Here is a 111834-nt window from a genome sequence, read left to right as displayed (position 1 = left end):
AGCTTGTGGTTAGTACACGGCGGGATGACAACAATCGCTCCACCCTCGGGACCGTCACCGTTGGGTCTTTGGCGAAAAGAGCCGCAAATCGTTCAGCATTGTTAGCTTCTTGTTCGTAATCAATCTCCTCAAATAGGCTGCGACCGAATTCATCAATGATGTTGCCTAGTCCAAAGCCCAGGTTGAGCGGGAGCACTGGTGCTGACAGCACGCCGAGCAGGCGGATAATGACGAGATCGCGGCGCAAGATGAACGCCAGTTGAGGACGTTGTACTTTCACGGCTACCCATTGATTGCCGTGTAGGCGAGCTTTGTAGACCTGGCCCAGGCTGGCTGCAGCAATTGGTTGGCTAGGAAACTCTTCAAAGAGTTGACTAGCTGGAGCCCCAAGATCTTCTGCCAACGTGGCTAGGGCCGTGGCATGGTTGAAGGCGGGCAAATTGTCTTGGAGGCTGGTGAGTTCCTCGAGCCATTCACGCTTGATTAGGTCTGGTCGGGTGGAAAGGGCTTGGCCCACCTTGATAAAGCAAGGCCCGAGGTTGGTGAGGGTGATGAGCAGTTTTTTTGCGAGCCTTTTTTGTGCCTCTTCGTCGTTGTTAGAGCCCTGAGCCAGCACTCTCACCGCCAGTGTGAGCAGTGAGGTGAGCACATGAATCAATCGAGGTATCCACACCCAGGGCCTGGCTAGCAACCAGAGCAGATCCTGATTGGCGTCGTAACGCATCGGGGCTTTGCGGGATGCTGAAGCGGACGATGGATTGGAGCTGTTCAACAGACCGCCCGGGCACGTTGATCATCAGACTTTAGAAACGGCGATTCACCTTCATGGGCTTTCTTCCCCTGTTGACTCGCGACCGTGGTCGCAGCTTGCATCTCCCCGCTCATGGTCGTGGGGCTGGCTTGCCTGATGATCTGCGTGCAATGTTGCGCCATCGAGCTGGCATCTGGGATCTGCCGGAACTTCCTGAGTTGGGTGGGCCATTGATGCAGCAGGGGGCGGTGGCAGAGAGTCAAAGGCAGGCAGCGATTGCTATTGGGGCTGAGCGGGGTTGGTATGGCGTCAATGGCGCGACAGGCCTCTTGCAGGCTGCTCTCTTGGCAATAGCAAGGCCTGGACAGGCTGTGTTGATGCCTCGCAATGTCCATCGCAGCCTCATTCAGGCTTGTGTTTTGGGCGATCTCACGCCTGTCTTGTTTGACCTGCCTTTCATGGTTGATCGGGGTCATGTGTTTCCCCCTGATGGACCTTGGTTGAAGGACGTTTTGAATGAACTTCCCATCGCTGGTGTTGAGATCGCTGCAGCTGTGTTGGTGCATCCCACTTATCAGGGCTATGCGACGGATCTCAAGCCCATGGTTGTTGAGCTTCATTCTCGGGGTTGGCCGGTATTAGTGGATGAGGCTCATGGTGCTCATTTCGCCAGTCGGGTGGATGCATCATTACCTGATTCTGCGATCACAGCAGGTGCTGACTTAATCGTCCACTCATTGCACAAATCTGCTGCCGGTTTGACTCAGACGGCAGTGCTTTGGAGTCAAGGGGATCGCGTTGATCCCAAAGCTGTCGAGCGCAGTCTCGGCTGGTTGCAAACCACCAGTCCAAGCGCACTCTTGCTGGCTTCTTGTGAAGCGTCGCTGAGTGACTTGTGCAAGCCTGCAGGCCTGCACAAGCTGGGAACGCGCCTCAAGGATGCTCGCGAATTAGCGGTTCAACTTCGTCAGTTGGGATTGCCTTTGCTTGAAAACCAGGATCCCTTGCGGCTGATTTTGCACACCGCTGCAGAGGGTATCAGCGGACTTGAAGCAGATGCTTGGCTGATGGCCAGGGGGCTGGTGGGCGAACTTCCAGAACCAGGCTGCCTAACGTTCTGTCTTGGCTTGGCGCCCCAGCGTGGATTGGTCAGGCTGATGCATCGTCGCTGGCGGGGACTCCTTGCGGTCCAAGGTAAGGGCCTACCCTTGCCAGTCTTTACGCCCCCGCCACTGCCGCGCATTACAGCACCAGCAATGGCTTGTGGCTTGGCTTGGCGCGCTCAAAGTCGGAGAGTGTCGATTGCTGATGCGGTAGGGAGAGTCGCGGCGGAGTTAATCTGTCCCTATCCTCCAGGTATTCCCTTGCTAGTGCCGGGTGAGAAGCTGGATCACAGACGTGTGGACTGGCTTTTACAGCAGCAGAACCTTTGGCCCGAGCAGATCGCTGGTACGGTAAAAGTTCTGGCCTTGTAAGACCATCAATGGTGCGGGCGTGAGAGCAGAGGCCTTTCGATGGAGATTGGTTGCAGCCGGATCTTCCAGCCAGCGGATTAGCAGTGGCCTGGCTGCCGGAGCTTTCGGTTTGGTGGTGGTTGCTTTAGGGGGTTGGTGGTTCACGGTTGGTTTGGGTGTGATCGTGCACCTTGCTTTGCTTGAGTTTTTCCGCATGGCGAAGTTCACCGGAATCAGGCCGGCGACGAAAACGACTCTTGTGGCCTGTCAGTTGTTGCTGATCAGTACACAGTGGGGAGTGGTTGGCGGGTTGCCATCTGATCTTGCTGCAGCAGTGCTGCCTCTCTCTGGAGCCGCCATTTGCGGTTGGTTGTTGCTTCAGCCGATCACCGGCTCCATTGCCGATATCGCCGCCTCGATCTTTGGGTTGTTTTACTTGGGTTTTTTACCCAGTCATTGGTTGAGATTGCGTAATTTGAGTGCTATCGATCTTGCTCCTGGGCTGGGTCAGCTTCCTGGCTGGTGTGCAGGCTGGTTGACTTCTGGGATGGCGATCACTTTGGTGGCTTGCCTGATGATCGTCGCTAGTGATATTGGGTCTTATGAATTGGGACGTCGTTTTGGACGCCTACCTTTATCTTCTATTTCGCCTGGCAAGACTGTGGAAGGTGCTGTCGGAGGCCTGTTTTGCGCAATGACTATAGGGGCAGTTGCCGGTGAGCTTTTGGCTTGGCCATTGGGGTTTTTGCTGGGCGTGCTGCTTGGAGTTTTGGTTGCATTATTTGCGCTGGTTGGAGACCTGATCGAGTCGATGATGAAACGAGATGCGGGTCTTAAGGATTCTGGTGATGCGCTGCCTGGTCATGGCGGCATCCTTGATCGCATTGATAGCTATCTCTTCACTCCTGCAGTGGTGTATTACGCAGTAACGCTGATCCTGCCTGTCATGAGTTAATGCGATCAGGGTTTTACTGATGCGCGACCCTTGAGGTGAAGTTGTCCACCGTTCAGAACGGCTTCTTCAATGTGAATAGCAGGGTCCATGGGTAGTGAAGCTTCTAAATCCACATCCTGGTGTCTAATCAGCACGGTTCCTTGATTCGCTCTGATTAGAAAACGTCGTCTTGCAGGTTCTTGTTGACCAATCACTGGAGCCTGTAATTCCAAGGTGTCGTTGTTGATTTGAAGTCCTCCAAGAGGCGTTATGCCAATGAGCTCTTCTGCTAGCCAATCCCCAAGCCATCTCCATGGATCTGATAGCAGGACTTGATTGAGGTCTTTTTCCGTGATTGATACAGTTCCCTGAAGATCGAAGCTTTGCTCGAGAGTCACAGCCTGGGCTGATTTGCCGAGATTCATGTTCAGCCTGAGGGGGCTGCTTTTTAATTCGGCGTAATGCAATGGCAGGCCTTGAAAGATCACCTCCTTGGCCATGAGACTGACTCCTGAAAGACGACCTCTCAAGAGCTCCAGAGCAGATCCGTGCAGTTCCAGCTTCAGTTCACCAACGGCATCGCATTGTCGGCTGACCCAAATCTTTAGACCATTGGCGAGGAGTTGCAGTAAAGGGCCGCTACTGGTGGTGGTGGATGAAGGACCTCCCATTGCTAGGACAAAGCTTGAAGCCAGCGTTGGGCGACAATCTTGGGATGGTCGAGATGTGGTAAATGGCCGCAGTTGTCAAGTTCTTCCACTTGAGACCCCAGCAGGGTGAGGGCTTCCCGTCTCTGAGGTCCATTTAGAATACGGTCGTTGGCACCCCAGATCACATGAAGTGGTTGCTGGGGTAACGGTGTTCCGCAATTGGCGATCCCTCCACTGCGGGCAAAGGCAGCTAGTGATCTCCTCCAGCCTGATACCTGTAGATGAAGGGAAGCGATTTGTTCCTCAGCATCTCCGACAGAGTTTTTGGGATCAGCGAAGGCTTGGCGGCAGATACTGCGACGCACGGCCGGTTGACTAAGGATCCATGCGCCCAGTTGATCTAGGCCTGGAGGGATAGGTTTTGGCCGTCCTGTTAATCCTGCAGGCGAAAGTAAGAGCAAGCGGTTGATTTGTTTTGGATGACGTCGAGCAAGCTCCATGGCAATAGCACCTCCCATTGATGCTCCGATGACTCCCACTGAAGTATTAGAGGGCAGATGGGCTAGCAGTTCATCGAGGTGACGGATGAGCGCCTCTTGTCCATAGTCAGCTTCAGGGGGACGGGGAGTGAAGCCAAAACCATACAAATCCGGAATCACAAGCTGATGGTGAGGGCTTAATAACGGAGCTAGGCGTCGGAATTCAAGGAAGCTGCTATCAAACCCATGCAGCAGCAGCACTGGAGCTCCCTCGCCAGAGATGGCTACTGGGTAGGACTCAGGCTCTGAGTTCGAGCATGGGACAAGCCCCGGTAAAGCCCACCACTGAACTTGATTGGCCAGGTCACGGGCTAATGGATCCAGAAGTTGTGGTGTGAGCTGACGTAAAAGGGTTTCTGACGAGGCGATTGTTTGAGCTGCCATTCCAGTTTTGAGGTTCAAGAGGCTGCCATTCGCTTGGTGACTGTGGATTCGACGGGGACCGGGCCATTGTCGCTAGCGCCGAGGAGTGCTTCGAGTAGGGCGCTGGAATTGACGGGAAACGGCAGTTGGTATAGGTCAGAGCCTTTTTGACAGGCGAATTGGCAGACCTCATGCAGCTCGTGAAGACTCAAATTGGATAGGCCCAGATCCTCAAGATTTACAGGCAGATCAAGTTCTTTGAGGAATGGAATCAGCTGCCGCCTTGCTTGTCCGGCCAGTTGATGGCCTCCAATAATCTCCTCAAGATGCAACTGTACGAGAATCCCGTAACCCACCTTTTCTCCATGAAGGACCTCATGGCAATCTTTTAATTGCGTGAGTGCGTTGTGTACCGCGTGGGCAGCGGCAGTACGGCAGCGAGAACCCCCAATCCCTCCGATCAGCCCTGCAGTTAGTGCGCAGGCTTCGGCAACCCTGATCCAGGCCAGGCTGTTTTGATCTTTCAGCGCTTCAGGCCCATCAAGCAGCAGCTGATCGCGCAAGACCCTTGCCATCTGCACAACTTGTTGAATTAAGCCATCGTTGCTGGAGCCATTGCTGACAGACGCTTCGTACCATTTGGCGATTGCATCTGCGATGCCGCTTGCGAGAGTCCTAGGAGGAGCCTGACGCACGAGACCATGATCAAAGATCATCAGATGTGGACATCGATCCAGAACTTGATCGCGTTGAAAAGCACCTGTTGGTGAATAGATATTGGCGAGGGCGGTCCAACCGGCACAGGTGGCTGCACTCAGTGGAACTGTGATGCATGGGATGCTTAGCCGATGGGCCAAAAGCTTCCCGGCATCTAGCACCTTGCCCCCACCTGCGGCAATCACACCGTCACAGGAGTTGTCCAAGGCAAGAGCATTGATCCGCTTGAGATCCATCTCGCAGCAATCGTGCTTGAGCTCAGCAGAAACTGTGTTGAGTCCAAGGTCTCTGAGGTTGTTGAGTAATCCCTGGCGTAACTCAGCCGTGGCGACGCTGCGTCCAAGAAGTAAAGGTGAGCGGCAAATCGAGGCAATGAGTTGATGGCTTTCTTCCCACGCCCTTTCACCCCTAACAACCTTTGCGGGGGCGATGGAGTGAGCGCAGTGAGAGACCTCCTCAGGTAAATTGTTTTTGTTCATTGATGTTGGAGAGGTGTCAGACGCCTGCTCCAGCGAGTTCCGGTGTGGCAGCGGTTTTGCTGACATGGCGTACAACGATTTGCTTGTTGTCATCCACATCCATCTCCGCAGCATCACCGTCCTTGATGCGGCCAGTAAGCACTTCCTCGGCAAGACTGTCTTCCATGAGTCGCATGACAGCCCTTCGTAGCGGCCTCGCTCCATAAGAGGGGTTGTATCCCTCTTCCACTAGTCGTTCTTTGAATGCATCTGAAACAGTGAGAGTGATCCCTTTGTCTTGCATGCGAGAGAACACTTCTTGAAGCATGATCTCAGCGATTTCTTTCACCTCATCTCTGCTGAGTTGGCGGAAGACGATAATTTCATCGAGACGGTTCAGAAATTCAGGACGGAAGTATTGTTTTAGTTCTTCGTTGACAAGGGATTTGATTCGGTTGTATTGACTGTCTTCTGCATTTTCACCTGAGAATTCGAAGCCCAGTCCTCCGCCTCCTTTCTCAATCACTTTTGAACCGATATTCGAAGTCATAATGATCAAGGTATTCTTGAAGTCCACTGTTCTTCCTTTGGAGTCAGTGAGTCGACCATCTTCCAATAATTGAAGCAGCAGGTTAAAAACATCTGGGTGTGCCTTTTCGATTTCGTCGAAGAGCACAACGGTATAAGGTCTGCGACGAACAGCTTCGGTGAGTTGTCCCCCTTCGTTGAACCCCACATAGCCAGGAGGTGATCCGATCAGCTTGCTGACCGTATGTCGCTCCATGAATTCCGACATGTCTAGTCGGATCATGGCTTCTTCGCTACCAAAGAAGTAGGTGGCGAGAGCTTTGGTTAGTTCGGTTTTGCCCACGCCAGTAGGGCCTGAAAAGATGAAACTGGCAATGGGGCGATTGGGGTTTTTGAGGCCCACCCTGGCTCGACGGATGGCTTTCGAGACTGCTTTGACGGCTTCATCTTGGCCAATCAGCCTCTGGTGGAGGGTTTCCTCCATGTTTAGGAGCTTCACTGATTCGCTTTCGGTGAGCTTTTGTACAGGTACTCCGGTCCAAGCCGCCACGATGTTGGCAATATCTTCTTCTGTCACCAGTGGTGTGGTGAGGTGAGGAATTAATGCAGCTGTTGTGTCTTTTTCAGGTTGAGGCGTTGGCGTCTCATCGCTGGAACGAACAGCATTTTCCGCCTCAGCGGGGGTCGATTCCTCACTGCCTTGGCGACTGCTTTGAAGCAGAGTGCGGATCCTCTCTCTTAGCTCAACTTCTTTTTCACGTAATTCTCCGGCTTTGGCGAAGTCCTGATCACGAACGGCATCTTCTTTTTCCTTTTGAACCTTGCGTAATTCTTTGTCAACCTCTTTTGCCGCAGGGGGGAGTTTGGAGTTAAGCAAACGCACGCGGCTGCCAGCTTCATCGATTAAGTCGATGGCCTTATCCGGCAGGAAGCGGTCAGAGATATAGCGATCGCCTAGGTTTGCTGCGGCATCTAGGGCTTCGTCTGTGATTTTTAGGCGGTGATGCTGTTCGTAGCGCTCCCTTAATCCTTGCAGGATCTCAATGGTTTCAGCGATCGATGGCTCGCCAACCATGACCGGCTGAAATCGGCGTTCTAGGGCAGCATCCCGTTCGATGTGTTTTCGATATTCGTCAAGAGTGGTGGCACCAATGCACTGCAGTTCTCCTCTAGCTAGCGCTGGTTTGAGAATGTTGGCTGCATCGATGGCACCTTCTGCAGCGCCTGCCCCAATCAGTGTGTGCACTTCATCGATGACCAGGATCACGTTGCCTGCGGCTTTGATTTCTTCCATGATCTTTTTGAGCCGTTCTTCGAACTCTCCCCGGTATTTGGTTCCAGCAACTAGCAGGCCGATGTCGAGGGTTAGAACCCTCTTCTCTTCAAGGATGTCGGGAATATCTCCCTGTTGGATGCGTTGAGCGAGGCCTTCAGCAATTGCTGTTTTCCCAACTCCAGGCTCTCCAATCAGTACAGGGTTGTTCTTTGTGCGTCTTCCGAGGATCTGAATAACACGATCGATTTCATTTTGTCGCCCGACAACAGGATCAAGTTTGGATTCATTGGCTAGCTGGGTCAGGTTGCTGCCGAATTCATCAAGTGTGGCTGTCTTCGTTGAGCCTTTGCCTCCACCTCCGCCTGCAGTGACCTCGGCGGTTTCTCCGAGCATGCGGATTACTTGGGTGCGCACCTTTGCTAGGTCTACACCAAGGTTTTCGAGGACTCGGGCTGCTACACCCTCTCCTTCTCGGATGAGACCAAGCAGTAAATGTTCTGTACCGATGTAATTGTGGCCAAGTTGTCGGGCTTCTTCTAGAGAGAGTTCTAGTACGCGCTTTGCTCTGGGAGTAAAGGGGATTTCTACTGCGACGAAGCCTGAACCACGGCCAATGATCTTTTCAACTTCAACGCGGGCGTCTTTAAGGTTCACGCTCATTGACTTGAGAACTTTCGCTGCCACACCTGTGCCCTCACCGATCAATCCCAAAAGAATCTGCTCGGTGCCCACGAAATTATGACCAAGACGCCGGGCCTCTTCCTGGGCCAGCATGATCACCTTGATGGCCTTCTCGGTAAACCGCTCGAACATGGTCCGGGGCACGTGAATCTATCTCTAACCTATCAGGGTTGGTGTTGGAATGTGAGCTGTTGGATTATTTGGCCTAGTCCCTTTGCTGCAAGGGAGTTAGTGGTTTCAATAGTAACAATGAAGTAGCTAAGATGTTTGTCTTCGTTGTATTTCCCGGACGGTAATCCGTACTTATTCAAATCTTTTGTCTTGGCTCAGCCTGCTTCCCTAAGCTTCGCCACTGGATCAGAGCATCTTGGCCGTTGCTGTAATAGTGATGACGACATCCTGCTGTCTTGAATCCGCAGCTTTCGTAAAGCCCTCTGGCCGCCGAATTGTTTCTGGCAACTTCGAGTGTGGCGTGGATGGCTCCTGTTCGTTGACCTTGCTCGAGCAACTTTGATAACAGCAGACGGGCAAGGCCTTGTCTGCGATGTTGAGGATGAACGCCTATTGCGGTGAGATGAAGTTCGTCTACCACTAGCCAGCCACAGGCCAAAGCAAGCAGTGTTGAAGACTTGAGCACTCCCATGCAGAGACTGCGGGAATCGATCAATTCCTGAATCCATTGCTGTTTGCTCCAGAGTCCATTGAGTGCGAGTTGATTCAGCTCCATGCACGCATTGATCTGTTCCGGCCCTAGATGGATGACTTCCATTGCTTGGATGTCGTGCTTCAACATGCCTAACCCCTTCCTTGGGGGGATTGATCCCTACATTGATCCCTCTAACTAATTTCCTCGTCTATCGCCATGATGTCATCCAGCCCCTATGAGCCTGGACGGGATCCCCTTAGCCCCAATTGCAACCTCGCGCCGATTACAACCGAACTTGATGCGCAATCACGCTTGATCGTTGGAGGCTGTCAACTGAGCGAATTGGCGGAGTGTTATGGCACCCCTCTCTATGTGCTTGATGAAGCCACTTTGAGGGCAGCTTGTCAGTCATACCGTGGGGCATTACAGCGTCACTATCCAGGGCCATCTCTTCCTATCTATGCCTCTAAGGCCAATAGCTCATTGATGATGAGCAGCCTGGTGGCTTCAGAAGGTTTTGGGTTGGATGTGGTCTCAGCAGGTGAGTTGCTTACCGCTTTGAAGGGAGGTGTGCCAGGCGATTGCATTGTGCTTCATGGCAACAACAAATCTGATCAGGAGCTGCTGCTTGCCTATCGCAATGGTGTCACAATCGTTGCTGATAATCAGCATGATCTGGATCGCCTCTCACAACTGGTGCCTGTTGGAGCAGATCCTGCAAAGTTGATGTTGCGTTTCACTCCGGGTATCGAATGCCATACCCATGAGTACATCCGCACCGGCCATCTTGATAGCAAGTTTGGTTTTGATCCAGATCAGCTTGAATCAGTTCTGAATCAGTTACTCGGCTGTCGCTGGGCACGCTTAACGGGACTCCACGCTCATATTGGATCGCAGATCTTTGAATTGGAACCTCATCAGGATCTGGCAGATGTGATGGCTGGTGCTCTGCAACTGGCTAGGCGCCTGGGTCATCCAGTCATGGATCTCAACGTTGGAGGAGGCCTAGGTGTCAGATATGTCAGCTCTGATGATCCACCTTCAATTGATAACTGGGTCAAGGTGGTTGCCGAGGCAGTGAATCAAGCCTGTCGTTCTCGCAACCTGGATTTGCCCCGGTTGATGTGTGAGCCGGGTCGCTCTCTGGTCGCTGCTGCCGGAGTCACCCTTTATCGGGTTGGATCACGCAAGACCATCCCAGGGCTGCGCACCTATCTTTCTGTCGATGGAGGGATGAGTGATAACCCCCGCCCAATCACGTATCAATCTCTCTATACAGCTTGCCTTGCTGACCGACCGTTGGCCTCGCCAGACGAGACGATCACTCTGGTTGGCAAGCATTGTGAATCTGGAGATGTTCTGCTTAAGGACCTTGCTTTGCCATATGCCAGCAGTGGAGACGTCTTGGTGGTGTTTGCGACAGGGGCTTACAACGTCTCTATGAGTTCTAACTACAACCGCATCCCACGACCTGCAGCGGTACTTGTTCATTCAGGCCACTCGGAGTTGGTGCAGAGGCGGGAGCAGCCAGAAGATCTTCTGCGATATGACGTTATGCCGGAACGATTTTTAGCGTTAGGCTGAGCAAGCAAGGCTGGGGAGTGGGAGTGAACTTGTGGGGGGTGGTAGATCCGCGCCTGCTCGATGTTTTGTTTGCTTCGGCCCTTGGCGTCTTGCTTTTTTCTAGGGTCAATGAGCGGCGCACCCTGTGGTTGTTGAGGGGCTACCTCTTTTTGGTTGCCTTGGCTTGGTTTGTGCAGCGCTTTGAAAATCTTCCGCTCACTTCAAAGTTGGTGGATGCGCTGGTTTTGGCTTGTTCTTTGTCATTAGCGATCCTTTGGCAGGGGGAACTGAGACGTTTGATGGAATTACTGGGAACAGGTCGTCTGGCCGTTCTTCTTGGCAATCCTCAGAACGAGTTACGGGCCACCGCCAGCACCGTTGCCCAGCTTACTGAGGCGGCTGGACGTTTATCTCAGAGCCGCCGTGGAGCATTGGTTGTTGTTGATATGGGTAGTGATCTTCGTCCAGAAGACTTCCTTAACCCTGGTGTGCTGATCGATGCCCAGCTAAGTAGTGAGTTGCTGCTGAATCTTTTTGCATCTGATACGCCCCTTCATGACGGGGCCGTACTTGTAAAGGGGAATCGGATCGTTTCTGCTGGTGTGATTCTGCCCCTCTCGCGGCAGGGCATCAGCCGTTATGGCACGAGACATTTAGCCGCTTTGGGGATAACAGAACGTTTTGATCGCTGTATTTGTGTGGTGGTTTCCGAAGAGACTGGAACATTGTCTCTTGCAAGCCAGGGCCGGCTTGAACGGCCTATCACCAGTAGTCGTCTGGAGGATTTGCTTAAGGAGTTGCTTGGTTCCTCATTAGGAGCAGCAGCTACGAAGGGGGCCTCTAGTCCAGTCAAAGCTTCGGCTGTTGCTACACAAGCTTCATCCAGGCTTAGCGTGAGCAGCTCTATCGAGGAACCACTCCCGTGAGCCGCCGTTCGGCCACTAGTTCAGGCCATCCAAAGGTCTGTGCATGTCCCTCGGGGCTTGATCCCTATCGGCTACCTAACCATGTGGCTGTGATTATGGATGGGAACGGACGCTGGGCCAAGGCCAGGGGGCTGCCTAGGATGGTTGGCCATCGCGCTGGCGTAGAAGCTCTCAAGAGAACCCTTCGTCTTTGCAGTGACTGGGGCATTGGCGCCCTTACGGCTTATGCCTTTTCTACGGAGAATTGGTCTCGCCCTGGAGATGAGGTGAATTTCTTGATGACTCTGTTTGAGCGTGTGCTGCAGAGGGAGTTGGAGTCACTTGAACGTGAAAAGGTACGGATTCGTTTCCTGGGAGACCTTGAGGGTCTCCCATCAGGTCTGCAGGAGTTGATCAGTGAGGCCACCGAGCTCACTGTTAGGAACAATGGCATTCACTTCAATGTTTGCACCAATTACGGTGGTCGACGTGAACTGGTGCTAGCGGCACAGAAACTTGCACAACGCGCTGCAAGAGGGGATCTTGATCCAACTTTGATTGATGAGAACAGTTTCGAGGCTGAGTTGCTCACAGCTGGTGAGGTTGATCCAGACCTGCTGATCCGCACCAGTGGTGAGCGACGGATCAGTAATTTTCTGCTCTGGCAACTCGCCTATGCAGAAATTCACGTCACCGATGTGTGCTGGCCTGATTTTGATGAAGTAGCTTTGACAAAAGCTCTTTTTGATTACCAGTCACGCTGTCGTCGTTTCGGCGGTTTGGATCCAATCGCAGCGAATCATCTGGGATCTTGACCGTTGGCTCCAGTCGTTCCATGACCGTGCTTATTGCCAAGGATCTCACCTTTGAACCCGTTGTTCATCGTTATGACTGGACAGTGGATGAGGTGCGGGAACTTTTGCAGCGACCACTAATGGACTTGCTCTGGCAGGCCCAGCTTGTGCATCGGACGGCAAACCCTGGCTATCGGGTGCAGCTGGCTTCTTTGCTCAGCGTGAAGACGGGAGGATGCCAGGAGGATTGCGCTTATTGCCCCCAGTCCATGCACAACAGTAGTGATGTTGAAGGGCAGCCCGATCTAGTGGTTCAGATCCAAACAGTGCTTGAGCGCGCACGGGCCGCCAAAGATGCTGGTGCGGATCGCTTCTGCATGGGATGGGCTTGGCGGGAGATCAGAGATGGTGCCCAGTTTGAAGCCATGCTTGCGATGGTGAGTGGTGTACGGGAGTTGGGACTAGAGGCCTGTGTTACTGCCGGCATGCTGACTGAAAAGCAGGCTTCTCGGTTGGCAGATGCGGGATTGACTGCCTACAACCACAATCTTGATACCAGCCCTGAGTACTACGACCAGATCATCACAACGCGCACATACCAAGAGCGAATCGAAACCCTTCAGAAGGTTCGTTCAGCTGGCATCACGCTTTGCTGTGGGGGCATCATCGGGATGGGGGAATCAACGCTGGATCGAGCCTCTCTTCTTTGTGTACTAGCCAATATCAACCCTCATCCTGAGAGTGTTCCAATTAATGGTCTGGTGGCAGTGGAGGGCACGCCATTGCAGGACCTCCCTGCGGTGGATCCTTTAGAGATGGTGCGCATGGTTGCGACGGCTCGAATTCTGATGCCTCGCAGTCGTGTGCGTCTAAGCGCAGGGCGTGAGCAGCTTGGTCGAGAGGCTCAGATCCTTTGTCTCCAAGCGGGAGCTGATTCGATCTTTTACGGCGATAGTTTGCTAACTACCAGCAATCCTGATGTAAAAACTGATCGCGAACTTCTCTCTCAGGCAGGAGTTCATGCGAATTGGGAGGAGAGTAACGAATGAATCTGCAAGATGATCAGACCTCTGCAGATCTATTTCAGGTAGCGACTTTCTATTCCTTTACTGCTTGGCCTGAGGTCACTATTGCCTGCTTATTGCAGGATCTGCTGAGCCTTGGGGATGAACATCAACTGATGGGAACTGTGCTGTTAGCAGAGGAAGGGGTGAATGGAACGATTTGTGGATCGGTTGGTGGTGTTAGCGCTTTGCTTGAGAGGTTAGAACGCGATTTGATCAAGGGTTTGTTTGAACTGAAAATTAGCTGGACGCCTGAGCAGGCTTTTCGTCGCTTCAAGGTTCGCCGTAAGGCAGAGATTGTGACCATGGGTCTTGCCGACCTGAATCCATCAAAGACGGTGGGGACTTATGTGGACGCTCATGAATGGAATGATCTAATTGATGATCCAGATACTCTTTTGATCGATACGCGAAATGACTATGAGATTGCGATTGGGGAATTTAAAGGAGCAATAAACCCCCAAACGAAGTGCTTCCGCGACTTTCCTGCTTGGGTAGAACAGCAGTTGCGTTCGATGGTTAAAGCACAAACTCCAGCACGAATAGCCATGTATTGCACAGGTGGTATTCGCTGTGAGAAGGCTACGTCTTATCTGATTGAGAAGGGCTTTACTAACGTCCATCATCTTCGTGGTGGCATCCTTCGTTATTTTGAGGAGGTATCTCAAGCTGAAAGTCGCTGGCAAGGAGAGTGTTTTGTTTTTGATCAACGTGTGGCTTTGAATCATCAGCTTTCACCTGGTGTCCATTGTCTTTGTCATGCCTGTGGAATGCCCCTCACCCCTGAGGATCAGACGATCAATAGTTATCTGCCTGGTGTTCAATGTCGCCACTGCGTGGATCAATTTAGTGATACGGACCGTATTCGCTTTGCTGAAAGACAACGGCAGATGGAACACAGTTCTAGGAAGTAGACAACACAGCGATGAAGAAAGTGTGTCTGTATGGTTTTTAGTTAGAGATTGGCTAAGTTTATGCCAAGAGCAGTTGAATATCTCCAAGCAGGTTTTCCAGTAATCTGGCTCTTGTTGAAGTGAAGTTTTTTCGTTGGCTACTCTCACGAAGGAATGCTAGTTAAATGTATGCATGAACAGTTGGTTTTGTTCGAGCAATGAATCTTGCAACGTTGAATGAATCGCTTGCTTGCATTGATTAGAGAAGTCTGGTTAGAGACTCAGTATTTTTCTTCCGGAACATCTTCGTGGAAAGTCAAGTAGCATGTGTGGCTCCAACTCTCATGGATTTAAGAGAGTTGGAGCCATACATTCCTAACTGATCTAAAGCAGTAAATAAGAAGCAAATTTTGAGGCTTTAAACTTGATTTGATCTCAGCTTATCTCCAATTCTTTGATTGTTTGCTCTGCCTTTGCGAAGGCCATGCTTAAGGTGTGATTGCATAGGCTCTAGCCCCATGTTCTTTAGGGTGGCATTTATTTTTTTGCGGCGTTGCTCTTTTAAGGCTCTATGAGATTGCCGTCCTTTTTGTTTACAGTTTCGAAAAGCTTCTGGTGTTTGGGCAGCATCAATACAGTTCTGGGAAGCATTGATGATGGCAATCCGATTGTCTGCACTACTTAGTTCCCATTCTTTGCGGGCCTCAAAAAGCTTCTGTTGCTGAGCTTCGCTAAGCTTGGCTCCAAAACTTTGGCCACCTTTGTTGGCGTCAGCATCGCGGACGACAAAGGCCGAACCAGTAAGGGCAAAACAAGGAATCAGCCAAAGGGCTTTGGAACGTATGGAAAAGTTCATCGAGAACTCCAAAAGTTGACCTTTTTATCTTGCGGGGTTGCGCATGGAAAAATCTGACCAGAAGCACTGCAAAGCATGACTAAGTTTGACCGTGGTCTTCAGGTAGACCTTTGCCCATAGGCCAGACAAAAATACGTGTTGCGATCAATGCCTTTGGGATTGTCCGTTGGTCTGAGTGTTAGCAAGGATCTGTGGGGGCTCAATAACGATGAAGTGCGATTGGTTTCGTTCTTTCATCTCTTTTGCTTCTTTGCTAGCAAGCAGTCTATTTATGCTCATCTTTCAGTACTAGATACCTTTCTACAACTTCAACCCTTCTCCACGCTTTGCTTAAATCCTGTTTTTGGTTGAATCTGGCGTCATGCCAAGAAATATGCCATGCCCTGATAACACGATGCCATTACTCAGCTTTTGGTGGCGCTATCCCTACTTGAGAGTGTTAGTGGTTGTGTTGTTGATGACTTCTCAACCATGCCCAATTTCAGCGCAGGCATCAACTTCCCTATCAGTGGCCCAATCAAGCTTGCGGCATTTAAGTGATCAGTTGCCGATTGTTGGTGTTTGGATGACCAATAGTCCGAGCCCTCTTTATTACAGCCGTAACTTGATGCATAAGGCGGTGAAAGATCTCTATCGCGCAGGCTTCACGGCGCTCTATCTCAATGTTTGGAGTCGGGGGTCTACCTTCCATCGCAGCAACTATGCCCCTGTAGAAGGGCCCCTTCAGAAAGCAGGCTTGGCTCTCGACCCTATTTGCACCCTGAGTCGAGAAGGTCATGCCCGCGGTATGAAGGTGTTGCCATGGTTTGAATACGGGCTGATGGAGCCTGATGACGCAGAGGTGGTTAAGCTTCATCCCGACTGGGTTCTTGCCAGAGCTGATGGCAACCCAGTTGTGAAGATGCATGGGAATCACAAGCGGGTTTGGCTTAATCCAGCCCATCCAGAGGTTCGTGCGCGATTCATTGGCGTAGTGATTGAGGTCATGAAGCGCTGCAAGATGGATGGCGTTCAGCTTGATGATCATTTTGCTTGGCCGGTGCAGCTTGGTTATGACCCTTACACCGTGGCTCTTTATCAACAAGAAACCGGCTCCTCTCCGCCCCGGGACTACAGCGACCGCTTTTGGATGCAATGGAGAAGGCGGAAACTGACCGGTTTGCTTAGAGAACTGAGGCAAGCATTGGAGAAGGAAAAGCTACCTGTCAACATCAGCCTTGCCCCTGGGCCTTTCAGATTTGCTTACAACAACTGGCTTCAAGACTGGGAGCTTTGGACTGTAGGCAAATTGATAGACGAGTTGGTTGTGCAGAACTACGCCTACTCGCTCAAGGGATTTGCGAAGGATCTCGACCAGCCGGCCTTACGCAAAGCACCTCAATTGGGTGTCCCTGTGCATATTGGTGTGCTGGCAGGATTCGGCAAACGCACCACGCCCATGCCGATTTTGGCTGAAAAGGTTCGAATGGCAGCTGAGCGCGGCCATGGAGTGATTTATTTTTATTGGGAGGGGCTCTGGGGACAGCACGCTGGCATCGAGGGTGGAATTCAGCGCCTCAGGCAGTTCAAGCAATTGCATGAGAAGAAAAACTAGGCTTACTTCTAGTGTTCTGGCTGCATGAGCGTGACCACTTCTCTGGTGTTTGCAGATAGCTCTGCACTGGCCAGTTGATTGATGGCCCGGTGCATCGCCTCTTTCCTTGAGGGAGCATAAGTTTGCCAACGACTGAACACTTTCACCATGCGTGAAGCAGTGATTGGGTTGCGTTGATCAATGGCGATGAGCTGATCAGCCATGAAGTTGTAACCACTTCCATCAATAGCGTGAAATACAGGTGGATTTGAAGCGAGACCACCAAGGAGAGCCCTTATCGCGTTGGGTGCCATTGGGTCAAAGCGGGGATGATCTAGCAACTGTTTGATTCGTTCAAGCCCATCTGACCGTGGAGTGGATGCCTCCAGAGCAAACCAGGTATCTAGGATCACTGGTCGATCTTGCCAGCGCTCGTAAAAGCTTTTGAGAGCTTCGTCTCGCTCAGTACATTCAACGGGTTGTAGTGCCCGAAGGGCCGCTCGAGCCAAAGACATCGAGGGTCCGCTGACTGCTTCAACTGCTTCCTTGCGAACTTCGCAATCACCAGCAGCCGCTAACCAGCTCCAGGTCAGTCCTGTGAGCATGCGTTCACCTTGTCCAGCTGGCCATTGAGCCCCCCAATTCAATCGACTACGTTCAAGCAGATTCTGGAGCGGATCTGAAAGCTTGACTCCCAACCATGACTTGAGTGATTGATAGACCTGATAGAGCATCAATGGATCGGCGACATCCTGGGCGGCCTCCAGTTCAGCTAGTCCTGGCATGCCAAATAACATCGCCAGAAAAGAGGGATCACTCTCTCCTCCACTGGTGATCAGTTGATTTAGCGCTAGAGCTAAACGTTCTTCAAGTGGCTTGTCAGCTTGCTTGCGAGCCCTTGCTAAAAGGATCTTTCTCCATAATCTCTGGCCTGCTTCCCATCGAGCGACGGGATCGTCGTCAAGAGCAAGTAGCTGTAACGATTCGTCGACTGAGACGTCCATCTGCAACGTGATCGGAGCTGAAAAACGACGAAATATCGATAGAGCCGGAGGCTTTGCTTGCCTTGGTAGATCCCTTAGTGAGACGCTCTGTGTGTCTTGGTCCAACACAACCAGTTTCTCTTCGCCGATGCGTCCATTTTGGCCGATCACGGCGAGGGCCATCGGAATGACTAGAGGTGCTTTTGAGGGTTGACCAGGCGTTGGTGGTGTGAATTGGCTGACCTCAAGTGTGAGTGTTCCGACTTGAGAATCCCAGTGGCGTTTGACGCAGACTTGAGGAGTTCCGCTTTGGTGATACCAACGCTGAAATTGATCAAGATCAAACCCAAGTTGTTCCCCATTTGCGCAGGCCCCTTCAGCAATGGAGTGGATAAAATCTTCTGTGGTGGCAGCAGTGCCATCAAAACGCTGCACATATAACGCCATTCCTGCCATGAAGCGTTGCTGCCCAAGCAGGGTGTGAAGCATGCGGATTAACTCCGCACCTTTTTCGTAAATAGTTGTGGTGTAGAAGTTATCAATTGCCTTGTACTCACTAGGTTTAACTGGATGAGATGTAGGGCCTGAATCTTCGCGAAATTGGGTGTTTCGCAGCATTGATACATCCTCGATGCGTTTCACTGCTTTTGAATGCAGATCCGCTGTGAAGCTCTGATCCCGAAATACAGTGAGACCTTCTTTTAGGGAGAGCTGAAACCAGTCCCTGCAGGTGATACGGTTGCCAGTCCAGTTGTGAAAATATTCATGAGCAACAACACTTTCGATTCGTTCAAGTTCACCATCGGTGGCACATTCGGAATCAGCCAATACAAGTTTTGAGTTGAATATATTTAAGCTCTTATTCTCCATTGCACCCATGTTGAAGTGGCGCACTGCCACAATGTTGTATTCATCCAGGTCGTACTCCAGCCCATAGACCTTTTCATCCCAGGTCATAGCTTTTTTCAGAGAATCCAAGGCGTGAGAGGTGTAGGGCTCATCTCCGTTTTCAACATGCAAACGCAATAGAACTGAGCGTCCAGATGTGGTTTTGAAATGAGCCTGAACTTCCTGAAGTGCCCCTGCAACCAAAGCAAAGAGATAGGCAGGCTTGGGATAGGGATCGTCCCAAATTGCCTCATGTCGCATTGGATCTTTAGCTAAAGGCCCTTTGCTCACAAGATTTCCGTTCGAGAGCAACACTGGATAGCGCGTCCGATCCGCCTCAATTCGTACTCGATAGCGACTGAGCACATCCGGACGATCAGGATGGAAGCAGATGCGACGGAAGCCTTCTGCCTCACATTGGCTTGTGAGCATGCTCTCGCTGGCATAAAGCCCTTCTAGTGAGGTGTTGTTGAAGGGATCAATTCGGCAGATGATCTTCAACTCAAAAGGATGAATTGGTGGCTGATGGAGAACTAACTCACTGCTAGATAGGCTGTAGGCATCCGTTGGTACAGAACTGCCGTTTATAACAATGGAGTCCAACTTCAGGTTTAACCCTTGAAGGACTAAAGGAACTTTGGTTGTCAAGGCAGGCTCGATCTGCATGGAGCTGGAGATCGCGATGTGCTGTTCTTCGACAACAACATCCAGTTCAATGTTAGGAATCTGGAAGGGATATGGCCTGTAATTTGCTAATCGGGTGGTTGCTGTTGTCATGGGGGAGTGATTGTTTGTAGAGATTTTTGAGCTTGAGCTTCCTCGCTAATTTCCTGATAACAGCAATTGAGATGTGCTAGCCATACCGCGGAACAATTTCTGCTGCTGCCTTGTACTTCAAGTTCGTTTGGGTAGCGATTGCCTTCTATGAAGATCTAGAAGATGGCTCAATTGGGCAGGGCCCAGGGGTTGATCCCTAAATCGGCACCGATGAGATGGGAGCAGGCAAAGCCACTAAAAGCAACTGCATTTAGGCCTTGGCCAGGGAAACAAGAGTCGCCGACGCAATAAAGCCCTTTGATTCCAGTGCGGTTAAAGGGCATGGTGAGAAGGCCTGGTAAACGACTTGAGGGGATTGGCCCATAGCTACCCTGAAATCGTCCTAGGAAACGTCGATGGCTACGAGGAGTGCCCACCTCTCGGTGAACGATGGCTTGACTTAGGCCAGGCAGGATTTTTTCGAGTTTCCTGATTAGACGATCAGCATCAGCTTGCTTTTTGCTGTTGTAGGTCGCAGGGCTTAGGTCTTGCCATGCCTGCATTGAGGATGGTGTGAAGGCGTGGACGATGTGATGCCCCTCTGGCGCCAGGGATGAATCCAGGAGAGTCGGCATAGAGACGAATGCGACACCCTGTTCACTCTCCATTTCATCCCAGCTTTCTAGGAGCAGATGGTGGCAGTGGCTGTTGGCTGGAATGGCATCGTTACGGACTCCAAGGTGAAGAGAGAGGAAGGATGGCGAGGGCACATAGCGGCGTCGCCAGGTCTGCTCCGCTGCGGGTGTGTGTTCTGCATCCACCAGGGCCTGTTTGGACCCCTCACCGCTGAATGTGTCCCAGCGAGTGGCGTTGGATATCACCCTGCGGGCGTGGATGATTTCTCCATTTGCTAGCTGTACACCAACAGCACGATTATCTTTCAGCACCACTCGTGTGACCCGTGCCTTGTAGCGGATCTCACCACCATGACGTTGCATGCCTTTGACGAGTTTTTGGGCTATCACACCAACGCCTCCTCTGGGGTAGTTGATGCCACCTGCATGGCGATCTGAAAACACCATGCCAGCATTGATCATCGGTGTGAGGTCGGCAGGCATCACTGACCAGCAGAAGCATTCAATGTCGATGAACCGCAACAGTTCTGGGTCTTTGATGTGACGCCTGGCTACATCACCCACGTTGACGGGCAACCAGCGCGCAAGACCGAGACAGGCCAGGGGGGACTTGAAAAAAACTTTGGCCAGATAAGTGGGATCCTCGATCGATAGCAGTGGCATTGCATCCAGGCAGTTGAACACTTGCCAACAGATGTCGTAAAAGTGACGGATCCCCTTCGCTTCGTGGGGGAAGCGTGCGGTGAGATCAGCAATGAACTGCTCGTATTTCCGATCAACTGCGAGCTCTAATCCTCCAGGAAGGTGGTAGGCGAGTTGGGCGGGGTCCGGCAGGGTGTCACAGTGCTCCCCCACATCGGCCAAGGCTCGGGTTAGCAGGTTGGTGTATCCCTTTTCTCCGAACCCGAAGATCATTGATGCACCTACATCAAAGGTGTAGCCCTCTCGCTGGAATGAGCCGCTACTACCACCTGGGATTGTGTAGCTCTCCAGAACAAGAACCTTGGCACCTTTGACAGCTAGCTGACTGGCGGTGACCAGGCCGCCGATGCCCGAACCGATAACCACAGCATCCCAAGGCTGTGTTGCGTCTTTTTCGATGCGGATAGGTTCCATGGCATGGTCTCAACAGCTTGACGCTAAGGGCTTGTATGCAACTCTGAACCCGTCAACTCTGACTGTGAAGTTTGCGGCAGCTTTGCTGGAGAGATTAAAGAATCAGTTTGATGCTTGCCCTGCTCGAGACGATGATGAACTCCCTATCTGGACAGGGGCCTTTCTCGTGCCCCATTGTTGCTGGGCTTCCTCAAGCATCTTGAGCGCCCTATCTCGGTAGGCACCGTAGCGTGCGCGTTTAGCGTGGATTCGCTCTGCAAGTTCTGGCAGAAGGCCGAAATTTGCGGGCATCGGCTGGAACTCACCTTTGCGGCCCCTAAAGCAGTCGCTGTCACTCACAAAGTGTGTAAGGGCACCGATCATTGTTGTAGAAGGAAGCGTAATGGTGTTGAGACCCATTGCCAATCTCGCTGCATTGTTTCCAGCAAGCCAGCCTCCAGCTACTGCAGCGGTATAACCCTCTGTGCCGGTGATCTGTCCAGCAGCGAGGAGGTTGGATCGTTTGCTGAATTGCAGGGTTGGTTCAAGTAGCTGCGGGGCTTCGAGAAAGGTATTGCGGTGCATGACCCCAAAACGCACGAATTCAGCCTGGTTCAGGCCTGGAATCATTTTTAGAACTCGCTTTTGTTCGCTCCATTTGAGATTGGTCTGAAAGCCCACCAGATTCCAGAGACGACCCTCGTGGTCTTCTTTGCGCAGTTGCACAACTGCATAAGCCCGCTTGGAGCGACGCACGTCTCGATCATTGAGATCGCCCCAACGGGGATCCCAGAGTCCGATTGGTTTGAGTGGGCCATAGCGCATTGTGTCTTCGCCGCGACGAGCAAGCTCTTCGATTGGTAGGCAGCCCTCGAAAAACTTGGCAGATTCCTTATCGAACTCTTTGAGTTCGGCTTGCTCAGCATTGAGCAGTGCTTCCCGAAAGGCAAGGTATTGCCCTTTGTCCATCGGGCAATTCATGTAGTCAGCGTCACCTTTGTCGTAGCGGCTTGCCCGAAATGCCAGCGTGAGATCGATACTTTCGCCTTCGATAATTGGACTGGCGGCATCAAAGAAGTGGCATTCGCTACGGCCGGTGAAGGTGCGTAGGTTTTCTGCAAGCAATTCACTGGTCAGAGGACCCGTTGCCAGAACAGTGATTTGTCCTTCATCTGGAAGGTGTTCCTGCTCTTGACGCTCGATCGTGATGTGTGGATGGGCAGAGAGTTCTTTGGTAAGGGATTCACTGAAGGAAGCCCTATTGACAGCTAGTGCACCACCAGCAGGTACGGCGTGGCTATCGGCTGTGCGGATCACGATTGAGCCCAGCCGGCGCAGCTCTTCCTTGAGTAGGCCGGCCGCACGATCGCTACTCAGAGCACCAAAGCTATTACTGCAGACCAGCTCTGCACATTCACTGCTGTAGTGAGCTGGTGAGTGCTTGATCGGCCGCATCTCTATCAGCCTGACAGGCACGCCTGCTTGTGCTATTTGCCAAGCAGCTTCGGAACCAGCCAGGCCAGCTCCTATGACAAGCACAGTAGGGAGGGAACTCAAGAGTTCAGGTCATTCGGGATTTGGCCTGAACTCGAGCTTAGGTAGTGGCCATTTGGGGATGGCCATTGCGGATTTTTAGCCTTTGTTTTTGCTGACAAGCCCCAAGCCCTGTTGCTTTAAAGCAGCACCGCGGATGTTGATAAAGGCCCAGGTGGCGGCAAGTAAAATAGGGAGGAGAACGATGAGAATCATGAGAGGGCTGATCGCTTAGTGGATTTTGCAGAGAACCGATTCTACGGACTTACATAAGGCCAAGCATGCTTGGCCTCAGCAGCTGATCGAATTTTCATCAACCACTTTAGGTCCTTAATCTTCAGTTGATGCGGTGGCTGCATGGATACTTTGCCAAGGTGTCCTTTTTGCTCGATAGGCTGCATGATAATTTTTCATGCGTGCCTGAATGGCATGCCCAAAGGGCGGGTCGCTAGCTCAGCGGTAGAGCATTCGGCTTTTAACCGACTGGTCCTGCGTTCGAATCGCAGGCGACCCACTTCAGTCAGGCCAGTCAGTTTCGGCGAAAGTGCCCTTGCTGACTGGTTTTTTTCTTGCCCTGAAGAGCCATCAAAGACTTCGGAGTACTGCGTTGGGAATCGGCTCATGTCGAGCATTGCGATAAGGACTTTGGCAGGGGATAGGAAGAATCAACCCTTATCTTGAGGGGTAAAATCGTATTAAAAGGAACAATGGCGACAGCCGCTGAAAAACGAGAGGACATCAAAAGCAAGCTCCAAATTCTGCGCAAGGAATTGCGGGATATCCATTCGAAAGTGATGGAGGAAAGCACGATGCCCGAACCCGGCGAGGTGCGTGCCTCGATGGCCAAATTGGAAGAGCTGCTTGAAGTCCTTGAACCCAAGTCAGCGAAGAAGTCGAAGAAGTAAACCACATGAGCTGACATTCCTGAGAGGATTTTTAAAGACCACTAGGACTTCGCCACTGTCTTCGTCATCTTCGATGACCTAGCTCCAGCTGTATGCGTCGAGAGCTACGAGTGGATTTTTGATGAGGACTGGCTTGAGTTGCGTCGCATCTTCGAAGGCTCTTGCAACTTCTGCTTTGACTGGCTTGTCGGAGTCAATGGCTATTGCAACGTCATCGTTCTGGGAGTTGAGTCATTTGATTTCTTTCGATCATCCTTGATTCGTTTGTTGATCCAGTTCTCGGCTCTTGCTCACATCCACTCTGGTCTTTAGCTCCCCCGGCTTGAGTGCCATATCCCAAGCTCAAACCTTTTGATAGCTTCAAATGCCTAGCTTAGGTGGCTTCGGAATACCTAAGGCAACGGGATAAACCCCTTTGGTTGAGGGGGAGTGGATCGCGTTCGTGTCAATGGACGCGTAAGTTTTGTCGTACTGTTTTGTTGGAGCAGCGCATCTCAGGGTTTCCATCCGGCTTTTGAAACTGGCTGGCCCTGCGTTCGAATCGCACACGACCCATCTCAATCACACCAAGGGGCTAGGGCCAAAAAGCTTTGGCCCTTTTGCGTTTGAACGCTGTGGTTGTAGTTTTGTTGAGATTGTTGTGGTCAGCTTGCAAAACTCGTGCGTGCCTTGTCACTCCTGAGCGACTTTCTTGAAGACCACTAGGAATTCGTCACTATCTTCGTCATCTTCGACGACCCAGCTCCAGCTTGATGCGTCGATTGCTACGAGTGGATTTTCGATGAGGACTGGCTTGAGTTGCGTCGCCTCTTCGAAGGTTCTTGCCACTTCTTCTTTGATTGGCTTGTCGGGGTCAATGGCTATTTCAACGTCATAGCCCAGGGAATAGCTTCTTTCCCCTTTGACCGACCCATGGAGTAGCTCGTTTTTCAATCCAGTTCTCGGTTCTGGTGGACAAATGCACTCTGTTGCGTATTTGTGCTCATGAGTGTTATACGACACACTTCCCGACAAAGTGCAGAGGCCTTTTCGGAAAAGAGTTTCTCGATGTCTACAGCAAGTGAGACACGTAGAATAGGTCAAGGTCAAGTTTCAGGGCCTCCGCAAGGCCTTGCGGGTCATGCATGCAGGGGTGCTTGAAGAAACAGTGCTCCCTCACCCTGGTGATGTTTGATTTGCTATGGCCCAGTTGGAAGCTCTACTCGAACTGTTAGAAAGCAAATCAGCTAGAAAATCGAAGTCGAAAGAGTTAGCCAAATGACTTAGAGCTGTTTTTTGTCAATCCTCACTGTTGTAGGCATGATCTATTCGGAACTGTGCTCAGCTGTGAGCCTGGATCCACTTCGATATTCCAGTTTATGGGGTTGGGTTCTCTGTAGTCATTGTTAAGCAAGGAAGAATCTGGTGCTGAAAGCAAATCAGAAGCTCTAGGGGGTGGAACCCAGATTTGTGTCCTGCATGAGGAGTGATGCATGCATTAAAAATAACCGTTTAGGGGGGCACTGAGAGGATACTTGCAACTGGAATAGCCTGAAATTTCAAAAGCTATCAAGCTCTTGTAGGCGTTGACTCTATAAGTTTTTTTATCTTTAGATTGGGCATCATACTTCACTTGAACAAATTTTTTTAAGTTAATCTTTGCGCAATGATTTAAACAGGGGAATAAAACTAAAAAATTAATGATTAAAGGTTTAAACGCCTGCTACATATTCACTTTGGCAGTGAGGTTGTTGGCAGTTGATCTTGTTGGCTTGCTAAAGTGCTAAATAGTATGTTGAAAATCAACAATTGGCAGACTTCCAGGCTGCTTGAGAGGCAATAAAGAGAACCTGGCTGGTTGGCGGTTGATGAGGAGAGCCAACCTTGGAAAGCTTCTCTTTAGTGACATGAAAGATTATAAGCAGGATCAAGATAAACTCTGAACTTGCTTGCAGTGCTATCTAAAATACCCTAATAACTGACAGACAGAGTCTGCTTTCCAGGGCCCATTGCTGCGGATTGCAGAACCACTACTTCCCCTGGACTGTTGATGGATCCACGCTTATGCCCTTGGTGTATCCATCTCTAGTTTGAAGACACACTGATCAAACCCTGTGTTGATCCTTCGCTGCCGATAGCTTTGGTTCTTTAGTCTAAAAGGATCTTGGCAATAGATGCTCCCGGTGTGTTATTTAATAGACCATTGAGACTGATTGGAGCAATGGAACTCCCTGAAAATAATTTCGAGATAGATACTCAAACCATTTGCTCCGCGAGTAGTTTCTCTGCTGATTTTGCCAATCCATGCAAGATCAATTGCAGCGTATAGGAGAAAATAAGTTTAAGGAGGAGATGTAGAAGAATGATGCGCTTGATTGCTGGAGATCTGAAGTCTGCGTAGTAATGCCTCAAAGGTTTACGAATTCCCCCAACAGCAAATGACTTTTCTGAGGAGTTTTTGAGGTCCTAATCATGCGCAAAGAGCAAAGCTTTTGCAGGTGATAATTTCCTTGAGAAGGGGTTTTCAAAAGATCTTGCAAAGGGGAGACCTTGCATTCTTCTTCTTACACCCATCATGTGATCAAGATCACGAAGATGAGTGAGAGGCAACAAGGTTTCTTCTGCTTCATGAAATCAGGCTGGTAGACAACGGGCATAGAGCCCTCACGCTATCCAAAAGATGAAATCACAGCTCGCCGTCACATGTCTTTTAATTGCCATGGGAATATGTATTCAGGACCAATATCCCCAACAGATGAATGCTAAAGCAGAGTCGCGCAGAGTTCTTTGTTCAAAGCAAATTGGCATCCCATTTGGCACCGACAATATTACCGACCTTCAGTGGGAGAAATTCGGGCAATGCATTCGTGAATCTTTGTCCTGAGAGTTGTTTGAACTCCGCTCTTGTACCGCAAAGGAGTAGGGATGATCCTTGGCCTGATTGCGGTTTGACCTGTTGAGGAGGCTTCGCTTACGTTGACGGACCTCTGAGGAGTCCGCTCAGATTGATTTCATCAGCATCGTGTTTGGGTAGTTTCAAGAGGATGCGGATCTAGTTCCGTGATTCATTGCTAGACCGTAAGGGAGTCTTGGTGCTTCCGAGCCCATCTTTTTGTTGAGACTTGGTTGCGACTTAGTGGATTTGTGGCGAGATTTGTGCAGTGGTGCACACCTCATTAAAGCAATGGCTGTTCGCTCGCTTATTACAGTTACCCTTAATCGAGTTAAGGAAATCATTGATCGCTTAGCCACTGGGGAAGTAGTACGCCTGGAGTAGAGGATCAAATTGCAGAAGTATGCAATTCACATTCCGTTTATTGCTGTCATGTTGAGCAAAGCCATTCGAAATCGATCGGAGCTGAAATGAAATGCACTTTTTGAACGAAGCGGGTGGTCCAAGCACTCTTACTATTGCCGCAGTGGTGCTTGCTATGCTTACTTCAAGTTGGTTGTTTGGCGCATTGATAACCCTCCTCATTAAAAGTAAAAAATAACCTTACTTGGCGAAAAAAATTGAGTGTTGAGAATCAATGAGCCATACACTTTTTCAATTCATTGCCTAGTGAAAGCCCATGATTGGACTAGGAACTAATATTGGTTTTCTAATCATGTTTATTGACTTGATTCTTTTTATAAGAAACATCCAAGCAAAGGACCTGAATGGTTCCCTTTGGCTTTTCCCTTGCGATCCAAGAGATTTACCCCTTCACAAGTATGCAGACAACCTCGTGATTTGAGTCTTTTTACTAGTAAGGCATTATTGCAGGGTTAATATTAGCTTGAACTAAGCTGATGAGCTGATAAATTGTTTTTACATTGATTTAGCCAAAGATCAACCATGAACTATGTGACGCTAATTAGCTTGGCTGTTTTTAACAGATTATTGAAGTGCCACTAGTGGATTTTCTCGGAATCAGATCAGATGCTTCTTTATAGCGTTGTTAAGACACGCATAGAAACTGAACGATGACAAAAGCTGATTCTCAAACGATTGGGGAATCGATTTCCAGCGAGTGTTTGGCACCTCTCCTCTGGAAACGGTTGAACTGAATCTCTAGAAAAAAAACGCACCTTATTTTCTGGACCTGGAAGGCCTATGTCTTCAAGACTTGATCTTGTCTGAACCATGGCAGGCCTTCTGAGTGGATTGCGAGAGATTCGGCCTTTAGCAAGAACCGCCTCTAAACGTAGGCAGAGTGTGCCAGTAAATTGACCGACAGTAAGCAATTATACCTAAAAAATCGATTTTTTTAGCATAAACGCCTAGGTAATTAGCACTAATTTGCTGCTCAAGTGGAGTGTTGTTACAGGTTCTAGGTGAATCCCTTAGTAAAGGTTCATAATGCTGCTGGCGTTTCTCTTGCTCCGTTCTCGTGCAAACTTATGGAAATCCTAACCCCACCTATGGGTGGTGGGCAGGAAATGCTGGAACTACAAATCGATCAGGAAAATTCCTGGCAGCGCATATTGCCCACACAGGTTTGATGGCCTTCTGGGCAGGATCGTTCACCTTATTTGAACTTTCCCGTTATGACCCCTCAGTACCCATGGGGCATCAGCCTCTGGTTGCCCTCCCTCATCTGGCAACTCTGGGAATAGGCGTAGGTGATGGTGGTGTCATAACTGATACTTACCCAATTGTTGTGACGGCAGTCCTGCACCTGGTTCTATCCATGGTTTATGCAGCTGGCGGACTTATGCACTCCCTCCTATTCAATGGAGACATTGGCGAAATGGGAGTTAAGTGGGCTAGAAAGTTTGACTTTAAGTGGGATGATCCAGACAAGTTGACCTTTATTCTTGGTCATCACCTATTCCTATTAGGCCTTGGCAACGTTCAATTTGTTGAATGGGCTAAGTATTACGGCCTGTATGACAATGCAGAAGGGGTAGTACGAACTGTAGTACCAAACCTGAACATTGGCATGGTATGGAATGCTCAGTTTAATTTCCTAGCTATTAATAGTCTTGAAGATGTAATGGGCGGCCATGCCTTCCTAGCATTGTTCATGATGTCTGGTGGCCTTTGGCACATTGTTACCAAGCAAGCTGGTGAGTACACCACATTTAAAGGCAAAGGAATCCTTAGTGCTGAAGCTCAGCTCTCATGGGCCCTTGCAGGTGTAGGTTGGATGGCTTTAGTTGCTGCCTTCTGGTGTGCTTCTAACACAACCATTTATCCAGATACATTCTTCGGTGAAGTTCTAGATCTCAAATTCAGTATCTCTCCTTATTGGGTTGACACTGCAAATCTTCCTGAAGGAACCTACACATCACGTGCTTGGTTGACCAACATTCACTACTACTTGGGATTCTTCTATATCCAAGGTCATCTGTGGCATGCCCTCAGAGCTCTCGGATTTGATTTCAAGAGAGTTTCCAATGCTATCGGCAATGCCGACAGCGCAACAATTACTCTGAACTGATTGGTTCTCCAGTAATTAAATTAAGCCCTGCACTCATGTGCAGGGCTTTTTTTTTTGCTTAGGAATAGTCTGATTTGTCCATTGATTGAATATTTCTTTCTACGTTTTTACAGATTTTTCTAAGCTCAATCCTGCCATCTATGAAGTTCAGGGCTAAACGGGCTTCAAGCAAAATACTTGGAATGGTTTTGCTGGTTCTGATTTTATGAATGTATAACTCTCAAGCTAAACAGAACACATCTAAAAAAACTCATCATTTTAAAAAGCCTCCAGTCTTATTTCTCACGAATAGAGTTGGACTATTTTGGTTTTGTAGATTGTGGCTTTGTTGGTTATGGCTTAAACCCACTACCCCACCTGCCTCCTTCTTCTTGGTGGGGGCGTAGCTTTACTCCCTTTTGTGGATAGATGGCTTGATTTTTTTGCAAAAGAAAAACCCTGCACTTATGTGCAGGGTTTAATTAAACCTATTTGAATTTTAAATTCATTAGGACTTATCGTGGATTCTCTTGTTATCAGGCACCACTGAAATTTAAAAGCCAGCCTAGCCCTAGGCATTTCCATTCTGCCGGGCAACTTGCAACGGATCCAATGCCATTGGGATCAGCATTTACGCCAAAGAACCAAAGGATCATTACAAATAAAGCAGGCCCACCAAGTAAAAGTGCATGAATGGCACTAACTTGTTGATCCTCTACACCACGCCACCAAATAATAGGTGGAGCCAGCCACCGCTGCATCCACTTGGGAGCACCGTCGAGTGGGTCAATTGGATCACCTACATTTCGTCCCATAATTCCAGGGGTGAGCGAAGACCTCATAGTTCTAGCATTTCTTGGGCGAATTAGAATTATCTGATTGCAAAGTTGAAGTTACTCTTCATTGCTTGTGATGCCCCATCTGTAGGCCTAAATTTATCAGAATATCTTGATACCAGATTGGTGATGGGCTGTTTACAAGCAATGCCTTTGTATGCGCTGTTTAAATGATCTGGATTGTTTTTTCATCGCAGCACTGTTTGGTGATTTTTTATCGAAGGGTTCTGTCAGCACGAATTGGCTTTTCGGGCTGGCTTGACCTTGAGTTTTTTGGCGCGCCCATAAGGCTTCTTGCCTTGCCACTTAAAACGAATCCATTATGTGCAGCTTGCCTAATGCCCTAAGCGATAACGATCGTATAAGGCTTATGAAACCAAGCAGATTTGAAAACATGGTGGAAATGGTGCTTAAGGCTGGGTTTTATAGTGTATAATTAACCGGCTTTGCATTCTAATTCAAATGATTCCTTCAGCTGCAATCCTTGGAGTCCTTGGCATTCTTGGTTTTGCTTTCTTCTTCTGGTTGGCCGTTAACGATCCAGCAGACGCCTGAAAATAAATTGCTTAATTGGGCAGAGTCTTTCTCTGCCCAATTTCTTTTTGATTCTTGTATGGATTCTTGGAACTCATCCATAGAAAACCATTTCTAAATTCATTTTCAAAAGCTGTGAAAATTTGATTCTCTCCTGATGTGTAAAAAGCTCTTGGCTTGACTTCATCTTGAGAAAACAGAACTGCTCTGAAAGCTAGAGATACTAGAATCTCATGCAGTTACACGAATCAAAATTCTCTCAATATATAGCAAGGCATACCTTTAATAGCTTAGTGTGTACAAATCACTCTATTGCCTTGTATGCATAACCGGAAATGATACCGGTTCGGCAACTTTTTTTGATCAATCTTAGACATTTGCCTATATAGAACTTTGCATTTCATCCATGAATGAATTGTGATTTGAACACAGAATTCAGATCAGACAGCATTTGCGGATGTGTTTAAGTAGGATATGAAGAGTACATCAATGAATTCTCTTTTTTGTCGACATACAAGAAACGCTTTTGCCTTTTCTTAAGTCTTAATCACACCATTTATGTTTGAGCCTTAGGTCAGAATTTCTTGCTTAATCATGAGTGGAGACTCACCTGAAAAGACCATTCTTTTAGTCATTTGGCATGATCGCAAAAGCCCAAGAAACATCCAACATGCGTGTGATACTAGCGGGCCTCGTTGGTAACGTGATCGAGTGGTATGACTTTGCTTTGTATGGATACTTTGCCAACGTTATTGGACAACAGTTCTTTCCCTCAAGTAATCCTTCTGTTTCTCTAATTGCTGCTTTCGGAGCATTTGCCGTCGGCTTTCTAGTTCGGCCCTTTGGAGGACTTTTGTTCGGACGCATTGCTGATTTGCTGGGACGAAAACAGGCTCTTATCCTTACCTTGATGGCTATGGCTATTCCAACAGTGCTAATGGCCTGTATGCCCAACTACAGCAGGATTGGCATAGCCGCCCCGATCATAGTTGTTTTGTTGCGTATCATTCAAGGATTATCAGTTGGCGGCGAGTACACAACATCGATTGTCTATCTCGTTGAGAATGCCCCTGATCAACGACGAGGCTTCTTTGCTATTTGGGGGCTATGGGGTGCAGTATTGGGAATTCTGTTGGCTTCAGCAGTCGCCAGTTTTCTTGCGAACATTCTTGATCATCACCAGCTAGATATCTGGGGCTGGAGAGTGCCTTTTGCTCTTGGTTCTCTTGTCGCATTAATAGGACTTTTAATTCGTCGTGGCCTTGTTAGCGATGTATCTACTGAAGTATCCAGAGACCCAGTACAACAGGTTTTTGGAAAATACCGTATGCAGGTATTACGCTTGTTCTTGCTTAATATTGGTGGTGGTGTTGGTTTCTATGCAGCTTTTGTGTATGTTGTGAGTTATATAAAAGAAATAGATATGGTGTCTGAACGCATAGCTTTGAATATAAATACAGTTTCTATGGCAATACTTTTACTACTTTATCCATTAACAGCTTGGCTTTCAGACCGTATTGGACGCAAGCCATTGTTGCTCGCCGGGGGTGGCATGTTGATGTTTGGCTCGATTCCACTGTTTGAATTGATTCACACCACTGATCCTTTACGAATTTTTGCAGGGCAGCTTGGATTTGTGATTGCACTCGCAACTCTTTCGGGAGGATTAAATGTCGCGAATGTGGAGCTTATGCCTAAGGTGGTTCGCTGTACCGGCCTGGCCTTTGCCTACAACACTTCTATGGGAATTTTTGGTGGTACAACACCATTAATAGCGACCTGGTTAATTCAGGGAAGTGGAAATCCAATTAGCCCTGCTTACTGGGTAGCGGGCAGTGCTTCGATCACTTTATTAACAAGTATCTTTTGGGTTAGAGAGACGAGACTTTCATTCCTGTCTTGAACATAGAAAAAACAAATCAAGCATCGCTATTCCCCAATCAAGGTTATTTACTAGCCCATCATTAACCTGGGGAGATACCCTCAAATTGTTTGTTTGTGTTCTATTGCTGACAGAATAAGCGGAGTGAGGGCTTGCCTCAAGCGCAATTTGTTGCGTTATTAAGTATTAGACCACACAGGCCGGATTCGTTTAATATCCTCTGATAAGGAACCAGCCATTCGTTTACGCCATGGATTTGTCAACAGTACTTCTATGGGCTTCTTTACCATTTGCACTGATAACGCTTTATTTTGGAACTAGAAATGGATATTACGACAGTGATTTGTATGAGGGAGATGGATGCGCACATGACGTGCAGAGATAATACTCTTTTGATTTTTAGATTTTATTTATATTAAGACGCTCTGAGCCTTCCTCGTTAGACTAGTGTCTAATCCATAGAAATTTTTGAATTTTAAAAATAAATACTGAGATTTAAATCAATCAATGAATAGTTTCCATCTCTATATAAAAATCCGCTGCACTTCTATTGTAGATATGATAATCAAGCTTTTTAGCGAGATCAATTCAAGACGAGAACTTGAATTTATGATTATTTATAAACAATGGCTGGCCTAGACTTTCTTTGGCATGAGTCTTGATTTGGGTGCAGCGTATTACTTTACTTAATCAGTCTGTAAATAGTCTATTGTAGCTTTAGGTGTTCTATTGAGGAATGCTTATTTTGTAGGTTTAGTTGATTTCACATTTATTCGTGGCCACCATTACAACTCATCACTTTCATCGGAAGATCAGCTTTATTCATTCCATCATTATTGGAAGTCGATTCAATACATTCATTCTGTGACTTGGCCCAACGCGCAATCGGCTCAAGCCCTTCAGCAATCGGCTCAAGCCTAGAGACACCAACGACTAGGGCGATCGTGCTGATTGCTGCCATCAATGTGTAGACGAGATCTTTGGCAACTCCTAGTTTGTTAACTTTACGACGTTCTGGCTGTGTGATTTTTGGGGAGGCCTCAATTGCCTTCCAGTTAAACCTCGTTTGCGAGGTAGCGATTAGATCTGAGTTGAGTTTTGTTCGCGAGTTAGCTATTGGCTTTGAGTCATGAGTCGATCGAGAGGTAAGGGTTGGATATGAAGAGGCAGGAATTGCTTGCATTTGAGGGATCTGATCATCCTTGCTAGTCGTTGAATTAGAAGCTTCTGATCGTGGCCTCCATCCTGCAATGGTGATCACAAGCGAGACAGCCGCTACAAAAAACGAGCGCAGGCTTTTCAAAGCATCACGGAGCTCCATCGCCAGGCGTCCTCTGTCTTCGAAAAAGTCCGGGGTTGTTTCTTTGGTCATGCCTCCTTTTAGCTTATTTCATCCTTTGTGAGAAGTCGCTTTGAACGTCGATTTGTCTCTTCAGGAGAAAAGCCTGTATTTCTTCAATTCTAAGACATCAGTAGCGGAGTCATTTCATTGCCACTCAGCTTTTTTGTCAAGACAGAAAACCCTTTTGCTCTTGCTTCAACGATTCATATTGCTAATTGAAGTTTATTCTAGTCTGTTTAATTGGTGCAGATCAAGTCAGGTTAGGTGGTTGATCTGCAGGACCATCGCTATTCTGACTCTCTCAATGAAGACTTATATGCTCAAGCTAGTAGGAATTCCCACTTCGTTTAACATTGCTAATGGTTTAACAGCTTCATTGTTGTCTTGTATCTGATGTGCCAACAACTGTCTAATCTTTAAGCCGTTAGGTCCTAATTTATATGATTACAGTATTATGCTGATAATACTGCAATCCTTCTGAAGAGTTGGATGGCAACCTTTTTGAACAACGAATGAAAATCGTCAAACTCCTCACATCTGCCTTTGCAACAACATTTGTTTTCATTGGAGTGCCGATGTCCGCAGTCGGAAAACATCATCATCATGACCATTATGTATGTGCTATCGGTTATCACTACGTTGGCGATGGTGTTTGTCGTCGCAACGGGCTTTGGTATCAGGGAAGACGCCATGAGCGTGGTTTGGAATACCGACCTGAACCCAGAGGAACTGTTGAGTTGTTTGATGGAGCTCTGAAAATTAAATTTTAATAGTTAGCTCTTATGAAAGGTTAGTGTCTTTCACTTTTAGTCCTTATCCATTCTTGCATCTTTGTAATTCACTATCAAGTGCTAGCTCATCATATCCACTGTTCTTTTGAAGATCATTGATGAGCTAGAGTCTGTAATGTTATGTTTTCCAGTCATACTTGAGAACTTCACGATTTGACGCTCTTGTTAATAGCGGAAGCGTTTAATTACTTTTGCTGGTTCATGGTTAGAACCCTCTTGATAGAGGATCCATTGGTTCGTTTCTAGATCATGGTCACAGCCAAATTCAAGGCTTTCCTTATAGGATTCCCATTTTATGAAGTGGCAGGCTTGGTCTGCTTCAAAGGCTGAACGGTAACTAGTAAAAAATAAAAAAAGCATCACGCCAGCGGCGAGAACAATAATGGTAACGAAGCTGACTTTCATGTTTGCTCTGATCTGTGTCTTAAGTGCAAGGATGATATTGGCATAGATGATGGAGTATTGGCTGAGATGAAGTCAGTTCTTGATTTTAATACAATCAACGGCACCTTTTTTCAATCTTAGGATAAATCTGATGTTTGACACTGCCGCATAAAGTTTGTCTATTCTTTATATCTTTATCACCTCTCCCTTTGGGATAAGAACAATACCAACAACAGTGTTCCCCAGATTGGTAATAGATAAATAGCGGTAAAAACCCCCATTACGAAAACAGTAGAGGCAACAATTATTGCGGCTCCGATTCCAGCCCAAAGTAACCAGCGACGTAGTCTTTTCTGCCATACTTGCCCGGTTAGTCGATCTAGTTGATTCTGTAGCTGCCTACGTTCTTCAGTCATCTCCTGCAGACGGCTCTGATGCCAGGAGACTGAGTTTCGAGCTGATGATTCAACGACCTTTTTCTGTATACCTCCCAAGAAATCTGAGGAGCCAGAAAACATTGAGCGCACACTAACCGCTTGAGCTTGAATGAGTGCACGGCTGGTTTCGCCGATTGCTCGATCGACCCTCTCTAGTCGAGCCTGCAATGACTGCACAGGGTCAGCATTGCGCGAGAGGTCGATCCTTTGCAGCGCGACGACTTTGTTGGGTCTGCTAAAAATCCCTTGAATGAGGCGCAAATGGTTGGTTCCGGACCCTTACATTATGGGTTTGCTCGTCAACACGTTCTCTCGCTAGGCCTCTATGGTCCTCCACTGGTTGCGAGCTTCAGCCATGGATGTGTTTAGTCTGCCTGAGTCGGCTTAAATGCAGGTTTTTTAGAATCTGTCCAGCCGCGCTAAAACACCATTGGTAGTGCCTGGGGGAGTGTAAACACTCCAGCGCATCCACTCATGACGTTCTTTTTGCTGCTGACTAAAACTGAATTAGAGCCAAGGACAGGGTGATGGATGGAGAGGTCCGGTCCTAAAAGGCTTTAGGGGCCTACTTTGTGGGCCCCCGCTAACCACGGTTGGAGTCATGCAATGGCAAGCCAAAGCTCAGATAGCAAACGAAAACCCAGGCAATCAGTTTCTTATTCAACAAACGATGCCCTTAAAGCTGACTACCGTGAGATTCGTCGCCTGGATTTGAAAAAACTGCTTGGGGTATTGCTCTATAGACGTGAACGTATGGAGCGTGAATTAGAAGCAATTAAGGCAGCCTTGAGCACATTGGAAGATCAGATGCAGAGAAATGTCGCTTATGAGCAGCTCTCTATCTGTGATAAATCCTCTCCTTAATCACCATTAATTTTTTGTTATTATTAATTTAGACACCATAAGACGTTCTAGAATTTTTCAGCTGTGATTCGTATTTCTTCTGCTTTCCTTTGGAGGGTTCTGCGCAAGATGGCACGAGATAATCTAATCGGAGCTGAGTAAATAAGCCTTTCCTCATCGCCCTTCCTATACAGGTTCATGCTTTTGAGGGCATGCCTAACGACGACACCCTTTAGAATGTATCATTCATTTGATAGGTGACCTTCTTCAGGCACTTTCATATACTTCTTTGCGATCAACTCTGTAAGAAATATTCTCTTGTTATTGTGCTAATGTAATGATACCAAGGGTAAGTTGTTCCTTTTTATTATTTTTTTAGATAAATGGATGGAGTCGTTTTCTCTACAGCTTCTTTCTCAAATTTGTCCTTTGATAACTGGGTTATGGCCATTCGTCGAAGTAGTCTTGATCTGCTAGGGAGCTCTGTTGATCGTTTTGAATTTTGCCCTCTGCTCGATCGATTGAGCTCAAGGATTTCTCAACATAGGTTCTTACGTAAGCAGCTCGCTTCTGTTGGTAATGCATGTGACGAAGGGTACGAGTTAACTCATGCCGTCGAACACGTCGCCACTGATGCATGAATCGTTCGAGAATTGTTGGACGGCGACGGCTCATCGATCTAGTCGCTTCCTAAACCATATTGTATTCATTTTTCTTGGTGCAGTGAAGACTGCTGCAAGATCATTTGCTGATGGTTGCAGATGGCTAATCAAAGGGCAGGCATTGCTCGTCATCGATGATGCATCCTGTGGTGCTCTCGCGATCACAAGGGTGTTGAGCAGAGTGGGCTTGCGCCGCTCTCCTATGACCAGGTTGTTATCTGTTTGCTGGTGATGTAGGCAGTACTGCTCAAATTCACGGTCATCAGGAGGTGAAGCGGCTCAACTCGAGGCTTCACAACATCAGTAAGGTTTGAAGCCTGCACATAAGCGTCGAAGAACGTCACATGTGGCCTTTCACGGAAGATAGGTATGGGAGTGAAGTGAAGTCGTATCAGTGGACCCCTGCTTAGAAATGCTTTAGGCAGGCTTGCTGTACGAGGGAAGTCAATCAGCTCCAGCTGAACTCCATAGCGATCCCTTCTTCGAGGTTACGTTTTACTGGGCAGGTATCAACCACCCTTTGAAGCAGTTTGACCTGTTCATCGCTCAGCTCAGGCGGCATGCTAATTCGAAGTTTCAGGGCTTTGATACTGCGCTGGCCTTCACTGGTCATGATCTTCTCAACCTCAACTGCTGCGCCCTCGATTCTCCAGCCCTTGCGACGGGCAGTGATGCCCATCACGGTGAGCACGCAGGTGCCAAGAGCTGTTGCGACTAGGTCTGTAGGTGAGAAGGCCTCGCCCTTGCCTTCGTGATCGATAGGGGCATCGGTGCTAAGACGATCCCCAGAGGGGGTATGTAGGGCTTCACAGCGCAGATTGCCCTTGTAGCAACATGAGATTGTGGTCATCGTCATTCGGCTCTGAACTGATTATTCTGCGATTGGATGTCTTTGAGAACCTCATCGAATAAAAAATCAAAGGCCCCAGTAGCCTGCAACGATTAATTAAACTCTTGATCAAATCAAGGTTGATTTGATCTGATCATCTTGGATTCAACCTCAAGTAAGCCCAATTGCTATGGCGCTCATTGTTTAAGGCCTACTAACTAGAGATGGATCAATACAAATCAGGCTTTTGTATCGGCCCATTCAAATATCCTGTTGGTATGGAAAAGAAAAAACAAGAGGAGACTTCACCTCCAGATCAAAACCACCCCCTCTATGCGAGTGATCGTGATCGAGTTGATGCTCTCTTAGGGCATAAGGGGCATCCCAACGAAGACCAGCTCACCACGGCAGCGATGCTTCTAAACCGTTACGACGGCTTTCAAGGTGCGATGGACTTGCAGGAAGATCTGACAAAGGTGGTTAAGAGTTGGGGTTTTGATCGTGAGGCCCTTAATGCCAAGACCAGAGCGATCTGGTCCAGTGGTTGGCGACCAGGCACTGCCACTTCTGGCGATGACGTTGGCTCAGGGGCCGACGTCGTTGACAAGGAGACCTGATTGGTACCGCCGCTCAAGGTTGATACTGCTATTGATGTTCCCCTTGCATCGATGAGCGCTGCTTACCAGGAAGGCAGGAGACTGACCCCACGCGAAATGGTTAGATCCCATGCTTTTCCCGTATTGGCTGCTTTAAGTACTATCAGCCTCATCGTGATCGCCTGGTCGCTTATCCCAATTTCTAGACAGGCAGCCCGTTGGAACGGATGTTTTGAGGAATCCTTACGCTGGCAACGTAGGGACTTCCCAAAGGAGTCCAAAACGATTTCGAAGTTGTGGGCGACTCGCTACTGCAATGGTGGCTCTCTACCAATGCCAAGGAAGTAAACGAAGCCTCACCGTTTTTGCGTAAGTTGCAAGAATTGATTGGGCCTGATAAGCCGTTTGAGCATCCTATTTAGATGGAAATTCGATGAGTAGTTCCCAGAGAATACCAATGCCTTGACAGATATCAGATTTTAATTCTTTAGAAAGGATGCGAACGCCTACTGAATTAATCCAAGGCACAACTTCTTTCGCATATTCAGAAACTCCTTCAAAGTTAGTAAAGGTTCTCTGTTGATAAGCAAGTACAAATTAGCCATGAAGAGAACCTTTAGGGCTCTGCTTAGATAAAAAGTTGAAAGAGTTTCTTCGAGTGTCTATGTTATCAGCTTAAGATCATTTTCTGTGTATTTAGTATAACAAAAAAACATCTATGTGTAAGTTGTGATTTTGATTTTATTTGAACAGCCTCTCTATGAGCTTCATCCATTATTGCATGAAGCTCATAGAGTATGATTTTGTTGAGCTAAACTTTTAAGTGTATACTTGATTGCGATTGTTTTGATTTTAGTTGGCTTTAATCTTACCCTCTAGCCAGTCGCAATCATTGAAGATAAAAATTCCGGGATTGGAAGTTTAGCCATGAGTGAAGAAAGAAGATCCATATTGAACTTGTGGACCGCTGGAATGGTGCGATCCAGAATAAAAATTGCTAGGTATGGAATGTTCATCGCGATTTGCCAACGCCATTTGAAGGTCAGGATCCCCCAGGCCTTTTTGGCGTAAGCCTTTTGAGGATCAGTAAGGCGCTCCCATCTCTGATTGCCAAAAGCGGTGATCCGTTCCTTGAGAGAGGCTTGAGACAGTGAACCTGTTGACTGCATTTTATGTTCTGAGATGGAGGCCTTTATAGCACATAGGGGTTTTTACCCATGCCTGATGAGCCTTGGCTGCTGATTCACGGGGATGTTGTTCAGGCAGATACATGGCTAGAATGAGTAACTGATTTAATCAAGCTTGCTTGTGCCTGATCTCTCAAATGGCTTAGATCCCTTCTCTCCTTGGGGAATCGCACTTTTAACTTTTGGGGTGATCTTTACCTTTTGTATTCCCTTCTTTTTGATTAAAAGTGATGATTTTAACCCAGACAAAGGTAGCAAAGCCTATCAGGATGAGATGAGAGCAAAAAAGATAGCTAGTCTCTATCCGAAAAAACCTTAGCCTAAGAAATACCCTAATAGCTATCAATCCAATTCTACTTTGCACCAGCATTGATAGTGCTGACTTACGTATGCTTTACCATAAGAGTCTGGTCAATAGTTATGGATTTTTTATTGTCTAGTTTTTCTGTTAGCTAGACTTACTGATTAATTGATAAGTCAAATTGCTTTAGATTTTTTATGAAGTCATTTTTTTTGGTACAAAGAATTTTAATCTGATAAATGCGTAGATATCAATAAGCTGGCATTTTTTGGCCTTAAAGTTAGTGATAGGTGTTGCGGTTAGAGAGTTTTCAGATGATAGAAATTAGCGCAGTATTGATGGCATTGCTATCTATAGGGATTTGATCTCTTCACGCGCCTTGCATCGATCAAGGAACTTATTCCAAGCTTTTGGCCACCTCCAGCGAACGATTAGAGCCAAATAGAAGAGGTAGGCCATCCCCTCCACGGGATGCTTGATAATCGATAAGAGAGATAGTGCCTGTTCGACTGGTGACGCCATTAACGACTCTGTGCGTTACCCATAATTAGACGGTAATCGTAGGAATGGCTCAAAACTGTTTCTAACTGTCGTAGCTTCACATGACTCCATTGGCGAGCTCTTGGCTTTTGTTGAACTTGAACTGAAGAAAAAAATCTAGCCGATCTTTCTGCTCTTTTTATTCGTGGCAGAGATGAGATGCGCCTTCTCCTGGCCATCTATAAGATCCCCTTGGATAGTACAAATATTGCTTCGAGCATGAAGTTCTCGTTTTTTGGGGCCGCTAAGCGCCGACTGGAAACCTCTTCAATTCAGTACCCTAGGCGACTTTCATCAGAGGCCTGGGGAGATCGCTCTGGCCAGGCCTATGGCTGTTTAAGCATTCTTATGTGTCATTGTCTGAGCAGTTACTTTCTTAGTGAGCCAAAAGCAATCATCAACCCCTTTCCTGTATAGGAAAGGCTTTTTCTGTAAAGGGTTCAATCTTTTTATGATTAGCCAGTTTTGTGGAAGGATTTATATCTCTTTATTGCTAAATGGTTTTTGCTGTGAAATTTGATTAGAAAAGGCTATTGGGATGAAGAGCCAATGGACAGCTCAATTCTTTGTCGATATTGCGGAAAAGAGATTTGTTCTGACTACCAATGGGAAAAGGAGGCCTTGTTGATCAATAAAAGTTGCATGGAATGCCTTGACAAAATTGAAAATGGTGAATTAATCATTCAACGCAGTATCTCAACGACTAATAAGCAATGTGGTGAATGAGGGCCCGTGTTGTCCTTTCTTCCAACAAGGCAAGCAAGGAAACTGTTTCCCTGTAAGCAGATTGATTTATTCTCTTGACAGCTTGCAGAATGTTTGATTATAGTCCAGGTAATTGTACGGTGTTGTCTATTTTCTTTGCGTCCTTGAAATGCTATATATTGTGCTTCAGCATTCAACTTTGTCTTGGGCTCATATTGTGGAACATAAGAGAAATACAGAAGTCGTTCTCTATTGGCCTTTTGACAGTTGATCTGGTTAATTGTTTGGCTTTTGTATCTTTACTCTAATGATTGATTCTTTTATGCCAAGTATCTTTAATAGTTTTTTGACCATTGAAGGGGACTTTTCTTTTGCTACCCCTGTTTTAATATTGTTGAAAAGGCTTTTTCGCTAGAGACTTATGCATTTTTTTGTTGCTCTTCTTTATAGGCCTGAGCGCTATATTTACGAGTTTTTCAACGTTTCCTACAGTTGATTGTACAGACTGTTAACTCTTTTCTTATTCACGCCTAGATCTGAAACACCAACTCTTGAAGCTGATCGAACTTGGATAACCTTTTCGTTTGGTATTTGAAGAATCTCCAGGTCATCTGGGAATCGAAAAAGTAAGCTTCTAACAACAGCATGCCAATAATTGTTTGTTTGCTCGAGGACCTTAGTTCTTGGTAGTTGAGACGCAATGCCTATAAGATTCTCATAGGACTTCTTCACTTCGCTGACTTCCCATTCAACCAGCACACAGTTTGTGTCAACTGCGCATTCGGATAGCCTTCCTTCCCCAGAGAATGCCATGGCGGGATTACTGTGAATGGTGATGAGCGTTATCAAAAGGCAAGGAATCAGACTGTATGCTAGACGTTTCATTGAAAAGTAATCATTTAAGAGAAACCTACAGGTTTTAGGCTGTTGTCAGGCCGTATTTTAAGAACACAACTTTGTCTGATGTCTCAATTGCAGCAATGAGTGATAGTTGGCATCCTCCGATGACCGTTCAAAAACCTCTTTCAGACAACGTCTCTGCATCGATGCAAGAGCCCGACCGTAAAGACCAGAACCTCAATCCGATTGAAGGGTTTGGATCTCACTCTTATGTGGTTTTGGCTACTTTATGTACTGTTAGCTTGATCGTTATTGCCTGGTCTCTTGTTCCAATCTCTAGGCAGGCAACACGCTGGAACGGATGTTTTCAGGAGTCTTTTCGTTGGGACCGCAGAACGTTCCCAACGGATCCACAGTTGGTTTCGAAGTTGTGGGCGACTCGCTACTGCAATGGTGGATCACTATCAATGCCTAGGGAGTAGTCGCTGCTGGCTTTGATGCAGAGTCACCATGGTTGCACTCAGCCTCGATTTCTTTTGAGGTGCTCTCATGGATCAAATTAACTGCGGATGAGCAGGATCACCTTTGAATGGACCGACCACTTGGGATGTGATCCATCCTCCATAGAATTGTCCGGGTTGGGGGATCACTGTCTCTCCATTGACGCTGCAATGATCCATGCGTCCGGGGTATAGCGCGTACCAGCCCGTAAGGGCCCTAAATGTTGGGGTGGGATCTGGATATGACCAGATTGCGCCCTCGAGACGTTTGTCTGCAATCACCAGATCCCAGTAGTTTGCGATTCCCTTCCATTCGCAGAAACTGCTGCGACGGCTGCGTATCAGTAGATCCTTCCGCATCGCCTTTGGAGGAAGATAGTAGGTGGGTGGATGGAATGTCTCCAGCACACGCAGGCAGTCATGGGTTTCGCAGATACGCGTACCGAGGGCCTCCACAATCACGTGGTCTGAGCAGGCCACAAGAGCTGGCGGACGTGGGTAATCAGCAACAATTTCAAGGCTCATTAGCTCTCCGTTGAGAAAGTGACTTTGGTTCAGGGGGTGAGTGATGACATTTGAGCCTGGTTGCACATGCCAGAGATGTCGTGGACTGGGCTTTGACAAAAGGGTTAAAAACCAGGCCTTTTAAGCAGAATTGGTTTGTCGCAAGGATGACGCCAGAAGCTGCCAAATGATTAGCGTTCGAGACTCTCTCGCAGTAGTCGCCAACCTAGGGCGGAAGCTTCAGCGGCGAAGCTTTCTCTTTCTTCGCACATAAAACCATGATCGGCTCCAATGATCTCTACGTAGCGCAGTCGCTCTTCATCAGGATCTTGCATGCGTAATGCCGTTTGGATTGCTTGCCGATCTGAAGTTGGGATCAACGGATCTGCTGTACCGCACAGACATGTCAGTCGGCCTGAGACTTGCGGCAATAATTCGAGGCTTGGTGCACCACCTCCCGGGCGGGTTTTGCTTACACCGGCACCATAAAAATTGAAGGTTTCGCTCACCTCGGTCATGGTTGCAGTGATCAGAGCAGCGTGTCCGCCGAAACAGAAGCCAATCACAGTGATTTGTGGTTGATCAAGCTGTTTGTTAAGCCAGCCAATAGCTGTGTAAGTATCGGTAAGGATTTGCTCCATTGAGGTTGAGTCCTTGTGTCGACGACCTTCGATCAGGTTGTCTTCGCTATAGCCAAGTTCTAGCTCCGGTGCGGTGCGAGAAAATAGAGGCATCGCCAGGGCTGGGATGCCTTTGGTGGCGAGGCGATCGGCCACACTGCGAACCCAGTTATTGACTCCGAAGATTTCTGGTAACACCAGGGCAACACGATTCGGCCCTTCAACGATTTCATCACGACCTTGACTCGGTTTTGACCACCAGCAGCGCAGGGGGACCGTGCCTTCTTTGATCACAATCCATTCGCTTTTCATTTGAGTAGCTGTTTCATGAGTCGTCGGTGTGAAGCCTTCTGCCAGATTTCTGCAGTATGGGGCCTTTAGCTGGCTGATCTAGGAGTTGCTTTGCCTAGATCATTGGGTTGATGTGCCAGGCTTTCTAGGAGTGGGTGGTTTGCCTTGATAAGGGCTTTTGTGATCTTGTTTAGATCACCCTTGAGTTAGACTACGATTGGGATGTTGAGGATTGAACTCGACCTATTCTAACTTCTGTTCCAACTCATGACCCACACTCACGTGAACCTACCCAAGGTTCCTCACAAGATCAAACAAACGAATACGAAACAAGAGATCATCTCCTTTTATCGTATTCTTGAACATGATCTGAGTGAGATACAACAACAACAGACCATTCTGTTCGTACTACTTGGTTTGTTGGTCTGTTTACTCGTCATCTGAGTACTTCTTACCTACCGTTGATCCGGTGGGTTTTTTCATGTGACCGTTTACCGAGAAGACCCATTCCTAAGATCCACCAAAAGGAGACAGTACTGGAAGGTAAGGGAGTAATTCTGTCTTACAGTAAGAGTCCTCATGTTTATTACTACCGGGAACTCATACCTGGTACCAAAACCTACAGGACAAAGAAGATTGAGGGTGTAGATAATATTGAGGATGGTAAGAAGAAAGTATTGGATATCTATTCAGAATTCAGAGGTCGACCACCATCTACTCCATCAACACAGAGATCACTCGATAAGAAACTTAGAACCCAGTCGATTGAACAGTCCGTAGAAAACTTCCTACAACATCTACACGAAAAACAAGATTCCGGTATAATTACATGGGGTACGTACAGAAAGAAGAGGAGTGTACTGATCAATCATCTGATACCGTACCTCAAAGGAAAGGGAATCACGAAGACAAGGCAAATAGATGACGACACATTCACTGATTACTTGATATACCGTAAGAATAAGACGAAACTAACGATACATAATGACATCACTGTAATCAAAAACTTTCTTTCAGAGTGGTTATTGAAGAAGAGACTGATCGAACCGGAAGTGGTAATGAATAAAAAACTGTTCCCAATGGTCAGGATACAAATGTCTGATCTCATGAGTAACCCTCCTATAACAGACCGAGATTGGAAGACAATCAACACTGAGATCAGGAGGTGGGTAAAGGAGTCGACTAACAATCCAAACCACCGGTCACATCTCTGGAGGACGGTATTTTGGACCTTTACATTGATCATGAAGAATGGAGGGTTTAGACCTGAAGAGTTGATGAAGTTGAGGTGGAATCAGATTGAGATCGTAGATGTAGGGAGAATCAGTGAAACAATGAAACAGGAAGAGATAGAGGACCTTAGAAGTGAAGGTATCGAAATAGAAGATGATGGGACTATTGATGACGGTGGTTGGGTAGATAGTACGAAGACGATTGGTCGTGAACAAAGACTGATCTCTTACATCACCGTCAAATCAGGTAAGACAGGATCAATTCGAGAAGTTCCAACTAACTCTGGTTCTGTATTCGTACGATTCAAGGATTATCTAAATAGGTACTACCGAGATCATTACTCTAATAGAGAGGTGAAAGGTAATGATCTGGTATTCGGAAATATCAACAATGAATGTAAACCCTACTCTTACTCAATGTACGGTCTTTATTGGTCCACGATTATCGGAAGAGTAAAGGATAAGTTGGAGGGGAATAAATTTACTGATGAGAACTACACCATCTATTCCATGAGATCTACCTTTATCACGAATAAACTAACCGAAGGTCTTGACATCTTTCTACTCTCACGGATCACTGGTCACGATGTGAAGGTCCTAATAAAACACTATGAACGGATGGACATTAGGAAAAGAAGTGAAGAGATTACCAAGATTGACTACGGTAAGAGACGTAAAGATCAACCCGTCATCAATCTATTTGACAACTAAACACACATACACTACAAACAATGATCAACATACAAATAACAGAGTCAACATTCAGGATCAACCTACCAACGGACATGGGTCAACGACTGTTGATAAAGAATCCAAGGTGTACGAGTACTGTCAGTGACAGTAGAACGACGTTGGAATACCCTCGACAGGAGATCGTACCTCTCACATCCTTTCTCAAGTACAGACGGTCACACACTCATCAGGAGTAGTTCGTTCGTACCTGTTTGTGACAACGTTGGAAAAATTGGGTATGGTCGGTTCAAAGGAAATTAGATCATGGAGTGGTAAGACTGAAGGAAGGATTTATCAACTCAACTAAGTACAATGTCTGGGATCAGTTCAGGATTGAGAACGATCTACCACTTGACCCTCAGACATCAGGACCAGTTGTAGGAGATTTAGATATTGAAGAGATTCGTGATTCCCATTACCTTTACTCTTAGCCTTAATATATATTAGCCTTAATATATACTTTTGATATTGACATTGATATCCTTCTAGTTAGGATTGATTGTAATTCAAAATTAGAGTCAGTGCAGCGTTCCTTACGCCTTCCTCTGTCGCTTGCTGGTGCTGCTGCTCTTGCTTTAGCTGGCTCTCCCATCCAACCATTAGCTGCTCAAGAGAAAGAAGGAAGTGCCGCAGATCTAGGCGTGATGGAGATCAATCTCAAAGACGCTGTTCAGTTCAACTGGGGTTTTCAAGGCGCACTGCAAGGAGCAGGCACGCCGAACCAAGCTGGTATTGGTGCCTTTCTGCCGATTGCTGTTGGTGAGAACAGCGTTTGGTTTATTGATGCTCTAGCCAATGCCAACTTCGCTGACCGTGAGGGTGAAAGCAGCATTGTTAATACCGATGTCGCGGGTACCACGATCAGCACCTCAACCAGGCTTGGTTACCGCTGGCTCAATGGTGATCGCTCTTGGATGTATGGGCTGAATGCTGGTTATGACACCCGAACGCTGAAATCTGGCAACGCCGATACAGACATCCCTGTCTTTAATAAGCAAACGATCTTTTTCAACCAGATCGCCGTTAACGCAGAGGCGGTCTCCAATGGCTGGACCTTCAACGGTTATGGGCTTATTCCTGTTGGCGATGTGGAGCAGAAGCTCAATAGCGTTTACCAAGCTGGTGCAATGAACACCTACGGATTGGATGCTGGATATTTTATCTCTCCAGTTCTAAAAGCATCAGTTGGTTATTACTACCAACACCGTGACCAAGAAGATGTTGATGGTTCTGGTGTACGTGGACGCTTGGATTATGAGATCAGCAGTGGCTTAACAGCAGGCTTAAATGTCTCCTACGACGAGGCGTTCGATACGAGAGTATCAACAGACGTGAAAGTTCGCTTTGGTGGCGCAGCAACAACAAAACAACGCAAAGAAGTTCAGCAACTGCCTGTGATCAATGCCTTAACATCAACACCAAGCAACAGAGATGTACGGGTACACGACGACACATTCTGTCCGCCCCTTGATTATGATGATTTCTACCCAGAGCCACCAACCCCATGCCAACAAGAACAGATTGATGAAACTCGCCAATGGTGCGATGAGTGGACAGAAGGTGTTGGCGATGCCCAGTGGAATCAGCAATGCGCCCCTCTTTACGAAGAGCCTTGGATTAATTATTGATATTCACATCTTGGAATGTCGAAGCAAAATTTAACTGAATGAGCGGCGCCAGCCCTAATGCAGTCGGAGATGCAAGATATTTATTTAATCACTGCCTAATCACGCCTAAATGCCATCCGATACCTGGCACCTTCTAGCGAATTAAATACTTATGCTGGCGTACAGTTGATCGATGCTAACCCTGGTAATATATACTGGGCAATACTAAGCCAGTTATAAACTTATATTCTATTAGTACCAACTTTACTCCTGACCTAAACCCATTACAAACAATACAAATCAGACCATACCCTCCTACTGTATAAGGAGAGACAGCCTAAGTCCGACATAATAGGGAGAGAGAGAGTAAGAAACAACAATACATAGACTCCATTACTAATGTCCATGTAGAAGGACATTCTGTAATTACTACATCCACTGACTCTGTCTTACAGAATTATGTGAATCTTAGTTGTACTACAAACTCCAACACGAAACGGAACGTAGTGGAGTGAAGTCTGAACAACTCTGATTCATCCGATACTACTGTTAGGAGTAGTCAATAAAACTAACTCAATAACCAATACCTCGATGTTACAAAACTCATGAGGTAATACTTCATTCATTCCTTAGTGGAGTGAAGGTGGGAGTTAGGAACAGATATAGGAAGAAGGGTGGACTTCCTAATATCTTACAGGTTCAAGTCCTGTATCCCACTATTCCATCTACCCAAACCACAACAATAAACCTTATGAACTACCAACCTAAAGTAACGAATCAAGGTAAACAACTCAAGGTAAATAAATCAACAAACTATCTCATGCCTCCATACCGTAAACCCACAACAAAAGAACAACAACAGTATGAACAGTCTAAACAACTTTCCATACTTCCTATTCTTCAACCAACACCACAACAACTAATTCAACACCAACAGGTACAGAAACCTAATCAGGTAGTAAAGACTAAACCTACTACTAAACAAACTACAAAGACTAAACCTCAATCCAATACTACTAAACCTACTCCTCCCAAGAAGGATCTAAAGAAACAAAAGGAGGAAATGTTGGACTGGTTGAATAACGTAAAGATACAGTAGTTCTACTTATCGTTCTTATCCATCCTGTTGTTGATGAGATAAATCCACATCATGAAACTTCCGAGAATGACAACACTTACAACTGTCGTATTACCGGAGAGGATAGTAAACATTATTTAGTCGGTTCTTTTCTGTTTATTAGTCTTACCACTACCGTTATAACTACAAGAACTAGGAACAAATCACCAACGATAATTGTACCAAGTAAGGATGTACCGAGGTGTATGTCCATGACTGTCTAATCTTTATCCGTTTATACCCAATTAAAATACTAATGTCAATAAAAGATGTACATACACTCAGACTTTATAGGTAATCCTACCAAGACAAAACAACCTATACCTTATTACCCAATCCGTCTACGTAAGAGATTGGAGGAAGGTGAGGTAGAACCAATTGAATCAACAACCAACAACTACGAACTCCATACAATGATGGTGTCTAAGGAACTACGGACACACTCACGGTTTATTTTCAGTAAAGACAGTACTCACCTTGGTTTCTAATTAGTAGTCTTCTCACCCTCCAATCCTTATCAAATTTCCAACATAGTCATACCAATGGATTACAGGATCATCATTTTTAGTTAATCTCAGGAGAAATCCTGTCTATGACTACAGTTCTTTATTCACTACTTATGACGAGTTTGTATTTATGTGGGTTAGTACAGTTTATACAAATAGAATTATGGAAAAATCAGTTAAATGCCCCAATGTATTGATCTAATCCATATTGGTTTCTCTTCTTCCAATCTTTTAGTGTTTCACCAGAACCAGAACCATGTGGACTATCTTCTTTTACACTATCAATAGGACTAATATAGGGATTACCTACTAAACCTCCACTAACACTCTTCAACTCCTCACTGGATAGTTCCTCGTCGACTTGTTCATTCTCTTTAGGGTCAGTCATAGGTGTAAATACTCTAAATACAGTCTAATCATTGATTGAGGTTTCTACCGGAAAATAAAATCAAACGAAAAGAAGGTTAGTGACGGAAGAATGGTCCACGACTATTACGACCACCTTCAATGTTTAGAAAGTGTCTACAGTGTCTGGTCTCGTCAAACAATTCATTCACCCATCATTTCCCAATTACCATCAATCAACATCCCTTCTCTTGATTGAGTTCTCTTCTTCCAATCTTTCTGTGTGACACCAGAACCAGAACCGTGTGGGGAACGACTGAATGAACATAAAGTTGAATCTGATTCCACATAGATACCACCACTAACACTCTTCAAGTCATCAGTCGAGAGTTCCTCGTTGATTTCTTCGTTCTCCTTGGGTTCAGTCATTAGGTGTAAATACTCTCAAATTAGTCTACTCATTCTTAGAGATTCCTACCAGAAAAAATAAAATAAATCTCTGAAGGTCTTTATCGTATGTGGTCTGACCATTTTTACCCCGTAGTCCCCCATTCAGAAGTTAGACATACCGTAGAAAAGGGTACTAATACCTAAAGAACTACCGTTCTATCCCAACCTGATTTCTTTCCTGTCCCAACCAGACCTTTAATACACCTCAACGACTAAAGATCTGGAGTTCTCCCTGAACTCAATAGTGGTTTATACAGTCTTATCACCATGATTCAACTCTATTCTTAGTACAACCGTACGTCCTATTCCCTACTTCTTTTGTTAGTGGTTTCTTGACCTCTGTCTATCGTGTATCGGTTTCATATCCGTCCAGACTGTCCAATCGTGACCACTTAGGTCAAACTTATAGAAATCTGTTCACCACTAGATTGATACGAACGTAGTGGTACATCAGTACTTTTATCCCAACCTTGTTCTAACCTTTCAGATAGGTGAGATCCCAGTCGTGTAAAGAAATACTAAAGTCTGTTTAGATCTCAAAGAGCCTCTTCTATGACCAATTGTGCCGATGGACTCAATGGCTTGTGGAGCTCGTAGCTCTTAACACTGCCCTTGCTTGGGACGATTCGTCAACGAAGACCGTTCTCCTTGCTGGTGATGGCGAATTTTGGGCTAGTCACTACTCAGCAATCTGGTGAGATTCCAGTTCGTCAAAGCTTTGCTCCATATTTGCTCTGAGGCTATTTAATGGCTTGATGGATCCTTTAGACCCTTTAGGCCAGACTGGAAGACACCTTCCATTAGCAATCCTGCTTGTTACAACAGCGTTTGGAGCGTTTTTTGGAGGCGCATTCATCACTGCATTGATCCGCGCCAGTTCTGAGCTTGACTGGTTTAAGAGGGAAGAGGAATGAACACTTTTGCTGCCACTTATGTTGTTTTTGTTTAGGTCATCGGGGCACTGGTGATCTTTGGTGTTGCTGCTTATGCAATCAAACAGATGGTGCTTAAGCTTCAACAGCCAATCGATGAGCCAGATATCGGAGTTGAGGTGACAAGACGATGAGCTTTCACAAGCTTGCTGTTTTGGTTGTCTCGATGGAGGTATTTACTGGTTCAAGCGGCGAGCTTATGAATTTCTCATTGCCTTAATGATCATACATCGGCTCATTGTGAAATGTTTGGGAACGAGATTTCTAGGCCATCAAGTAACATCTGAACAGCAATAGATGTAAGCACTATTCCCATTACTTTTGTTAGCACTTGCAGGGCTGATACACTAATCCTGGAGGAAAGCATCTCGGCGGCATCAAAAATAAGATAGATTATCAAAGATAGTAGTAAAACTATTAAGCTCTATGAAATTTTGCCATCGATGGAAGAATTCACCGGGTCGGCAATTGCAATCGTCAGTGTGCCAGGGCCTGCAAGAAGGGGAATGCAGATAGGCACGATTCCTTTCCCTGAAGAACTCTTGCCCCGATCAATCGAGGCTGGGTCATGGTGCTCCTCTGGTGGTTTGGATCGGAGCATGGAAAGGCCGATCAAGATAACAATTAACCCACCAGATATTTGAAAGGCTCCTTGGCTTATTCCGAAAATTGCCAGCAAATCATTCCCGAGCCATGTAGCCAAGAGAAGTGCGATCAAGAAGGTGAAGGCACTGTTGCTTGCGATTGCCTTGTCGGTTTTTTGATCTCCATCTGTGAATGAAAGATAGATCGGCAGATTGCCAATAGGGTTAGCAACAGTAAAGATTCCTATGGCAGTGTTTAGAAGAGACATAAAGATCGGAACTAATTGATTTTGTTGCTAACATTTACAGGTCTGATTGAACCGCAGATGTTGATTCTATGCCAGGTATTTTTGATCTATGAGTGCCTCTATTGGCAGCAGATCGCGATCAGTAATGGGTTTGATTTCAGCAGGCTTCTTGGGTAGGATACTTATACTGGGCTGAGATTGCCTCGGGTAAGACGGATTATTTCAGGAATGATAAATGCTTTAATAACTTCATGTTGAGAAGGTGGCTCTTCTCTTTTAGTCGGTCAATATCTTATGGATTTGGTGATTTGAGATTTCCATTCCATTCTGGTAAATAATGGACGAACCTTTAACTCGATCGACGTGAACTCTTTGTCCTCAAGCAAACACCCTCAACCTGGCACGCAGATCGATGCTGTGCTGGATCCTGTGATTCCAGAACTTAACGAGTTGGTGGCGAAGACGCCAGGGACCCTTTCGCTGGCCCAGGGCATGGTGAATTGGGCTCCACCTGTTGCCGTAAAACTGGCAATGAACAATGCTCTGTTGAATCAAGAAACAAGCCTCAATCGTTATGGCCCGGCTCGAGGTGATCCTGATCTGCTTGAGCTAATTAAGCAAAAATTGATGATCCAGAACGGTTTGGATTTGGCCGAAAGCATGGTCATGGTCACTGCAGGTAGCAACATGGCATTTCATGCCATTGCTCAGGTTCTCTGTGACCCTGGCGATGAGGTCATTCTGCCGCTGCCTTATTACTTTAATCATTTTATGGCTATTCAGTTGGCCGGTGGAGTGCCTGTGCCTGTGAATGCTGGTTTAATACCTAACCCTGAGCTCATAGAGGCTGCGATTACAAAACGCACCCGTGCCATTGTCACGATAAGTCCTAATAATCCAAGCGGAATCGTTTTCCCTCAAACCTTACTTGCCGCCATCAATGGGATCTGTGCCCAGCATGGTTTGCTGCACATCAGCGATGAAGCTTATGAGGATTTTGTGTTTGGTGATGTACCTCATTGGAGCCCTGGATCTCTTCCTGGCGCAGGGAACCATACTGTTTCGCTCTATTCGTTCTCCAAGGCCTATGGCATGGCCGGATGGCGTCTTGGTTATATGTCTGCTCCTATTGGCTGGAGTAAGGCTTTGGCCAAGGTTCAAGACACAGTCTTGATCTGTCCACCTCGTTTTTGCCAACGAGCAGCGATTGCCGCCTTGTTGGATGGTTCTGATTGGGTGCGGCAGAATGTCTCTCAATTGATGAGTCGATATCAGTTGCTCTTGAAGCGTTTTGCCGCTAGTAACGATCGACCCTGGCGCTTTTTACATCAACCCAATGGAGCTTTTTATGGCTTACTTGAAGTGGATTGTGGTTGCAATGGAGACACCTTGATGCGTCAGCTGGTAAGAGATTATCGAGTTGCCACGATTGGAGGTTGTAGTTTTGGTTTTAAGAACGAGAGTTGTGTACTGCGCATCAGCGTGGGTATGCTTGAAGGCGCTGAATTGATAGATGCCTTTGATCGCTTGGAGGCAGGCTTGCTTAATATTGTTCAACAAGGAGACCGTAGCACCTGAATAATAAAGTTAATTCCAATTTATTTTTTTTATTTTATTGAAGATAGCAATCAGCACTTGTTGAGTAATGACTGCGTGGTGAATTTTGATCAGCTCTGTAGCAGCGAGTTTAGCTGCTGGAACCTTATTCAAATCATGCAATAAGCCAATGGTCTTAAGATTATTAATGGCTGCATTTATTTCTATGAGATTCTATCCATTGCCGTAAACACTTGCAGCATTTTGTAGATATGATTTAATGACTTTCTTGCCTGTTAAGCAGTTCAATTTTTTAAGTAAGTCTTTGATTTGATCCGCTTATTGCTAGCCATAATGCTTCCTATGGCTTTTTACCATAATTGATTGGAAGGTAAATAGTGATCAGAATTCTTGCTCCTAACTCTATGGGAATGATTGTAGGGGCTGATTGCCTTTGTCTCGCATGCTTTTTGGCAATGTTGACTATTTTTCGTCATCACTCTTTGAGAACCAGTGAAGTGATAAGGCCTTCGTCTGTTGATGAGAACATCAATAATGTTGCGAGAATGCATGGATCTAATTTTAGAGGCTTTTGTTTTCATCCATAGGTCTCTAATTCCAACCATTCTCTTCTCGCATGCAAATAAATATAGACCTTTTAGTAATCCTGCATGTCTCTATTATGGTAGGCTAACTTCGAGGATTGAAATTATTTTTTCTCGTCAGTATCCAAGCCTAATGCTGAGACAATAAGGGTATTTTCTAATACCTTTGGATATAGCAATACACCAATGATCACCGATATGATCGCTGTGACAATGAATGTAGTGACTTGGCCTATTGAACCTGGCAAGTAGATTTCAGAGTTCAGAAATGGCAAATCAATTAGAGAACCTATGGTTCCCCAAATCAATACCCATGCAGACACATATCCAATGCCGAACCAGTCTTTCTTTGACATGTGACCTCAGAAAACACAGAACAATTTTTGAATACTAGCTGATAGACACGCATAGGCTTAATAAAGTGGCATCTCTGATGTGCAGCTTGTCTGACCAGTGACAACACCTAGGCCCTGCTGCCAATGACTTGCCCAAGTCTTGCCGTGGCTGTTTTTGCTTGCTGCAGCGTCTCTTCATCTTCTTACTTTTGGCGTTGGAGCGCAGATTGATCCAGGTTAGCTGCTACCGCAAAGTGGTTTGATTCTGTTGAATGAGGTCTTGGCATAACTGAGCAAATGATTGGTTTGTCTCATTCAACAGACAAACTTAGCTCCATATAAGAGTTTGTTCTCGTTAGCATCTTTGCTTTTATTCGTCATCTTTACAGAAATCTGAACCTTCCGCTCCGTTTTCTTGTTAAACAATTCATCAGGCCTGCTACTAGGTTCAAGAGAGTTTCCCTTCGACCCGCCCATGGCGATTAGCGTTACCTCTGCATGTCCAGAGAGCACAATTAATGAACTGGGCATCCGGCAATGGCCCATTTGGACATGTGAGGCCAGCACTTTTCCTTGGACCTATGCTGAACAGGAAACCTGCCTGTTGTTGGAAGGCGAGGTGACCGTTAAGCCCGAAGGTGGAAAGCCCGTGCGCTTTGGTGCAGGTGATCTGGTGGTGTTCCCTGCTGGAATGTCATGCATTTGGGAGGTTCATCAGGCAGTTCGTAAGCACTATCGCTTTGGTTGATGAATGGGCCATGACGGCTAGCTGTGAAGTGACCTCGCTGAAGACAGGATCAATGCATGGTCTAAGAAATGCAAATGATTTGTTGATTCCTCTTGGGAAACATTAAGCAGACCTGATAGATGAATAACAGTAGCGCTATAATGCAGTAGTGCTACTGTCCAGGCTGCGGGCTGGTGAAGGAGGGCATTTTCGTCGTTCAGTTTCGCTACATAGGTTTTGTGCTTTTTGCTTGGCCTACTCAAGATTCATCTGACGTTCTTCGCGTTGCTAAGAATCAATGCTGTATTCACATCAAGGCCACGGGGGAAGAAGGAGCGTAATCACACATGCCAATGGCTAAGCCAATCGAGATCATCTTGCAGTTGCTTGATCTGAAGCATTGCACATTCTTTCTCTGAACGACTCGATGTTGACTGGGTTTTCTGCTGAGCAGCCTGTGCTGCGACATGAGCCTGTCGGCCAAAGCTCTCCTCTGTTGTAGGCCTCAATGATGGATTCGTAGTGGTCTTCTCTTTGTCTTGCTTGATGTGCCATGTACTCATGTACTTTCTTTGCTTGAAGGAAAGCGCATCAACCTGCAATGCGCGATCGGAGGGAATACTCAATACGAGCGATCCCTCCCTTAGAAAGGTCTACTCAGGCCTTGTTCTTTGAGGGGGCTCCATAGAAGAAGGCCCTGGAACTTGACAAAGCTAGATAATGAAGTGAATGAAAAAAGCAAACTATGGCTGGAGTCATTGCCGGGGCAATTTCTCTATCACTTCATTTATTCTGGAAGTTTAGAACAGCCAATAGCGAGAGAGCCAAGTGGAAGATCTTGCTATCTGCCTTATGGCTCCCTCGCCAATGTGTAACGTATTCATCATTATCCCAGCTTTCATGGCTGGCTAACAAGAACATTTCTTTTGGGAGACTGAAACACTAGTTTGATAGATTAAATCAGCATAATCCACGCTGCTTAAACTTTAGATCTCCGCTATCTTCGATATTAGTTTGAATATTTACACTTAAGCGGTAATTGCTATAAGGGCCTGAGTTGCATTGATTCGAGACATTCGAATGTCTCTGCTTGATTACTGTTTGAGAAGTATCAAGTGATGATAAATAATTTGTATGTTTTTTTAAAAATAGGTGTTTTTGTTTTTTGCCTGCGTGCATGTGTGGATCTATTTGTGCCAGCCATTTTTATTTTCCATATTTATTGACCTTTTTGTATCTTTTTAATCAAGTAATTGCGATTGTGCTGCTTTGTTGATTTGGTTTTTATTGCTCAATCTTTGTTGTCGATTTGAGTTTCCGTTGATGATTTTACTGAAATAGCCGTAAAACGCCAGGCTTGCAATGTATCCCCCCAGTAATTGCTAGGCAGACCAGCTTTCTTTTTGAGCTGCTCTACGAATTCAGTCTTCTCCGGAAGACTTTCCCAGACCTGCGGTAGAAAAATACTACGTTTTCCTTTGTCAGCGATGATCAGCCCGTCGACATTTTGACGCAGCTGTTGCATGAAATCTGCTTCATCTGAGAATGTCATTCTTTCAAAAGGGCTGAGAAGTGAGATTGAGATCTCAAGTTCTGAGGCCTCTTCTAACTCTATGGGAGAAAACCGCGGATCTTTCATTGCAGCTTTATAGGCATTATCGACGACATCCGCGATGAGTGGTCGATAGGCCTGGACTGTACCGATACAGCCTCGTAAATTCCCGTTTTTATTTAATGTGATAAAAGTGGCGCGCTTTTGTTGAAGTTCTGGCGGGAAAGAAGCGATGTCTACAGAAGGAGGATGACTATTTTTAATCGAATAGGCCACGGTCTGTGCTGCAATTCTGATAAGACGCCCTGCTTCACGATTCAGTAGACCCCAATCATCTTCCACTCGTAGAGAATTGCTTTGATCGATTTTCTTGCATGCGGCCCAGGAACCATAACCAACGACTCGTTCTTTGTTGCCTGCTGTGTCACCAGAGTTTTGCAAAGCAAGTCGCTTAACAGAGAGGCCATATTTGCGTGCTGCAATCAGCATTCCGGCAACTGGAATACAACCACATGCTTTTTCTGGGCTAAGAATGTCTGGATTCAAACTTTCGATAGATTGAGCCGTTTCTCTATCAATCTTCTGGGCATTTTTGTAGTCCTTGAAATGGCTGAGATCTGTGCTGATGAGAAACCGTGTTGAATCACTGCCCCAGAGCCGTTCAATGACTTCGGCAACCTGATTGCCGGAAACGGCACCAACCACAAGTGGTAGCAATTTGAAGTCGCCAAGAACTTTCTGGAGAAATGGAAGATGGACCTCAAGTGAATGTTCCGGGCGGTGTGCTTCGTCATTGAAGCTGATCTGAGGTAAGTCAAGAATTGCGGTGATGCCTTCACGGTCAATCTCAACTTCTCCCAACGGTGTTTGAAAGGCATCCACTGATGGCACAGCAATGCCCTCTAGGGCGATGCGATGAGCAGGGCCGATCAAAACAACACGTTCAATTTTGTCTTTTTGACTTTGCCAGGTGATATAGGCATTTGCCGCGACCTGGCCTGAGTAAACGTAACCTGCATGTGGAGCGATTAGCGCCTTGGGCTGCAAGGGATTTGTTGTGTCGGCATGCGCGATCAATCTGGCGACGTCGCTTGCGAGCGTTTCTCTATCAGCTGAGTAAAAAACTCCAGCTACTGCAGGGGCTCTCACCTTACCCATTGCTTTAAGACTCTTTCCTTAGCTGGCTAAAGGCTTGTACTTGAAGGCGTTGATTCGTGGCATTCCCCCATCTATGCAGTTCCGTCGGCAATAGTCCATATCGATTCGATCTGCTTAAAGGATATTTGATTTGAGTCTAACTTGGAAATTTTCATGATTAATGCAGCCTCAATATCAGCTCAAATACATTCATTTCGGCGGCATTGTCTGAGACAGGTGTTGGCAACCTTCCATCGCTGAGTTATTGGCCAATACGTACCGGTTGTCGTTTCCGGCCCCATTGACCAGGAGTGGCATCAAAGTGACCAGGGATCCTGTTGCCGCATTGTGCACATGTTCCTTTCACTGTTGTGGAGAGGCCCCACTGACCCAATGCATACCAGTCGCGCTCGATGACCAAATGGTTGCAATCAGGGCAACGTGTGTTGTCTCCGGCTGGGTCGTGCACGTTACCTGTGTAGACAAATTGCAGGCCTTCCTCAATAGCGATCAACCTTGCCTTGGTCAATGTTGATGGAGGAGTTTTGGGCCGATTGAGCTTGTAGTCTGGGTGATAAGCAGAAAAATGAATCGGAATATTTGGGCGTAGCTCTTCGCGGACCCATGCTGCCAGTTGGCGGATTTCGTCATCGCCATCGTTTTCTTCCGGGATCAATAGGGTTGTGATCTCAACCCAAGTATCGGTTTCATGCACCAGATAGCGAAGGGTGTCTTTGACTGGTTCAATCTCGCTTGCACATAAGTCTCGGTAAAAGCGTTGACTGAAGGCTTTGAGATCTACGTTGACTGCATCCATCACTTCGAAGAACTCTGCTCGAGCATTTGCGGTGATGTAGCCGGCAGTGACGGCCACATTTTTGATCCCGCGCGCTCGATTTGCTTGTGCCACGTCGATGGCATATTCCGCAAAGATCACAGGGTCGTTGTAGGTAAAAGCTACTGAGCGGCAGCCGTGTTGTTGAGCAGTCGCAGCTAGCCCCTCGGGTGAGGCAGCATCCATCAAACGATCCATCTCTCGAGATTTCGAGATGTCCCAGTTTTGACAGAACTTGCAACCAAGATTGCAGCCTGCTGTTCCGAACGAAAGCACCGAAGAACCTGGAAAAAAATGATTCAGCGGTTTCTTTTCGATCGGGTCGATGCAAAAACCACTTGACCGGCCGTAAGTGGTTAGGGCCATGCCTTCAGCAGTGGCTTGTCGCACAAAACAAAACCCTCGCTGCCCTGGTTTCATTCGACAATGACGTGGGCAGAGATCGCATCGGATTTTTTCACCATCTTGCGACCACCATCGACCTAGGTGTAATGGGGCAGTATTAGTCATGGTGTGACGTGCTTAGTGATCAAGAGATCATTGAGTTCCATCAATACAATCGTATTGCCAATCTCTAGGAATTCATTCTATCTCTAATTTGTTTATGAGTGTTTAGAAATTGCCATTGAAATGCTAAAGGATATTGCTAGGACTTATTAGAACCACAAGAGAGTCAAGTCATCTTGAGTCTCCAAGCAGCCCTGCCTTGATCACACTCACCACATAAACAGGTTGGAGAGGTTGACTTGCTCACATGATCCAGATGCCTTCAAGGAGAGAGATTAGATTGACTGAGTCTCCTTTATTGATAGTGATGTGAATGAGCTCGCAAAGCGAGCGATTGAACCCCCACCTTTCATACAATTTACTTGCCTAGTTTGACTTCAAGTAAATCTATATCAGGCGGCTTCATATTGACCAACTCAGAAGTCATGCTCTTTGTTCAGATGTTAGATATTTGTGACAAGGGGCTATTTCTGCATAGTGTTCTACCATAAGTATTTAGCTAGGGCCAGACTTCGGGGTACTCAATAATGATTTCAGGATCCTTAGGCTTAGAGGCGCACTCTTCTTTGACCACTCTTTCTACGAATGTTCTAGACCATCTGTCAAACCTTCTTGCATATGTGGTCTTACATACCTCTACGAAGACTTTTCCTCTAGCTTCTGATTGTGTTACTGCCGATTTAGTAATGCATACGTATTGATGCTCTCCTTTGATTAGATCATATACTTCTCGGCTACATTGACGGATTGAGTTTTTAAATCCCTGAGCATTGACACTATCCTGCATCACTAATAATAGTAGGATTAAAGTGCTAAGTGATAAATTCACGGCAATAGCATGTCTCTAAAATTAGTTGCTCTTACTCTTTATCCTTAGGTCGCTGTCTTAGGATATAGAGCCAAGCAACTGTCGCTAGTGCGACTGTAAACTCTGTAAGTATTGTTGCATTGCCGGCAAAGAAATCGTTCCAGCTAGAGGTGTTGTTCAAGTATTGATCTTTTGGCTGCTCATAGTCTAGCCCTAAGCCAGTACAAAGCTCTACCAATATATGGCTGGTGGTTGGGTTCCCGGTGACAGGCACGAATCAATAACTTTTCACCTGTATTGTTGAATTGAAGCCGCATGCAATCTGAGATTTCAGTACTGGAGATTTCGGAGCCCGTTTGTGTCTGGCAGGTCTGTTCTTGTCGGCTTCTGGCTGGTACTGAAGACACTTGATGCTCCCCCTGCTATTGATGACCAGACTATTTGTTAATACAAATTTCCCATCTTATTTTCAAGCCAGCCTAAGCTCTACGAACAAAGCGCTAACAAAAAAAGCGATCGCTCTAATCAGCTGAGATCTCTGATTCTTTGTCTATGTAGTCTAATCGGCGGTTGATATGTGCGTAAATCTGACTGGCCTGAGGCCTGCTAGGCCATACAGACGATCTCGGCTTGAAAGGGGACCAAGGACTTGACTAGAATTAATCAGTTGCTGTTAATGCAATACTATTAAATTGTTGAAATACTTAAAATGAGCAGGAAGGCTTAACTGCTCCCCTTCTTGCTTGATTCCTGCTGGGCAATCTTGAACCACAGCAGAATGAAGTAAACCGACGAGATGCCTAGGAAGATCAACGTCAAGATCATCCATGTCCCCATGCTTAGCCCAAGTACGCCTGCATTGCGTGCATCGCCGATTGTGGCGTAGGCCAGAAGAGTGGGGAAAGTCAATGGGATCAGTTTGTTCTGGTTATCAGTTCAGCACGGCTCGGTGGTTGGTCGTTGAACCTTGCGCATTGAACAAAGGAGCCCCTTTGCTTGATGGAGGCGAACTGAAGTAAAAAGCCGACTGCTCCCCATTACCCATCCACTCTGACACTAGGAACAGGCTTGCAACCTGCCATGCGTAGAAACACTACTACTGGTGCCACTTGTACTTTCTTTAAGCCGAAGCGCTATTTGTAGGGGCTTGCGTCAATAAGCTCTTTCCCTTAGAAATAAAGCTCCCCATCACCCAGGCCCGTCGCGTCACGCGAGGGTCTTTTTTTTTGTTGATCAGCCCCCCATGGGGCTGCAATGAGCTTCCTTTTTGGTGGAGGGCATAATGCAGAAAGCTTGATGAGCGGTGATTCGATGAACGAACCGCAGCCGAAAGAGAGTTTGCTCAAGAAGAGTGGACGAATTGGCGCAATCCTTGGTTTTGCCTGGATTGCTCTGAATATTGTTGTGCCTTTGGCTTTGTTGCGTGTGCCTGCGGTGCAGCGCTGGCTCGTGGCATTTGATAACAAGCTTCCTTTTCACATTCCAGGAATTGGCTAGCTGCTTTTTGTTTCCGATTGCTGTGGTGCCCATGATTGGACAGGTGGTCACGCCCTCTCCAAGGTCAATAGCCTTGGATAACTCATCTGTTTACAGAACAAAACCTGATGAGCCGAATTTTTGAACCTTTGGGCGGGTCTATAAGACGTTAAGTACAAGGGTGCGGCAGGCTGGCGTTATGGGTAACGACTCCTCGAAATGAAGAGATGACGCACGAGGTCTCTCTTGCTGTGCTGGAAAGGGATGGTCGCTGGCTCCTTCAGCTTCGTGATGACATCGAAGGAATCTTGTTTCCAGGTCATTGGGGATTATTTGGAGGTCACTTGAATGCAGGGGAAACGCCTTTTCAGGCCGTGAACCGTGAACTTGCCGAGGAAATCAACTGGGCACCTGAAAATCTCCTCGTTCCTTGGTTCAGCAACCACAGCAGCACGCTTGTGGTACATGTATTTCGAGGGCCACTGTGTGTTTCTCTTGGCCAATTGCAGTTGCTTGAGGGTCAGGATATGACCCTGGCGACTATGGAGGAGCTGGCGAGTGGTGCTATCTGGAGCCCCAGACTTAGGGAGTTCAGACCGATTGCGCCAGGCCTGGATATCGTGCTGCAGCGTCAGCTCTCAGATCAAGACTGAAGCCAGGTTGTGTGGAGCAATATTTTGAGGTTTTGCGGAATTTCGATGCAGAAGATCTTGTAGGCCGATCCCTTGCCAAGACAGCATGACAGGACTCTCTCTTTGTTGGGCTTTAGGGAAATTGAGGGGGGATGGCAGCCGCTAGTTCAATGATGATGATCACCTCAGTCAAGTGCGCGACTTCATGGAGGAGCTTTCCCCTCAGTTCAGTTGGGCAACTATGAATGTCGTGGCTCTGGTCAGCTAGTTGCTTGAACCAACCGGCTATGCAGAGACAAACACTGCTCTTCATCAGAGAGGCACAGCCCCACTCGCTGGCCATCAAGGTTGGAATTCAGATGGCATCCTTAAAGTCATTGTGCTGATACCAATTTCATGACCATTCCTGTGCTTCCAGCCGTTGTCACCTTGGCTGCCGCGATCGTCTACCAAGGAACCATGTTTGCAGTGGCATTTGCACGAAGCCAGCACAAAGTAAAAGCTCCAGCAACGAGTGGGCCAGAAGAATTTGAGCGAGTGCTACGTGTTCAGCAGAACACCCTTGAACAGATGATGTTCTTCCTGCCGGTGTTCTGGCTAGCAGCTCTTTCTAGTAACACGTCTGTTGCCTGCTTGATTGGCTTCATCTGGGTGGGCGCACGTATTGCTTATGGCATTGGCTATTGGAAAGCGGCCAAGCTGAGAGGGCCAGGCTTTGCCATTAGCCTCCTTGCCAGCGCAGTTCTTCTGGTGATGGCAATTGTTGGTCTATTTAACTCATAGTTGGCGATCTTATAGGAAGCTTCCCTCGGCAATAGTGGCCTCTTCTGCCAGAAGTCAACATTGTGATTTTCGTTTGCAGAGTCTGCGCACCTTTGGCTGATTGATTGGTTAGAAGAGAATAGGCTGCGAGATAGTGATGCCTTACTTTATCTAGCCAACTACAGCTTAAACTCTCATCTTTCAACTTTTGCCTGAAAACAAGGATTTGATTGTTTGATATTATGAACCAATTGCCGTGTGTCGATTCCTAAGTAATGCTTTCCTAAGCAGATTCCTCAAGATTCTTCTTTTGCACAGCAATTGATTCGCTAAAACCTGCGGCAAGAATTCCGGTAGGTATGGCGATGGCGCCAATTCCCATAAGAGAAGTTACTGAAGCGATAATCTTGCCTACCGCACTAATTGGCACTGAATCTCCATGCCCCACTGAGCTGACTGCATTAATTGACCACCAGAGGCATCTTGGTATTGAACCTAATAGACCAGGCTGAATAGATGACTCTGCAAGATACATCAATGTGCTGCTAATGAGTAAAAGTAATAATGTATAAACAGTAGATATCTGCAGCTCTTGGCTCTTGGATCTGAGTGCATAGTTGAAATGAAGCATGCTTTGCTTGAATCTTTCGCTGCGGCCAAGCTTTAGAATCGTAAGAAGACGAATAATTCTCAGGATCTTTAGTTCTGTTCTTACGCCGATAAAGGAGGGGATAATTGCAATCAGATCAATAATGGCCATTGGTGAGAACATGTAGCGAATCGCGCCTTCTATACCCTCTCCATATTTGCCCTCAAGTGGGGCAGTCCACACTCGACAAAAATATTCAATACAAAACAGACAGCCAATGATCCAATCGATTGCATCTATTTGCCCGCCAAACTGATAATCGATTTGACTTTCAGTGCTTAGAACTGCAAAAAAGATTGAAACAGCAATTGTTGCGCCACTTAACTTATTGAATATCGATGTATTGCCTCTTGTGGATTGATTGATTACTTGCTCATGTAGTTTGAGGCGGAATCCCATGATGGTCCCCAAGGTTTCCTCTCTCTTTTGATTTCAATCCATCCTAGGCATGGGTCGCTCCCGGGAGCGTTAGCGTGCCAGTTGTCCGGAGCTTTCCTTGCAGGCCTATAAGCAAGGATCTAGTTTGCTTAATTCTTCGGCTTTGACCTCGATCTGAGAGGATGATGAAGATGTCTTGCGGATCGTCATGCGTGCTCTTGTTTTCGCGATGGCTCTTGACTTGAGTCCACTGACGATTGGAGTGATTGTGGTTGTCGGAGTATTATTCATTGCGATGTTCGGGATTAGCTCGGCATTTGGTGGCTATCAGGGAATCTTCGATTGGACGCAGGAGAAGCCAGGTGATCAAAAGAAAAGGTGAGAAATAAAGCAATTCTAAACGATACTTTTCTTTCTTTAAGTAATAGATTAGGCAATATCTCATGCCTAATCCATAGTGGTTATGGTTATTACGTTGCCCGGTTTGAGAATGGATTCTTATGGGGTATTTGCAATCGTGGTTGTTTATAAAGTTGGTGTCTTTAATACTCAGGAAACCATGTTTTACTGAAAACAATATGACCATTCTTTACAGGTCTTTTGCATCCAGGTAGCACCATGTTGGTCGGAGGCCTAAACAAAGTGACCATTGCTAATTAGTGCACCTCAATCGCTCAGCAGTTATTTGGTTCGTTTTAACGTTTGAATTGAGCCATCAATGGCTTTGACTTTATTTGTTTTTTTTATGTCTTCTGCAATGGCAGCATTCTCTGAGTGGAGATTGGATTTGATTGCCCACCACAAAGCTATTGCTGAGCCACCTCTCAGCGAAATAGCCTGATCAGCATTTGGGCAAGTGAAGCAAAGGCTTTAATAGCGAGTTAAAGGATTTCAGAGATTGATTAAGAACTGATAGATCACACAAGGCTTATATGCTTAAGTATTGCTTAAGCGTATAATTGGTAATCTTTTCTTGTTTAGATCTGCAGTCGTGCGATACGTACGGGCTAGTATCGACTCTATGCCCGGATTGACTTGAGGAGATTTGATGAACGCACTCCGCCAAGCATGAGCTGAGCAAGTAGCCGGCAAGACTTGTGCCTCAACCTATTCACATCAATTGTGCGTTCTCAATTTGAATGAGTGAGAATAGTCCCCCTGAACCTTTCGCCGGGGGGTGTGCTTTATTCACTTGGAAACCCGTTCGTCATGATTTTTGCCCGAAGCAATTGGGACGAGGTTTGGCAAATTAGATGGGGGGTCATTGCTGCCTTGATAGCGCCTTGTTTTGATAGAACTTCTCAAGATGTGTGGGCCCATCACAACAGCTCAGGGTGCAGGTCTTTCTGAGCAAGTGGTGAGTTCAGTAGAACAGTCGGTGGGTTTTGGCAGATTTTGCCTGGTTAGAACTTGGCAGGATGCAGCAGTGGATCTTGAGCGGACTAGGGCTTGCCTGAGAAGACATTTTGCATAAATAAGGTGTCTATCTCGTAAGCAACACTTGCTTTTGATCTTTGCTTGTCAAATTGGCCCCTCTTGGGATCGATCGCGACCGATTTGTAGCGAACTAAGGTCTTAGCGGAATCAGTAAAGGAATGTCTGAGCGTAATGATCCTGTTAAGCCAGAGTGAAGAGTGCAATCAGCGGTTTACTGCCTAGCCGTGTTGGTGAAAATCAGGAACCAGGCGTGTCTGGTTTGCTGTTCTGGAGCGATCGAGACCCCAAAGATGGCCCCTCTCTGAGGCAATCAGGATGGCCTCGTAGAGATCGCTGTTCCTGGCTTTGAATTGGCTTTTCTTCATGTAGGTAAAAATACCGACAGGAGTGGCCTTGAATCAATGGAAATACCAAATCCTGATGCCTTGCATAGGCTTGCTTTATTGATCAGATCGCCAATTCTCAAGGTGATGCCGCACACCTTTTTGTTGTGTTGGTGAATTTCTCACGAGAGGTGGCCTGGTAAATTCGTTGATTGGTTGAATTTGCTTATGGCTCAGGTCACGGTAGGGGAGAATGAGGGCGTTGAATCGGCCCTGCGTCGCTTTAAGCGAGCAGTCTCTAAGGCTGGGATTTTTTCTGATCTCAAGCGCATTCGTCACCACGAGACCCCAGTCGAGAAGTACAAACGCAAGGCTCAGCAACGTCGTCGTAGTCGCAGACGTTGAGTCCACTCCAATCGAGCAGCTGATCCCTCCTGGTAGCTCTTGCCTTGATGACTAATGACTGCTGGTTGGGTCCAAGAAGATTCTCCTGGGAATGATTTTTTTGCTGATTTGCCATTAGAGATGCGACAGCATTGAGGCATCCATTGCTTATTAGCGCCCATTGAGCTGGAGGTGAATCTGATCGGTTTGATGGTTCAACTGAAGCCATACCTCCTTGCTCCAGTTCCTTATTAGTGGTGTAGCGGTGCGCCGAGACAAAGGTGAACGTCGTTTCTGCACGACTTTTGTGAATGGTTTTCACTGGCTGTGGAACGCTCAATCCCAGCTGGTCAAGTTGAGATCAAGTTCCTATGAGCTGTGCTGTCTCTGGGTGCGTTTCGGCCGAGGGGAAGCGAACGAATCTTTGCGCGGCAAGTGGTCACCTAGGCAATCAACCATGGCTGCCATTGCACCATCAGCAGGGCGAAAAGCTCTTTTTCCTTAGTTAGCACGCCAAATATGGTATTCGTGTTGCAAAACAGCCATAAACTAGGGGCAAGAGTTTCAAGGATATCCCTGACCTTTAGCCACCAGCTGGATGGTTGACGAAGGCTGAGCCCTAAGGCTCAAATTGTTGTTCTAGCTTGAGCGAAGAATGTGATCAATCGCATTTGGATGCTCATGGACGAATTTGATCGTTTCCATGGCAACCTGTCTGGCCTCAAAAGAGTCATTCGCATAGGCACAGAATTCGCACCGATGACTCTGAGCATCGCGATAGCTGATGGTGTAACCGTGGCGGCTCATTAGTCCAGCCATTCAATTGATCATTTACATCCTTGCTCAGCAGAGTATGGAGTTGCCACTAATTGTTCAAAGAAGTGAGCGAATGCACAAGAACCAAACTTTTTCAATGCTCTTCTTCACCACATCAACTTCCGGATCAGTGACCATTCGTCTATTGAGCGTGGGCCTCTTTCTATAGCCTTGTGAGGGCTCACTGACAGACTCTGGCAAAGGCACATCGTGATTTGCTGCAGTGGAAGGGTTACCTGGATGATCCATGAAGAAGGTCTCCTCCGTCGGCTTGGCAATTGCCGCAAATGTCTTTCTATTCGTTTGGGCTGCGATCAATAGCCCCGTTGGTTAAAGATATAAATCGTTCTGCCTAGCAGCATCAATCACCTCAACCATCAATGGACGTGCGGGGTTTTGTTGAAGCGCAGGCAAAAGCCCTGCTATTAAGACGGGGGTTTGCTTATTCGTTTCACCCTTAGGGCAGTGAACCCTTTTTCTTGTCGTCCTTGACCTGTGACCATAGGGTCTGCTCGCTTCTGTAGAAATGCAGTGGCTTGGATCAAGTTCAGCACTGAGTTTGATCCCAGCGCTCTGGCACTGCAGACTGAACCGGTTTGTGGCATTGAAGTCTCATGCCTAAAAGGCGTTGCACTGCCAGCTTTGTTCATGGTCAACTTTCGTTGATGAAAAACGCTCAACCAAGCGTTGCCAATTTGATTGCTTTCATCACAGCAGCCGTTTCAGCAGCCATTTGATTTGTCTTGCTGCCTTCACTCCTCACACGATGCAGTTCTCTATGGATTCGCTTTTCTCGTTGATTATCGGCTTAGGTCTGAGAGCTGATTGAGTGCTTAATTGAGCTGGCAACAGTGATCATTTGTATCCCTTTTGAGAATCTTTTGTTTGCAGAACTCCTACATTTGTTTGCTGCGTTGAACCAGTTTGACGAATGCTGATGGCATGGACGCCTTCTTCTCCAATGGCAACCATGGCAAGCGCTCGATAGGGATCAATTGAAAGACCAGGAGGGCTTAGAGCGCATCGTTGGTCTGTTTGGCGGCGTGAGGTTTGTTCCAGCACTAGCGAGCGGGCGCGCACAACAACTCCTACGGTTGGGGAGCGTTCGCGGTGTAATTAGCTACCCGCTCGGCTTTTGCCTGTTGGATGTAAGGCTTTTGCCAGCTCAGGGGGATCTCTAGTAGGGCTTTGGGGCCGGTGATTGCTTCTGCCAGGAAGATCACCGCCGCAAGACTATTGGCTGTGATGTGCAGCCATCGCCAGCGCAGATCACGCAGGATTTCTTGTCGGGATGCCAGCGAGAACAGCATCAGCCCAACGAGACCAATGCCACCCCAGAAATGCGATTGCCAGAATTCTGCTTTGAGGGGGTTGTCACCGAGGCGGAATACTTCCGGCTGCATCCCAAGGACGATGACACCTGCCCAGCAGAGTAAGGAGAAGCCTGCTCGATAGGCGGGTCTTTTGTCTCGCCAGGTTGTCAGCAAGGCGATGCAACTTCCAATGAGTACCAGTAGAAGCAATCCAGCACGGATCAGACCTCCCTCAAACTCCGTTAGCGGATGTTCAGTGCTGATCATCACGACCAGAGCAAGCAGCACGATTGCGATCACTCCGGCTGAGAGCCATCTTCCGAGATTGCTGTGCACACTCCCGACATTGGCTGGACTTTCGTTCTGACGTTTGAGCCGACGACTGCGGGTTTGAAGTGACAGGTTTAGGACTATCCCCAGTAGGGGGTAGATCAAGGCTACGGCGAAAATCGGGTGTAGCAACCAGATCCAGTCAAGGGTCTGCATGGTGAGGGTCTGGCCGGGGAATCAAAAGGGAGACACAATTGGATTTAGCAATGGCGCTAAAAGCATGCACGCCATCGCTTAGAGCTTATTGAGTTGAACTGGATAGAGAATCTCTCCGTTTCTGGGTCCCTGATTCTCTTCCTATCGAAGGAGCTTATGGGAATTCAGGTGGTTGATGTTACTCAGTGATTCTACAAACCTGCCTAATTCTTAAGAGTGAATGATTATTTTCGCTGCTTGGCTAGCTGAGTAAGCATTTTGAATTAGATTTTGAATTAGTTTAAACCCCTTTGCCGTTGCAACAGTGATGAATAGAACTTGATTGGAATCTAAGAGGATGTAGGTCAAGCCATCAGGAATGTTTCTGAGGTGCCATGTCTTTGCTGATATAAGCAGGAGCGATCATGAGCATAGGCCAGCAATTGTCAATGGGGTTCGAGTGAAGAACTGAGCCTGTGCTTGTGGCGATACTTTGCTGCTGTTATTAGTCCGCATCAAAACCAATACATGAATAAGGGGCTTGGGGGAGGTTTGGAGTCGAGTGGCGAATGAACGAGATACGTTCTTTGATTAGCCCCGCAATGCTGATCGTTTGAATCAAATTTCGCTTGCCTAGCCTTGGCTTTGGCTTGCCTAAAGGCTAAGAGCTACTTTTTGGCAGATGTTGAAAGGAACAGCTAAGTCGAAGGCAATTCAGTCATGCGCATCAGATGGGGCCCCTTGCGTAGAAAATAAGGCGAAGGCGGAACTGTTGCTACTAATGATTCAGGGCTTGCTGGTCATAGGTGAGGTGAGCTACGACTAGCGCCTAACTGAGGCGATAGATGAGGGGCATTTTTGAGCTGTTGCTGGCCTGGCGTTGGCCGCTGGCCGTTATCGTGAGCACAGCCTTTTTAAGCAAGGCTTTAATCGCGATTACTCGCGCGGGCATTCGTGTTGAGATTTTCACCAGACGTCCGATCAAGGTTTCCACTGGACCATCAGCGATTCAGGCCGAGGTCACCAAAGTAAGGCTTTAGTGGCTGAAATCTTTGTGACCCTAGGTAGGGAAAGACTCTGGTGATCCCGTTAAACATACAATGATTTCGAAGAACTAACTTCTTTCTTTTGATAGACAGAACAATCAATATCTATCGCCATGATCAACAATTTTGATTCTCAATATTGTCTACTATCTTTATGGCCTGATTGGCAGGATTTGTTATCAATTTAATTCCTCTTTGAGCCTTTCTCGCTCCACGCAGTCATGCCTGATCGCAAAGACAGCTGCTTGAGTTCGATCGCATATGTCAAGCTTGTTGATGATTGTTCTTTGGGTCAAAGTATCGTAGTGTTTGCGATATTATTGAGCTTCCATCAAGGCATCCTTAAAGATTAATCTTAGAGTTCTGTAAGGATAATTTAAAAAGGGGAATTTAAAACCTTGATGCTCATCTAGCCTTCTTTTGTCTAGCTAATATAAAGAGAAGCTATTGCTTAGAAGCGCTTAATGCAAACTGTGGCCTTCCATAGAAATCTGGAAAAACCTGAGTGGAGAGTGTAAGTCGCCAGAGCTGCGAAACTTGGTTTTTAAATACGAGCGACTGACGTTAATCGAAAAAAGCTTCTGCCGTTCCTTCCAGATCAACTTATGGATTCGTGCGTGAGCAAGAAAAGACCCTTGGATGATCCGGGTACCCAAGGGAGTGAGTCGCTGTATCTCCACGCATAGAGATCATGAATGATCCAGAAAAAACCGATGTAGGCAATGATCCAAAGACATGTATTCGTGATTACCACTTGGTTGATGATGTTGGAGTGATCGAACATTCACGCGATCAAGTGAGCTTTGATCAACCCTTGCAAAACAAGGGCCATCCGCTTGGCTGATCTCAAAGGCCCGTCTATTGCTTTGAGTTTTGGCGAGCGGATGGCCAATCGGCAAATGGTGAAATTGGCGTGGAAGGCATCACTGATGACCCCATGGGCAACGTGGTGATCGGCATGAACGAACTGATGCAGTCACAAAAATGCTTTTCTGGGATGGCGGTCAGAAGGTAGTAGCAGACCTCTAGATCAAGGCCCTGACATTGATATGGAGTTGTGGGATCAACAGATGTGCAACTAGAGAATGCCTTGGGGAGGGGAATTTCTGCTCCATATGGATGAGGTTTTTCACGCCCAGGAGTGAAAAAAGAGATCTCAGTCGTTTTTGCTGCGTCGCTGATGAGCATCACCGTCAAGGGAGTGCCTCTAACGACGAGGTCCAGCTGTTGTGGAGTGCTTTTGATCAAGCCATCGATTCCCCGATGCAAGTTGATTGGCGAAAACCGTACAACTATCACTTTGGAGTGGCTTTTTAATCCCAACCGAGCCTGGTTCTCCGTACTGTTTTTGTTCGGTCTAGGCATCTACGTCGACCAAGCTGTAAAAATCTCTCATAGAACACCATGTACTCCCTCTTTGACGAGTTTTTCTCTAGTGCAAGCTTCTATAAAACACGTCCTCGCGTTTCTGTGATCAGTGATTCTGAGTTCAAGGCTGATCAGGATCGCCAGAACGCAGAACGTGTTTCTCATCTCGAGAATGTAAGGGCCGATTTGCTCGATTCAGTCAACAAAGTTGAAGCACAGATTGAGGCGCTTCAAACAGCACTGCCGCAAGCCAAGCAAGCGATCAAGGCACCTATCGCTGAGCCTGCCGCAGCAAAGGAGACCTGCTAGCGCTCGTCATGACAAAATTTTTATGGCAAGTAGGAACCACTACAAGCTCAGTGGCGATTCATGAAGCCCCTGCTAGTGCGGGGGCTTTCTATTCCCTGTAAATAGCTGCAATGGTTGGTAAGAAAATTAACTGATAATGCTGCTAAAAGTTCCCCTTTGGCAGCTTCAAATTCATCTGCTCGAGTGGATTAGCACTGACATGATCTATATAGAGAAACTCTCAAAAGTCGACGATAGTGAACATGTTTTGCGGATATTAGCTTAGTTGAATCTTGTGAGGCCTTCAGGTTATTGACTCGCGGAATGGTTTGTAGCAGGCGAGACTGAGCATCGCTTCGCAATCCCCTTGGCGGTTCAAGTTCTTCGAAACGATCAGCGTTCCAAGCTCGATCAGAACGATGACGTGCTTTTTTATGCTGAGCCTCGTTTCGTTCATCATCTGGACGAGGCCTTTCGGGGGCGTTTGACGCAGCTTTATCGCGAGAAGATTCCGCCTTGCTCCACAGTGCTCGACTTGATGTCGAGCTGGGTGTCTCACCTGCCTGATGACGTTATCTATGACCGTGTGATCGGCCATGGCCTCAATGAAAAGGAACTCGTGGCAAACAACCGGCTTGATAGCCATTGGGTTCAGAATTTCAATCTCAACCAGTCCATTCCGCTTAAGGATGAGAGCATTGATGCGACTCTCATCGTTGCAGGTTGGCAATATCTTCAGCAGCCTGAGGATATGGCTGAGGAGTTATTGCGTGTGACGCGCTCGAAGGGGCAAGTTATCGTTGCCTTCTCGAATCGTATGTTTTTCACAAAAGCTCCGCAGATCTGGAGGGATGGCGATGACCGTGATCATTTGACCTACGTTTCTAAGGTGCTGATGGCTCAGGGTTGGCCAAAGCCTGAGATCATCGCAGAGGAGACTCGCTCAACAGGTGTCTTGGGGTTGCTAGGCGGCAAAGGAGATCCATTTTTTGCAGTGATAGCGACAAAGCCTTGACTGCAGTAAAGCCAACAAAGGAAGCAATCTGAGTTGGCAAATAAGACGAAACTCTTTGCCTGAAGGCTACAATTAATCCAGACTCTATGCACAGATTGCTAATCCATGACCTCTTCATTAGCTTGCACTATTGTTTACTTACTTCCTGAGAGTATTGTTTTTTCCTAATCGGCCATGATTCATACAAAAGACGAAGGCTAAGGCACTCTATTGTTATCGATGGCCTTAGGAATGCTAGGAGGAGTTGAAAATTAAACAGTGGCTCTTTCGAGAGAGCTAAAATAGAAAGAGAGTAAAACCAAGATTTCCTTTGTTTGATGCATGCCTTGATTGATGTATTGATTTTATGATTGACTCCTATACGTTGCATCAGTGCAAAGCCAATAAGCACATTTGCAAGCTTAAAGTTAGAAACCTAGAGCATGCTGTTCAACAGGCAAAGCTGATGATTGCAGAGTCTGCTATGGACCCTGAATCACTCGTTTCCTTAAGGCGTAAAGTTGCTGAATCCATTCTAGACTTAGAAGTATTGTATTTGCTGATGGAGGAGGACCCAGTAAATTATTAGTTTAACACGCAACTGTTTTAAATTTACACAGATTGGTTTTGTCTTGTAACTGCATGGCTGTTTAATCTTAATTGCATGTCTCCTATTGCATCATTTTGATTTGCTATGATATTAGCTGTTTGTCTCTTTCAAATGGATAAGTCGACCAAAGATCAAATTGTTGCATCTTCTGCTGGTTGGGTTGCTGTTGCATTAAATATTTTGCCAGGTATTGGAGCCGGCTACCTCTACCAACGTAGGTGGAAGGCCTATTGGATTACTTCCGCGGTCGTTAGTATTTGGATTGTTCTTGGTGCCGTCTTGGGTCAAGACATTGATCCTGTTAATGATCAAAGAAATCAATTAGTGGGTCTTATAGGTCTTTTGCTTGTCGCTGCAACAACTGCTGTAGAAGCTGGTCTAGCGGTAAAACGTGCGCGCAATAATGAATCGACTTGATCGATAGGATTAACAAAATATCTAGAGCGAGTTCTCCCCCTCTACTCTGTTGATAATTAATCTCGATGTTTGTTTTTATTCGTATGCCTATAGGCCCCGTTATTTACTCCAGTAGGCTTTGCTCGTAGTGCAAGGATGAATGGAGTAAGGATAGATTCATGATTTAATATGGGGATTAATTCAAATTTTATCCGTTAATCCGGTTTAAGCATTTTTGCTTTCTTTTCTTGAAAATTCTTGCTAAGCTTGGGAAGAACGAGAGGGTTTAGTATGCACACATATCTTGTTGAGGCATTGATCGTTGTCTCATCTACTCTTTGGGTTGTATTGTTGCTTTGGAAGCCTCAAAAGGAATAGCTGATAGCCTTATTCTGTATTATTTTTTGGTCTTTTCTTTTGGCAAGCTGGTTTAAGTGAAGCTTCCGATCAGTATTCATTTTTAAGCATCAAAAATGATCTTTTCCTTGATTAGTCTTTTATAGAGATGAATCTCTACCTTGTCGTGTTGGGTGGGAGGACGCGCGGAGCACACGTGGAGATGCACGATGTGCGCTGGGTGGTGGGTGAAACGATTGAAGCAACAGTGCCCCAGCTGAAATCACAATGGATTGGCAATCCTCGAGGGTTGCATGTGGACAGCTACATGCGCATCCGCTTCGTGGATGGTTACCGGATCACAATGGCTAGCGCCGGCAATGTCAAAGCAAACGAGGCCAATAAACTCTGGTTCATCAACCTGGGAGGTTATAAGGCTGGCGAAATGCTTGAACAGCATCATTTGGAACTTGTGGTCGCACCTTCAGCTCAAATTGCCAAGGGCAAGGCTCGTCGCCGCTGGTTCGAGCCGATGGATCAGATCCACAAGGATGATCATGCCGCGATCATCCGTCTACAGGGATATTCAGTCGTCCTTGAGATCGATCCTCAGGGGCGACATGATGGCATGAAGCCCGACTGGAGTGGCTACTGGGTTATCACTTGATCAACATTCCCCCGGATTTGTTTCATCTCATGGTTCTGGTGGCTCTTGGCTAGGGATAATCTTGTCAAGTTAGAATTTATAGGGACAATGATTGATCTATTGTATTAGTATTTCTTTGCGAAAAGGGATAAGTGTCATGAGCATTGATTTTATAAATGATTCTCCCTAATCTTTCACGCTATTCAATAACGAGTATTCCTCTCTGCAATCCTGATATGCCGTCTAATGTTCGCATTGCTTTCCATAGATTATGTGTTTTTACCCATACAGAAGGATAGCGATATCTGGCAACATCTAGGATTAGAACTTTGTCAGTAACAGTGTCATAAGCTGCTAGTGGAGAGAAGTGTCCACCACCTTTTTGGCCAATAACCTTTCTGTCATAATTGACAATCAAGCGATCACTTGAATCGTCAAGATTAGCTTTCACAAGCGATCTAAAAGCTGACAGACTAAGGATGTCTCCGTGTAAACGCTTAGAAGAAACACCATGATGACTGAGTAGGTTTTGAACTTCTTGAAGTGTCATGCCTTGACGCCTGACTTTGGCTGGGCTAATGACTGTTTGAGATGAATCCGAATCGAAGATATTGTCTTGGGTCCAGAAGTGGTAGTTTCTGAAACCATCTACTGGAGGTGCCGGAATTGCTAGGCTGTTTAAAACCATTACGGCACTGGCAACCCCGCAATAGGCAAGGTTTGATTGGGTCAGAAAAGCTTCCATTAACGAGCCGTAATCTGATACAGACTTGCTTCTTTGCAACAAGACCATTCCTTCTGAGGTCGTTATTGGAATTAGTTTTTCCGCTAAGGCAGGATTAGACCAAGGGCTTACTATCAGTGCAAAACTCAATAAGCTGATTCTAGGAGATGTTATCCAAATGAAATGTTTGTCTTTCTTGTATTTTCGAGCAGGATTAAAGACCATACCCTCGCCTATACTGAGCATGCCACCATTCTATCTAGTTTCAGACTTGCTTGACAGAAGCAATGATTGCTTACAGTATCAACGCTTTTCGGTGTGCGCAATATTGCAGGTAATTTCAAGATATTTGCGTTATTATTTTGCCTGTTTGCGATAAGCTTTTCGCCGTTTGGGCAGAAGGTAGATGGTCTCTTTCTCTCGTGATTCATTTATGACTGCTGAAGTTCCTTCAACGCTCGTAGCACATCTTGACTATGGCGAGATGGACTTACGTCTTCCCAGCGAGCGCGAAGGATGCCATCGGGATCAATCAGAAATGTGTGACGTTGGCTGAATGGTGAACTCCATGATCCATACCTTTCGCTTACAACTCCACCTGTGTCAGACAACAATGTGTATCCAAGGCCTTCGCTGCTACAGAAGCTGACGTGCTCTTCGGTGCCATCAGCACTGACTCCAACCACAGCTGCACCTGCAGCGTTAAAGTCTGAGAGATCTCGCTGGAATCCACGCGCCTCGAGAGTGCAGCCACTGGTGAAGTCGCGAGGGTAGAAGTAAAGAACCAGCCAACTGCCTAGAAAGGCATCACGTTGTAATTTCTCAGCCAGCGCACCTTCTTGACCAGCGGCCTCTAGCTCAAAGTCTGGGGCTTGAGCGTCTAGAGCAGGAAGCTTTCCCTCCATGGCCAAGGCTTGGCTTGGGCGCCCAAGACATTGGCTGATACTCAACACTGCCGCCCCTGTTATGACTCTCAAGAGTTCAGATCGTTTCACCGGTATCAAGCCAACTGCAGAAGAGATTAGTCAGAACAACTTCACGGCGGAGCTAATCTGGCAAATGAATCTGACGATTGTGATCTCAACCAGTTGAATTGGATTCATGAGTCAAGCACCCCTAATTTTTAGCTAGCTGACCAACATCTTGCGTTGAATTGGAATCTATAACTTAGTCCCCCCCCTTCCCATAAGACTGCCAACAGTTATTAATCATGCTCTGATCTTCTTTGTCTCTTTACTCTTTTCAAGTTCTAACCGGTCGGCTTTTTACTCTTCTTCCTGTTTGCTTGCTGCAGCGACCTCTGCTTCAAGAGTAAATGTCACACTTTTATCAGGACTGAAGCGATCCACAAGAGTTTGAAGTTCTTCTTTGAGCTGCGCCTCAGAAATTGGTTCGATTGACTCTTGAACGATGGCTTCCTTCCATGTCATATCGATCAGCTTCTCTAGTGCCGCTGCTTTGATACGTGCGATACCGATCTGCTGAATGATCACTTGCTTAGGAATCTTTCCTGGACGGAAGCCTGGCAGCCTTATCGCGCTACCCAGGCGCGATAAGGCTGCGTCATAACTTGATTTGCAGCGAGCCGCTGGAACCTCTAGCTCTATAGAGATGTGGTTGTCTGGCAACGCATTGATTTTGACTTTCAACCCCGTCTTCGTCATTGGTAAGACTCCTTAAACACTGACAACGCAACAGCAGCAGACCCACTAACCCCTACAGCAATGGCACCAGGTCGAGGGAGGCTCATTAAAAGGACGTGTGATCTCCTATCCCTCACACTAGTTTGCTTTCGCTGATTTTTCTTAAGCGCTGTTCTGTGTATGCCTTGTTTGCTGGAGGTGATTCTTTGTTGATTTAGATCAATCATTTTCAGCAAAGCTTAGGAAATATCCATTTGACTGTTGCTAACTAATCCCTAATACGCGAGACATGGTGCTAGCCATTCCTAAGCTAATGTTAGCTTATAGAGCTTCACAACTAAAATCTTGAATTTCGCCGAGTGGTGTAAGACCACGGAAGGTTGGATGTTGATGATCTTCATAGCTCCACCACCATTTGCCATCAGTAAAACTTGTTTCGCCTACGTTGAAGGTTCTTGGTAGCATTAGTTTTGAATTCACTAGGTTGATCACGATAAAAGCTCCAGCATCAAGCTCTTCATATGCTTTAACTCTGCTGTATGTTCCATTCTCATTGTTGTAGATTGTTGCTTCGACAAGACTTCCATCACATGTAAATGAGGTTGATTCTGGAGCTAATGCACTTGGGACTACTGGTGAAACACTGATTAGAAAACTCATCATGAAGCCAAGGAATGTCATCATTAACTCTGTCCTGACTAACCTAATAGGGTCAACTGATTGATAGCATGGCAAATACGTGCTCTCAAGGTAATGATTTTTAAATCATCGCAATAAGTAAAGCCCCGTGGAAAGTGAGGCTTTACTTAGTGGGTTCTTATTCTGTTGTGCTGAAAAAATTTTCTGCATTCTTCAGTGCTGTCTATAGCTTCTGGTAACTTGCCCTGCCAAGTCGTTGCAGGGCTCAATGACGGCTATGGGGTTGATCAAAATTTTTCTAGTGGACGGGCATTACCTTTGAGAACCAGGCCAGATGCGTTGCGTGAAGTTAGGAAGCTCTGCGAAGGAGTGTTTTTGATGCCTGGGCAAGGCGCAACTCTCACAGCGCGATTTTGAAATCGGTTTTCGGGTCGTCGCGATCGTCCTGCGGAAGCTCTAATCAAGGGCATTTATGGGCGTAGCCAACAAGATCAGCGTGTAGCCCATCGTCACCATTGACAGACCCCAGAAGTGAAGCTAGTACAGATGTACTTTCGCTTGTGTTATGCAAAGTCCTCCAGTGCAACAGGTCAATGGCTGGCTGATCAGCCCTGATGGCCATTTCTGCTATCGCTTCCACCGCGATGCCAACAGTTGGATCAGAAACCCCTTCGTTTTTGTTGATCAATGGAGTGCACAAATGGATGGAACTCCATCGCAGATGAAACAGCGCCTGAGGCTTCCTTTGGATCAAGCCCTTGAACTATGTGGTCAGATGCTTCTTGATGGATGGCAAAAACTGACGACTCCATGCGGGGAAGACCCAGACCCTCAGTTCATAGAAGAGATCGCCGCATGACCCAGAATGAACTCGCCATGAGATTGGCTCGACTATTGCTGCTTAAAGAGGGTGGTGGCACCTTAGAGAGCTTTGAATCCTTGCTTTGCTTGCGGAGTTATTTTTCTGAATTGACGCTCGATGAGCTGCATCAAATCGCAATTGAGTATGGGATCGAGGCCTAGAGACTCTGCAGATGACGAAGGAAAAGCCCTGGTTTTGACTAGGGCTCTTGGTTTGCATCAACAAGCGAATTGATCTTCAAGGCTCCTGGGAACGACGCTTTCAATTCAGCGACAACCAGGCCTTGTTGAAGGGCTGAGGGGTAGTGCCATTCGTAGCGGCAAAAGCATGTTCGTCTCCCGCGGGCAATGAGCCTTGACTGGCCCATCAGCTCTCTGGAACCTTCTCGGTGGATTTAGTAGGGCATGGTTCGAGTTGTCTTGCTCATGATCAATGGTCTCGATGATCCGCAGAAAAAATGACATCGGTCACAGCATTAATCCATCCTGATCCATCGGCACTCTTTTGTTTTTGCTAGTTGGTATCAATTCGATCGCGTTAGAGAGGTACTCGTGCTCGCGAGCAGGCGGGTCTCTGTAAAGACGCGGCATTCGCGGCCCAGTTCGTAGACTTGGTGGGTGAGGATTGTCCACTCTTTGAGATGGATGCGCCAACGAGCTTGCACATTTGAAACTTGCTCAGACCAGGAGACAATTCCACTGGTTCGCTCTGAGTTTCTTTTGCGCTCTACCTCCAGCTCTGTAAGCAGTTCATTGCGTGTCCAGGCTTTACCCGTGCTGGGGTTGTTGGGGATTGGTGTGCTTGCAGCCATGGTGTTTTTATCGGCAATGTGAGTAAGCATAGTACACCTGTATTGTCGACCTGTGGATGGGCGGCCTGCCCCTGGCGACAGCTTTGGCATCGATCCATCACTCATGGAAGAGATAAGACGCAGGGAGGAATGTCAATCAATGCCAGATCTTTTGTCTTGGCAAGGGTGCTCGCGTTGGCCGCTGCATGCTTAGGGCCAATGTTTAGAGCGATGGCTTATTTGTACCTCTTGCTTGGATTTGGCCTCGCTGGCGAATCGCATCGCCTAGATGGCTGAAATTCATGCTTTGGCCCATGGGACGGGAGGTCCAAGGGCGCTAGCCCATGGAAGGCTTTAATGCTTTAGGCACGTGTTGGTGTGATATCCCAGTTACGTAGAATCTTTGTTAATGCATGTATTTGCTCTAGGGTCACCTGTTCAATGGCCGCAAATAAAGCGATGCAGCAGGTTTTGCTCGAGCCTAAGCATGCCAAGTTCGCAGCAACACTCTCCCCGATGAGATTTGATTGAGTGGCCCTGCTTGATAGCACTCCTTCTGCTCACTCAACTGCCCCTGATCATCGCTCTGGCAGGTGTTCAGGCTTTGATGTGTGAGCTCGTTCACATTGAATTGAGATCTAGACCCCTAGCTGAGAGGCTTTTTTGTTGCTATTAAGAGCCAACAAAAATTCTTCGACATGCCAGCAACACTCAAACTCGTTGATCACTACTTGCCAGTAACACTCACTGAAGAGCAAAAGGCAGCATTGGCTCGTGCAAGAGATCCTCAAGCAACAAGCGTTGATGAGTCAGTGAACCTCTTGAAGACGGTGTACTTAAGTGCCGAACCAGAGAATTGGGATGACACCACTGAATCAGAATGGAATTGTGTCGCCACCTGTATCCGTGCTGCCTAGGCCGGCTGATCAGCAATCCTGTATAAAGCGAGGCAAAACAGCGCGATAAAAACGCCGAGTGTGATGGTGTAAAAGTCCACCTGATTAACCTCTAGCCTTGGCATAGATGGGTTGAAGCGTCCCGCCGCTGTGATCATCATCATCTTCGTTATCGAAGAACGAGAGGCCTAATAAAAGTGCGCTTAATGGCAGTAAAGGGAATAGCGCAGCCAGTTGACCACTACTTAGAACAGGTTGCACTGCATCCCAAGCGGACCAAACAATCCAGAGTGATGTGAAGAGGATGAAGGAGAGGGTGAGCTTTGATTGAGGCATTGAATGTGCCTGCCAAAAGACGTTCCATGACAATGACAAAAAAACAACGCCAATGTGGGGGCTTTGGGGCCTGCGTTGGTACGGATAGCCGAGGCTTTATTGCTACTTATCTAAGCCCAAAGCATCGATTATCGAAATGGTTTCAAGCAGTCTCAAGCGATCTTGCTGTCATCGTTAATACAACAGAGTTCAATCACTCGCCTGATCATCCAGGTGATCACGTTGTTGTGATCCCTGCATCTGAGTACGAAAAGCCCCAAGAGCGTCAGAACGCTGAACGCGTTGCTTGCTTAGAGGCTCGCAAAGCAGATTATCTCGCAGTTGTTGAACAGCTCGAGAAGCAGATTGCTGAATTGCAGTCTTCTCTGCTAACAGCAGAGAAGGATAAAGAATTGGCGGCAGCTGAGATCTGACAGCTAGCACCAGGTGGTGGGAACACTTGTTGAGGGGGGTGCAAAGGGCTCCTGCTGCAAGCAATGGCTTTTGTTCTGCATGATTGAAACTCGCGATTGAATGAACCAGCAGCATTCTCTTTTTTTGAGACTGTTGTCGTGCTTGACGCAAGCCAGGCAGAACTTGGCGCAAGATGGTTAGGGGTTAGGGGTTAGGGGTTAGGGGTTAGGGGTTAGGGGTTAGGGGTTAGGGGTTAGGGGTTAGGGGCCTTGTTGGTGATGCTTGATCGTTAGTGAATCACTCAGCAGACTTGGAGGACACACCGACTTGATATTCATACTCAAGATCAGAGTTGTTGAGTTCTTGAGCTGTGCTCAGCGTTGTGGGCGAGAAGGACATTGGTTTGTTCAAGATCTTGTTGTCGATCCAATCGACAATCATCTCCATCCTCTGTTCAAGCCAACAGGGCAAAGATTTTGGGGCACAAAGGCAGCGGCTGCTCTATGGCAAGCAATAAAAAAGACCCTCGCAGGTGAGCGACGGGTCTGGGTGATGGGGAAATCAACTTTTAGGCATAAATGATCAAAAAAACAAGCTTCCGCTACAGGTGGTGTCAGAAAGTCAATATAAATGCATTCAAACCTAAATATAGTGTGAAGACCATCACTATCACCCTTGACAGCCACTATTCTCTTTGCGTGGCCGGGTGATGGGGATCAGTCGGTTTTTGCACAAATCCGCCCCCTTGTTAGCTGGGGGGCTCTTTTATTGCCTATATAAAAACCTGCGCAGGCGTGATGTGCAAGAGGGGCTGGCCGCAACACTGCCAACACTTCTGACTTCATTCAGCTGTGACAGGTTGCTTGAGCGGCACTCCTTCTACCCCTGCCCAGGCAACAAACACAACGGCATCTTCATTGCCAATGTTTTCACAGGCGTGTTGGGTGTCTCCGGTAGAGGCAACAAAGGCTTCTCCTCGTCTGAACTCCCTTGCCTTACCAGACTCTGTGAGTGTGCACTTGATCCAACCTTTCTCGACATACACGACACCAGGTTGAGGGTGAGTGTGGATTGGGGTTTTGGCGCCAGGCGGAAAAACAGCTCTTATCAATGTCATCTCAGCTTTGCCTTGCGGATAGCTGAACCGCTCGCCATACCATGATTCTGTTGAAGACACCAAGACATCAGAGGTGATTGGTGCACTGGCCTGATCCTTCCTGTTGCTGCAACTGACGGCCAATAAACCAGTGAGGCAGATGGTTGAGACGATGAGAGCGCGCATTAGGAAATAAAAAAGCGGCTTCCTGGAGGAAAACCGCAGATGTGATGTGATTTGTAGGAGATTTAAGTGATTTATATGGTGTAGTCAACCCCTCGATTGGTTTGTGTGGACAGCGAGTTTCGCTGGGGATTGATGAGCTGAGGTGTAGTCAATTCCTCGATAGCTTTTCGCCATCAGGAACTGGGAATGAGACAGGGCAGCTTGCTTTTGCTCTTTGCGCTGAATCATGGAGAGGATGTTCATCGAACGCTCCTGCAGTGCTTAAGCCCCCGTTGCCTGGCTTAAGTCTGACTGCGCCCCGGAAGGGGGCCAACGGTTGGCAAGAGTCTACAGACGTTTGTTTGGCATTTGTGGGAGGTGCCTCCCTGTCCATCCCAAATAGGAGTTCAGGACTTTGTAATCCTCTAGGCACGATGCCGATTATTGATGGTTGCGATCGCTTTGGGATTGACTGCAAATTTGAAGGCTTGGATTTTGCCTTGTTGTTTAGACGAACACCTATCTCAGTGCTTGGGTTGCTGCTTCGATCATGGCTTCACCGCGCCGGTGGATCTCATTGGCGTAGTTGGTCCAGGTGCCTTGCCCCCAATAGCGGAAGCAACTGGTTTCTAGCAGTAGCAGGTAGAGCAGAGCTTCTTGATAGTGCGGGGTGTGCGTGATTGCTGCATCCTTTGTCACCAAGGGATCAAACAGCTGGTGAAACTTTGCGCTGAGGCTGTTGATCGGTTCCAGCACATTTTCATAGCCCTTGATCCAGCTGAGATTGTTGGTCCAGGATGCGCCGTCCATTGAGAAGGAGGGATCTGTTTCTTTGAGGTCGCTGATGGCCGCTTCGATTGATTCGGGGTTGATGGGGCTGTCAGTGTTATGCCACAGCTTGTGTTGCTGTATCGCCTGAATCTTTGGGTAATCAGAGGCTTCCACACCGGCGGCCTCCAGTAACTCCAGATATTCAGTGCCGTTGAGCGCAACTGTGCTTAGAGGATCAACCTGGGAAGCAATGGTTTGATGGGCTTGGATAAAGGCGGCTGGAAACTCATTCATCATTACGCCTCCATTCTCTCCGTCGGCAATTTGAGAGACCAATGATGGAATCGATTTGCCTGCCAGTGATTGTCTGCCCAGGCCTAATGCTTCGTGATAGGGCTGCATCTGTCCTACCAATTTGGTGTCTGAGCCCTGGGTTTTGATCAACGCCACAATGCTGACTGTTTCCCCTCTGGAGTTACGAGCCACAAGTTGATTGGGGCCGTATTTCTGTGCATGGCGAAGGCATGAGCCATCGAAGTTTTCAACGCTGTTTTCTTGAACAAGGAGCCAACGGTATCCGCAATCTCTGAGGGCTTTCACCAATTCATAGAGGGTGTCTGGATGGTTGGGAAGGTGCATTTCCGGTGGCGAGAAACCCTTCACCCGTTGCAATGCTTGCCGCCCAAACATGGCAGCGAATTGATGCTGCCAGGCCAGGATTTGTAGCTTCAGATCTGGAATAGGAGTTGAGGGTGCAACGGCATGGCTCCAAAAGGTGCCGAGCCATTCCACATGGGGTTGAAGCGTGGGATCGCATGCCAGACGTTTAAGCGCCTCGAGAATGTCGACACGGCCCATTTGCTCAACACCCCAGAGCAAGTTGCCTGAGTAATCCAGCATGATGCGAGGGTTGCATCCCTCTTCAATCAGTTGGGGAATGATGTCTGCGAGGCGCTTGTAGCAATGGGCAAAGGGTTCGGCGTTGTGGTTATCGCCTTCTTCGCTGTGCTCCAGCATGTATTGCAGATGCGAGATCAGTTCTCCATTCGCACCTGCCGGAATCGTGGGCTGATGCATGTGGAGAGCACAGGCAAAGGCTGACTGAAACTGCTCCAGCTTGAGATTGCTATGCGTGAGCACAGCGGGATTAGCTTGCTGAACCAGGGCAAGAATTTCGGCTTCGTAGCCAGCGATCGCAGGCAAGCTTTGCTTGGGCATCAACTTTTGTTTGCGGTAGTACGGGCCTGGTAGAGCTTCAAGCAGGCGCTGATCAAGGCGAGACCTGAAGGGGAACTAACGGGTTGCCTGTCAGCTGGAATGTGGCGAAGCGGCTTGGTTTCCTACACCCCTACACCGTGTTGACGTTGTTCTGAGTGAAATCGACACTTTTTTCGCCGATCAACGTCTTGAGATCTTCCGGTGGTAGCCAACGCCTGTTGGCGCCATGTTTAAACGCGAAGCGAAGGAATTCTGCTGCGTACTGAATGCGAAGTCTTCTGCTTGTAGAGCCGGGCTCTCCTCCATGACGTTCGATCAATGCTTTCAAGAGCGTGTAGCCGGAGCTGGGTTCAGGCTGGCTTGTGAGAATAACGACTGTACGGGCAAGGGGAGTGCGGTAGTTACGGTTCCAAACCCGGGCTCCATTTTTGCTTTTACTTGTTTTATGTGATTTGAATTTTTTTAGTAGTCGTTCCCAATCGAATTCACCACCAGCTCCAGACTCGTTTCTTTTTTTCACCAACTCGTAGGCATCAGTCAATCCTTTTCCCTGATCTTTCATTAACTCAGAGATCTCAGTTGAAATTTTCAAGATCCAATCAGCGCTTGTTGCGACCCATGGAATGAAATCAGGATCGGTCTTGGCCTTTGGACCGAGGATGATGCTGGTGCGGGTGCCATCGTCGAAGCGCACAGTCAACTGAACCCTCTGGAGAAGACCGTCACCAACGCCGCGAACCATCCAGCCATCGCCACATTGTCGGCGGATCCCGTCGCGCAGGGCTGTGATCCATTTCGCTGACTTATCGGCCATTGGGATCCTGTTGCACCGCAAGCTGTTTGATTGTTCTTGTCAATTCAACAGTGTTGCGGCTGCATCCTCAAGCGGCTGGGGCTTTTGCTTTGGTCTGCTGATCAGGTTCATGACTACCAACAACATGATTATTCGCAGTTAATCGTTGGTTTCTGGCATTGCTCGGCTAAAGATGAAAGCCAATCTTGCAAGATACCAAGGGCTTTTGGCTCTAAGCGGTAATAAACCCAACGACCACTCTGCCGATCAACAATCAAACCAGCATCTTTTAAGACCTTGAGATGAAAGGAAAGGCGTGATTGGCCAAGACTTAACTCATTAATGAGATCACACACACAACGTTCACCAGAGGCAAGCTCCTCTATCACTTGCAGACGAATAGGATCTGCAAGTGCCTTCATTAGAGTTCTGGCACGACTTGAATCAAGCAAATGTGGTGGTGCGATTGTCACTTGCTGACCAATCCAACGGCACTACGAGCTTTGTCGAGAATTTTGCCTTGAAGGGGAACGAAGCCCAAACCATCAGCTTGCGCCTGAGCCTCATCACTCAACATGTAGTCAAAGGTTGTTTTAAGAGCATCAAGGTTGCTGCCATTACCAGTTTTGTATGCCAACAACCAGGTGAGAGTGGCAATCGGATAAGCCCCTTTGGCTGTGGGATTTGGATTGGTACCGGCGAGATTGGCGTCTAACTGGATGCCATTGAGGGCAGCAGCTCCTGTATTCACAGTTGGCTTGAGGAACTCGCCAGAGAGATTTTCAAGTGCAGCAGCTTTGACCTTTCCTTTGATGAATGACTGATTCACGTAACCGATCGCGCCAGGTGTATTTGTAATCACACCAGCAACACCTGAATTCCCTTTAGCGCCCACCCCTGTTGGCCATTCCACTGATTTCCCGGTTCCCAGGGTCCATTGTTGAGAAAAGGCCTGCATGGAATTGGTAAAAGCCTTGGTGGTGCCAGAGCCATCAGAGCGATGCACCCAAGTGATCTTGCCTGCAGGGCAATTGAGTTGATCCCAATCAGTGATGCTGCCAAGAGCAACTTCAACCGCTTGCTTTTGGGTCAACTTCAGATCGCAGTCTCGGTTGTAGCCAAAGGCGATGGTGCCTCCCACCATGGGGATTTGCACCAAGCCACGCTGAACCTTGTCAATATCTTCTTGCTTCATCGGATCATCCGATGCCGCGAAGCTCACGGTCTGATCAATGAAGGCTTTACGACCAGATCCAGAGCCAACAGCCTGATAGTTGACTTGTGGCCCCCCAGCCTTGGCGAGATCACTAAACCAACGGGTATAGATCTTTGCAGGGAAAGTGGCACCAGCTCCGCTGAGACGGCCGGATGACCCTGAGGTGCCTGAGGTGCTGCAAGCCGTGATGCCAACACCGAGAGCGACCAGTGAAGAAAGCAGAAAGCCCTTCTTGAGAATGGTCATCATGAGGCTTAGCGCTGTTAGGCGTTCCATAACTAGAGCAGCACGTAAGTGAAACGAGGAACAGTTAGCGATCCATCAAGAAATCTTGATATATCTCATCGGTGGCTAGCGCTTGGTTCGTCAGTACCTTGCCGATCCGCTCGGATGCCTACCAGGAGATGTGTTGAGTTGCTCTGTTGTTACCTCTTCAGCCAGGCCGTAGATCGATGTTGATCAGAAGAGCGTTGAGAACTGAGAGTTGAAAGTAGGCGTTGATTAGTTGCAGTAGAAGGATGCGACGAGGCTGCAGCACGCTTGATTGCTGGCCTCATCAGCCTCTGTTGCTGCTCACGCCAAGGAGGCTTGACGATTGCATCTAAGACGCCATGGAGCTCATGGAGCGATGCACACAAGGCATCAAGGGGTTTTGGAGCGCTGCGCCACCCCAGTGATGATGAGTGCAGGGTTCGATCAATGCTGCACAGCACTTGAGGTGAAAGTAGAAAGGGATTGCACGCCCCAATGCAATAGATGAAGAGCCTTTTGGTTTAAATAATAGGGAGCCACTTGAATATAAAAATAGCTCAAGAAAGCTCCCTATAAGTTCACTAAAAAATACCGGGAATAATTTCTCCTGTTACTACATATGTACCGATGGCCACTAAAAAGCCAAGCATTGCGACTCTTCCGTTCCAAGTCTCTGCCTTGTTGCTCATGAAATCAGCGATCGTCATGGTCTTGCTCAAAATATGTGACTTGATAAATATAAGAAAAACTATAAAAGAATGCTGTATAAAACCTCACAATACAGCCGCAAAAGTTGACTATGCCATGGTTTGAAGACTTACAATCAACTAACCTGTGCTTACAACTACAAAAGATAGACTCTATTGGCTAATGGAAAATATCCTTGCATTGACTTCTATGGCAACCAAAATTTATTGGGATATTACCTGTTTAGTGAGGAAGTGGTCGTCAACCAATTGACTTGCCCAAACGCAGCCATGAAGCAGCACGACAAGCTAAGAATAATGAAGCAGGTCTTAGCTGCTTTCTAGTAAATGTAGGAATAAAAGCTCTATTAAACCAATTGGCTTAGTTTAAGACGGCCGACTTTATAAATTGCCAAATGATTCAAGATAAGACAAACTCGCGGCAAGCATCAATTGAAATCCTTTTCATACATCAACCTTTCATCATGAGCATCATTGCAGACACTTGCTATTGCCTACATCTATTTCATATTGATACTTGAGGCATTGTTTGTCTAACTAAAATCGCAAGGCTACTCAAATACACTTGATCTATAATCAAGTTTTTTAGTTCGAATACCAATCAATAAAACCACTGTTATCCATATTCAATGTTTCGGTCTTTAATAATGCAAAAAATATCATGGGATCTTTTCGAATCTAATATTCTTCTGACTGAATCAAGATTTAGCCTCTGAAATGTCTGGAGATTGATGGTCTCGGTAGCATCTTCTTCGGGTCCGCAAAGGGCGAGCCCTCAGCTGCCTTGATAGGTTCTGCAAGTTTTCTGTCGATCTCCTCCATTACGAAGATGAAGCGCCAAGATTCACGATGCTTCAACAAGTTTCGAAATGTGTTCGTCTTTTAGCAGAGTCGAGGCACCCATACGCTGCCTCGCTTTTGCATGGATAAGCTGCTTCTGTATACGAGAGAGTTTATGTGACTTAGAAAGAAGATAAATACCTCCAGCCAAAATAGACCAAATGGGCCAAAAAAAGGTAATTTTAGTAAACACCCAAACCCAGATAAGCAATTGATTGAAAACAAGGTAAAGCTTGAGCTCATTTTTCAAAGCTCTTTTTCTGCTGAGGAGTTTCAGAGCTTTCTGCCGCAGATCAAAATTTAACATTTCAGTCATGGAAAGTCTTCTCTTCTAACTCTATTTAGGCCAAAAGGCGCTTTTCTGTCTGCATCAATTGATTCACTTTGAACGAATCAAAGCTTAATTTAGTTGACCCTGTCATGCAAAAACTACTCCTGAAAATTTCAGATGGAGATGCTGCTTGCTATCTAACACCATCAACGCCCTAAAGGCTGCCATTTGAAATGGCTGATGAGATCATAAGAAAGAATAAAAGCCTTTGAAAGAATCAAGACACAGCAACCACTATTGCCCGCAAAGGCTTGAGCCGTCTGAGCATCATGAAGGCAAATACATGCATTGTGTGACCAAGCTAGATGATTAAATTCAACAGAGGCCTCTACTGCATAACTGAGGGAATCATGTTACTGCAGGTCTACAGAAGAGAGATCAATAACCTTCAAACATCAATCAGAAAATGATTCATTTAAGGAAAATCGGGAGCCCATTCATTAGAGTTTTATATAAGTTTTAATCTAAGAATGACTCCCAGTTAATCGCTCCCCATCAATTGGAGAATCGCCAGACTAAAAAACACCTGGGATAATGTCTCCCGTTGCAAGGTACGTAACCATAAGAGCCAACATACCAACCATTGCAATCCTGCCATTCAATGATTCTGCCTTATTGGTCATGCAATCATTAATGGTCTCTTTTAAGAAATCACTGATGGGCATGAACTTGCTCCATATAGATGACTTTCAAAACATACACATAGAGATTCATCAAGGCTGTATTAGAAATTACAGGGAAACTACCTGGAAGGGTTGATGTCTTGGCCTCAAGATATTGAGCCATCAAAGATGTATTTACCGTTACCAAAGGTCAGGTTTTTCTTGATTGAATTCACAAGACTCATCTGAATTTAAATCGCAATCGCAAGCTTATTGGGTGTTCAAAAAAACAGGCTTCCATACACAGCTCTACCCGCAGCCATCAGATCTAGGCTGCTCTCCATTGACCTTTGCTTCAGCGTTCAGGCGCACACCGACCTGACACGAATTTTTTGGCTGGCTCAGCTGCTGGAAGGGCAAGGAGCCTTCCTGGAATCGTTTTGGTCTGCGCTATGTCGAAGACATCGCCACACGTACGTCTCCGAGCTACTCAGTCATCGGTGTTGATCGTGCGGGCAATCAATGGCATGACGTCAAAACAGACTTCAGCTACCGGCTGCCAAAAGAAGAACGGCGCTGGTGGCATTCACAGGTAATGCCTGTAGGCGAGGGTTATCCGGCCTATCCGTCGAGATGAAAATGGCCGGTGCGGATAAGGCAAAAAAAAGCCCCCGAAGGGGCGGTTGACCGTCAACGATTTGGCATGGCGTTCTATAGGGCGTCCACCATGGCCTCAAGTTTCCGCACGCCCGCTCTGGAGAAAAGCCTCGTCTGCATCGATCATCGCTTCCGCATCGTCGTGGAACCAGCATCCATACATCAAGTTGAGCACCCGATCCACATCAAGATCGCGATCGCTCACGTCCTGCCATAACCTCTGCGTCAGCTCAGCATCAGCAAGTTGAAACTGAGCGTTGGCCAAATTCCTTGCAGATGAGAAGTAAATTTCACGTTCACGTGCCGCAGGCGACGTATAAGTGAGAGGTTTGGTTTGGATCGCTTGCGAAAAAACCACCGTTGTCAAAACAGCTGGTTCCATCTTGAGTATCGATGAATACAAGTACAACCAGCATTAACGTTTGTTCAAGATGAACAGCAGGTTCTATCCAGGCCTCGCCTGGGCTTAGCCCCTCAGGCTTAAAGATCCTTCTCGATGATCATTGGTTTACTTGGCTTATACGTCTAGACGAAGCTGGTCTACGCGTATCAGGGCAAAAAAGCCCCCTGAGGGGCGGTTGATCAGTTGCATCTCGTGGCTGCGGTGTAGCTATTGGTGAGAATGATCATGCCTGCCTCTGCTCCGTTTGCCAGGAGGTCTTCTACAGCCCAAAAACCGCCAGCGGCCAAGAGTGAACCAGCGATAGAAACAGTAACAACGCTGCGAAGTCCGTTCAGGTAGGTGAAACGAGGAAAAGTTAGCAATCCATCAAGAAAACTTGATATATCGCATCGGTGGCTAGCGCTTGGTTCGTCAGTCCCTTGCCGATCCGCTCGGATGTCTGTCAGGAGATGTGTTGAGTTGCTCTGTTGTTACCTCTTCAGCCAGGCCGTAGATCGATGTTGATCAGAAGAGCGTTGAGAACTGAGAGTTGAAAGTAGGCGTTGATCAGTTGCAGTAGAAGGAAGCCTCGAGGCTTCAGCACACTTGATTGATGGTTTCATCAGCCTCTGTTGCTGCTCAAGGCAAGCAGACTTGACGATTGCATCGAAGGCGCCATGGAGCTCATGGAGCGATGTAATGCAAACAAAGCATCAAGGAGTTTTGGAGCGCTGCGCCACCCCAGTGGTGATGAGTGCACCGATCGATCAATGCTGCACAACACTTGAGGTGAAAGTAGAAAGGGACGACACGCCCAAATGCCATAGATGAGTGGCAAAGCTCTTTTTCTGGCAATCTCCCTGCTACTGGCTGGTGTCGCTCTATGTGAACCTTTGATCGTCAGATTTCTCCAACCAGGTTGAGTTTTGATCAATCCTTCATGCTTTCAAGTGGTGCATCGATGAACGGCAAAGTTGTGGTTCTGGCCATCGTCCTATCCCTTGTGGGGATCGCTGTTTATGAATTTGTGCTGGTTGGCGGGGTCAGCTTGGAAGGGATCGCCAGGTTTGCCAATGGGGACCTTGGCCCGACTTGAGCACGCATGATTCCTAAACGGTGCAATCCTTTGGGCTGCCCTTCTTTGCCTCATTTTCAATTGGTGCAGAGCGAAAGCCTTGCCCAGTTGTTGGGTTGAGATGGCCAGGCCAGCATTCTCAGCGCAAGGGTGGCAGGTTCTTGCAAAACTCGATTAGCACAGCACTTGCGCAGAAAGTAGAAAGGGAAGTGCCTGTCTCCACGACATCGATGAACGGCAAACTACTGGTCAGCGGAATCGTCTTGATCTTGTTGGCGATAGCTGTGTATGAATCCCTGCTCTTTAGAACCCTCCAACCTGCTTGAGTTGGGATGAGCTCTGACTGACAAGATCCCTTGCCTAGTTGATCGGCTCTCATGGCAAGAGGTGTACACAAGCAGCGACGCGCACGACTGAGCAGAAGTGGTTCTAGAACCGCATCGCCGCAGAGCAGAGGAACAACAGCTGCAGTTAAACCAGGCACAAGTCAAGGTGTTCTGGGTGACGTTGGCAGACAGCAAGTATCTGCCTATCGAGTTTTATTCGCGGAAACCGTACCCACTGCCTCCTGGATGGCCCTTTAAATGCAGCCCGATAAGGAACGATTTTTCTCTCCCTCCAATGACCTCCTTAGATAACCGCATTGCTGACTATCAGGACAAAGGCGAGCTCCTCGACAGTTATTTCGCTTCCTCCAGTGCCTCTGTAAAACCCACCTTCTATGCAATGAGTGATGGTGAGTACAAGGCTCATTACGACGCTCAGAAGGCTGCACGTGTTGCAGACCTCGAGCAAACCAAGGCTGCATACCTCAGCGCCCTTGAACGTCTTGAAATTCAGATCGCAAGGTTGACTCTTGAGGGAGCTCTGTCAGACAAGGCTAAGGAGCTAGCCCGTACTGCGAGCTAACCCCACCTCACAAGAGAACGCCAAGACCCTTGCTGTGAATGCAAAGCAACCAAGGGTCTTTTTTATATGCTGGCAAACCCACTGGTATGACTTGATGCTGTCCACCAACTAAGGCATCAGAACATTCGCTGACGGGCGATATCGGTCTTGGTTCTTGTTTGTGGGTCGCGCAGCGTGTGTTGCTGGAGTGATCTTTTTTTTCTGTAGTGGTGTACTGCTTAAGTGGCCTGAACTGCCATCTTGGCGAGGTTGTCTGAACGATCCATGGCGTCCAATCCCTTTAAGACCAGGGTTTAGCGGCTTCAGTCAGGATGGATGCTTCGCAAATGTTGGATTTTGTTTGTTCTTTGATTGACAATCTCGCAGCTGCTATGAACCACACGCTTGAGGTGTGCTGAGGTGGTTCTGTCGTTATTACACCGCCTGTAAAAGTAAGTCTTTTTGCTTAATTGATCGTTGGCGCCGTTCACTGCCATTGACCTGATCAGCAACGATCAACCTGGCCCTATTGGCGATTGGCTGAGTTGTTGCTATGAACTAAAAGTCTTGCTGTAAATGACATGGGTATCAGCTTTTGGGGTAGTTGCTATGAACTGACCCCCACTTTGGTCTCGACCCTTGTACTTCTCACCGGCATCAGCTGCGTCCTTGCCTTTTTCGGACTGCGCGGTCTTGCAGTCGCCAAACCTCATCGAGCTCTGTGAGAACCACAAGGTTTGTCCCTGGCCCTAATGGGCCTTTTTTATTGTCTTGCCTGCTTGCGCATCACATCAACATCTAGGTGATCTCTTTGATGTGGCATGCATGAGCCAATCAGTGGCGATGGTCGCAGGGGGCTCAATTCAAGTTGTTGCTGATCAGCATGCTTGCACTGGCATGGGGCATGCCTAAGACCGGCGCATTGTCTCTTTTTTCTGGTCCGGGTTCTTAGCGCTGAATTCAAGCGGCCCTGCTTACTCGTCATCGCGACGGTTTTTCATGCAGTGGTCAGATCGTCATGGTGGCTGGGTGCTTTGCCTTGGTCATCGATGAGCAGTTCATCCTCAGCCTTGTTGCTGCCATGGGCAAATCGATTGTTTTGGCTACAACTGAGACAGAAATACCCCCAACTGATGCGCAGATTCCTGGTCGCGGCTGTGTTTTTGTTCACCACTCTTTCGCCAGCTGCATGGGCGGAAAAGCCATCGGTACTTCTGAACACGCTTCCCAAGGAGGTGAGAGGGAAGTTGGCTCCTCTATTTATGGCAAATGCGATTGGTCAAACTGGGCTCAATGGTCAGCTCAATGGCACAGCTGAAACACTCTTTCCAATTGTCAAAAGTGCTCTGACAAAGGCAGGTTATAGCGAGCAACCAATCCGAACCACGATTGGACCCTGGGGGTTTTCCGCGACCTGGGCACCACCCATTGGCGTGTCAGTTGATGGAACAGCAAGCCAAAAGACAGCAGTTTTGGTGACGCAAGCTACTGCCCTAGGGCCTGAAAGGGTGAACCTAAATGTTCGATTTGATGGCCTCTGAAGAGTTGACCTGCTGGTGAATTCAGTCAGTCCATATCGCTAACCAGCTTGTCTTTATCCAGTTGAAATGGAATAGTCACTGCATCTTGACACAAGTGTTTTTGGATTTTGATGAGGCGAATCGTCCAATGCCAACGGAGTTGTTGTTGCCTTGGAGAAACCCTTTTTTTATCCTTCTAAGACTTGAATGAATGACTATCCGTTTGATCTGGATAAAAAAAGCTGCTAACTCCAAAGCTTTCATTCAACAAGGCGCTGTGATCTAGTAGAGCATTGGTACTGATTGTTATTGATTCAATGATGGACCGTCGCCACTGGTCTCTAGTGGCAGTGGCTGCATTACTGATTGGTGTTTTGTCTCTTCTTTTCGTTGAGATCGATTTGGGCATGGAAGAAGCCATCCCACAAAACCCAGAGGAACAGCAAATCCCTGACCCGCCAGAGACGTACGGCGAAGGCAAGATCTTGATGGGCGACTGACAAGAGCGATCTCGACCGCCCCATCGAAGTGATCAAAGGTCGCCAGAGGAAGGAAGAGCTCGCCTTACTGAAAACCAGATCGATGGATCCCGATGTGGATGACACAAGGGAGCGATGGAAAAGACTGCAAAAAGTGGGCTGGAGGGCCAAGTGAGCCGTGTGGTGAGGGTCGTTTCAACTCTTCTGCTCGTAGACCAGTGGTGGAAAGTTAGGCCCTTGGTTTTTGTGCGAGAAGTTCTTTCAAAATCTCCTTTTGCTTGGCGGCAGCGAGCCTGTAGCCCCTTTCGAGATCTGTTTCTGTGGGTTCCTCCTTGGGAGCATCTTTTTTGTTTCGACGACCGAACATCCCAGTTATGGACTTACTGAGCATTGAGGAGCTGGAAGGCTTGCTCAGCTGATGGTCTCACATGGCCAGCGATGGCAAGAACAGGTGCAAACGTGCGCAGCGTGAGAAGAAATAGCTCGAGAACCTTATTGCTGAATTTCAAGACAACGGCGAGCTATAGGAGCCAAGCGCGGAGCAGTTCTAGGTGCTCGAGGAGTTCATCGCAGAGAAGCCTCCAGGCTTGAATCTTGCTCAAGCCATGCAACTCTTGTATTGCCTTGACGATGCACCTATTGATCGATGGATTTTGAGTCGCGAAAACCGTACCTGTGACGTTCACGATGGGATGTCTATCGCCGACCGGCCCTGGTTCTCACGACCCTTTTGGTTCGGTTGAACATTCTGGTGGAGTCAAACTGTAGGGGTCTTGAAGAGAACAATCATGTATTCACTATTCGATTCCGTCTTTGACGTTCCATTCGGCTACAGCATTCCTCGTGATCGCGTTGTTGTGATTCCTGATTCGCAGTACAACAAGCTGCGTGCCCAAGAAAATGAGCGTCAAGTTGCCAAACTTGAAGCTCGCAAAGAGCATCACTCTCAGGTGATTGAGCGCCTCAATGAGCAGATCGGTGAACTCCAAGCGGCCCTGCCAGCAGCTGAGCCAGACAAAGAGTTAGCGGCCACAAAAGAGTGATCGCTAACGGCAGCTGGAGTGGGACCCCTCTGCCGTCGTTTGCTGGGATACAACAGCACGTTCTACGGGGCCTGCGGGCCCCTTTTTCTTGTCTGAGCTGGCAGTTGCTGGCAAGTGACAGTTAGGGGTTATTGGATAGGAGTGAAGATTGGGGGCGTGGTTAACAAGGCAATGCCTACCTGCCCTCCTCCGCTCATAGCTCCAGGTTTTTTTATTGTGGCTTCAGCAGACAAGGAATGCTTAGGGAAAGGAGCCAATGATTGCTTCAAAGGGGAACTGCTTGAGCGTTTAAAAGCTTTCGCTTTTCTAAGCATTGGATCGTAAGAGAGTGTTAAACCCCATTGCCATCAAGGGTTTAGGCGCTCCTGTCTTTCACTGAACTTTTAACTTGTCCTGTTGGGCAGGGTTAGTTCAAGCAAAACCGCGATGCTTGGATGGCGTTTGACTTCCGGCAGTGAGGAAGTCGATTTGATCGCTGCCTGGGTCGTACAGGGTGTAATGAGGGCCAGCTCCGATGCCGATCACGCTCCGTTTGGGAACCGTCTGTTGATGTTGCTGTTGACCCTCCAAATCCTTGACTTGTGAGTCGATACCTCCACCTGTTAACTCAAGACGAAATTGCTTAGTACTGCGTGCAGTGAACAGTCTGTTCACATCGAGTCGTGTGAGGCGATCAAGGAGCACTAACGGTGAGCTCTCTGGCGTCAGGTTGTCGCCAACGTCCGCCGAGCTGCCATGGATGAGGCCACAATCCAGTTCAATGAAGCCGAATTGAAGAGAGGCCAGCCAGTTCAAGTGAGCAGAATCAACAGCATTGACAAGTGCATGCACAGCATCTTCTCCTTGGTTGAGACGTAGTGCTTCGGCATTTCGATCACCACGAAACCCGCGCTCTGCAAGCAATTGTTCTTCCCACCACCCATAGATGCATTGGGGTTTTAATTCATTGCGATGAGGGTTTTGCAGACGGTTCAACAGTGCGTTGCAGTTGCGATCAGGACCAATCAGATCTCCCAAGACAAAGAGGGTCTCTACCCCACGGGTTTTCTTTAAGTCTCGCTGGATGAGGTTATAAACCTCCAAATCTCCGCGGAGACCGCTTACGAGTGCCCAGCGATCCATCAGCGTTCACACACGTGGCTTGCGTCTTCTGCTTGTTCGGCATATTCGAAGCCATGGCTCAAGCGCCAGGCGAACACTGGAGGTAGCCCCGCTTCAACAATGGCTTGACAGGTTCGCCCAACGTCATAGCTCACCTCTTTGATCTCAACCTCATCAGTGGCATCGTTGTGAATCACATAGGTGGCGCTGGTACTGCCGTGACGTGGCTCGCCCACAGAGCCAGCATTGACGATTCGACGCATTGGCAAATTGAGCTCGTGTTCCCCTGCGCTGTGGCTGCCGGCGTTTTGCAGGCGCACATGAATTGATCCATTCCGCAGTTCACGCACATAAGGCTGATGAGTGTGTCCACAGAAAAGGGTCTCGGCTCCTGCCGTTTCCACCCTTTCGAGTGCTGCAAAGGCATCCATATTTGGCAGCAGATATTCGTGTTGGCTATTGGGGCTGCCGTGCACAAACAGGAGCCGATCTCGACGTAACGATGTCGGCAGACTGGCCAGAAAGGCCTTGTTCTCATCAGTCATCCGCTCGGCTGTCCACTGATGGGCCAGGTGTCCGCGCCGTTCAGCCAGCTGAGATGGGTAACTGCACTCGCATGCATTCAGTCCATCGATGATGTCCTCGTCCCAGCAGCCCTGACAAGTGGGTATGGCACGTTCTCGCACCAGCTCCACAACTTCGTTGGGTTGGGGGCCGTAGCCCACTAAATCGCCAAGGCAGGTGATCGTCTCGATCCCTTGTTGATCAATGTCATCCAGCACCGCCTCGAATGCAGCGAGGTTGGCGTGCAGACACGAAATCACAGCATGAGCCATAACAATCAGCGTGAGTGAGTGAGTTCTGGTTGCCGATCTCGCAGAGGTGCCTGATGCATCTCCAATACGGCATCGTTAAGCAGGCAGTCGTCGATCGTCGACTGAGCGCCGACTGCATCGAGCGCTTTGCCTTGAACCACCAATTCAGACACTCGAGTGGGGCGGCCATTTGGTGGTGCAACTGCTTGCAGGGGCAGGAACTGTGAACCGTCCTGAGTCATCATCCAGTTGCAGAAAAATGCACGACCATCAGGCAGATTCATTAATGCCTTGGCTCGGTAAACATCGCCATAGGCACCGTTCACAAGTTCGAACCAGAAGCTGTTGAGGCTGCTGGGGTCCCAGACATATTTGTGAAGGCTGATGGTCCAGGATTCGAGCTTGCTGAATTCCAGGGTGTCTCGCTTCGGCAATTCAGGCTCTTGGCCGAAGTGGAGATGGCGATCAGGGAGCAGCTGAAATGCTTCGAGCTGAGCTTTGACGCGAGGATCGATCCCGATCAGACCACTCTCCTTGGGAGGGCGGAACTGGGGAACTTCGATCAATGCCAGCAAGTCGTCCGGTTGGGATGCAAGGTCTAGATGCGGATCAGTGAGGTCTCTCAGTTGAGGAATCTGATCTTGGAGAAAGGCAAGATCTATTCCTGTGTCGGGGGCCTGTTCAAGGCCTTCATCGGCGCAACCCTCAAGTCGCAGGTATCCGCAAGAGCCTGGGTGGCTCTGCATCGTGTTGAGGATCCAGGTTGTTTTGCCGCAGCCGGGAGGCCCCGAAATCAGCCAAGTTTTGCTCATGGTTGTAACAACAAGGCTGTTGGCCGAATCAGTGGAATTCGCATGGTCATCATTTGGGGTTGGTCCAACCCGCCGCCCTGAAAGGCCCCTGAGTCTCCAGCCGTGGCCTCGGCCGATAGGCGGAGAACCAAGACCAGGAATGGGAATGGGAATCATTCTCATCATGACTGGTTTGATTCCCTCCTGTCCACCCCCATCAAGAGATTGATTCGTTGGCGCAATAGGGGTGAGGGCAAAATCCATTAGTAGAGGTCCATGTGCTTGCCTCATCGCTGTATGGACCTTCGCCATTGGTCTCTACTGGCAGTGGCTGCATGACTGATTGGCGTTTTGTCTCTTCTTTTCGTGCAGATCGATTTAGGGATGGAAGAAGCCATCCCACAAAACCCAGAGGAACAGCCCATTCCTGACCCGCCAGAGACGTATGGCGAAGGCAAGATCTTGATGGGCGACTGACAATGATGCGTGAGATGAGGCGCGACGCGCCGTATTTGTTGCCTGACCCCAAGGGCTAGTGGTTTCTGCAATTCATGGATTGCGCTGGCCCTAGCGATCTCGATCGCGATATCGAGTTGTCCAAGGCCGCTCGATGAAGGCTGAGCCTGCCTTACTGAAAACCAAGACGATCAATCCTCACGTGGCTGATGCACTTGAGCTATGGAGATAGCGCAAGAAAGATCTGTAGCAGGAGTTCTACCCCTCCTCAGGGTTAAGGCGTCTTAGTCCTCCGTTCGTGAAGCGCTATCAGCGAAGGTTTTTTCCAATCGCTCTTTGATTGCGTCGTTTGGTGCGATCTTGCGCCGCGAGCTGCCCTTCTGTTGAGAACTGAAGTTAAAGAGCCCTCCTGCTTTTCTCACTTCGCTGGCCCGATCAGGGCCTTTCCTGATCGTCAGTCTGAACAACCACCAAAAACCAAGGCCAAATAAGACAAGCAAAGAGAGAAGAAGTGCTAAAGCAGCGTTCGTCTCCATAGCAGGTCAAAGGGGTATTGAAACTTAGACCACCTGTTGTACACCGGCAGCCTTGCACACATCTGATCTGCGTAAATCGAAAGACCGGTGGAGTGTGCACCACCGAGGTGTTCGAGGGCCTTTAAGGGCTTTTAGAGAAGGTTTCCTCTAACTGTTTTCTGATTTTGTAGCTCTGGATGCTGTCTTTTGGTTTGACCTCTTGTTGAGACCTGAAGTCAAAAAGACCTGTCTTTCCCCATCCTTTGGCCCCACCACGGCCATTTCTCATTGTCATTCCTACCCACCAAAACTGAAGGCCAAGGAAGACAAGCAAACAGATCCCAAGAGCGATATAGCCAGCATTCATCTCAACTCAGAGCGTGTTGCATAAGAGAAGCCTTGCACACATCTGATGGGCTTACATGACCAGATAGAGCAAGAACAATAAAAGTTGCTCCCAATCTGAGAAGAATTGGATCGGGCCTCTTATTGCTGAAGATCAGATCAACGGCGAAACCAGCGATCCAAGCGAGTAGCGGTTCTATGTCATCAACAAGATCACAGGAGAGAAGCGTTTGCTTTGAAACCTTGCGCAAGCAAAGAAGCTCTGGGGTTCCCTCAAAGATGCGATGGATTGATCGATGGATTTTGATTCGCAAAAACCGTACACGAGCCGTTCAGGTGGTGATGTCTAGCGCCGACCGGCCCTGGTTCTTACGACCTTTTTGGTTCGGTCGGAAATTTTGATGGCGTCATGCTGTAGGGGTCTTGAACTGAACGACATGTATTCACGATTCGACGAAGTCTTCAATGCTCCCTTTGGCTACACCATTCCTCGTGATCGCGTTGTTGTGATCCCTGATTCTGCGTACAAGGCTGCTCAGGATCGTCAAAACGCACAGCGCGTTGCTCGTCTTGAAGCACGCAGAGCAGAGCATCTTTCAGTTGTTGATCAGCTCGAGAAGCAGATTGCCGAATTGCAGCCTTTTCAGCAAGAACCAGTGCCAAACAAAGGGTTGGCGGCAGCTGAAACCTGACCGCTAGCACCTATGGGTGTGGGAGAGAAAAGACCTCCTGGTTCCTCGGGGGTCTTTTGTTCCTAAGGCAATCTTTAACTGCAGCGTGATGGTGCACACCTCCACAAGATCAACACCATGGCTTTAAGAGGTGAGTTGCTAAGCAACAAGGGAAAAGTCAGCTTGGATTAATTCAAAATGAATCAGCAGATTTTTCTGACCAAATGGCTCAGTAAACGAGGTGAAATGAGTCAGTCTTCAGCTTGCTCTCTTCTCCCAAGCCGATTTTATCGATGATCTTAAGGAGCTTGCTCTGATGGTTGGTGATCATCCAGTTGTTGATTTCTGCTTGCATGCTTGCGTCTATTCACCAGTTTGGGGCACTTATAGGCCGGCTAATCCATCTCTCTCTTACTGTTTCTTCTTGACTTCTTTTTTCTTGGATCGGAGTTGTATTTTTAACGGACCGGAACGATCCATTGAATGCCAAACCAACAGCGGCTGCGAGCCCGCTTGCTGGAGTTCCTGAAGTTCCGAGTTCTGGCTGCTCAGGAGGAGTTTTTCACACCCTGGCAGAGCAAGGCTGGAATCGATTGCATCAAGCTACGTGCTTGGCTCTCTGATGTTTGGCCAGAAGCCCTTGCTCTCGATGACGACCAGTTGAAGCAGGTGCTTGATCAGGCCCGCTGGCTTTATGTGAACTGAGGCCCCAAGAGAAAGAAGGCTCCCTTCAGGCTATTGGGAGAACCAAAGATATACATTCGCCAATGCGGCTCAAGCTCTGATGCTCTTCTTGCTGATCGGAGCTCTGGCTGCTCCTTCTAGAGCTGAGAAATCTATACGCCAACCTTGACTATCAGAAAAATACTTCGACCTATGCCCACAGTGGTGCGTCGGAGAAAGATGGGGCGACTCAATCAAAGAGTGGAGTCAATATCTGCAGAATGAGGAGAGTAAGGAATGGGAAGAGGCGACGAGAACCGACTGCATCAAGGTTTGGGCTCCTTCTATCGATGGCACTGGCTGGAAGCAGGGCGACGTTGATTGCGCAGATCGAGGTCTATCTCCTCTGCCATAAAAAAAAGGCCCTCTGGTAGGTACAGAGGGCAGCTCATGCGTTCGTTCCAACTTTGGCTAAGTCACAAGGCGTTTGCACGCACCAAGGCAACAAGCTTAGGTATCAAATGCCTACTCGCATAGCAACAGGGGGGAGTAGACGTTCTCTTTTATCCAAGATCCCTATTTCCTGTTTGTTTTATCCCACCTAAGCAGCGCCAGGCTGATCCCACATCATTAGCAGCCAGCGGTCAGCAATCTGCTCCGTGAGCTGGTCAACAACTGCGAGCTGGTCGAGTTCACGAGCTTTGATTCACTTCTTCTCTCGTTTGGCACGCGTTCGCCTGTTCTTGCCAAAGCCGCTCATCTCGAGCCCATGCCAGTTGTATGCAAGGCTTCATGTATGGAGATGAACGCTGGCTACATAGGGCTTGGGCTCTGTTTTCTTGTTTTCGCTGGACTTCAGTTCTGGTGGCTAGGTATGACGATGGGACTATTCAGTAAAAGAAGGGACTTACAAGTCGAATTCAAGCCTCCAAAGGAAGTCGGCACAAACTTCAAGCCGCAAAGGGATCTTAGTCCAATCAGTCGGGACGACGAATTTAAAAGGCGCTTGGAGCAGACTTTTGCTGAAAGCCCTTCACAAAGGGAGGATTGATAACAACTATAGCCACTATTCCTTAAAGTAATGAGAAGTATTTAGCTCTTCAACATATATAAATATGATGGATGTGAAAGTATTGTTCGAAGAGTATAAATAATGATTCCTTGGCGCATCCGAGATATCGATCATGCTTCTCAGCGCTCTCAATTCTCAAAGATCTATGCAGCTCAAGCATGACTGTATTGCTTGAGTATCTGAAGATCTATAGCTGTTAAAACCTCAATATTCGTTGCCTCTAATCGAATATTTGGTGCCATGCCATCATCATAGGCTTGTTTCCAACGAGATGCACACACACACCAATGATCACCTGGTTTTAAGCCTGAGAAGCCATACTGAGGCATTGGTGTTGATAGATCGTTCCCTTGAGCTTTGCTATAGGTCAGAAATTGCTCGCTGATCACGCAGCAAACCGTATGCTGACCAAGGTCATTCCCATCAGTTCTACATTTTCCGTCTCGATACCAACCCGTGTTCGGATCACAACTACAAATCTCGAGAGGTTCGCCTAAAACATTTCGATCCATTTGCAAATGACTGATTAGCTAAATCCTATAGGTTTAAAGCTACATGGCAATAGCAACTGAGCCTTAGCATTTGCTTTAGATAAATATAGCTAGTGCTCTGCCTACCTCAGGTAAGAAGAATTCTATTTACCGCTGATGAATCCAACTATCAACCACGCTAAAACTTGGTCGTTCTGGATCACTTAAATCTAGTCGGTACTTTTTAACCTCGTAGCCCCATCCATTCCCAGAGTGATATTCGTATTCAATAACTGATGAACCCGCTTGTCTTTCGATGTTATGGAGAAACAGGCTCCTGCCTGGGGTCTCGATGGGTGAGTTGTCTCTGAAATTATTCTTCGAAAGGCAGAGCTTCCTGCTTCCATCACCATATCTTATTGCGAAGATCAAGTACTTATTTCCATAAGCGTTGAATCTACTGGCGTAATCGATTTGCCAATTCCTAGGATCAAAAGAATCACTTGCTAGCTCACAATCGGCTCCAAATGCTCTTTTAGCTTTAGAGATTAGTGAAGAGGATTGGCATGATTTTTCAATATCATTCCTAACATTTACTTGCCGAGCACCTGAAAGCTCCTCCAGCCTTTCAATTGTAATCCAATCTTTGTCGTTGACTCCACGACCAATTATTTTGCTTTTCCAGAGCCCTTCTCTGCAATTATAGCTATAAGTTGTGCCTTCAATGACTTTATCCTTTGCCTCCGCAGAGATTGTTGATGAGCAGAGTAATATGCCAGCTAAAGCAGATTTGAAGATGAAACCTGAGATTGGCGTGCGTCGCATATAGAGGCTTGAAGATCATTTATATATTTTAGCATAATTAGAAGATTCCGTTCTTGAATGTTATGTCTTAGCCGTTCTAGACTTGGAACCTGAGAATAATTAATGGATTTAGATTGTATACACTAGCAAGAGGATTTTCTGGTTTTTACGCGAGCTAAAGTAGCTCAGCGGATTGGACTTTTTAACAACGCGATTTCTAGCCGCTTGTGGACCTCCTCTTCTTAGATGCGAACCCTGAACACAAATGTGGCATCTACTGTGAGTTGTTCAGTGAGATCAGCATCAGGAGCAGGCTTGAGCTAAGGCGGGTCTTCTCTTCTAGACACGGCCATGTCTTAAACCTAGATAGAGCTTCGTGACTTGTGAGATAGGGCACCGGAATCTTCACCAGCAATGCCATAGACCCCTTCTATTTCTTGACTTACGGTGCTTCCTCCTATCACCATGAGATGTGATCAGGCAAAATTGAGTTAGATGAGATCAAATGGAGGTTTAGGCGTGACTGTTCACGAAAGAGATGTCGATGATGATTCCTATGACGAAGTTGATGAGTACCTCAGCAGCCAAGAATCTGATGAGGAAGAACGTGCTTACTTTCCAGTTGAAGACTCAAAGCCGCCTCACTACTGAGACATTTGTCTTTGAAAAGATCAATAAGAATTTGAAATCTCACTTGCCTTCGGGAACCTTTGATCGATGGCAGCAGATAACTAAAGATTTTTGTGCCAAGGCATGTGCCGCTTATAGGCAAGGCACGATTGACACGCAGATGATCATTGGCTGCCATGACAACCTCAACCGTGCTCTTCTGAAGGAACTAAAAGGGCTGGGAGAGAATTGATGGAGCAGTTGCACTGGAGTTATCTCGAAGTTGGTTTGCTGGTTGTTTTCTACTGGGGTTTGATGATTTGGTGGATCAGGAGAGCTAAGAGAAAGCAAGACCTTGCTAAACCGTTGACTGAGAAGGAGTTTGCTAAGTGTTTGGATCGGATATGGGCAAGGCACTTCTAGTTCTGCTTCTTACTCTTTGGGCAGTGCCATCCAATGCAGCAGAAGTGCTTTCGATCGGTGATGGCGACACTCTCACCGTCAAAGAAGGCAACCTTAGAACCAAAGTGCGCCTTGCCTGCATTGATGCTCCAGAGACTTCCCAATCGCCCTATGGCAAAGCAGCACGGCAAGCACTTAAGAGTCTTCTGCCGGTTGGGTCTGATGTGACTCTCCGCTCCAAGGCAACTGACCGCTATGGAAGAACCGTGGCAGAGGTGATCCTTAATGGCAGCAACATCAACCAGTCATTAGTGAAGTCGGGAAATGCCTTTGTCTATTGGCAGTCCATCAAAGGGTGTGATCGTCAGACCTACTCACGCCTAGAGACCTATGCCCGATTGGGAGGTATTGGCATCTGGTCTGTTCCTGGGGGGATACAGCGACCTTGGGACTACAGGCAAAGCAAGCAGAGCAACAGCAAGAGAAAGCGTTATCGCTGCAAAGACACCAGCTCATGGAGTGCAGCGCAGGAACTGCTCAGACAAGGAGACTCCCGTCTGGATGGGGATAAGGTTGGGGAGGCATGTGAGTCGATCAGGCGGCAGATTGCAACTTGATGACGGTTTCGTGCCGATAGGAGCCTGATAGAGCATTGTCTTAGCGGAGGCTCTTTAGCGATGCAACATCCCATTTGGGTAATCCTTGCTTGGGCAGTTGCTTGCTTTGCTGTGGGCATGAAATTAAGAAGACTCTCCCATCTACTCTTCCAGAAGACACTGAATGGATCATTCGCAACAGAAGACTTCAGAGCATCGCTAGAGCGTATCTGGGAGAAGCAAATAGTGCGGTGAAACTAGCTTTCGAGAACTCTTGAATGATTTTAATTAAAAAGGTATGAACCCATAGTTAATTTCCACTGGCGTATCTAACTATGGAAATAACGGCAATGATGATTACACCATATGTCCAGATTGCTCCACTTCTATTCGTTAGACTCTCTAACCAAACAGGAAACCCTGAAGTATTATTGATCAGTAGATAGGCTAGACCCAAGACCACCATGGGAATGCCTAGCGCTAGTAATAAATCCATTCCTTTAGTCCATTGCTCCTAATTATATCCTTTATGTCGTTAAAGCAAGTATTCTTTCAACACAAAGAAAAAGGCTGTAGTCTCTTTGGGGCAAACTTAGCTTTATTGATTGACAATGCTCTTCCGCCAATCTGGCGGGAAATCCCCCTTAAAGGGTAATAGCAAGATCAAAAAACCTCCTTCTGGGTGATGTTGCTGCGGTTAGTTGCGCGATAGTGTGTTTGTCTGAGTTGAGAGCGTCACAATTAAAACCTCTAATAGAAATTTATTTCAATCGAATTCAACTATCTAAAGGCTCCGTAGTTGCATTAGCATTCATTCCTGGAGCGAAGCTGAAAACCTGAAGGTCATCAACCAACAATGAAACTCTTTTCTTCAATCTCTATTACTGCAGTTCTCGGATCATTGCTCTTTACTGCTGCTGCTTCTAAAGCGAATCCACAAGTTGAACCATCGATACACAAGCTTTGCATTGAAGCTAAAGACTACGCTGGCTGTGTCAGAGCAATGAAAGGCGACACTAGTAACACCACCAGGCAGATTCGCTCACAAGGTGCAGATATTGCAGAAGGTAATCAATGCCCATCAGGGTTTGCCTACGTTGGTGGAGGCAACTGTATGGAGGTCAAATGTGTCTACAACACAGCAACGGGTCTTGGCTTTGATACCGGACATGACCAACGAGTTGCTGGGAAAGCTGATTGGGGATGCAAGGGATCTTTTTGGTATGGAGCTGGAGTAATGCAACTTCAAGGCAGCGCAAGAGCAAGCATCAATCCTGAATGTCCTCCTGGCGAACCTCAAATCGGCTACAACAGCACTTGTCAAAAACCTCCTACTGGATGGGAGAGCCCTTCAGAACAAGCTGCTCGAGAAAGACGTGAAGCGCCAAAGTGCGATTTCAGGCTCCGTCAATACAAATGCAGCTATAAGGCTTACTTGGATGCCAACCCAGCCATGAAGAAATGGGCTGAACTGAACCCAGAAATGGCAAAGAAAGAAAGCTTTCGCCTGCAGTCAGTTGATTAACTTTACTGGGGGTGGGAATTATGAGGTCTATGTCCTAAAAAATGAACAAAAGAATAGGCGTGTTTCTCCTAGCAGTAGCGTCATAATCCAAAGTGCCTGTGGGGTCGTTGCATGCTCAAAAGGTGGTTCATTATCCACTTCCCTTTTGGCTGCAGCTATCAAACCACCTAAATTGTAGTCATGAATAAAGAGTGAGATAGTCCTCCTTTGACTTCATGGTGCACAACAGCTTTCTGTTCATCGCATAGCAGCTGTGTGTTCTCAAGTGTCTAACGATCAACTAGATAACGATTGTTGATTAACTCATCAAAGACTGTTGCACCTCTTGCTTTCTTCCCAGCTGATACAGGATTGATTTGATCAAGTACAGCGGCAAAGCAAGTGATCCAGAAACTACCTTTGCAGACACCAGCTGATTGGCAAATGTGATCAGGAGCGACTTCAATACAACCCTGCGTTCGAGAAACTTTGATACTTGCGATTTGAGAGTCCAACTCTAGATTCAATAGCTGTGCCTCTCTTACAGTTATTGCTGTACCTGCGGCATGACATTCGAGCAACATTTGATAGTTCATTGATAGACCAGCTGCTAGTAGATATTATCTTTAAATGTTTAGCGGCGAGTCGTTTCAACGCTAACCCATCGGTATCTCTAGCAGCTTCGCACACCTCGAAGATGCGAGAGCTTTTTGAAAAAAGAGAGTTGGAGGGCCATGTCAGCCCTTGGTAAGGGGTTGTGTCACCCTCCTGCACTAGTTCAGAGCTAGCAAGTCAAGCTCTTGGCTTCTGCTCGAGAAGACCTTTCAGGATTTCCTTTTGCCTAGAAGCAGCACGGATATAACCCCTTTGTAACTCTGCTTCAGCCAATTCCTTCTTTAGAGGAGCTTCTACCTCCGCCAATTCCTTCTTTAGACGAGCCAATATCTCAGCGATTTCGTTTTTGAGACGAGCCTCTGCCTCAGCCAATTCGTTCTTGATACGAGCAATCCGAAGATCGATTTCCTGCTCGCTTTCCTTGCTGCTCATCTAGATACCGAAGGGCTCGTCAAGCTGATGTTCTCACATGGCCAGGAATGGAAGAACAAAAAGTTGTGCACAACGTGAGAAGAAGGGGATCGAGGCTTGTATTGCTGAATGTCAGGACAACGGCGAGGCCAGCGAGCCAAGTGAGGGTTAGGTCTTCGTCATCGACAAGATCACAGGAGAGAAGCCCTGGCCTGCCCTCGAAGATGCGATGGGTTGATCGATGGATTCTTATTGACGCAAACCGTATTCGAGACGTTCAGGAGGTGATGCCTAGCCCCGACCGGCCCTGGTTCTTACGACCTTTTTAGTTTGCTCTCACGTTCTGATGGCGTCATGCTGTACTGCTGTATAGGTCTTGAACTGCACGACCTGTACTCACGATTCGACGAAGGCTTCAATGCTCCCTTTGGCTACACCATTCCTCGTGATCGCGTTGTTGTGATCACTAATTCTGAGTACAAGGCTGCTCAGGAGTGTCAAAACGCAAAGCGCGTTGCTCGCCTTGAAGCACGCAGAGCAGAGCATCTTTCAGTTGTTGATCAGCTCGAGAAGCATATTGCCGAATTGCAGCCTGCCCTACAGGAAGTAAATCCATATACAGAGTTTGCCGCCACCAAGGAGTGATCGCTGGGCCGGATGCTGGCGATCAGCTGGTCGTTTGTTAGTTGTTGATTCCTTTTGTTCTCACACAGGGGGCGTTTTTAGTGTGCACATTTCAGCGATCGTTGAGGCCAAGAGCACGAGAAACGAACCATCAATCCAACCGCTCGGCGTAGTCTCTTAACACTTCTGCAATTTTGTGTGGTGGGATCTCTTGCTGATATTCCCTGCACAGATCGAAGAGCTTGTCTGTGAAGTCCTTCATAGGACTTGGCTTCTTGGTTTCAGTCATTGAGCAATCTCCACATCAGCAATCCTGGCATGCGGCTAAAAAAAGAACCCCCCTAGGGCCTGGTTTGTTCTTTCTGCTTTTTCCAAGCAGTGGCTCATAACGTCCTCCTCCATTGGAGATATACTTTTAGGTTTCGTGGGCTTCTTCAGTTGCTTGTGCAGCTCTCGAAGCGCGAATATGGGAAGCATAGAATTAATAGCCATGACAACTAGAGCAGGTGTGCCCATGCCCTGGAACGCCATGCACTTATGTGTTAGTGCCCTTGTTGTCGTTACCTGTCGTCATCGCTAAGAAAACGCTTGCAGCGCAATCTTGATCGTTCGACAGACGCCATTTCGGCGGCGTCAACCACTCAGGCCGGTTGTTGGTATGGCATCACGGTTCAAAAGCAATACAAAGCCCTTGCAACTGCAGGGGACTTGTATTGCTTTAACCACCTCACTCTTTGCTTAAAACTACATTCGATAGTTGGCACCTTAAGCTTACAAATAACAACCAATTTCTAATCTCATGTCAGAAGAACAACTCATTGAGGGTCTTCTTACCCATTGTAAACATGTTGAGCAATAGTAAAACCACATCCTTGAGTATCTAGAATGCATAAGCGCAGACAACTCTCGCCTCCTTAAGTTAAGAGTGTGGTGGCAAGATCAGAAAGAGAACTGACGGTGGCGAGTTAACCCTCTGATCATTCAATAAGTCCATCTGCCTCCAGTTCCTCTCGATGCTTAAGGGCTCTTCTCAATTGGTCTGCAACAAAAGGAATGTGGAGTGCATACTTCTGCAGTTGAGCCCGCTCCTCGAGGCTGACAGGTTCTCCAGTCGCTAAGCGATGGATGATCTCCTCAACACGTCTACGAGTGTCTGTTCTCAGGGTGCGAAAAACCATTTTTTTAAACAGCCCTCCTAAGCGTTAACCCAATTTAGGTCAGTTTTTAGTCGCTCTTAACGAGAGAGAGGGGTCTTGCTGCGCTGCCTCTGAGGTGTTTGCTACAGGGCTCGGGCTAGCTGCGCTCCCCCATGTAAGGAGAGACGAAGAAACAGTAGTTGCTCTGTGGAGACAATGAAGACTTCCTTCAAGAGTTGCCTTTGTCACAAGGTGGCTAAGGAAGCCCATGGTTCATGAGTTCATCTCTTTAGCTTGGGCCGATGTAAAACAGCTTCATGGCCGAAGGTTTTCCGGGTAAAAAGCAATCTCATGCGGTTGTCATCGGGGCCGGCTGGGCTGGCTGGGGTGCGGCCAAGGCACTCTGCGAAGCGGGTGTTCGCGTAACCCTGATGGATGGGATGGCGGATCCAACCGGCAGTCAGCCCCTCACCACGCCAAGCGGCAAACCGTTCGAGGCAGGCACCCGGGGGTTCTGGAAGGATTATCCCAACATCAATGCCCTGACGGCAGAACTCGGGCTCGGCTCGATCTTCACGGAGTTCACCACTAGTGCGTTCTGGTCACCCGAAGGCCTGGAGGCGACGGCTCCTGTCTTCGGTGACGCTCCGCTGTGGCCGAGTCCACTGGGTCAGGTTGCTGCAACGATCAATAACTTCAAGCGCCTGCCTGTTGCTGATCGGCTCAGCATCGCCGGCCTGCTCTACGCCATGCTCGATCTGAACCGCAGCGATGCGGTATACACGAGCTACGACTCGATCGATGCGCTGACGCTGTTTAGACAGCTCAGGATCAGTGATCGCATGATCGATGATTTCCTGCGGCCCACGTTGCTTGTGGGGCTGTTCAAGCCGCCGGAGGAGCTGTCGGCCGCTGTCACGATGGAGCTCCTCTACTACTACGCCCTGGCGCATCAGGATTCCTTCGATGTGCGTTGGATCAGGTCGAAAAGCATCGCCGAACAGCTGATTGCCCCGCTCAGTGAGCGGCTGCAGGAGCAGCATCAGCTCGAGGTGCTGGGCGGCACCCTGGCCACCCGGCTGAACGTCTCGCCGGAGACTCAGGCCATCCGCTCGGTGGCAACCCGTTCCGTAACAAGCGGGAGCACCGGTTTAATCGAGGATGTCGATGCCGTGGTCCTTGCGGTGAGTGCCAAAGGAATGGATGCTTTGATGGCGCAATCCCCGCAGTGCGGCGCGCTGGCGCCAGAGCTTGTGCGTGCCGCCACGCTCGGATCGATCGATGTGGTGTCGATCCGTCTTTGGCTGGATCGCACCGTGCCGGTCGCCGATCCCGCCAATGTGTTCTCACGTTTCAGCGCACTAAGAGGCGCCGGCGCCACCTTCTTCATGTTGGATCAACTGCAGCGGGAGTCGGAGCATGCGCTCTGGGGTGATCAGCCACCGCAGGGTTCGGTGATCGCCAGCGACTTCTACAACGCCTCGGCCATTGCCGAGCTGAGCGATCAGGAGATCGTCGACTGCCTGATGCAGGATCTGCTGCCCATAGCGCAGCCTGCCTTCAGGGGGGCCAGGGTCGTGGATCAGGAGGTGCGGCGTTATCCGGGTTCGGTGTCTCTCTTCTCGCCGGGAAGTTTCAGCAAGCGGCCACCAATGGAGACGTCACTGGCTTCGGTGGTCTGCGCCGGCGACTGGGTGCGGATGGGCGAGAAAGAACATGGAGCTAAAGGCCTTTGTCAGGAACGCGCCTACGTGTGTGGTCTGGAAGCGGGCAACTCACTGCTCAGGCGCGGGATCGTGAGGGGCGCAGACCTGCCCAGGACCCTGCAGCACTCTGTGATCCCCATCCGCGCCGATGAACCGCAGGTGGTTCTCGGGCGTGCGCTTAACAAGCTGGTAATGGACCCCCTCGAGGCCTTCGGGATCCAGTGGCCTTGGTTGGCTAGTTAGCTGGCGATTCTCAAGGGATTGGCGATGACGATTCAACAGGCTGAGATTCGTTCGGTATTAAGGCATCATGGCGCCGCTTTCAGCAACGGCTCGTACATCATGATCGCGTGATTTTCCACCAGTAGCTGTTCCGTTTCAAAACCATCGGATGCTGTGCAGATGCGATAGAGCTGATTGTGCCTCGAATAGCCGCCCCAGATCTGCTGCTGGATCCTGTGATGACGCTCCTCGACGCTGTAGATGCAGTCGTAATCCTCATCACAGCTGAGTTCACCATGCAGATGGATGTCATCCAGCCATAGATGAATCGCGAAGCAATAGGGCGTGTTGTTGGTGATCTGCAGATCCACATAGTTGTACGCCAGCGTTGCTCCGGCACCAAAGGGAATGGTTCGATTCACATCCGGGAACACATCAAAACCATGCCTCCAGCGCTCCGAAATCGTGAGCGGACTGTGGGCCGCCATCCAGAAAAGCAGATTTCCCAGCTGACAGAGCCCTCCTCCTGTCCCCCTGGAGATCCTGCCCTGATTCAGCATCAGACCCTCTAGATAGCCCTTCCGTCTAGTGGGTCGTCCGACCAGCTTCCACACGGACATTGTTTCCCCCGGACGAATCAGGATTCGATCCAGTTGCGCAAGCGCTAGCTCCAGATTCCTGCGCTTGTTGTGCTGAAGCACCATATCCACATCCCTTAAAGGGCGCAGGATCAGAGACTGATGGCAGAATTTGCGGTGGCTTGCCGCCAGGACGCCGCGTGTTGTCGCCCATTGTCTGGAGCCGAACAGCCAGTTAGCTTTGCGTCTGGCGATGTGATATTCCCGGCCCAACAGTTGTCGAATCCTGCTGCGGTGAATCGGTTTGGGAATTTCAAACATCGCTGAGCCCTGAGTTGTCTCGTTTTGAACCGACCAGGCTGTTCATTCTGACAAGACTGTTCAAAGGCGAGGCTGTCAAAAGTGATTAGGCCTGCACAGGAGAGGGACTGTTGATCCGTGCCGGAGATGACATCTGCACCCTGCTTCTGAATGTGCACAAGGATGCGTTTCTGGCTCATGAACCGGCCCATCTGCATATCATTCCAGTCCAGGACGACAACCTGATCTGATTATTCGCTGCAGTTCCCAGTTGATGATTCAGGGCCGGAAGCACACGTCGTCTTGATGTCGTCTTCCACCTGAACGGCTGCCGGTCGTTGTTTTGGAACTGAAGAACCACGCCGATGAGAAGGTAGACGTCTGGGCAGCGTTAAGCAACTTCAGACCTACAAGGACAACATCCCAGACCAGTTCACCTCCAACGTGCTGATGTTGATCAGTGATGGCACCGATGCCCGTGTCGGGTCATTGTCTGCTTCAAGGGAGCGTTCTCAGGAGCTTGCTCTCACTGGTGTCATTACCGGTTTTCCCGCGCATGAACAGGCGGCTGTGGATCAAGCCGCCTAGCACGCCTGTTATGCACAGCAGAGCAGTAGCCATGGGGAAATAGGCGCTTCGTGCAATGAGGATTCATGCGTTTGTCTTACCCTCCCCCAAATCGGGGAGGGTTGGTGAATATTCAGTGAGAAAGAGGCGATGTCAGCTACAGCTTCCCCAGGAGCCTCTGAGGTTCCAACTGGGCTAGGACCTTGCATCACTCCTTGCAATAGAGGTTAGCTATAAACCTTTGCAATCAATGGGCCTGCCTGATCATCCGTGAAGACGGGAGTCACGTCCCAGTCAAGGAACTCAGCCCACTCAGCTGCATGCTCATAGCAGACTCCAGCGTCGTTGGTTTCGACAATGATCCAGCCTTGTACAGAGCCTGGTGCGTGAAAGCGCTGCCAAGACTTGCACTCAGGCATCGGGGCACCTGTCGCAAGGAACTGACGAGCTGCTTTCTCGTGATAGCCAGTTTTAAAGCTCCAATGCATCAGAAAGGTCATGTCAAACAAAAAAAAGCATCAGCCTTCTAGTCGATTTACATCAAAGGCGATGTCACCCAAGTAACAGTTTTAAGAAACGACTACTTACCCATGGCTCTCCTTAGTTTTGCTGCTTCATCCATACCTTCCATGATCGTGAAGGTTGCATTTTCTGTGGCTGCGTAACGGATTTTGCTTAGCTCTTGATACTCAGCTGATTCATAAGCATCGACGGCCGCTCTCATTGAAGGGAACTCACAAATCACTGCCAAGTTCGCTCCTTCTGTCTTCTCTTTCCCTTGAGGTTCTGTGTCTTTAGCAAAAACCACTCCACCAACTTCTTTGAGCCAAGGTCCAACCTTCTCAACGTACTCAGCAAATAAAGCTGGATTGGTGACTGTTGAAGTGCTGATCCAATAACCCTTAGCGCCTTTCTTGTCCATGCATAGCTTCTAGAAACCCCTAGAGCATCGCACTTTATTCGTGTATTGGGTTTGTCGCC

At 47.6% G+C, this 111834-nt stretch carries 123 protein-coding genes, 1 tRNA gene and 1 pseudogene (1 of these 125 running past the window's edge); 60 read left to right on the top strand and 65 right to left on the bottom strand.

The genetic code is table 11. From position 1 onward, the window contains the following. Positions 1 to 724: the 5' end (the start) of an ABC1 kinase family protein gene (locus SIB80_RS09380; RefSeq protein WP_063419193.1), read on the bottom strand. 923 nt of this gene lie to the left of the window's left edge; the window shows 724 of its 1647 coding nt (coding positions 1–724); it begins with the start codon at positions 722 to 724; its stop codon lies off the left edge, out of view. 101 nt (positions 725 to 825) lie between these two features. On the opposite strand from SIB80_RS09380, the gene SIB80_RS09375 reads away from it, so the two are divergent. Both SIB80_RS09375 and SIB80_RS09370 read left to right on the top strand, forming a co-directional pair. Beyond that, positions 826 to 2226, top strand: coding sequence for a lysine decarboxylase (locus SIB80_RS09375; RefSeq protein WP_063419194.1), 1401 nt, complete (start codon positions 826 to 828; stop codon positions 2224 to 2226). Positions 2227 to 2245: 19 nt separating this feature from the next. Further along, positions 2246 to 3160, top strand: a complete 915-nt coding sequence (locus SIB80_RS09370; protein ID WP_063403221.1) for a phosphatidate cytidylyltransferase — start codon at positions 2246 to 2248, stop codon at positions 3158 to 3160. Positions 3161 to 3165: 5 nt separating this feature from the next. On the opposite strand, the gene SIB80_RS09365 is transcribed toward SIB80_RS09370, so the two are convergent. From SIB80_RS09365 to rimI, 5 genes are all read right to left on the bottom strand, one after another. After that, positions 3166 to 3810, bottom strand: coding sequence for a DUF2993 domain-containing protein (locus tag SIB80_RS09365; protein WP_063419195.1), 645 nt, complete (start codon positions 3808 to 3810; stop codon positions 3166 to 3168). Between the two features lie 2 nt (positions 3811 to 3812). Continuing rightward, on the bottom strand, positions 3813 to 4712 hold the full coding sequence (locus tag SIB80_RS09360; RefSeq protein ID WP_063419257.1) for an alpha/beta fold hydrolase: 900 nt from the start codon (positions 4710 to 4712) through the stop codon (positions 3813 to 3815). A gap of 14 nt (positions 4713 to 4726) precedes the next feature. After that, positions 4727 to 5887, bottom strand: a complete 1161-nt coding sequence (locus SIB80_RS09355) for an iron-containing alcohol dehydrogenase family protein (RefSeq protein ID WP_063419196.1) — start codon at positions 5885 to 5887, stop codon at positions 4727 to 4729. A 16-nt stretch (positions 5888 to 5903) separates the two neighbouring features. Next, positions 5904 to 8483: an ATP-dependent Clp protease ATP-binding subunit gene (locus SIB80_RS09350; RefSeq protein WP_063419197.1), complete on the bottom strand. Its 2580-nt coding sequence runs from the start codon at positions 8481 to 8483 to the stop codon at positions 5904 to 5906. Positions 8484 to 8658: 175 nt separating this feature from the next. After that, on the bottom strand, positions 8659 to 9144 hold the full coding sequence (rimI, locus tag SIB80_RS09345) for a ribosomal protein S18-alanine N-acetyltransferase (RefSeq protein WP_063399270.1): 486 nt from the start codon (positions 9142 to 9144) through the stop codon (positions 8659 to 8661). A 69-nt stretch (positions 9145 to 9213) separates the two neighbouring features. Here rimI and lysA point away from each other — a divergent pair, with 69 nt between their 5' ends. From lysA to SIB80_RS09320, 5 genes are read left to right on the top strand one after another with little or no spacing between them, the layout of a single operon-like run. After that, a complete protein-coding gene (gene lysA / locus SIB80_RS09340; protein WP_011130431.1) occupies positions 9214 to 10581 on the top strand; it encodes a diaminopimelate decarboxylase in 1368 nt (455 codons plus the stop codon). 23 nt (positions 10582 to 10604) lie between these two features. Next, complete coding sequence (gene cdaA / locus SIB80_RS09335; protein WP_063419258.1) at positions 10605 to 11486, top strand: diadenylate cyclase CdaA; 882 nt, start codon at positions 10605 to 10607, stop codon at positions 11484 to 11486. Further along, positions 11483 to 12280 carry an isoprenyl transferase gene (locus SIB80_RS09330; protein ID WP_011130429.1) on the top strand — a complete coding sequence of 266 codons (798 nt, stop codon included), beginning with the start codon at positions 11483 to 11485 and terminating at the stop codon, positions 12278 to 12280. The genes cdaA and SIB80_RS09330 overlap by 4 nt, the downstream gene beginning before the upstream one ends. A gap of 20 nt (positions 12281 to 12300) precedes the next feature. Next, positions 12301 to 13308 carry a biotin synthase BioB gene (bioB, locus tag SIB80_RS09325; protein ID WP_063419198.1) on the top strand — a complete coding sequence of 336 codons (1008 nt, stop codon included), beginning with the start codon at positions 12301 to 12303 and terminating at the stop codon, positions 13306 to 13308. Continuing rightward, positions 13305 to 14237: a rhodanese-related sulfurtransferase gene (locus SIB80_RS09320; RefSeq protein WP_063419199.1), complete on the top strand. Its 933-nt coding sequence runs from the start codon at positions 13305 to 13307 to the stop codon at positions 14235 to 14237. The genes bioB and SIB80_RS09320 overlap by 4 nt, the downstream gene beginning before the upstream one ends. 397 nt (positions 14238 to 14634) lie before the next feature. On the opposite strand, the gene SIB80_RS09315 is transcribed toward SIB80_RS09320, so the two are convergent. Then, a complete protein-coding gene (locus tag SIB80_RS09315) occupies positions 14635 to 15072 on the bottom strand; it encodes a hypothetical protein (RefSeq protein WP_063419200.1) in 438 nt (145 codons plus the stop codon). Between the two features lie 361 nt (positions 15073 to 15433). On the opposite strand from SIB80_RS09315, the gene SIB80_RS09310 reads away from it, so the two are divergent. Further along, positions 15434 to 16666, top strand: coding sequence for a glycoside hydrolase family 10 protein (locus SIB80_RS09310; protein WP_063419259.1), 1233 nt, complete (start codon positions 15434 to 15436; stop codon positions 16664 to 16666). A gap of 8 nt (positions 16667 to 16674) precedes the next feature. On the opposite strand, the gene pepN is transcribed toward SIB80_RS09310, so the two are convergent. The 4 genes from pepN to SIB80_RS09290 form a co-directional block, all read right to left on the bottom strand. After that, positions 16675 to 19293, bottom strand: a complete 2619-nt coding sequence (gene pepN, locus SIB80_RS09305; protein ID WP_063419202.1) for an aminopeptidase N — start codon at positions 19291 to 19293, stop codon at positions 16675 to 16677. A 167-nt stretch (positions 19294 to 19460) separates the two neighbouring features. Next, complete coding sequence (gene crtH, locus SIB80_RS09300) at positions 19461 to 21023, bottom strand: carotenoid isomerase (protein ID WP_063419203.1); 1563 nt, start codon at positions 21021 to 21023, stop codon at positions 19461 to 19463. Between the two features lie 102 nt (positions 21024 to 21125). Further along, on the bottom strand, positions 21126 to 22559 hold the full coding sequence (gene trmFO / locus SIB80_RS09295; RefSeq protein ID WP_063419204.1) for an FADH(2)-oxidizing methylenetetrahydrofolate--tRNA-(uracil(54)-C(5))-methyltransferase TrmFO: 1434 nt from the start codon (positions 22557 to 22559) through the stop codon (positions 21126 to 21128). 75 nt (positions 22560 to 22634) lie between these two features. After that, the gene (locus SIB80_RS09290) at positions 22635 to 22751 is read right to left on the bottom strand and encodes a photosystem II protein Y (protein WP_011130420.1); all 117 of its coding nucleotides are present in this window, start codon (positions 22749 to 22751) and stop codon (positions 22635 to 22637) included. A gap of 226 nt (positions 22752 to 22977) precedes the next feature. On the opposite strand from SIB80_RS09290, the gene SIB80_RS09285 reads away from it, so the two are divergent. Further along, positions 22978 to 23049, top strand: a tRNA-Lys gene (locus SIB80_RS09285). Between the two features lie 193 nt (positions 23050 to 23242). Next, positions 23243 to 23440 carry a hypothetical protein gene (locus SIB80_RS09280; RefSeq protein ID WP_063419260.1) on the top strand — a complete coding sequence of 66 codons (198 nt, stop codon included), beginning with the start codon at positions 23243 to 23245 and terminating at the stop codon, positions 23438 to 23440. 672 nt (positions 23441 to 24112) lie between these two features. On the opposite strand, the gene SIB80_RS09275 is transcribed toward SIB80_RS09280, so the two are convergent. After that, positions 24113 to 24373 (bottom strand): hypothetical protein, encoded by a 261-nt coding sequence (locus SIB80_RS09275; protein WP_063403168.1) that lies wholly within the window; start codon positions 24371 to 24373, stop codon positions 24113 to 24115. A gap of 3419 nt (positions 24374 to 27792) precedes the next feature. Between SIB80_RS09275 and SIB80_RS09270 the strand changes: the two genes are divergently transcribed. Then, positions 27793 to 28845 (top strand): chlorophyll a/b binding light-harvesting protein, encoded by a 1053-nt coding sequence (locus tag SIB80_RS09270; protein ID WP_011130418.1) that lies wholly within the window; start codon positions 27793 to 27795, stop codon positions 28843 to 28845. 515 nt (positions 28846 to 29360) lie between these two features. On the opposite strand, the gene SIB80_RS09265 is transcribed toward SIB80_RS09270, so the two are convergent. Then, positions 29361 to 29666, bottom strand: coding sequence for a glyceraldehyde-3-phosphate dehydrogenase (locus tag SIB80_RS09265; protein WP_413351546.1), 306 nt, complete (start codon positions 29664 to 29666; stop codon positions 29361 to 29363). 1168 nt (positions 29667 to 30834) lie between these two features. Between SIB80_RS09265 and SIB80_RS09260 the strand changes: the two genes are divergently transcribed. Next, positions 30835 to 32097: an MFS transporter gene (locus SIB80_RS09260; protein WP_063419206.1), complete on the top strand. Its 1263-nt coding sequence runs from the start codon at positions 30835 to 30837 to the stop codon at positions 32095 to 32097. Between the two features lie 748 nt (positions 32098 to 32845). Here SIB80_RS09260 and SIB80_RS09255 read toward each other — a convergent pair. Next, on the bottom strand, positions 32846 to 33448 hold the full coding sequence (locus SIB80_RS09255; RefSeq protein WP_063419207.1) for a hypothetical protein: 603 nt from the start codon (positions 33446 to 33448) through the stop codon (positions 32846 to 32848). 545 nt (positions 33449 to 33993) lie between these two features. Here SIB80_RS09255 and SIB80_RS09250 point away from each other — a divergent pair. Then, a complete protein-coding gene (locus tag SIB80_RS09250) occupies positions 33994 to 34188 on the top strand; it encodes a hypothetical protein (RefSeq protein WP_155724590.1) in 195 nt (64 codons plus the stop codon). Between the two features lie 186 nt (positions 34189 to 34374). Here SIB80_RS09250 and SIB80_RS09245 read toward each other — a convergent pair whose 3' ends face one another. Beyond that, a complete protein-coding gene (locus SIB80_RS09245; RefSeq protein ID WP_063419209.1) occupies positions 34375 to 34614 on the bottom strand; it encodes a hypothetical protein in 240 nt (79 codons plus the stop codon). Between the two features lie 176 nt (positions 34615 to 34790). Further along, positions 34791 to 35291: a hypothetical protein gene (locus SIB80_RS09240; protein ID WP_063419210.1), complete on the bottom strand. Its 501-nt coding sequence runs from the start codon at positions 35289 to 35291 to the stop codon at positions 34791 to 34793. A gap of 345 nt (positions 35292 to 35636) precedes the next feature. Between SIB80_RS09240 and SIB80_RS09235 the strand changes: the two genes are divergently transcribed. Then, positions 35637 to 35894, top strand: a complete 258-nt coding sequence (locus tag SIB80_RS09235; RefSeq protein WP_236065956.1) for a lactate dehydrogenase — start codon at positions 35637 to 35639, stop codon at positions 35892 to 35894. Between the two features lie 420 nt (positions 35895 to 36314). On the opposite strand, the gene SIB80_RS09230 is transcribed toward SIB80_RS09235, so the two are convergent. Together SIB80_RS09230 and SIB80_RS09225 are read right to left on the bottom strand one after the other, a co-directional pair. Further along, on the bottom strand, positions 36315 to 36548 hold the full coding sequence (locus SIB80_RS09230) for a hypothetical protein (RefSeq protein ID WP_063403176.1): 234 nt from the start codon (positions 36546 to 36548) through the stop codon (positions 36315 to 36317). A gap of 435 nt (positions 36549 to 36983) precedes the next feature. After that, entirely contained in the window at positions 36984 to 37391 is a 408-nt protein-coding gene (locus SIB80_RS09225; RefSeq protein WP_063403178.1) for an OsmC family protein, read from the bottom strand. Positions 37392 to 37642: 251 nt separating this feature from the next. Between SIB80_RS09225 and SIB80_RS09220 the strand changes: the two genes are divergently transcribed. The 3 genes from SIB80_RS09220 to SIB80_RS09210 all read left to right on the top strand — a co-directional run bounded on the left by SIB80_RS09220 (position 37643) and on the right by SIB80_RS09210 (position 39466). Further along, entirely contained in the window at positions 37643 to 37981 is a 339-nt protein-coding gene (locus tag SIB80_RS09220; protein WP_041384454.1) for a DUF3288 family protein, read from the top strand. 51 nt (positions 37982 to 38032) lie between these two features. Continuing rightward, positions 38033 to 38308 (top strand): Ets-domain-containing protein, encoded by a 276-nt coding sequence (locus tag SIB80_RS09215; RefSeq protein ID WP_236065957.1) that lies wholly within the window; start codon positions 38033 to 38035, stop codon positions 38306 to 38308. A 960-nt stretch (positions 38309 to 39268) separates the two neighbouring features. Further along, positions 39269 to 39466, top strand: a complete 198-nt coding sequence (locus tag SIB80_RS09210; RefSeq protein ID WP_205909643.1) for a hypothetical protein — start codon at positions 39269 to 39271, stop codon at positions 39464 to 39466. Between the two features lie 333 nt (positions 39467 to 39799). On the opposite strand, the gene SIB80_RS09205 is transcribed toward SIB80_RS09210, so the two are convergent. Next, positions 39800 to 39970 (bottom strand): hypothetical protein, encoded by a 171-nt coding sequence (locus SIB80_RS09205; protein WP_169189800.1) that lies wholly within the window; start codon positions 39968 to 39970, stop codon positions 39800 to 39802. Between the two features lie 1209 nt (positions 39971 to 41179). After that, positions 41180 to 41578 (bottom strand): DUF1499 domain-containing protein, encoded by a 399-nt coding sequence (locus SIB80_RS09200; protein WP_205909642.1) that lies wholly within the window; start codon positions 41576 to 41578, stop codon positions 41180 to 41182. A gap of 119 nt (positions 41579 to 41697) precedes the next feature. On the opposite strand from SIB80_RS09200, the gene SIB80_RS09195 reads away from it, so the two are divergent. Then, a complete protein-coding gene (locus SIB80_RS09195) occupies positions 41698 to 42015 on the top strand; it encodes an Ets-domain-containing protein (protein WP_236065958.1) in 318 nt (105 codons plus the stop codon). Positions 42016 to 42087: 72 nt separating this feature from the next. On the opposite strand, the gene SIB80_RS09190 is transcribed toward SIB80_RS09195, so the two are convergent. Both SIB80_RS09190 and SIB80_RS09185 read right to left on the bottom strand, forming a co-directional pair. Next, positions 42088 to 42558, bottom strand: a complete 471-nt coding sequence (locus SIB80_RS09190) for a DUF427 domain-containing protein (protein ID WP_063419262.1) — start codon at positions 42556 to 42558, stop codon at positions 42088 to 42090. 170 nt (positions 42559 to 42728) lie between these two features. After that, a complete protein-coding gene (locus SIB80_RS09185; RefSeq protein ID WP_063419216.1) occupies positions 42729 to 43469 on the bottom strand; it encodes a dienelactone hydrolase family protein in 741 nt (246 codons plus the stop codon). Between the two features lie 440 nt (positions 43470 to 43909). Here SIB80_RS09185 and SIB80_RS09180 point away from each other — a divergent pair, with 440 nt between their 5' ends. The 3 genes from SIB80_RS09180 to SIB80_RS09170 all read left to right on the top strand — a co-directional run bounded on the left by SIB80_RS09180 (position 43910) and on the right by SIB80_RS09170 (position 48118). Then, positions 43910 to 45391 carry a tyrosine-type recombinase/integrase gene (locus SIB80_RS09180; protein ID WP_063419217.1) on the top strand — a complete coding sequence of 494 codons (1482 nt, stop codon included), beginning with the start codon at positions 43910 to 43912 and terminating at the stop codon, positions 45389 to 45391. Between the two features lie 542 nt (positions 45392 to 45933). After that, the gene (locus tag SIB80_RS09175; protein WP_236065959.1) at positions 45934 to 47040 is read left to right on the top strand and encodes a carbamoyl-phosphate synthase; all 1107 of its coding nucleotides are present in this window, start codon (positions 45934 to 45936) and stop codon (positions 47038 to 47040) included. A gap of 730 nt (positions 47041 to 47770) precedes the next feature. Further along, entirely contained in the window at positions 47771 to 48118 is a 348-nt protein-coding gene (locus tag SIB80_RS09170; RefSeq protein WP_169189799.1) for a hypothetical protein, read from the top strand. Positions 48119 to 48814: 696 nt separating this feature from the next. On the opposite strand, the gene SIB80_RS09165 is transcribed toward SIB80_RS09170, so the two are convergent. The 3 genes and pseudogenes from SIB80_RS09165 to SIB80_RS09155 form a co-directional block, all read right to left on the bottom strand. Next, positions 48815 to 49030, bottom strand: coding sequence for a hypothetical protein (locus SIB80_RS09165; RefSeq protein WP_063419219.1), 216 nt, complete (start codon positions 49028 to 49030; stop codon positions 48815 to 48817). 161 nt (positions 49031 to 49191) lie between these two features. After that, positions 49192 to 49416 carry a hypothetical protein gene (locus SIB80_RS09160; protein ID WP_063419220.1) on the bottom strand — a complete coding sequence of 75 codons (225 nt, stop codon included), beginning with the start codon at positions 49414 to 49416 and terminating at the stop codon, positions 49192 to 49194. A 1188-nt stretch (positions 49417 to 50604) separates the two neighbouring features. Further along, positions 50605 to 51222 (bottom strand): annotated as a pseudogene (locus SIB80_RS09155) (MarC family protein). A gap of 342 nt (positions 51223 to 51564) precedes the next feature. On the opposite strand from SIB80_RS09155, the gene SIB80_RS09150 reads away from it, so the two are divergent. Continuing rightward, positions 51565 to 52779 carry a pyridoxal phosphate-dependent aminotransferase gene (locus SIB80_RS09150; protein ID WP_063419221.1) on the top strand — a complete coding sequence of 405 codons (1215 nt, stop codon included), beginning with the start codon at positions 51565 to 51567 and terminating at the stop codon, positions 52777 to 52779. 1373 nt (positions 52780 to 54152) lie between these two features. After that, positions 54153 to 54425: a cupin domain-containing protein gene (locus SIB80_RS09145; protein ID WP_063419222.1), complete on the top strand. Its 273-nt coding sequence runs from the start codon at positions 54153 to 54155 to the stop codon at positions 54423 to 54425. A gap of 320 nt (positions 54426 to 54745) precedes the next feature. Here SIB80_RS09145 and SIB80_RS09140 read toward each other — a convergent pair whose 3' ends face one another. From SIB80_RS09140 to SIB80_RS09125, 4 genes are all read right to left on the bottom strand, one after another. Then, positions 54746 to 55030, bottom strand: coding sequence for a hypothetical protein (locus SIB80_RS09140; protein WP_169189797.1), 285 nt, complete (start codon positions 55028 to 55030; stop codon positions 54746 to 54748). Positions 55031 to 55695: 665 nt separating this feature from the next. Next, positions 55696 to 57114, bottom strand: coding sequence for an AmmeMemoRadiSam system protein B (gene amrB / locus SIB80_RS09135; protein ID WP_063419224.1), 1419 nt, complete (start codon positions 57112 to 57114; stop codon positions 55696 to 55698). Positions 57115 to 57355: 241 nt separating this feature from the next. After that, entirely contained in the window at positions 57356 to 58438 is a 1083-nt protein-coding gene (gene amrS, locus SIB80_RS09130; protein WP_063419225.1) for an AmmeMemoRadiSam system radical SAM enzyme, read from the bottom strand. 1528 nt (positions 58439 to 59966) lie between these two features. Beyond that, positions 59967 to 60152, bottom strand: coding sequence for a hypothetical protein (locus SIB80_RS09125; protein ID WP_063419226.1), 186 nt, complete (start codon positions 60150 to 60152; stop codon positions 59967 to 59969). Positions 60153 to 60497: 345 nt separating this feature from the next. Between SIB80_RS09125 and SIB80_RS09120 the strand changes: the two genes are divergently transcribed. The 3 genes from SIB80_RS09120 to SIB80_RS09110 all read left to right on the top strand — a co-directional run bounded on the left by SIB80_RS09120 (position 60498) and on the right by SIB80_RS09110 (position 62134). Further along, positions 60498 to 60740, top strand: coding sequence for a Signal peptidase I (locus tag SIB80_RS09120; protein ID WP_236065961.1), 243 nt, complete (start codon positions 60498 to 60500; stop codon positions 60738 to 60740). A 206-nt stretch (positions 60741 to 60946) separates the two neighbouring features. Next, complete coding sequence (locus SIB80_RS09115; protein ID WP_063419227.1) at positions 60947 to 61372, top strand: NUDIX hydrolase; 426 nt, start codon at positions 60947 to 60949, stop codon at positions 61370 to 61372. Between the two features lie 375 nt (positions 61373 to 61747). Continuing rightward, the gene (locus tag SIB80_RS09110) at positions 61748 to 62134 is read left to right on the top strand and encodes an MAPEG family protein (protein ID WP_011130397.1); all 387 of its coding nucleotides are present in this window, start codon (positions 61748 to 61750) and stop codon (positions 62132 to 62134) included. 262 nt (positions 62135 to 62396) lie between these two features. On the opposite strand, the gene SIB80_RS09105 is transcribed toward SIB80_RS09110, so the two are convergent. Next, a complete protein-coding gene (locus SIB80_RS09105; RefSeq protein WP_063419228.1) occupies positions 62397 to 63161 on the bottom strand; it encodes an ion transporter in 765 nt (254 codons plus the stop codon). A 187-nt stretch (positions 63162 to 63348) separates the two neighbouring features. Between SIB80_RS09105 and SIB80_RS09100 the strand changes: the two genes are divergently transcribed. The 5 genes from SIB80_RS09100 (at position 63349) to SIB80_RS09080 (ending at position 66094) form a co-directional block, all read left to right on the top strand. Continuing rightward, positions 63349 to 63522: a hypothetical protein gene (locus SIB80_RS09100; protein WP_155728036.1), complete on the top strand. Its 174-nt coding sequence runs from the start codon at positions 63349 to 63351 to the stop codon at positions 63520 to 63522. Between the two features lie 1245 nt (positions 63523 to 64767). Beyond that, positions 64768 to 64926, top strand: coding sequence for a hypothetical protein (locus tag SIB80_RS09095; protein WP_169189796.1), 159 nt, complete (start codon positions 64768 to 64770; stop codon positions 64924 to 64926). Positions 64927 to 65128: 202 nt separating this feature from the next. Next, complete coding sequence (gene rpsU / locus SIB80_RS09090; protein WP_011130394.1) at positions 65129 to 65305, top strand: 30S ribosomal protein S21; 177 nt, start codon at positions 65129 to 65131, stop codon at positions 65303 to 65305. A gap of 214 nt (positions 65306 to 65519) precedes the next feature. Beyond that, on the top strand, positions 65520 to 65789 hold the full coding sequence (locus SIB80_RS09085; RefSeq protein ID WP_063419230.1) for a hypothetical protein: 270 nt from the start codon (positions 65520 to 65522) through the stop codon (positions 65787 to 65789). A gap of 176 nt (positions 65790 to 65965) precedes the next feature. Continuing rightward, entirely contained in the window at positions 65966 to 66094 is a 129-nt protein-coding gene (locus SIB80_RS09080; protein ID WP_255454309.1) for a hypothetical protein, read from the top strand. A gap of 63 nt (positions 66095 to 66157) precedes the next feature. Here the strand turns inward: SIB80_RS09080 and SIB80_RS09075 are convergent, their stop codons facing one another. The 3 genes from SIB80_RS09075 to SIB80_RS09065 form a co-directional block, all read right to left on the bottom strand. Continuing rightward, the gene (locus tag SIB80_RS09075) at positions 66158 to 66418 is read right to left on the bottom strand and encodes a hypothetical protein (RefSeq protein ID WP_063419231.1); all 261 of its coding nucleotides are present in this window, start codon (positions 66416 to 66418) and stop codon (positions 66158 to 66160) included. 537 nt (positions 66419 to 66955) lie between these two features. After that, positions 66956 to 67180 (bottom strand): hypothetical protein, encoded by a 225-nt coding sequence (locus SIB80_RS09070; protein ID WP_063434967.1) that lies wholly within the window; start codon positions 67178 to 67180, stop codon positions 66956 to 66958. Positions 67181 to 67188: 8 nt separating this feature from the next. Continuing rightward, positions 67189 to 67899: a DUF4079 domain-containing protein gene (locus tag SIB80_RS09065; protein WP_011130391.1), complete on the bottom strand. Its 711-nt coding sequence runs from the start codon at positions 67897 to 67899 to the stop codon at positions 67189 to 67191. 824 nt (positions 67900 to 68723) lie between these two features. On the opposite strand from SIB80_RS09065, the gene SIB80_RS09060 reads away from it, so the two are divergent. After that, complete coding sequence (locus tag SIB80_RS09060) at positions 68724 to 68918, top strand: hypothetical protein (RefSeq protein ID WP_041384432.1); 195 nt, start codon at positions 68724 to 68726, stop codon at positions 68916 to 68918. Between the two features lie 697 nt (positions 68919 to 69615). After that, the gene (locus SIB80_RS09055) at positions 69616 to 69768 is read left to right on the top strand and encodes a hypothetical protein (RefSeq protein ID WP_169189795.1); all 153 of its coding nucleotides are present in this window, start codon (positions 69616 to 69618) and stop codon (positions 69766 to 69768) included. Between the two features lie 14 nt (positions 69769 to 69782). Here the strand turns inward: SIB80_RS09055 and SIB80_RS09050 are convergent, their stop codons facing one another. Further along, a complete protein-coding gene (locus SIB80_RS09050; protein WP_236065962.1) occupies positions 69783 to 70289 on the bottom strand; it encodes a hypothetical protein in 507 nt (168 codons plus the stop codon). 39 nt (positions 70290 to 70328) lie between these two features. Between SIB80_RS09050 and SIB80_RS09045 the strand changes: the two genes are divergently transcribed. The 4 genes from SIB80_RS09045 to SIB80_RS09030 all read left to right on the top strand — a co-directional run bounded on the left by SIB80_RS09045 (position 70329) and on the right by SIB80_RS09030 (position 73583). Then, positions 70329 to 70601, top strand: a complete 273-nt coding sequence (locus tag SIB80_RS09045; RefSeq protein ID WP_063419234.1) for a hypothetical protein — start codon at positions 70329 to 70331, stop codon at positions 70599 to 70601. 346 nt (positions 70602 to 70947) lie between these two features. Beyond that, entirely contained in the window at positions 70948 to 71595 is a 648-nt protein-coding gene (locus SIB80_RS09040; protein WP_063414108.1) for a methyltransferase domain-containing protein, read from the top strand. A 673-nt stretch (positions 71596 to 72268) separates the two neighbouring features. Further along, entirely contained in the window at positions 72269 to 72601 is a 333-nt protein-coding gene (locus SIB80_RS09035; RefSeq protein ID WP_063419236.1) for a hypothetical protein, read from the top strand. Positions 72602 to 73085: 484 nt separating this feature from the next. Continuing rightward, a complete protein-coding gene (locus tag SIB80_RS09030; protein WP_063419237.1) occupies positions 73086 to 73583 on the top strand; it encodes a DUF1543 domain-containing protein in 498 nt (165 codons plus the stop codon). 178 nt (positions 73584 to 73761) lie between these two features. On the opposite strand, the gene SIB80_RS09025 is transcribed toward SIB80_RS09030, so the two are convergent. Then, positions 73762 to 74532 carry a phytochelatin synthase family protein gene (locus SIB80_RS09025; protein ID WP_236065964.1) on the bottom strand — a complete coding sequence of 257 codons (771 nt, stop codon included), beginning with the start codon at positions 74530 to 74532 and terminating at the stop codon, positions 73762 to 73764. Positions 74533 to 74717: 185 nt separating this feature from the next. Beyond that, complete coding sequence (locus SIB80_RS09020) at positions 74718 to 75191, bottom strand: peroxiredoxin (RefSeq protein WP_240951545.1); 474 nt, start codon at positions 75189 to 75191, stop codon at positions 74718 to 74720. Here SIB80_RS09020 and SIB80_RS09015 point away from each other — a divergent pair. Next, positions 75190 to 75378 carry a hypothetical protein gene (locus tag SIB80_RS09015; protein WP_169189791.1) on the top strand — a complete coding sequence of 63 codons (189 nt, stop codon included), beginning with the start codon at positions 75190 to 75192 and terminating at the stop codon, positions 75376 to 75378. The genes SIB80_RS09020 and SIB80_RS09015 overlap by 2 nt on opposite strands. 173 nt (positions 75379 to 75551) lie before the next feature. Here SIB80_RS09015 and SIB80_RS09010 read toward each other — a convergent pair whose 3' ends face one another. Both SIB80_RS09010 and SIB80_RS09005 read right to left on the bottom strand, forming a co-directional pair. Beyond that, positions 75552 to 75950: a trigger factor family protein gene (locus tag SIB80_RS09010; protein ID WP_063419239.1), complete on the bottom strand. Its 399-nt coding sequence runs from the start codon at positions 75948 to 75950 to the stop codon at positions 75552 to 75554. Positions 75951 to 76250: 300 nt separating this feature from the next. Continuing rightward, on the bottom strand, positions 76251 to 76613 hold the full coding sequence (locus SIB80_RS09005; RefSeq protein WP_063419240.1) for a hypothetical protein: 363 nt from the start codon (positions 76611 to 76613) through the stop codon (positions 76251 to 76253). A gap of 520 nt (positions 76614 to 77133) precedes the next feature. Between SIB80_RS09005 and SIB80_RS09000 the strand changes: the two genes are divergently transcribed. Next, positions 77134 to 77427 carry a DUF1651 domain-containing protein gene (locus SIB80_RS09000; RefSeq protein ID WP_063419241.1) on the top strand — a complete coding sequence of 98 codons (294 nt, stop codon included), beginning with the start codon at positions 77134 to 77136 and terminating at the stop codon, positions 77425 to 77427. Next, positions 77424 to 77591: a hypothetical protein gene (locus SIB80_RS08995; protein WP_169189793.1), complete on the top strand. Its 168-nt coding sequence runs from the start codon at positions 77424 to 77426 to the stop codon at positions 77589 to 77591. The genes SIB80_RS09000 and SIB80_RS08995 overlap by 4 nt, the downstream gene beginning before the upstream one ends. Before the next feature lie 105 nt (positions 77592 to 77696). On the opposite strand, the gene SIB80_RS08990 is transcribed toward SIB80_RS08995, so the two are convergent. Both SIB80_RS08990 and SIB80_RS08985 read right to left on the bottom strand, forming a co-directional pair. Continuing rightward, positions 77697 to 77894, bottom strand: a complete 198-nt coding sequence (locus tag SIB80_RS08990; protein WP_169189792.1) for a hypothetical protein — start codon at positions 77892 to 77894, stop codon at positions 77697 to 77699. 59 nt (positions 77895 to 77953) lie between these two features. Next, complete coding sequence (locus tag SIB80_RS08985) at positions 77954 to 78241, bottom strand: hypothetical protein (RefSeq protein WP_240951544.1); 288 nt, start codon at positions 78239 to 78241, stop codon at positions 77954 to 77956. Positions 78242 to 78918: 677 nt separating this feature from the next. Here SIB80_RS08985 and SIB80_RS08980 point away from each other — a divergent pair. Beyond that, complete coding sequence (locus SIB80_RS08980) at positions 78919 to 79137, top strand: hypothetical protein (RefSeq protein WP_063419243.1); 219 nt, start codon at positions 78919 to 78921, stop codon at positions 79135 to 79137. Between the two features lie 84 nt (positions 79138 to 79221). On the opposite strand, the gene SIB80_RS08975 is transcribed toward SIB80_RS08980, so the two are convergent. Further along, the gene (locus SIB80_RS08975; RefSeq protein WP_236065967.1) at positions 79222 to 79452 is read right to left on the bottom strand and encodes a hypothetical protein; all 231 of its coding nucleotides are present in this window, start codon (positions 79450 to 79452) and stop codon (positions 79222 to 79224) included. A gap of 32 nt (positions 79453 to 79484) precedes the next feature. Here SIB80_RS08975 and SIB80_RS08970 point away from each other — a divergent pair, with 32 nt between their 5' ends. Continuing rightward, the gene (locus SIB80_RS08970; protein WP_063419245.1) at positions 79485 to 79865 is read left to right on the top strand and encodes a hypothetical protein; all 381 of its coding nucleotides are present in this window, start codon (positions 79485 to 79487) and stop codon (positions 79863 to 79865) included. 343 nt (positions 79866 to 80208) lie between these two features. Next, positions 80209 to 80427, top strand: a complete 219-nt coding sequence (locus SIB80_RS08965; RefSeq protein WP_236065968.1) for a gamma-thionins family protein — start codon at positions 80209 to 80211, stop codon at positions 80425 to 80427. A gap of 259 nt (positions 80428 to 80686) precedes the next feature. Here SIB80_RS08965 and SIB80_RS08960 read toward each other — a convergent pair whose 3' ends face one another. From SIB80_RS08960 to SIB80_RS08915, 10 genes are all read right to left on the bottom strand, one after another. Continuing rightward, on the bottom strand, positions 80687 to 81127 hold the full coding sequence (locus SIB80_RS08960; RefSeq protein WP_063419247.1) for a cupin domain-containing protein: 441 nt from the start codon (positions 81125 to 81127) through the stop codon (positions 80687 to 80689). Between the two features lie 84 nt (positions 81128 to 81211). After that, entirely contained in the window at positions 81212 to 81370 is a 159-nt protein-coding gene (locus SIB80_RS08955; protein ID WP_169189945.1) for a hypothetical protein, read from the bottom strand. 255 nt (positions 81371 to 81625) lie between these two features. Next, positions 81626 to 83095, bottom strand: coding sequence for a hypothetical protein (locus tag SIB80_RS08950; protein WP_063419248.1), 1470 nt, complete (start codon positions 83093 to 83095; stop codon positions 81626 to 81628). A gap of 130 nt (positions 83096 to 83225) precedes the next feature. Continuing rightward, on the bottom strand, positions 83226 to 83909 hold the full coding sequence (locus tag SIB80_RS08945; protein ID WP_063419249.1) for a hypothetical protein: 684 nt from the start codon (positions 83907 to 83909) through the stop codon (positions 83226 to 83228). Between the two features lie 128 nt (positions 83910 to 84037). Next, positions 84038 to 84310: an ArsR/SmtB family transcription factor gene (locus SIB80_RS08940; RefSeq protein ID WP_063419265.1), complete on the bottom strand. Its 273-nt coding sequence runs from the start codon at positions 84308 to 84310 to the stop codon at positions 84038 to 84040. A gap of 47 nt (positions 84311 to 84357) precedes the next feature. Beyond that, positions 84358 to 85350 carry a phosphate ABC transporter substrate-binding protein PstS gene (gene pstS / locus SIB80_RS08935; RefSeq protein ID WP_063419264.1) on the bottom strand — a complete coding sequence of 331 codons (993 nt, stop codon included), beginning with the start codon at positions 85348 to 85350 and terminating at the stop codon, positions 84358 to 84360. A gap of 587 nt (positions 85351 to 85937) precedes the next feature. Beyond that, complete coding sequence (locus SIB80_RS08930) at positions 85938 to 86063, bottom strand: high light inducible protein (RefSeq protein ID WP_011130364.1); 126 nt, start codon at positions 86061 to 86063, stop codon at positions 85938 to 85940. A gap of 844 nt (positions 86064 to 86907) precedes the next feature. Continuing rightward, a complete protein-coding gene (locus tag SIB80_RS08925) occupies positions 86908 to 87219 on the bottom strand; it encodes a 2TM domain-containing protein (RefSeq protein WP_063395370.1) in 312 nt (103 codons plus the stop codon). Between the two features lie 1350 nt (positions 87220 to 88569). Next, complete coding sequence (locus tag SIB80_RS08920; RefSeq protein ID WP_011130361.1) at positions 88570 to 88875, bottom strand: hypothetical protein; 306 nt, start codon at positions 88873 to 88875, stop codon at positions 88570 to 88572. A 200-nt stretch (positions 88876 to 89075) separates the two neighbouring features. Next, entirely contained in the window at positions 89076 to 89258 is a 183-nt protein-coding gene (locus SIB80_RS08915) for a hypothetical protein (RefSeq protein ID WP_063419252.1), read from the bottom strand. 271 nt (positions 89259 to 89529) lie between these two features. Here SIB80_RS08915 and SIB80_RS08910 point away from each other — a divergent pair, with 271 nt between their 5' ends. Further along, the gene (locus tag SIB80_RS08910; RefSeq protein ID WP_236065969.1) at positions 89530 to 89706 is read left to right on the top strand and encodes a hypothetical protein; all 177 of its coding nucleotides are present in this window, start codon (positions 89530 to 89532) and stop codon (positions 89704 to 89706) included. A 109-nt stretch (positions 89707 to 89815) separates the two neighbouring features. After that, complete coding sequence (locus tag SIB80_RS08905; RefSeq protein ID WP_162009614.1) at positions 89816 to 89971, top strand: hypothetical protein; 156 nt, start codon at positions 89816 to 89818, stop codon at positions 89969 to 89971. Positions 89972 to 90089: 118 nt separating this feature from the next. Here SIB80_RS08905 and SIB80_RS08900 read toward each other — a convergent pair whose 3' ends face one another. Beyond that, the gene (locus SIB80_RS08900) at positions 90090 to 90434 is read right to left on the bottom strand and encodes a hypothetical protein (protein ID WP_063419254.1); all 345 of its coding nucleotides are present in this window, start codon (positions 90432 to 90434) and stop codon (positions 90090 to 90092) included. Positions 90435 to 90571: 137 nt separating this feature from the next. Here SIB80_RS08900 and SIB80_RS08895 point away from each other — a divergent pair, with 137 nt between their 5' ends. From SIB80_RS08895 to SIB80_RS08875, 5 genes are all read left to right on the top strand, one after another. Then, positions 90572 to 90859 carry a hypothetical protein gene (locus tag SIB80_RS08895; RefSeq protein WP_063419255.1) on the top strand — a complete coding sequence of 96 codons (288 nt, stop codon included), beginning with the start codon at positions 90572 to 90574 and terminating at the stop codon, positions 90857 to 90859. Positions 90860 to 91419: 560 nt separating this feature from the next. Then, the gene (locus SIB80_RS08890) at positions 91420 to 91563 is read left to right on the top strand and encodes a hypothetical protein (protein ID WP_169189910.1); all 144 of its coding nucleotides are present in this window, start codon (positions 91420 to 91422) and stop codon (positions 91561 to 91563) included. Positions 91564 to 91887: 324 nt separating this feature from the next. After that, the gene (locus SIB80_RS08885; RefSeq protein WP_155727991.1) at positions 91888 to 92379 is read left to right on the top strand and encodes a hypothetical protein; all 492 of its coding nucleotides are present in this window, start codon (positions 91888 to 91890) and stop codon (positions 92377 to 92379) included. Between the two features lie 296 nt (positions 92380 to 92675). Next, positions 92676 to 92858 carry a hypothetical protein gene (locus SIB80_RS08880; RefSeq protein WP_063434712.1) on the top strand — a complete coding sequence of 61 codons (183 nt, stop codon included), beginning with the start codon at positions 92676 to 92678 and terminating at the stop codon, positions 92856 to 92858. A 28-nt stretch (positions 92859 to 92886) separates the two neighbouring features. Continuing rightward, on the top strand, positions 92887 to 93012 hold the full coding sequence (locus SIB80_RS08875) for a hypothetical protein (protein WP_231906007.1): 126 nt from the start codon (positions 92887 to 92889) through the stop codon (positions 93010 to 93012). A 205-nt stretch (positions 93013 to 93217) separates the two neighbouring features. Here the strand turns inward: SIB80_RS08875 and SIB80_RS08870 are convergent, their stop codons facing one another. Continuing rightward, entirely contained in the window at positions 93218 to 93346 is a 129-nt protein-coding gene (locus SIB80_RS08870; protein ID WP_255359795.1) for a hypothetical protein, read from the bottom strand. 42 nt (positions 93347 to 93388) lie between these two features. Between SIB80_RS08870 and SIB80_RS08865 the strand changes: the two genes are divergently transcribed. Together SIB80_RS08865 and SIB80_RS08860 are read left to right on the top strand one after the other, a co-directional pair. Further along, positions 93389 to 93580 (top strand): hypothetical protein, encoded by a 192-nt coding sequence (locus SIB80_RS08865; RefSeq protein WP_169190007.1) that lies wholly within the window; start codon positions 93389 to 93391, stop codon positions 93578 to 93580. Between the two features lie 45 nt (positions 93581 to 93625). Continuing rightward, on the top strand, positions 93626 to 93880 hold the full coding sequence (locus tag SIB80_RS08860; RefSeq protein WP_011825842.1) for a guanylate-binding protein: 255 nt from the start codon (positions 93626 to 93628) through the stop codon (positions 93878 to 93880). A 411-nt stretch (positions 93881 to 94291) separates the two neighbouring features. Here SIB80_RS08860 and SIB80_RS08855 read toward each other — a convergent pair whose 3' ends face one another. The 5 genes from SIB80_RS08855 to SIB80_RS08835 form a co-directional block, all read right to left on the bottom strand. Next, positions 94292 to 95002, bottom strand: coding sequence for a hypothetical protein (locus SIB80_RS08855; protein ID WP_063395361.1), 711 nt, complete (start codon positions 95000 to 95002; stop codon positions 94292 to 94294). After that, a complete protein-coding gene (locus SIB80_RS08850) occupies positions 95002 to 95817 on the bottom strand; it encodes a metallophosphoesterase family protein (protein ID WP_011130339.1) in 816 nt (271 codons plus the stop codon). Before SIB80_RS08850 ends, SIB80_RS08855 begins: the two co-directional genes overlap by 1 nt. 5 nt (positions 95818 to 95822) lie before the next feature. Next, on the bottom strand, positions 95823 to 96608 hold the full coding sequence (locus SIB80_RS08845) for a GTP-binding protein (protein ID WP_041385051.1): 786 nt from the start codon (positions 96606 to 96608) through the stop codon (positions 95823 to 95825). Between the two features lie 719 nt (positions 96609 to 97327). Then, positions 97328 to 97579: a hypothetical protein gene (locus SIB80_RS08840; RefSeq protein WP_011130342.1), complete on the bottom strand. Its 252-nt coding sequence runs from the start codon at positions 97577 to 97579 to the stop codon at positions 97328 to 97330. A gap of 121 nt (positions 97580 to 97700) precedes the next feature. Further along, positions 97701 to 97925, bottom strand: a complete 225-nt coding sequence (locus SIB80_RS08835) for a hypothetical protein (protein ID WP_063418792.1) — start codon at positions 97923 to 97925, stop codon at positions 97701 to 97703. Positions 97926 to 98304: 379 nt separating this feature from the next. Here SIB80_RS08835 and SIB80_RS08830 point away from each other — a divergent pair, with 379 nt between their 5' ends. Both SIB80_RS08830 and SIB80_RS08825 read left to right on the top strand, forming a co-directional pair. Beyond that, a complete protein-coding gene (locus tag SIB80_RS08830; RefSeq protein ID WP_205909838.1) occupies positions 98305 to 98595 on the top strand; it encodes a guanylate-binding protein in 291 nt (96 codons plus the stop codon). A 462-nt stretch (positions 98596 to 99057) separates the two neighbouring features. Then, positions 99058 to 99279 (top strand): hypothetical protein, encoded by a 222-nt coding sequence (locus SIB80_RS08825; protein WP_011130345.1) that lies wholly within the window; start codon positions 99058 to 99060, stop codon positions 99277 to 99279. A 1182-nt stretch (positions 99280 to 100461) separates the two neighbouring features. Here the strand turns inward: SIB80_RS08825 and SIB80_RS08820 are convergent. Then, positions 100462 to 100821, bottom strand: a complete 360-nt coding sequence (locus SIB80_RS08820; RefSeq protein ID WP_063395356.1) for a DUF2237 family protein — start codon at positions 100819 to 100821, stop codon at positions 100462 to 100464. 126 nt (positions 100822 to 100947) lie between these two features. Continuing rightward, positions 100948 to 101604: a hypothetical protein gene (locus SIB80_RS08815; protein ID WP_063418789.1), complete on the bottom strand. Its 657-nt coding sequence runs from the start codon at positions 101602 to 101604 to the stop codon at positions 100948 to 100950. Between the two features lie 498 nt (positions 101605 to 102102). On the opposite strand from SIB80_RS08815, the gene SIB80_RS08810 reads away from it, so the two are divergent. The 3 genes from SIB80_RS08810 to SIB80_RS08800 all read left to right on the top strand — a co-directional run bounded on the left by SIB80_RS08810 (position 102103) and on the right by SIB80_RS08800 (position 104715). Beyond that, the gene (locus SIB80_RS08810; RefSeq protein ID WP_255359767.1) at positions 102103 to 102234 is read left to right on the top strand and encodes a hypothetical protein; all 132 of its coding nucleotides are present in this window, start codon (positions 102103 to 102105) and stop codon (positions 102232 to 102234) included. A 347-nt stretch (positions 102235 to 102581) separates the two neighbouring features. Then, positions 102582 to 103211, top strand: a complete 630-nt coding sequence (locus SIB80_RS08805) for a thermonuclease family protein (protein WP_082818451.1) — start codon at positions 102582 to 102584, stop codon at positions 103209 to 103211. 835 nt (positions 103212 to 104046) lie between these two features. Then, on the top strand, positions 104047 to 104715 hold the full coding sequence (locus SIB80_RS08800) for a hypothetical protein (RefSeq protein ID WP_063418787.1): 669 nt from the start codon (positions 104047 to 104049) through the stop codon (positions 104713 to 104715). A 771-nt stretch (positions 104716 to 105486) separates the two neighbouring features. Here the strand turns inward: SIB80_RS08800 and SIB80_RS08795 are convergent. After that, positions 105487 to 105741 carry a hypothetical protein gene (locus SIB80_RS08795; RefSeq protein ID WP_063418785.1) on the bottom strand — a complete coding sequence of 85 codons (255 nt, stop codon included), beginning with the start codon at positions 105739 to 105741 and terminating at the stop codon, positions 105487 to 105489. A 333-nt stretch (positions 105742 to 106074) separates the two neighbouring features. Between SIB80_RS08795 and SIB80_RS08790 the strand changes: the two genes are divergently transcribed. Then, a complete protein-coding gene (locus SIB80_RS08790; RefSeq protein ID WP_205909641.1) occupies positions 106075 to 106365 on the top strand; it encodes a guanylate-binding protein in 291 nt (96 codons plus the stop codon). A 956-nt stretch (positions 106366 to 107321) separates the two neighbouring features. Here the strand turns inward: SIB80_RS08790 and SIB80_RS08785 are convergent. Further along, complete coding sequence (locus SIB80_RS08785; RefSeq protein ID WP_063418783.1) at positions 107322 to 107522, bottom strand: hypothetical protein; 201 nt, start codon at positions 107520 to 107522, stop codon at positions 107322 to 107324. A 275-nt stretch (positions 107523 to 107797) separates the two neighbouring features. Here SIB80_RS08785 and SIB80_RS08780 point away from each other — a divergent pair, with 275 nt between their 5' ends. Next, entirely contained in the window at positions 107798 to 109429 is a 1632-nt protein-coding gene (locus SIB80_RS08780) for an FAD-dependent oxidoreductase (protein WP_063418782.1), read from the top strand. Positions 109430 to 109494: 65 nt separating this feature from the next. Here the strand turns inward: SIB80_RS08780 and SIB80_RS08775 are convergent, their stop codons facing one another. Continuing rightward, positions 109495 to 110307, bottom strand: coding sequence for a VanW family protein (locus SIB80_RS08775; protein ID WP_063418781.1), 813 nt, complete (start codon positions 110305 to 110307; stop codon positions 109495 to 109497). Positions 110308 to 110736: 429 nt separating this feature from the next. On the opposite strand from SIB80_RS08775, the gene SIB80_RS08770 reads away from it, so the two are divergent. Further along, the gene (locus tag SIB80_RS08770; protein ID WP_156486064.1) at positions 110737 to 110874 is read left to right on the top strand and encodes a hypothetical protein; all 138 of its coding nucleotides are present in this window, start codon (positions 110737 to 110739) and stop codon (positions 110872 to 110874) included. Positions 110875 to 111080: 206 nt separating this feature from the next. Here the strand turns inward: SIB80_RS08770 and SIB80_RS08765 are convergent, their stop codons facing one another. Continuing rightward, positions 111081 to 111353, bottom strand: a complete 273-nt coding sequence (locus tag SIB80_RS08765; protein ID WP_041385049.1) for a DUF3303 domain-containing protein — start codon at positions 111351 to 111353, stop codon at positions 111081 to 111083. An 80-nt stretch (positions 111354 to 111433) separates the two neighbouring features. Beyond that, positions 111434 to 111775: a DUF1330 domain-containing protein gene (locus tag SIB80_RS08760; protein WP_063395345.1), complete on the bottom strand. Its 342-nt coding sequence runs from the start codon at positions 111773 to 111775 to the stop codon at positions 111434 to 111436. Between the last annotated feature and the right edge of the window lie 59 nt (positions 111776 to 111834).

The organism is Prochlorococcus sp. MIT 1327, from assembly GCF_047304785.1.
GTDB classification, from domain to species: Bacteria; Cyanobacteriota; Cyanobacteriia; order PCC-6307; family Cyanobiaceae; genus Prochlorococcus; species Prochlorococcus marinus_D.
Note: the sequence above shows the minus strand (reverse complement) of the source record. Positions and strands in the feature narration are given on the sequence as shown.

Bases quoted from the DNA above. Each gene is read 5' to 3' on its own strand.
- SIB80_RS09375 (WP_063419194.1), top strand. From the start codon at position 826: ATGGGCTTTCTTCCCCTGTTGACTCGCGACCGTGGTCGCAGCTTGCAT.
- SIB80_RS09365 (WP_063419195.1), bottom strand. From the start codon at position 3,810: ATGGGAGGTCCTTCATCCACCACCACCAGTAGCGGCCCTTTACTGCAA.
- SIB80_RS09360 (WP_063419257.1), bottom strand. From the start codon at position 4,712: ATGGCAGCTCAAACAATCGCCTCGTCAGAAACCCTTTTACGTCAGCTC.
- SIB80_RS09355 (WP_063419196.1), bottom strand. From the start codon at position 5,887: ATGAACAAAAACAATTTACCTGAGGAGGTCTCTCACTGCGCTCACTCC.
- SIB80_RS09350 (WP_063419197.1), bottom strand. From the start codon at position 8,483: ATGTTCGAGCGGTTTACCGAGAAGGCCATCAAGGTGATCATGCTGGCC.
- rimI (WP_063399270.1), bottom strand. From the start codon at position 9,144: ATGTTGAAGCACGACATCCAAGCAATGGAAGTCATCCATCTAGGGCCG.
- lysA (WP_011130431.1), top strand. From the start codon at position 9,214: ATGATGTCATCCAGCCCCTATGAGCCTGGACGGGATCCCCTTAGCCCC.
- bioB (WP_063419198.1), top strand. From the start codon at position 12,301: ATGACCGTGCTTATTGCCAAGGATCTCACCTTTGAACCCGTTGTTCAT.
- SIB80_RS09320 (WP_063419199.1), top strand. From the start codon at position 13,305: ATGAATCTGCAAGATGATCAGACCTCTGCAGATCTATTTCAGGTAGCG.
- SIB80_RS09315 (WP_063419200.1), bottom strand. From the start codon at position 15,072: ATGAACTTTTCCATACGTTCCAAAGCCCTTTGGCTGATTCCTTGTTTT.
- SIB80_RS09310 (WP_063419259.1), top strand. From the start codon at position 15,434: ATGCCAAGAAATATGCCATGCCCTGATAACACGATGCCATTACTCAGC.
- pepN (WP_063419202.1), bottom strand. From the start codon at position 19,293: ATGACAACAGCAACCACCCGATTAGCAAATTACAGGCCATATCCCTTC.
- crtH (WP_063419203.1), bottom strand. From the start codon at position 21,023: ATGGAACCTATCCGCATCGAAAAAGACGCAACACAGCCTTGGGATGCT.
- SIB80_RS09290 (WP_011130420.1), bottom strand. From the start codon at position 22,751: ATGATTCTCATCGTTCTCCTCCCTATTTTACTTGCCGCCACCTGGGCC.
- SIB80_RS09280 (WP_063419260.1), top strand. From the start codon at position 23,243: ATGGCGACAGCCGCTGAAAAACGAGAGGACATCAAAAGCAAGCTCCAA.
- SIB80_RS09265 (WP_413351546.1), bottom strand. From the start codon at position 29,666: ATGAGGTCTTCGCTCACCCCTGGAATTATGGGACGAAATGTAGGTGAT.
- SIB80_RS09260 (WP_063419206.1), top strand. From the start codon at position 30,835: ATGATCGCAAAAGCCCAAGAAACATCCAACATGCGTGTGATACTAGCG.
- SIB80_RS09255 (WP_063419207.1), bottom strand. From the start codon at position 33,448: ATGACCAAAGAAACAACCCCGGACTTTTTCGAAGACAGAGGACGCCTG.
- SIB80_RS09250 (WP_155724590.1), top strand. From the start codon at position 33,994: ATGTCCGCAGTCGGAAAACATCATCATCATGACCATTATGTATGTGCT.
- SIB80_RS09245 (WP_063419209.1), bottom strand. From the start codon at position 34,614: ATGAAAGTCAGCTTCGTTACCATTATTGTTCTCGCCGCTGGCGTGATG.
- SIB80_RS09235 (WP_236065956.1), top strand. From the start codon at position 35,637: ATGGCAAGCCAAAGCTCAGATAGCAAACGAAAACCCAGGCAATCAGTT.
- SIB80_RS09230 (WP_063403176.1), bottom strand. From the start codon at position 36,548: ATGAGCCGTCGCCGTCCAACAATTCTCGAACGATTCATGCATCAGTGG.
- SIB80_RS09225 (WP_063403178.1), bottom strand. From the start codon at position 37,391: ATGACGATGACCACAATCTCATGTTGCTACAAGGGCAATCTGCGCTGT.
- SIB80_RS09220 (WP_041384454.1), top strand. From the start codon at position 37,643: ATGGAAAAGAAAAAACAAGAGGAGACTTCACCTCCAGATCAAAACCAC.
- SIB80_RS09215 (WP_236065957.1), top strand. From the start codon at position 38,033: ATGAGCGCTGCTTACCAGGAAGGCAGGAGACTGACCCCACGCGAAATG.
- SIB80_RS09205 (WP_169189800.1), bottom strand. From the start codon at position 39,970: ATGGCGTCACCAGTCGAACAGGCACTATCTCTCTTATCGATTATCAAG.
- SIB80_RS09200 (WP_205909642.1), bottom strand. From the start codon at position 41,578: ATGAAACGTCTAGCATACAGTCTGATTCCTTGCCTTTTGATAACGCTC.
- SIB80_RS09195 (WP_236065958.1), top strand. From the start codon at position 41,698: ATGACCGTTCAAAAACCTCTTTCAGACAACGTCTCTGCATCGATGCAA.
- SIB80_RS09190 (WP_063419262.1), bottom strand. From the start codon at position 42,558: ATGAGCCTTGAAATTGTTGCTGATTACCCACGTCCGCCAGCTCTTGTG.
- SIB80_RS09185 (WP_063419216.1), bottom strand. From the start codon at position 43,469: ATGAAAAGCGAATGGATTGTGATCAAAGAAGGCACGGTCCCCCTGCGC.
- SIB80_RS09170 (WP_169189799.1), top strand. From the start codon at position 47,771: ATGAACTACCAACCTAAAGTAACGAATCAAGGTAAACAACTCAAGGTA.
- SIB80_RS09165 (WP_063419219.1), bottom strand. From the start codon at position 49,030: ATGACTGACCCTAAAGAGAATGAACAAGTCGACGAGGAACTATCCAGT.
- SIB80_RS09160 (WP_063419220.1), bottom strand. From the start codon at position 49,416: ATGACTGAACCCAAGGAGAACGAAGAAATCAACGAGGAACTCTCGACT.
- SIB80_RS09145 (WP_063419222.1), top strand. From the start codon at position 54,153: ATGGCGATTAGCGTTACCTCTGCATGTCCAGAGAGCACAATTAATGAA.
- amrB (WP_063419224.1), bottom strand. From the start codon at position 57,114: ATGGGTAAGGTGAGAGCCCCTGCAGTAGCTGGAGTTTTTTACTCAGCT.
- amrS (WP_063419225.1), bottom strand. From the start codon at position 58,438: ATGACTAATACTGCCCCATTACACCTAGGTCGATGGTGGTCGCAAGAT.
- SIB80_RS09120 (WP_236065961.1), top strand. From the start codon at position 60,498: ATGAGCTTCCTTTTTGGTGGAGGGCATAATGCAGAAAGCTTGATGAGC.
- SIB80_RS09115 (WP_063419227.1), top strand. From the start codon at position 60,947: ATGACGCACGAGGTCTCTCTTGCTGTGCTGGAAAGGGATGGTCGCTGG.
- SIB80_RS09110 (WP_011130397.1), top strand. From the start codon at position 61,748: ATGACCATTCCTGTGCTTCCAGCCGTTGTCACCTTGGCTGCCGCGATC.
- SIB80_RS09105 (WP_063419228.1), bottom strand. From the start codon at position 63,161: ATGGGATTCCGCCTCAAACTACATGAGCAAGTAATCAATCAATCCACA.
- SIB80_RS09100 (WP_155728036.1), top strand. From the start codon at position 63,349: ATGCGTGCTCTTGTTTTCGCGATGGCTCTTGACTTGAGTCCACTGACG.
- rpsU (WP_011130394.1), top strand. From the start codon at position 65,129: ATGGCTCAGGTCACGGTAGGGGAGAATGAGGGCGTTGAATCGGCCCTG.
- SIB80_RS09080 (WP_255454309.1), top strand. From the start codon at position 65,966: ATGGACGAATTTGATCGTTTCCATGGCAACCTGTCTGGCCTCAAAAGA.
- SIB80_RS09065 (WP_011130391.1), bottom strand. From the start codon at position 67,899: ATGCAGACCCTTGACTGGATCTGGTTGCTACACCCGATTTTCGCCGTA.
- SIB80_RS09060 (WP_041384432.1), top strand. From the start codon at position 68,724: ATGAGGGGCATTTTTGAGCTGTTGCTGGCCTGGCGTTGGCCGCTGGCC.
- SIB80_RS09055 (WP_169189795.1), top strand. From the start codon at position 69,616: ATGAATGATCCAGAAAAAACCGATGTAGGCAATGATCCAAAGACATGT.
- SIB80_RS09050 (WP_236065962.1), bottom strand. From the start codon at position 70,289: ATGCCTAGACCGAACAAAAACAGTACGGAGAACCAGGCTCGGTTGGGA.
- SIB80_RS09045 (WP_063419234.1), top strand. From the start codon at position 70,329: ATGTACTCCCTCTTTGACGAGTTTTTCTCTAGTGCAAGCTTCTATAAA.
- SIB80_RS09035 (WP_063419236.1), top strand. From the start codon at position 72,269: ATGATATTAGCTGTTTGTCTCTTTCAAATGGATAAGTCGACCAAAGAT.
- SIB80_RS09030 (WP_063419237.1), top strand. From the start codon at position 73,086: ATGAATCTCTACCTTGTCGTGTTGGGTGGGAGGACGCGCGGAGCACAC.
- SIB80_RS09025 (WP_236065964.1), bottom strand. From the start codon at position 74,532: ATGCTCAGTATAGGCGAGGGTATGGTCTTTAATCCTGCTCGAAAATAC.
- SIB80_RS09015 (WP_169189791.1), top strand. From the start codon at position 75,190: ATGGCCAAGGCTTGGCTTGGGCGCCCAAGACATTGGCTGATACTCAAC.
- SIB80_RS09020 (WP_240951545.1), bottom strand. From the start codon at position 75,191: ATGGAGGGAAAGCTTCCTGCTCTAGACGCTCAAGCCCCAGACTTTGAG.
- SIB80_RS09010 (WP_063419239.1), bottom strand. From the start codon at position 75,950: ATGACGAAGACGGGGTTGAAAGTCAAAATCAATGCGTTGCCAGACAAC.
- SIB80_RS09005 (WP_063419240.1), bottom strand. From the start codon at position 76,613: ATGATGACATTCCTTGGCTTCATGATGAGTTTTCTAATCAGTGTTTCA.
- SIB80_RS09000 (WP_063419241.1), top strand. From the start codon at position 77,134: ATGCAAAGTCCTCCAGTGCAACAGGTCAATGGCTGGCTGATCAGCCCT.
- SIB80_RS08995 (WP_169189793.1), top strand. From the start codon at position 77,424: ATGACCCAGAATGAACTCGCCATGAGATTGGCTCGACTATTGCTGCTT.
- SIB80_RS08990 (WP_169189792.1), bottom strand. From the start codon at position 77,894: ATGTCATTTTTTCTGCGGATCATCGAGACCATTGATCATGAGCAAGAC.
- SIB80_RS08985 (WP_240951544.1), bottom strand. From the start codon at position 78,241: ATGGCTGCAAGCACACCAATCCCCAACAACCCCAGCACGGGTAAAGCC.
- SIB80_RS08980 (WP_063419243.1), top strand. From the start codon at position 78,919: ATGCCAGCAACACTCAAACTCGTTGATCACTACTTGCCAGTAACACTC.
- SIB80_RS08975 (WP_236065967.1), bottom strand. From the start codon at position 79,452: ATGCCTCAATCAAAGCTCACCCTCTCCTTCATCCTCTTCACATCACTC.
- SIB80_RS08970 (WP_063419245.1), top strand. From the start codon at position 79,485: ATGACAAAAAAACAACGCCAATGTGGGGGCTTTGGGGCCTGCGTTGGT.
- SIB80_RS08960 (WP_063419247.1), bottom strand. From the start codon at position 81,127: ATGCGCGCTCTCATCGTCTCAACCATCTGCCTCACTGGTTTATTGGCC.
- SIB80_RS08955 (WP_169189945.1), bottom strand. From the start codon at position 81,370: ATGAACATCCTCTCCATGATTCAGCGCAAAGAGCAAAAGCAAGCTGCC.
- SIB80_RS08950 (WP_063419248.1), bottom strand. From the start codon at position 83,095: ATGCCCAAGCAAAGCTTGCCTGCGATCGCTGGCTACGAAGCCGAAATT.
- SIB80_RS08945 (WP_063419249.1), bottom strand. From the start codon at position 83,909: ATGGCCGATAAGTCAGCGAAATGGATCACAGCCCTGCGCGACGGGATC.
- SIB80_RS08940 (WP_063419265.1), bottom strand. From the start codon at position 84,310: ATGAAGGCACTTGCAGATCCTATTCGTCTGCAAGTGATAGAGGAGCTT.
- pstS (WP_063419264.1), bottom strand. From the start codon at position 85,350: ATGACCATTCTCAAGAAGGGCTTTCTGCTTTCTTCACTGGTCGCTCTC.
- SIB80_RS08930 (WP_011130364.1), bottom strand. From the start codon at position 86,063: ATGACGATCGCTGATTTCATGAGCAACAAGGCAGAGACTTGGAACGGA.
- SIB80_RS08925 (WP_063395370.1), bottom strand. From the start codon at position 87,219: ATGACTGAAATGTTAAATTTTGATCTGCGGCAGAAAGCTCTGAAACTC.
- SIB80_RS08920 (WP_011130361.1), bottom strand. From the start codon at position 88,875: ATGGAACCAGCTGTTTTGACAACGGTGGTTTTTTCGCAAGCGATCCAA.
- SIB80_RS08905 (WP_162009614.1), top strand. From the start codon at position 89,816: ATGCTTTCAAGTGGTGCATCGATGAACGGCAAAGTTGTGGTTCTGGCC.
- SIB80_RS08895 (WP_063419255.1), top strand. From the start codon at position 90,572: ATGACCTCCTTAGATAACCGCATTGCTGACTATCAGGACAAAGGCGAG.
- SIB80_RS08890 (WP_169189910.1), top strand. From the start codon at position 91,420: ATGGGTATCAGCTTTTGGGGTAGTTGCTATGAACTGACCCCCACTTTG.
- SIB80_RS08885 (WP_155727991.1), top strand. From the start codon at position 91,888: ATGAGCAGTTCATCCTCAGCCTTGTTGCTGCCATGGGCAAATCGATTG.
- SIB80_RS08880 (WP_063434712.1), top strand. From the start codon at position 92,676: ATGATGGACCGTCGCCACTGGTCTCTAGTGGCAGTGGCTGCATTACTG.
- SIB80_RS08860 (WP_011825842.1), top strand. From the start codon at position 93,626: ATGTATTCACTATTCGATTCCGTCTTTGACGTTCCATTCGGCTACAGC.
- SIB80_RS08855 (WP_063395361.1), bottom strand. From the start codon at position 95,002: ATGGATCGCTGGGCACTCGTAAGCGGTCTCCGCGGAGATTTGGAGGTT.
- SIB80_RS08850 (WP_011130339.1), bottom strand. From the start codon at position 95,817: ATGGCTCATGCTGTGATTTCGTGTCTGCACGCCAACCTCGCTGCATTC.
- SIB80_RS08845 (WP_041385051.1), bottom strand. From the start codon at position 96,608: ATGAGCAAAACTTGGCTGATTTCGGGGCCTCCCGGCTGCGGCAAAACA.
- SIB80_RS08840 (WP_011130342.1), bottom strand. From the start codon at position 97,579: ATGGAGACGAACGCTGCTTTAGCACTTCTTCTCTCTTTGCTTGTCTTA.
- SIB80_RS08835 (WP_063418792.1), bottom strand. From the start codon at position 97,925: ATGAATGCTGGCTATATCGCTCTTGGGATCTGTTTGCTTGTCTTCCTT.
- SIB80_RS08830 (WP_205909838.1), top strand. From the start codon at position 98,305: ATGGCGTCATGCTGTAGGGGTCTTGAACTGAACGACATGTATTCACGA.
- SIB80_RS08825 (WP_011130345.1), top strand. From the start codon at position 99,058: ATGCCAAACCAACAGCGGCTGCGAGCCCGCTTGCTGGAGTTCCTGAAG.
- SIB80_RS08820 (WP_063395356.1), bottom strand. From the start codon at position 100,821: ATGGATCGAAATGTTTTAGGCGAACCTCTCGAGATTTGTAGTTGTGAT.
- SIB80_RS08815 (WP_063418789.1), bottom strand. From the start codon at position 101,604: ATGCGACGCACGCCAATCTCAGGTTTCATCTTCAAATCTGCTTTAGCT.
- SIB80_RS08800 (WP_063418787.1), top strand. From the start codon at position 104,047: ATGAAACTCTTTTCTTCAATCTCTATTACTGCAGTTCTCGGATCATTG.
- SIB80_RS08795 (WP_063418785.1), bottom strand. From the start codon at position 105,741: ATGAGCAGCAAGGAAAGCGAGCAGGAAATCGATCTTCGGATTGCTCGT.
- SIB80_RS08790 (WP_205909641.1), top strand. From the start codon at position 106,075: ATGCTGTACTGCTGTATAGGTCTTGAACTGCACGACCTGTACTCACGA.
- SIB80_RS08785 (WP_063418783.1), bottom strand. From the start codon at position 107,522: ATGGTTTTTCGCACCCTGAGAACAGACACTCGTAGACGTGTTGAGGAG.
- SIB80_RS08780 (WP_063418782.1), top strand. From the start codon at position 107,798: ATGGCCGAAGGTTTTCCGGGTAAAAAGCAATCTCATGCGGTTGTCATC.
- SIB80_RS08775 (WP_063418781.1), bottom strand. From the start codon at position 110,307: ATGTTTGAAATTCCCAAACCGATTCACCGCAGCAGGATTCGACAACTG.
- SIB80_RS08770 (WP_156486064.1), top strand. From the start codon at position 110,737: ATGTTGATCAGTGATGGCACCGATGCCCGTGTCGGGTCATTGTCTGCT.
- SIB80_RS08765 (WP_041385049.1), bottom strand. From the start codon at position 111,353: ATGACCTTTCTGATGCATTGGAGCTTTAAAACTGGCTATCACGAGAAA.
- SIB80_RS08760 (WP_063395345.1), bottom strand. From the start codon at position 111,775: ATGGACAAGAAAGGCGCTAAGGGTTATTGGATCAGCACTTCAACAGTC.